This is a genomic window from Pseudomonas sp. G.S.17, from assembly GCF_038096165.1.
Classification (GTDB): Bacteria; Pseudomonadota; Gammaproteobacteria; order Pseudomonadales; family Pseudomonadaceae; genus Aquipseudomonas.
Genome location: NZ_CP151076.1, coordinates 2,167,501 through 2,281,132, shown reverse-complemented (window position 1 = coordinate 2,281,132; position 113,632 = coordinate 2,167,501). Strand labels below are relative to the sequence as shown.

Annotated in this window: 106 protein-coding genes, 3 tRNA genes, 3 rRNA genes and 2 pseudogenes (2 of these 114 running past the window's edge); 55 read left to right on the top strand and 59 right to left on the bottom strand. The window is 58.5% G+C overall.

The window, feature by feature from the left end; all coding sequences use genetic code 11:
• Together AABC73_RS10505 and AABC73_RS10500 are read left to right on the top strand one after the other, a co-directional pair.
• Positions 1–365, top strand: the 3' portion of a protein-coding gene (locus AABC73_RS10505) for a VIT family protein (RefSeq protein ID WP_341523511.1). It extends 337 nt beyond the left edge of the window; the window shows 365 of its 702 coding nt (coding positions 338–702); its start codon lies off the left edge, out of view; it ends in the stop codon at positions 363–365.
• Between the two features lie 247 nt (positions 366–612).
• Entirely contained in the window at positions 613–1,680 is a 1,068-nt protein-coding gene (locus AABC73_RS10500; RefSeq protein ID WP_341523510.1) for an ArsO family NAD(P)H-dependent flavin-containing monooxygenase, read from the top strand.
• A gap of 75 nt (positions 1,681–1,755) precedes the next feature.
• On the opposite strand, the gene AABC73_RS10495 is transcribed toward AABC73_RS10500, so the two are convergent.
• Positions 1,756–2,664, bottom strand: a complete 909-nt coding sequence (locus AABC73_RS10495) for a universal stress protein (protein WP_341524212.1) — start codon at positions 2,662–2,664, stop codon at positions 1,756–1,758.
• A gap of 189 nt (positions 2,665–2,853) precedes the next feature.
• On the opposite strand from AABC73_RS10495, the gene AABC73_RS10490 reads away from it, so the two are divergent.
• The gene (locus tag AABC73_RS10490) at positions 2,854–3,594 is read left to right on the top strand and encodes a cyclic nucleotide-binding domain-containing protein (RefSeq protein ID WP_341524210.1); all 741 of its coding nucleotides are present in this window, start codon (positions 2,854–2,856) and stop codon (positions 3,592–3,594) included.
• 122 nt (positions 3,595–3,716) lie between these two features.
• The gene (locus AABC73_RS10485; RefSeq protein WP_341523509.1) at positions 3,717–4,280 is read left to right on the top strand and encodes a GNAT family N-acetyltransferase; all 564 of its coding nucleotides are present in this window, start codon (positions 3,717–3,719) and stop codon (positions 4,278–4,280) included.
• Between the two features lie 58 nt (positions 4,281–4,338).
• Here the strand turns inward: AABC73_RS10485 and AABC73_RS10480 are convergent, their stop codons facing one another.
• Positions 4,339–5,262 (bottom strand): universal stress protein, encoded by a 924-nt coding sequence (locus AABC73_RS10480; protein WP_341523508.1) that lies wholly within the window; start codon positions 5,260–5,262, stop codon positions 4,339–4,341.
• Between the two features lie 103 nt (positions 5,263–5,365).
• Positions 5,366–6,604, bottom strand: coding sequence for a DUF4010 domain-containing protein (locus AABC73_RS10475; RefSeq protein WP_341523507.1), 1,239 nt, complete (start codon positions 6,602–6,604; stop codon positions 5,366–5,368).
• A 283-nt stretch (positions 6,605–6,887) separates the two neighbouring features.
• On the opposite strand from AABC73_RS10475, the gene AABC73_RS10470 reads away from it, so the two are divergent.
• On the top strand, positions 6,888–7,814 hold the full coding sequence (locus tag AABC73_RS10470; RefSeq protein ID WP_341523506.1) for a universal stress protein: 927 nt from the start codon (positions 6,888–6,890) through the stop codon (positions 7,812–7,814).
• A gap of 322 nt (positions 7,815–8,136) precedes the next feature.
• On the opposite strand, the gene AABC73_RS10465 is transcribed toward AABC73_RS10470, so the two are convergent.
• Entirely contained in the window at positions 8,137–9,030 is an 894-nt protein-coding gene (locus AABC73_RS10465) for a LysR substrate-binding domain-containing protein (protein ID WP_341523505.1), read from the bottom strand.
• 247 nt (positions 9,031–9,277) lie between these two features.
• Between AABC73_RS10465 and AABC73_RS10460 the strand changes: the two genes are divergently transcribed.
• Together AABC73_RS10460 and AABC73_RS10455 are read left to right on the top strand one after the other, a co-directional pair.
• Positions 9,278–11,359 (top strand): TonB-dependent siderophore receptor, encoded by a 2,082-nt coding sequence (locus tag AABC73_RS10460; RefSeq protein ID WP_341524209.1) that lies wholly within the window; start codon positions 9,278–9,280, stop codon positions 11,357–11,359.
• 203 nt (positions 11,360–11,562) lie between these two features.
• The gene (locus tag AABC73_RS10455) at positions 11,563–11,850 is read left to right on the top strand and encodes a hypothetical protein (protein ID WP_341523504.1); all 288 of its coding nucleotides are present in this window, start codon (positions 11,563–11,565) and stop codon (positions 11,848–11,850) included.
• A gap of 23 nt (positions 11,851–11,873) precedes the next feature.
• Here the strand turns inward: AABC73_RS10455 and AABC73_RS10450 are convergent, their stop codons facing one another.
• A complete protein-coding gene (locus AABC73_RS10450) occupies positions 11,874–12,104 on the bottom strand; it encodes a DUF2934 domain-containing protein (protein ID WP_341523503.1) in 231 nt (76 codons plus the stop codon).
• Between the two features lie 397 nt (positions 12,105–12,501).
• On the opposite strand from AABC73_RS10450, the gene AABC73_RS10445 reads away from it, so the two are divergent.
• Positions 12,502–13,521, top strand: coding sequence for a fatty acid desaturase (locus tag AABC73_RS10445; protein ID WP_341523502.1), 1,020 nt, complete (start codon positions 12,502–12,504; stop codon positions 13,519–13,521).
• Here the strand turns inward: AABC73_RS10445 and AABC73_RS10440 are convergent.
• Entirely contained in the window at positions 13,470–14,060 is a 591-nt protein-coding gene (locus AABC73_RS10440) for a flavin reductase family protein (protein ID WP_341523501.1), read from the bottom strand. The two genes, AABC73_RS10445 and AABC73_RS10440, sit on opposite strands and share 52 nt — an antisense overlap.
• 308 nt (positions 14,061–14,368) lie before the next feature.
• Between AABC73_RS10440 and AABC73_RS10435 the strand changes: the two are divergent.
• Both AABC73_RS10435 and AABC73_RS10430 read left to right on the top strand, forming a co-directional pair.
• Positions 14,369–15,106 (top strand): annotated as a pseudogene (locus AABC73_RS10435) (SPFH domain-containing protein); the annotation flags it as partial.
• Positions 15,107–15,389: 283 nt separating this feature from the next.
• Positions 15,390–16,457, top strand: a complete 1,068-nt coding sequence (locus tag AABC73_RS10430; protein ID WP_034136202.1) for an IS630 family transposase — start codon at positions 15,390–15,392, stop codon at positions 16,455–16,457.
• Positions 16,458–16,697: 240 nt separating this feature from the next.
• On the opposite strand, the gene AABC73_RS10425 is transcribed toward AABC73_RS10430, so the two are convergent.
• Positions 16,698–17,180: an OsmC family protein gene (locus AABC73_RS10425; RefSeq protein WP_341523500.1), complete on the bottom strand. Its 483-nt coding sequence runs from the start codon at positions 17,178–17,180 to the stop codon at positions 16,698–16,700.
• A gap of 199 nt (positions 17,181–17,379) precedes the next feature.
• Between AABC73_RS10425 and AABC73_RS10420 the strand changes: the two genes are divergently transcribed.
• Complete coding sequence (locus AABC73_RS10420; RefSeq protein ID WP_065834366.1) at positions 17,380–17,646, top strand: DUF2790 domain-containing protein; 267 nt, start codon at positions 17,380–17,382, stop codon at positions 17,644–17,646.
• 106 nt (positions 17,647–17,752) lie between these two features.
• Here the strand turns inward: AABC73_RS10420 and katG are convergent, their stop codons facing one another.
• Positions 17,753–20,020: a catalase/peroxidase HPI gene (gene katG, locus AABC73_RS10415; protein ID WP_341523499.1), complete on the bottom strand. Its 2,268-nt coding sequence runs from the start codon at positions 20,018–20,020 to the stop codon at positions 17,753–17,755.
• A 358-nt stretch (positions 20,021–20,378) separates the two neighbouring features.
• The gene (locus AABC73_RS10410; RefSeq protein ID WP_341523498.1) at positions 20,379–20,813 is read right to left on the bottom strand and encodes a GNAT family N-acetyltransferase; all 435 of its coding nucleotides are present in this window, start codon (positions 20,811–20,813) and stop codon (positions 20,379–20,381) included.
• A 392-nt stretch (positions 20,814–21,205) separates the two neighbouring features.
• Between AABC73_RS10410 and pcaD the strand changes: the two genes are divergently transcribed.
• On the top strand, positions 21,206–21,994 hold the full coding sequence (gene pcaD, locus AABC73_RS10405) for a 3-oxoadipate enol-lactonase (RefSeq protein ID WP_341523497.1): 789 nt from the start codon (positions 21,206–21,208) through the stop codon (positions 21,992–21,994).
• A 9-nt stretch (positions 21,995–22,003) separates the two neighbouring features.
• Here pcaD and AABC73_RS10400 read toward each other — a convergent pair whose 3' ends face one another.
• The 9 genes from AABC73_RS10400 to AABC73_RS10360 form a co-directional block, all read right to left on the bottom strand.
• Complete coding sequence (locus tag AABC73_RS10400; protein ID WP_341523496.1) at positions 22,004–24,577, bottom strand: EAL domain-containing protein; 2,574 nt, start codon at positions 24,575–24,577, stop codon at positions 22,004–22,006.
• 122 nt (positions 24,578–24,699) lie between these two features.
• On the bottom strand, positions 24,700–25,461 hold the full coding sequence (locus AABC73_RS10395) for a 1,6-dihydroxycyclohexa-2,4-diene-1-carboxylate dehydrogenase (protein WP_341523495.1): 762 nt from the start codon (positions 25,459–25,461) through the stop codon (positions 24,700–24,702).
• A gap of 10 nt (positions 25,462–25,471) precedes the next feature.
• The gene (gene benC / locus AABC73_RS10390; protein ID WP_341523494.1) at positions 25,472–26,494 is read right to left on the bottom strand and encodes a benzoate 1,2-dioxygenase electron transfer component BenC; all 1,023 of its coding nucleotides are present in this window, start codon (positions 26,492–26,494) and stop codon (positions 25,472–25,474) included.
• Positions 26,495–26,504: 10 nt separating this feature from the next.
• Complete coding sequence (gene benB, locus AABC73_RS10385; RefSeq protein WP_341523493.1) at positions 26,505–26,993, bottom strand: benzoate 1,2-dioxygenase small subunit; 489 nt, start codon at positions 26,991–26,993, stop codon at positions 26,505–26,507.
• On the bottom strand, positions 26,990–28,366 hold the full coding sequence (locus AABC73_RS10380; protein ID WP_341523491.1) for a Rieske 2Fe-2S domain-containing protein: 1,377 nt from the start codon (positions 28,364–28,366) through the stop codon (positions 26,990–26,992). The genes benB and AABC73_RS10380 overlap by 4 nt, the downstream gene beginning before the upstream one ends.
• Positions 28,367–28,472: 106 nt before the next feature.
• Complete coding sequence (locus tag AABC73_RS10375; RefSeq protein ID WP_341523490.1) at positions 28,473–29,420, bottom strand: AraC family transcriptional regulator; 948 nt, start codon at positions 29,418–29,420, stop codon at positions 28,473–28,475.
• 92 nt (positions 29,421–29,512) lie between these two features.
• Positions 29,513–30,418, bottom strand: coding sequence for a catechol 1,2-dioxygenase (gene catA / locus AABC73_RS10370; protein WP_341523489.1), 906 nt, complete (start codon positions 30,416–30,418; stop codon positions 29,513–29,515).
• A gap of 51 nt (positions 30,419–30,469) precedes the next feature.
• Positions 30,470–30,760 carry a muconolactone Delta-isomerase gene (catC, locus tag AABC73_RS10365; protein ID WP_341523488.1) on the bottom strand — a complete coding sequence of 97 codons (291 nt, stop codon included), beginning with the start codon at positions 30,758–30,760 and terminating at the stop codon, positions 30,470–30,472.
• Positions 30,761–30,824: 64 nt separating this feature from the next.
• Entirely contained in the window at positions 30,825–31,946 is a 1,122-nt protein-coding gene (locus tag AABC73_RS10360; RefSeq protein WP_341523487.1) for a muconate cycloisomerase family protein, read from the bottom strand.
• A 102-nt stretch (positions 31,947–32,048) separates the two neighbouring features.
• Here AABC73_RS10360 and AABC73_RS10355 point away from each other — a divergent pair, with 102 nt between their 5' ends.
• Complete coding sequence (locus AABC73_RS10355) at positions 32,049–32,915, top strand: LysR family transcriptional regulator (RefSeq protein WP_020290277.1); 867 nt, start codon at positions 32,049–32,051, stop codon at positions 32,913–32,915.
• 13 nt (positions 32,916–32,928) lie between these two features.
• Here AABC73_RS10355 and AABC73_RS10350 read toward each other — a convergent pair whose 3' ends face one another.
• The 12 genes and pseudogenes from AABC73_RS10350 to AABC73_RS10295 all read right to left on the bottom strand — a co-directional run bounded on the left by AABC73_RS10350 (position 32,929) and on the right by AABC73_RS10295 (position 43,234).
• Entirely contained in the window at positions 32,929–33,810 is an 882-nt protein-coding gene (locus AABC73_RS10350; RefSeq protein WP_341523486.1) for an NAD(P)-dependent oxidoreductase, read from the bottom strand.
• Between the two features lie 19 nt (positions 33,811–33,829).
• Complete coding sequence (locus AABC73_RS10345) at positions 33,830–35,224, bottom strand: MmgE/PrpD family protein (RefSeq protein WP_341523485.1); 1,395 nt, start codon at positions 35,222–35,224, stop codon at positions 33,830–33,832.
• Entirely contained in the window at positions 35,221–35,988 is a 768-nt protein-coding gene (locus AABC73_RS10340) for an SDR family NAD(P)-dependent oxidoreductase (RefSeq protein ID WP_341523484.1), read from the bottom strand. Before AABC73_RS10340 ends, AABC73_RS10345 begins: the two co-directional genes overlap by 4 nt.
• Positions 35,985–36,833: an N-acyl homoserine lactonase family protein gene (locus tag AABC73_RS10335; RefSeq protein ID WP_341523483.1), complete on the bottom strand. Its 849-nt coding sequence runs from the start codon at positions 36,831–36,833 to the stop codon at positions 35,985–35,987. Before AABC73_RS10335 ends, AABC73_RS10340 begins: the two co-directional genes overlap by 4 nt.
• Positions 36,834–36,854: 21 nt before the next feature.
• Positions 36,855–37,637, bottom strand: coding sequence for a carboxymuconolactone decarboxylase family protein (locus AABC73_RS10330; RefSeq protein ID WP_341523482.1), 783 nt, complete (start codon positions 37,635–37,637; stop codon positions 36,855–36,857).
• A 23-nt stretch (positions 37,638–37,660) separates the two neighbouring features.
• Positions 37,661–38,050: a cupin domain-containing protein gene (locus tag AABC73_RS10325; protein WP_341523481.1), complete on the bottom strand. Its 390-nt coding sequence runs from the start codon at positions 38,048–38,050 to the stop codon at positions 37,661–37,663.
• Complete coding sequence (locus AABC73_RS10320; protein ID WP_331152100.1) at positions 38,047–38,481, bottom strand: NAD-binding protein; 435 nt, start codon at positions 38,479–38,481, stop codon at positions 38,047–38,049. Before AABC73_RS10320 ends, AABC73_RS10325 begins: the two co-directional genes overlap by 4 nt.
• A 6-nt stretch (positions 38,482–38,487) precedes the next feature.
• A pseudogene (locus tag AABC73_RS10315) lies at positions 38,488–38,961 on the bottom strand (NAD(P)-binding domain-containing protein); the annotation flags it as partial.
• A gap of 40 nt (positions 38,962–39,001) precedes the next feature.
• Positions 39,002–40,354, bottom strand: coding sequence for an MFS transporter (locus AABC73_RS10310; RefSeq protein ID WP_341523480.1), 1,353 nt, complete (start codon positions 40,352–40,354; stop codon positions 39,002–39,004).
• A 50-nt stretch (positions 40,355–40,404) separates the two neighbouring features.
• Entirely contained in the window at positions 40,405–40,800 is a 396-nt protein-coding gene (locus tag AABC73_RS10305; RefSeq protein WP_341523479.1) for a carboxymuconolactone decarboxylase family protein, read from the bottom strand.
• Between the two features lie 77 nt (positions 40,801–40,877).
• Positions 40,878–42,305 carry an aldehyde dehydrogenase family protein gene (locus AABC73_RS10300; RefSeq protein WP_341523478.1) on the bottom strand — a complete coding sequence of 476 codons (1,428 nt, stop codon included), beginning with the start codon at positions 42,303–42,305 and terminating at the stop codon, positions 40,878–40,880.
• Between the two features lie 38 nt (positions 42,306–42,343).
• A complete protein-coding gene (locus AABC73_RS10295; RefSeq protein ID WP_341523477.1) occupies positions 42,344–43,234 on the bottom strand; it encodes an NAD(P)-dependent oxidoreductase in 891 nt (296 codons plus the stop codon).
• Between the two features lie 176 nt (positions 43,235–43,410).
• On the opposite strand from AABC73_RS10295, the gene AABC73_RS10290 reads away from it, so the two are divergent.
• Positions 43,411–43,737: an NIPSNAP family protein gene (locus AABC73_RS10290; protein ID WP_341523476.1), complete on the top strand. Its 327-nt coding sequence runs from the start codon at positions 43,411–43,413 to the stop codon at positions 43,735–43,737.
• Between the two features lie 193 nt (positions 43,738–43,930).
• On the opposite strand, the gene AABC73_RS10285 is transcribed toward AABC73_RS10290, so the two are convergent.
• Positions 43,931–44,611, bottom strand: a complete 681-nt coding sequence (locus AABC73_RS10285; protein ID WP_065833811.1) for a GntR family transcriptional regulator — start codon at positions 44,609–44,611, stop codon at positions 43,931–43,933.
• A gap of 156 nt (positions 44,612–44,767) precedes the next feature.
• Positions 44,768–45,679: a helix-turn-helix domain-containing protein gene (locus AABC73_RS10280; RefSeq protein WP_341523475.1), complete on the bottom strand. Its 912-nt coding sequence runs from the start codon at positions 45,677–45,679 to the stop codon at positions 44,768–44,770.
• Between the two features lie 164 nt (positions 45,680–45,843).
• Between AABC73_RS10280 and AABC73_RS10275 the strand changes: the two genes are divergently transcribed.
• Together AABC73_RS10275 and yghU are read left to right on the top strand one after the other, a co-directional pair.
• Positions 45,844–46,596, top strand: coding sequence for an SDR family oxidoreductase (locus AABC73_RS10275; RefSeq protein WP_341523474.1), 753 nt, complete (start codon positions 45,844–45,846; stop codon positions 46,594–46,596).
• A gap of 66 nt (positions 46,597–46,662) precedes the next feature.
• A complete protein-coding gene (yghU, locus tag AABC73_RS10270) occupies positions 46,663–47,502 on the top strand; it encodes a glutathione-dependent disulfide-bond oxidoreductase (protein WP_331152075.1) in 840 nt (279 codons plus the stop codon).
• A 500-nt stretch (positions 47,503–48,002) separates the two neighbouring features.
• On the opposite strand, the gene AABC73_RS10265 is transcribed toward yghU, so the two are convergent.
• From AABC73_RS10265 to AABC73_RS10255, 3 genes are all read right to left on the bottom strand, one after another.
• On the bottom strand, positions 48,003–48,956 hold the full coding sequence (locus AABC73_RS10265; protein ID WP_341523473.1) for a 2-hydroxyacid dehydrogenase: 954 nt from the start codon (positions 48,954–48,956) through the stop codon (positions 48,003–48,005).
• Positions 48,957–49,032: 76 nt separating this feature from the next.
• A complete protein-coding gene (locus tag AABC73_RS10260) occupies positions 49,033–50,193 on the bottom strand; it encodes a mandelate racemase/muconate lactonizing enzyme family protein (RefSeq protein WP_065833806.1) in 1,161 nt (386 codons plus the stop codon).
• A gap of 199 nt (positions 50,194–50,392) precedes the next feature.
• Positions 50,393–51,337 (bottom strand): LacI family DNA-binding transcriptional regulator, encoded by a 945-nt coding sequence (locus AABC73_RS10255; protein WP_341523472.1) that lies wholly within the window; start codon positions 51,335–51,337, stop codon positions 50,393–50,395.
• Here AABC73_RS10255 and AABC73_RS10250 point away from each other — a divergent pair.
• The gene (locus AABC73_RS10250) at positions 51,336–51,476 is read left to right on the top strand and encodes a hypothetical protein (RefSeq protein WP_331152108.1); all 141 of its coding nucleotides are present in this window, start codon (positions 51,336–51,338) and stop codon (positions 51,474–51,476) included. The genes AABC73_RS10255 and AABC73_RS10250 overlap by 2 nt on opposite strands.
• 116 nt (positions 51,477–51,592) lie before the next feature.
• Here the strand turns inward: AABC73_RS10250 and AABC73_RS10245 are convergent, their stop codons facing one another.
• Together AABC73_RS10245 and AABC73_RS10240 are read right to left on the bottom strand one after the other, a co-directional pair.
• Positions 51,593–52,051 carry a hypothetical protein gene (locus tag AABC73_RS10245; RefSeq protein WP_341523471.1) on the bottom strand — a complete coding sequence of 153 codons (459 nt, stop codon included), beginning with the start codon at positions 52,049–52,051 and terminating at the stop codon, positions 51,593–51,595.
• A gap of 138 nt (positions 52,052–52,189) precedes the next feature.
• On the bottom strand, positions 52,190–53,053 hold the full coding sequence (locus AABC73_RS10240) for a LysR family transcriptional regulator (RefSeq protein ID WP_341523470.1): 864 nt from the start codon (positions 53,051–53,053) through the stop codon (positions 52,190–52,192).
• Positions 53,054–53,166: 113 nt separating this feature from the next.
• Here AABC73_RS10240 and AABC73_RS10235 point away from each other — a divergent pair, with 113 nt between their 5' ends.
• Positions 53,167–53,775: a LysE family translocator gene (locus AABC73_RS10235; RefSeq protein WP_341523469.1), complete on the top strand. Its 609-nt coding sequence runs from the start codon at positions 53,167–53,169 to the stop codon at positions 53,773–53,775.
• Between the two features lie 26 nt (positions 53,776–53,801).
• Here AABC73_RS10235 and AABC73_RS10230 read toward each other — a convergent pair whose 3' ends face one another.
• Positions 53,802–54,410 carry a TetR/AcrR family transcriptional regulator gene (locus AABC73_RS10230; protein WP_341524208.1) on the bottom strand — a complete coding sequence of 203 codons (609 nt, stop codon included), beginning with the start codon at positions 54,408–54,410 and terminating at the stop codon, positions 53,802–53,804.
• 166 nt (positions 54,411–54,576) lie between these two features.
• On the opposite strand from AABC73_RS10230, the gene AABC73_RS10225 reads away from it, so the two are divergent.
• From AABC73_RS10225 to AABC73_RS10215, 3 genes are all read left to right on the top strand, one after another.
• Complete coding sequence (locus tag AABC73_RS10225) at positions 54,577–55,677, top strand: alkene reductase (protein WP_341524207.1); 1,101 nt, start codon at positions 54,577–54,579, stop codon at positions 55,675–55,677.
• Between the two features lie 74 nt (positions 55,678–55,751).
• A complete protein-coding gene (locus AABC73_RS10220; protein ID WP_341523468.1) occupies positions 55,752–56,540 on the top strand; it encodes an SDR family oxidoreductase in 789 nt (262 codons plus the stop codon).
• A gap of 128 nt (positions 56,541–56,668) precedes the next feature.
• Positions 56,669–57,667 carry an NADP-dependent oxidoreductase gene (locus AABC73_RS10215; protein WP_341523467.1) on the top strand — a complete coding sequence of 333 codons (999 nt, stop codon included), beginning with the start codon at positions 56,669–56,671 and terminating at the stop codon, positions 57,665–57,667.
• A gap of 220 nt (positions 57,668–57,887) precedes the next feature.
• Here the strand turns inward: AABC73_RS10215 and AABC73_RS10210 are convergent.
• Positions 57,888–57,975 (bottom strand) — tRNA-Ser (locus tag AABC73_RS10210).
• A 122-nt stretch (positions 57,976–58,097) separates the two neighbouring features.
• Here AABC73_RS10210 and AABC73_RS10205 point away from each other — a divergent pair.
• From AABC73_RS10205 to AABC73_RS10175, 7 genes are all read left to right on the top strand, one after another.
• On the top strand, positions 58,098–58,769 hold the full coding sequence (locus AABC73_RS10205; RefSeq protein ID WP_341523466.1) for a Bax inhibitor-1/YccA family protein: 672 nt from the start codon (positions 58,098–58,100) through the stop codon (positions 58,767–58,769).
• Between the two features lie 102 nt (positions 58,770–58,871).
• Entirely contained in the window at positions 58,872–59,264 is a 393-nt protein-coding gene (gene tusD / locus AABC73_RS10200; protein ID WP_341524206.1) for a sulfurtransferase complex subunit TusD, read from the top strand.
• A 1-nt stretch (position 59,265) separates the two neighbouring features.
• Entirely contained in the window at positions 59,266–59,628 is a 363-nt protein-coding gene (gene tusC, locus AABC73_RS10195; RefSeq protein ID WP_341523465.1) for a sulfurtransferase complex subunit TusC, read from the top strand.
• Positions 59,628–59,927, top strand: a complete 300-nt coding sequence (gene tusB / locus AABC73_RS10190) for a sulfurtransferase complex subunit TusB (protein ID WP_341523464.1) — start codon at positions 59,628–59,630, stop codon at positions 59,925–59,927. Before tusC ends, tusB begins: the two co-directional genes overlap by 1 nt.
• On the top strand, positions 59,924–60,259 hold the full coding sequence (locus AABC73_RS10185; protein WP_341524204.1) for a TusE/DsrC/DsvC family sulfur relay protein: 336 nt from the start codon (positions 59,924–59,926) through the stop codon (positions 60,257–60,259). The genes tusB and AABC73_RS10185 overlap by 4 nt, the downstream gene beginning before the upstream one ends.
• Positions 60,256–61,257: a glycosyl transferase family protein gene (locus tag AABC73_RS10180; RefSeq protein WP_341523463.1), complete on the top strand. Its 1,002-nt coding sequence runs from the start codon at positions 60,256–60,258 to the stop codon at positions 61,255–61,257. The genes AABC73_RS10185 and AABC73_RS10180 overlap by 4 nt, the downstream gene beginning before the upstream one ends.
• A 94-nt stretch (positions 61,258–61,351) precedes the next feature.
• Complete coding sequence (locus AABC73_RS10175; protein WP_341523462.1) at positions 61,352–62,359, top strand: glutathione S-transferase family protein; 1,008 nt, start codon at positions 61,352–61,354, stop codon at positions 62,357–62,359.
• A 77-nt stretch (positions 62,360–62,436) separates the two neighbouring features.
• On the opposite strand, the gene cysG is transcribed toward AABC73_RS10175, so the two are convergent.
• The 6 genes from cysG to AABC73_RS10145 form a co-directional block, all read right to left on the bottom strand.
• A complete protein-coding gene (gene cysG, locus AABC73_RS10170; protein WP_341523461.1) occupies positions 62,437–63,831 on the bottom strand; it encodes a siroheme synthase CysG in 1,395 nt (464 codons plus the stop codon).
• Positions 63,832–65,112, bottom strand: a complete 1,281-nt coding sequence (serS, locus tag AABC73_RS10165) for a serine--tRNA ligase (RefSeq protein WP_341523460.1) — start codon at positions 65,110–65,112, stop codon at positions 63,832–63,834.
• A 16-nt stretch (positions 65,113–65,128) separates the two neighbouring features.
• Entirely contained in the window at positions 65,129–65,503 is a 375-nt protein-coding gene (crcB, locus tag AABC73_RS10160) for a fluoride efflux transporter CrcB (RefSeq protein ID WP_341523459.1), read from the bottom strand.
• Positions 65,504–65,505: 2 nt separating this feature from the next.
• On the bottom strand, positions 65,506–66,828 hold the full coding sequence (locus tag AABC73_RS10155) for a replication-associated recombination protein A (protein ID WP_020290223.1): 1,323 nt from the start codon (positions 66,826–66,828) through the stop codon (positions 65,506–65,508).
• 19 nt (positions 66,829–66,847) lie between these two features.
• Positions 66,848–67,471, bottom strand: a complete 624-nt coding sequence (gene lolA / locus AABC73_RS10150; protein ID WP_341523458.1) for an outer membrane lipoprotein chaperone LolA — start codon at positions 67,469–67,471, stop codon at positions 66,848–66,850.
• A 78-nt stretch (positions 67,472–67,549) separates the two neighbouring features.
• Entirely contained in the window at positions 67,550–69,991 is a 2,442-nt protein-coding gene (locus tag AABC73_RS10145) for a DNA translocase FtsK 4TM domain-containing protein (RefSeq protein ID WP_341523457.1), read from the bottom strand.
• Between the two features lie 428 nt (positions 69,992–70,419).
• On the opposite strand from AABC73_RS10145, the gene aat reads away from it, so the two are divergent.
• The 3 genes from aat to infA all read left to right on the top strand — a co-directional run bounded on the left by aat (position 70,420) and on the right by infA (position 72,183).
• A complete protein-coding gene (aat, locus tag AABC73_RS10140) occupies positions 70,420–71,073 on the top strand; it encodes a leucyl/phenylalanyl-tRNA--protein transferase (RefSeq protein ID WP_341523456.1) in 654 nt (217 codons plus the stop codon).
• 83 nt (positions 71,074–71,156) lie between these two features.
• Positions 71,157–71,864 carry an arginyltransferase gene (locus AABC73_RS10135; protein WP_065833781.1) on the top strand — a complete coding sequence of 236 codons (708 nt, stop codon included), beginning with the start codon at positions 71,157–71,159 and terminating at the stop codon, positions 71,862–71,864.
• A gap of 100 nt (positions 71,865–71,964) precedes the next feature.
• A complete protein-coding gene (gene infA, locus AABC73_RS10130; RefSeq protein WP_002553999.1) occupies positions 71,965–72,183 on the top strand; it encodes a translation initiation factor IF-1 in 219 nt (72 codons plus the stop codon).
• Between the two features lie 143 nt (positions 72,184–72,326).
• Here infA and clpA read toward each other — a convergent pair whose 3' ends face one another.
• Positions 72,327–74,597, bottom strand: a complete 2,271-nt coding sequence (gene clpA / locus AABC73_RS10125) for an ATP-dependent Clp protease ATP-binding subunit ClpA (RefSeq protein WP_065833780.1) — start codon at positions 74,595–74,597, stop codon at positions 72,327–72,329.
• 30 nt (positions 74,598–74,627) lie between these two features.
• Positions 74,628–74,990 carry an ATP-dependent Clp protease adapter ClpS gene (clpS, locus tag AABC73_RS10120; RefSeq protein WP_341523450.1) on the bottom strand — a complete coding sequence of 121 codons (363 nt, stop codon included), beginning with the start codon at positions 74,988–74,990 and terminating at the stop codon, positions 74,628–74,630.
• Positions 74,991–75,212: 222 nt separating this feature from the next.
• Here clpS and cspD point away from each other — a divergent pair, with 222 nt between their 5' ends.
• Complete coding sequence (gene cspD, locus AABC73_RS10115; RefSeq protein WP_341523449.1) at positions 75,213–75,491, top strand: cold shock domain-containing protein CspD; 279 nt, start codon at positions 75,213–75,215, stop codon at positions 75,489–75,491.
• A 94-nt stretch (positions 75,492–75,585) separates the two neighbouring features.
• Here cspD and icd read toward each other — a convergent pair whose 3' ends face one another.
• A complete protein-coding gene (gene icd / locus AABC73_RS10110) occupies positions 75,586–76,842 on the bottom strand; it encodes an NADP-dependent isocitrate dehydrogenase (protein ID WP_341523448.1) in 1,257 nt (418 codons plus the stop codon).
• A 487-nt stretch (positions 76,843–77,329) separates the two neighbouring features.
• Between icd and AABC73_RS10105 the strand changes: the two genes are divergently transcribed.
• The 22 genes from AABC73_RS10105 to nuoN all read left to right on the top strand — a co-directional run bounded on the left by AABC73_RS10105 (position 77,330) and on the right by nuoN (position 103,345).
• The gene (locus AABC73_RS10105; RefSeq protein WP_341523447.1) at positions 77,330–79,558 is read left to right on the top strand and encodes an NADP-dependent isocitrate dehydrogenase; all 2,229 of its coding nucleotides are present in this window, start codon (positions 77,330–77,332) and stop codon (positions 79,556–79,558) included.
• A 131-nt stretch (positions 79,559–79,689) separates the two neighbouring features.
• Positions 79,690–80,136, top strand: coding sequence for an NUDIX hydrolase (locus AABC73_RS10100; RefSeq protein ID WP_341523446.1), 447 nt, complete (start codon positions 79,690–79,692; stop codon positions 80,134–80,136).
• 60 nt (positions 80,137–80,196) lie between these two features.
• Positions 80,197–81,327, top strand: coding sequence for a tRNA 2-thiouridine(34) synthase MnmA (gene mnmA / locus AABC73_RS10095; protein ID WP_047571881.1), 1,131 nt, complete (start codon positions 80,197–80,199; stop codon positions 81,325–81,327).
• The gene (gene hflD, locus AABC73_RS10090) at positions 81,327–81,947 is read left to right on the top strand and encodes a high frequency lysogenization protein HflD (protein WP_331151200.1); all 621 of its coding nucleotides are present in this window, start codon (positions 81,327–81,329) and stop codon (positions 81,945–81,947) included. Before mnmA ends, hflD begins: the two co-directional genes overlap by 1 nt.
• Before the next feature lie 130 nt (positions 81,948–82,077).
• A complete protein-coding gene (purB, locus tag AABC73_RS10085; RefSeq protein ID WP_341523445.1) occupies positions 82,078–83,448 on the top strand; it encodes an adenylosuccinate lyase in 1,371 nt (456 codons plus the stop codon).
• Positions 83,449–83,532: 84 nt separating this feature from the next.
• Positions 83,533–84,699 carry a cupin domain-containing protein gene (locus AABC73_RS10080; protein ID WP_331151198.1) on the top strand — a complete coding sequence of 389 codons (1,167 nt, stop codon included), beginning with the start codon at positions 83,533–83,535 and terminating at the stop codon, positions 84,697–84,699.
• Positions 84,692–85,117, top strand: a complete 426-nt coding sequence (locus AABC73_RS10075; protein WP_065833772.1) for a GNAT family N-acetyltransferase — start codon at positions 84,692–84,694, stop codon at positions 85,115–85,117. The genes AABC73_RS10080 and AABC73_RS10075 overlap by 8 nt, the downstream gene beginning before the upstream one ends.
• Before the next feature lie 162 nt (positions 85,118–85,279).
• The gene (locus AABC73_RS10070) at positions 85,280–86,020 is read left to right on the top strand and encodes a secretin N-terminal domain-containing protein (RefSeq protein WP_341523444.1); all 741 of its coding nucleotides are present in this window, start codon (positions 85,280–85,282) and stop codon (positions 86,018–86,020) included.
• 553 nt (positions 86,021–86,573) lie between these two features.
• Complete coding sequence (gene aceA, locus AABC73_RS10065) at positions 86,574–87,899, top strand: isocitrate lyase (protein ID WP_020290206.1); 1,326 nt, start codon at positions 86,574–86,576, stop codon at positions 87,897–87,899.
• A gap of 496 nt (positions 87,900–88,395) precedes the next feature.
• Complete coding sequence (locus tag AABC73_RS10060) at positions 88,396–88,809, top strand: NADH-quinone oxidoreductase subunit A (protein ID WP_020290205.1); 414 nt, start codon at positions 88,396–88,398, stop codon at positions 88,807–88,809.
• Positions 88,810–88,819: 10 nt separating this feature from the next.
• Positions 88,820–89,494: an NADH-quinone oxidoreductase subunit B gene (locus tag AABC73_RS10055; RefSeq protein ID WP_341523443.1), complete on the top strand. Its 675-nt coding sequence runs from the start codon at positions 88,820–88,822 to the stop codon at positions 89,492–89,494.
• A 74-nt stretch (positions 89,495–89,568) separates the two neighbouring features.
• Positions 89,569–91,350 carry an NADH-quinone oxidoreductase subunit C/D gene (gene nuoC, locus AABC73_RS10050; RefSeq protein WP_065833835.1) on the top strand — a complete coding sequence of 594 codons (1,782 nt, stop codon included), beginning with the start codon at positions 89,569–89,571 and terminating at the stop codon, positions 91,348–91,350.
• A gap of 2 nt (positions 91,351–91,352) precedes the next feature.
• Complete coding sequence (gene nuoE, locus AABC73_RS10045) at positions 91,353–91,850, top strand: NADH-quinone oxidoreductase subunit NuoE (protein ID WP_020290202.1); 498 nt, start codon at positions 91,353–91,355, stop codon at positions 91,848–91,850.
• Positions 91,847–93,205, top strand: a complete 1,359-nt coding sequence (gene nuoF / locus AABC73_RS10040; protein ID WP_341523442.1) for an NADH-quinone oxidoreductase subunit NuoF — start codon at positions 91,847–91,849, stop codon at positions 93,203–93,205. Before nuoE ends, nuoF begins: the two co-directional genes overlap by 4 nt.
• Positions 93,206–93,340: 135 nt before the next feature.
• Positions 93,341–96,058 carry an NADH-quinone oxidoreductase subunit NuoG gene (gene nuoG, locus AABC73_RS10035; RefSeq protein WP_341523441.1) on the top strand — a complete coding sequence of 906 codons (2,718 nt, stop codon included), beginning with the start codon at positions 93,341–93,343 and terminating at the stop codon, positions 96,056–96,058.
• The gene (gene nuoH / locus AABC73_RS10030; RefSeq protein WP_065833767.1) at positions 96,055–97,062 is read left to right on the top strand and encodes an NADH-quinone oxidoreductase subunit NuoH; all 1,008 of its coding nucleotides are present in this window, start codon (positions 96,055–96,057) and stop codon (positions 97,060–97,062) included. Before nuoG ends, nuoH begins: the two co-directional genes overlap by 4 nt.
• A gap of 11 nt (positions 97,063–97,073) precedes the next feature.
• Positions 97,074–97,622, top strand: coding sequence for an NADH-quinone oxidoreductase subunit NuoI (nuoI, locus tag AABC73_RS10025; RefSeq protein WP_020290198.1), 549 nt, complete (start codon positions 97,074–97,076; stop codon positions 97,620–97,622).
• 9 nt (positions 97,623–97,631) lie between these two features.
• Positions 97,632–98,141: an NADH-quinone oxidoreductase subunit J gene (gene nuoJ, locus AABC73_RS10020; protein ID WP_065833766.1), complete on the top strand. Its 510-nt coding sequence runs from the start codon at positions 97,632–97,634 to the stop codon at positions 98,139–98,141.
• Positions 98,138–98,446 (top strand): NADH-quinone oxidoreductase subunit NuoK, encoded by a 309-nt coding sequence (gene nuoK / locus AABC73_RS10015; protein ID WP_065833765.1) that lies wholly within the window; start codon positions 98,138–98,140, stop codon positions 98,444–98,446. Before nuoJ ends, nuoK begins: the two co-directional genes overlap by 4 nt.
• A complete protein-coding gene (gene nuoL, locus AABC73_RS10010; protein WP_341523440.1) occupies positions 98,443–100,296 on the top strand; it encodes an NADH-quinone oxidoreductase subunit L in 1,854 nt (617 codons plus the stop codon). Before nuoK ends, nuoL begins: the two co-directional genes overlap by 4 nt.
• Positions 100,297–100,335: 39 nt before the next feature.
• Positions 100,336–101,868, top strand: a complete 1,533-nt coding sequence (gene nuoM, locus AABC73_RS10005; RefSeq protein WP_331149255.1) for an NADH-quinone oxidoreductase subunit M — start codon at positions 100,336–100,338, stop codon at positions 101,866–101,868.
• A gap of 7 nt (positions 101,869–101,875) precedes the next feature.
• Positions 101,876–103,345, top strand: a complete 1,470-nt coding sequence (gene nuoN, locus AABC73_RS10000) for an NADH-quinone oxidoreductase subunit NuoN (protein WP_341523439.1) — start codon at positions 101,876–101,878, stop codon at positions 103,343–103,345.
• A 72-nt stretch (positions 103,346–103,417) separates the two neighbouring features.
• On the opposite strand, the gene AABC73_RS09995 is transcribed toward nuoN, so the two are convergent.
• From AABC73_RS09995 to AABC73_RS09970, 6 genes are all read right to left on the bottom strand, one after another.
• Positions 103,418–104,482, bottom strand: coding sequence for an AI-2E family transporter (locus tag AABC73_RS09995; protein ID WP_341523438.1), 1,065 nt, complete (start codon positions 104,480–104,482; stop codon positions 103,418–103,420).
• A gap of 161 nt (positions 104,483–104,643) precedes the next feature.
• Entirely contained in the window at positions 104,644–106,323 is a 1,680-nt protein-coding gene (locus AABC73_RS09990; RefSeq protein ID WP_341523437.1) for a methyl-accepting chemotaxis protein, read from the bottom strand.
• Between the two features lie 138 nt (positions 106,324–106,461).
• A complete protein-coding gene (locus AABC73_RS09985; protein ID WP_341523436.1) occupies positions 106,462–107,787 on the bottom strand; it encodes an ATP-binding protein in 1,326 nt (441 codons plus the stop codon).
• Positions 107,784–108,452, bottom strand: coding sequence for a response regulator transcription factor (locus AABC73_RS09980; RefSeq protein ID WP_065833758.1), 669 nt, complete (start codon positions 108,450–108,452; stop codon positions 107,784–107,786). The genes AABC73_RS09985 and AABC73_RS09980 overlap by 4 nt, the downstream gene beginning before the upstream one ends.
• Entirely contained in the window at positions 108,452–108,760 is a 309-nt protein-coding gene (locus AABC73_RS09975) for a PepSY domain-containing protein (RefSeq protein ID WP_341523435.1), read from the bottom strand. The genes AABC73_RS09980 and AABC73_RS09975 overlap by 1 nt, the downstream gene beginning before the upstream one ends.
• Positions 108,761–109,069, bottom strand: a complete 309-nt coding sequence (locus AABC73_RS09970; protein WP_341523434.1) for a PepSY domain-containing protein — start codon at positions 109,067–109,069, stop codon at positions 108,761–108,763.
• 250 nt (positions 109,070–109,319) lie between these two features.
• On the opposite strand from AABC73_RS09970, the gene queD reads away from it, so the two are divergent.
• On the top strand, positions 109,320–109,676 hold the full coding sequence (queD, locus tag AABC73_RS09965; RefSeq protein ID WP_080290856.1) for a 6-carboxytetrahydropterin synthase QueD: 357 nt from the start codon (positions 109,320–109,322) through the stop codon (positions 109,674–109,676).
• A 125-nt stretch (positions 109,677–109,801) separates the two neighbouring features.
• Here queD and rrf read toward each other — a convergent pair.
• From rrf to AABC73_RS09940, 5 genes are all read right to left on the bottom strand, one after another.
• Positions 109,802–109,917: ribosomal RNA gene (gene rrf / locus AABC73_RS09960) — 5S ribosomal RNA — on the bottom strand.
• A 151-nt stretch (positions 109,918–110,068) separates the two neighbouring features.
• Positions 110,069–112,962: ribosomal RNA gene (locus AABC73_RS09955) — 23S ribosomal RNA — on the bottom strand.
• A gap of 251 nt (positions 112,963–113,213) precedes the next feature.
• Positions 113,214–113,289 (bottom strand) — tRNA-Ala (locus AABC73_RS09950).
• 30 nt (positions 113,290–113,319) lie between these two features.
• Positions 113,320–113,396: transfer RNA gene (locus AABC73_RS09945), tRNA-Ile, on the bottom strand.
• A 123-nt stretch (positions 113,397–113,519) separates the two neighbouring features.
• Positions 113,520–113,632: ribosomal RNA gene (locus AABC73_RS09940) — 16S ribosomal RNA — on the bottom strand (it continues 1,426 nt past the right edge of the window).
• The 16S, 23S and 5S rRNA genes sit together here with 2 tRNA genes alongside, the layout of an rRNA operon.

Genomic DNA, 113,632 nt, shown 5'->3' with positions numbered 1-113,632 from the left:
CCGAATTAGCCCATCAAGTGGCCGACCAATTGATGGCCCATGACGCCTTGGGCTCCCACGCCCGGGACGAACTAGGCATCAGTGCAACACTCACCGCCAAACCGTTGCAGGCCGCCCTCGCCTCCGCCGCCAGTTTCGTGGTCGGTGCCGCATTGCCGCTGTCGGTGATTTTCATCGCGCCAGCGTCCAGCGTGGTGCCGTGGATGTGCGGCATGTCGCTGGTTTTTCTCGGCGGCCTGGGGGCTGTGGCGGCCAGGGCCGGGGGTGCCAGCGTATTGACCGGTGCCTGGCGCGTGACGTTGTGGGGCGTGTTGGCCATGGGCATCACGGCGCTGGTGGGATCGTTGTTCGGGGCGGTGGTTTAGCGCGCATCGATGCTTCAAAACACAAAAGGCGCCCGATCCCTCGACGGGGCGCCCTGTTTTCCTAAGCGCCAAGACCCCGCCGATGGCTAAGTGAGCGCCTGCGACCCGTGAAGCATCGCTACGCGGGATCAGGCCGTAGAAGACTTGCACGCCACCCGTGCAAGTGTCGAACGCTTGAGGAACATCAATAATTACCTGCTCCGAATGGGTTACCTTGGCGCAACTCTCAAAGACCTGAGGCTTGGCCATGCCGTCTACCCGCACCGAAGTGGATGTCGCGATTATCGGTGGCGGCCAGTCTGCACTGGCCGTGGCTTACTTCCTGCGCCGAACCGGGCGCTCCTTTGTGATCATCGACGCCGAGGACGCGCCGGGTGGCGCCTGGCGCCACGGCTGGAAGTCACTGCGACTGTTTTCACCCTCCACCTGGAGCTCCATCGCCGGCTGGATGATGCCGCCGGTTACGGACGGATACCCAAGCCGCGACCACGTGCTCAATTACCTGAGCCAGTACGAACAACGCTACCAGTTCCCGACTGAGCGGCCCTATTGGGTGAGCGCGATTGAACGCTGGGACGAGCGCCTGCACGTCAAGGCTCGGGGTCGCAGTTGGCTGGCCCGGGCGGTGGTCAGCGCGACCGGCACCTGGCGCCATCCCTTCCTGCCGCACTACCCCGGCAGTGCAACCTTCACTGGCCAGCAATTGCATTCGGCGCACTATGTCGACGCCACCCCGTTTGCCGGGAAAAAAGTCCTGGTGGTGGGCGGTGGCAACTCCGGCGCCCAGGTCCTGGCGGAAGTCTCCAAAGTGGCCGATACCGTATGGGTCACCCCGGATCCGCCGCAGTTTCTCGCCGATGACGTTGACGGCCGGGTACTCTTCGAACGCGCCACCGAACGCTGGAAAGCCCAGCTCGCGGGCATCGTCATTGAACAACCGGTCGGTGGTTTGGGCGATATCGTGATGGTGCCGCCCGTCATCGAAGCCCGGGAGCGCGGTGTGTTACAGGCGGTTCGGCCGTTCGAGCGTTTCACCCAAACCGGCGTGGCGTGGGCCGATGGCTCGCAAACGCCGGTCGATGTGGTGATATGGTGCACCGGTTTCCGCCCGGCCCTCGGCTATCTGGAATCACTGGGCGTGTGCACCACCGACGGACGCGTGGCTGTCGAAGGCACGCGTTCAACGCAGGAGCTGCGTTTGTGGTTGGTGGGCTATGGCGACTGGACGGGCGCCGCCTCCGCAACGCTGATCGGCGTCACCCGCACGGCACGCAGCACCGTTGAGGAAATCGAGCGGTATTTAACGGAGCACTGAATCGAGGGTTTATCTCCAAGCCTTCGGGGCGGCGATGCACTGAAGGCTAGCAAGCCACGCACGGTACTTCGTTGCTCACGTTGGCTTGACGATCATCAAACTGCACGGTGCCCGGTTTAATACACTCTCGGCGGTACTGCCGGTGAACCGGTCAAACCCGTGGTGACAGGCCGTGCCTAGCACCACGATGTCGACGTCATGCTCTTGGGCGAACTGGCCGATCACGGCGTGGGGAATGCCGGTCAGCAGGTGTCGATGCCTTTTCTCGACCCCGTAACGGTCGGCGAGCACATCAAACGCCTCTTCCTGGGCATCGTTGACTGCGTCTCTCAAACTCGCGTCCAGCGCCAGGGTCGGCAGACTTCTCGGCGCGTCGCCCACGACCGACCAGTGACTGACATTGAGCACCTGCAACACCGCGCCACACGAGGCCGCCAGCGTCGACGCCAGGTTAAGGATCCGGTCATTGAGCCCTTGGGTCAGTTCCTCCAGATGCGAGAGGTCGATGGCGGCGAGTACCTTAAGCGGCCTCGGGTGTCTGGCCTCCGTCACGAGGTGCAAGGCTGCGGGGCAGTCGCGCAGCAACAGCCAGTCCAACGGGCGATGGAACGCACGATCGAGCGCTGGTACATGGTGGGTGTCCTTGATCACCAGGTCGGCATGAAAGTCATTCACATACTCAAGCACATGCGCCAGGCTCGGCGTGGCCCACACTACTTCAGTGGTGACCCGCAACCCCGCACACCGTTGAAACCGGGCCTGCTGCTCCAGCCAGTGACGATGCACCTGCAAGTAGCCCTCGCGTGCCTGGGCCATCGCGCCAGGGTCAAACAGACCGGCCATCGCCAGCGCAGGGACGAACTCGAAGGCGACGATGTGCAACAACGCACCGTTTGCACTGGCCAATGCCTGTGCCCGATCAAACGCCGCGGTGTGGATCATGTCGTGAGGGGCGATCAATAGAATCCGTTTGAGTTTCAGCATCATGGGCCTCGTCCTGGTGGCTCAAGTATCTGGCGTGAGGCGCTGAAGGCTCTGATCTTTGTCAATGAATAACCGGTCCGGGCAGAGACCTTTCCCCGCTGGTCGATTAACCCGGCAAACCCCGGAATAAACAGTGCGCCGCAGTGCCTGGCACCTATGCTGGATACACTCGCTATGGCGTCATTTCTCATGCCGGAAACACGACCACTGCAACTTCAACACCTCAAGGCTGCGTGTTCCAGTTGCAGCGTTTTGGAGTTGTGCCTGCCCATTGGCCTGACCGGTCCGGAGGTCCAACGGCTGGACACGCTGATCGTACAACGCTTGAAGGTCAAAAAAGGTGCCACCCTCTACCGCGCGGGTGATCCATTGCGCTCGCTCTACGCGGTGCGAATCGGCTCGTTCAAAACCAGCGTGCTGTCGGTCGATGGCCGCGAACAAGTCACCGGGTTCCAGATACCTGGCGAAATCCTCGGCCTGGACGCCATCAGCACAGATCTGCACGCCTGCAATGCCTTTGCCTTGGAGGACAGTGAAGTCTGCCCTGTCCACTTCGCGCACCTGGAAAAACTCGCTCAAGAGCTGCCATCACTGCAACACAACCTGAACAAGATACTGAGCCGGGAAATCGTGCGCGATCACGACATGCTGCTGATGCTCGGCAACATGAACTCCGATGAGCGGCTGGGTGCTTTTCTCTTGAACCTGTCGCAGCGTTTGTACATACGAGGTTATTCGCCCAACGACTTCGTGCTGAAAATGCGCCGCGAAGAAATCGGCTCCTATCTGGGGCTGCGCCTGGAAACCATCTGCCGAGGCATTGCGCATCTGCGGGACCGGGGACTGGTCGCGATCGCGGGACGTAACGTCAACATCCAGGACATGGAAGGCCTCAAGCAACTCGTCGCGGGCTGTCATCGCCCACTGTAATGATTCCGTACCTGGGTGTCTGATCCAGATCAGATTCATGCGCCAGCAACGGCTTAGAAAGGAATGAACCGTGTGGCTACCCCCCACGCGACAACCTTTCGAACTGGATTGAGGATCACCCCATGCTCACCGTCAAAGACCACAATGATCGGGCTGTAGCAACCTATGCCGCCGTCACAGGTAAGCACTGGATCGAAGCGCTCAAGGACGGCCGGCACGTGTTGATCCGGCCCCTGTCGGAAAAAGACCGCGAGCGTGAATACCCGTTTATCAAGCGCCTGTCTCCCGAGTCCCGGCACATGCGTTTTCTGTCACAGATCAGTGAACCCGGCACCGCCCTGCTCGACCAGTTGATGGACACCGACAACAAGCAGCGCACCGCTTATATCGCGCTGAAACACGAAAACGGGCAACTGGTCGAAATCGGCATCAGCCGCTACGCCGCCACTGCTGAACATGAATGTGAAATCGCCGTGACCGTCGCCGATGAATGGGCGCACCTGGGATTGGGCACGGCATTGACGGAGCATTTGATCAACTCAGCTCGCCAGAACGGCTTTCGCCAGATGTATTCGGTGGACGCTGCGAGCAATACCCCGATGCACGACCTGGCCAAAGCCTTAAGTTTCGAGACGCACAAAGACCCCGATGACAGCACTCAAGTCATCCATCGGCTGTACCTGTAAAGCGCGGCATCGCGACGCACCGGCCAACGGTTCGTCGCGAACTGCTGCAACCCGTCATTCAGGATTGCAACGTCTGCCGTGGTTTGATCGCCAACACACTGCACGGCGCCCGGTGTAAAAGCTGTTCGGCGGTGGTGCCCAAGCGTTTATCCAGCCCGCTGTTCTGCATGGTGCCCATGACAATCACGTCAGTCCGGTGCTCAGCAGCAAAATCACAGATAGCCGCCGGCGGCGCCCCCTCGATAAAGTGCCGACGATCCGGCGGTACGCCATGCCGTTCGGCCAGCGCGGCAAACACCTCGCGTTGCGCAGAACCTAACGCCTCATAAAGCCCGGTGGCCAGCGGCAGCGCGCCCATGCCCATGTCTTGGGTGTAAACGGCCGTCCAGTCATACACATGCACTAATTCAATCGTGGCCTCACATCGTGAGGCCAGCTTCACCGCAGCGTCGATGATCTGGTCGTTGAACACCAGGTCCTGATCTTCGCTGCGCAGCACATCGACAATCGCCAGCACATGGCGCGGCCGCGGGTTAAGAGCGTTCGTGACCAAATGCACTGGCACCGGGCAATCGCGCAGCAACTGCCAGTCCAGCGGCGTGAAGAACACCCGTTTCAACGCGGACTCTTCCTGGGCATCCTTGATGATCAGCGCCAGCGACATCTCGTTGACGAAATGCACGATCTCTTTATAAGGATGCTGCACCCAGACCACTTCACTAGTGGCGTCGACCCCGTGCTGGCTCATCAACCCGGCTTGTGCCGCGAGCCATTGCCGATGGGTCTGCAAATAGCCTTCACGGGCCAGGTTGATTTGTTCCGGGGCGAACAGGCCAGCCACGGCCAGGGCCTGGGAATAATCGAACGCCACGATGTGCAGCGGCAATTTCATTGCCAGGGCCAGCGCCGCCGCCCGGTCAAACGCCGGGGTGCGGGTCATGGCGGGTGGTGCGATTAGCAGTAAACGCTGAATTTGCGACATGGGGCACCTCGGCACACGGCCATCGGGACATGAGTAGAGGTCCAGATTGAGCGCTCCAGCGCCGGGCGACTTGATCTTTGTCAGTGACAGGGCATCACGCGTTTCAATGCAGCGACGTGCCGACCCACATCGCCAACGTCATCCCGACCTGACCGGGAATCACATACGCGGCGAACCGCCGCCCGCCACTGACCCAAGCCACCAGGCATTTGCTCACGGAGTTGCTGCTGACCGCAATCAGCGCCGGACCAGCCAGGGCGCTGAGCGGCAATTGACCGGATTTGGCCAAGGCGGCAATCGACGCCGTCGAAGAATGAGCGTCGGCGAAACCGGTGAAGGTCGCCGTCAACATCAGTCCCACTTCACCAAAGAAGTGCAGCATGATCGCCGACGCCAGGGTGATGCCGGTCATGGCCAACGTGACGACCAAGGCCAGTTTGAGGTTAAACGCGCCACCGACCTTGATCGGCTGACGCGCAGCGGTCGCCGGCTTGAGAAACATCAGGCACAGGCCATACAACGCCGTAGCGGCCACACCGCACACCAGCGGCCCCCACATCTGATTCAACAGCGCGGTATCGACGGCCCCCAGGATCAGACCGACCTGAATAATCGTCGCCAAATTGGATAGGATCGCCGCGGCGGCCAGGGTTTTGACGTTGTCGGGCTCCTCGCTGACAAGGTGCCCCATGGTGGCGATGGTCACGGTGCTGGAAGCAAACCCGGATGCGATGGCACTGATCGCATAGCCGTAACGGGTGCCCAACGTACGAACCGCAATATGCCCCAAGGCCCCCACCGCCATCAGTAATGCGGAAAGCGTGCAAATGGTCCGTAGGTTGATCGCGGCATAGGGGCCGATGAAACGGTCCGGGGCCAAGGGCAACACCACCAGTGCGACGATCAACAACACCAGCCCGTCGCGCATTTCGGCCTCGGTCAACTGGCTGCGGGCGAAGTGATGCAGTTTCTCGCGGTAGCTCAGCAACCCGGCGATGACCACGCCAATGGCAATGGCCAGCTCAGGCGCGCTGCCGCACAACGCCCCTAGCAACAGCACCGTGAACAACGCCACTTCACTGGTCACGCCCGGGTCGTCGCGCAAGCTGCGCCAGTACGCCACGGTGACCAGCAACGCCACACTGAACGCCATGATCCCCAACAGCAGCGCGCCACCGACCTGCATCGCCACATTACCCAGCAACGCCGTAATCGCGAACGTCCGCAAACCGGCGCAGGCACGACTGTCCCCGCTCCCCTTGTGCCGCTCGCGCTCAAGCCCGATGAGCAGACCGATCCCCAGCGCAGCCGCTGCACCCGCCATGCCGAGCATGTCATTCATAAGATTTTCGTCCGGGTGAGCCGTGCCTTGGGTCGCTGGGCTGATGCATACCAGTCTGCACCGACCGGCTCAAGGATCGTTTGATCACGATCAACCCAATGAACATTCGTGCCCCCCCCCCGGCGACCACACGTCGGCGCGGCAAATGCCGTCATGCGCCTGTTTGATGCAGATCAAGCCGCCCATGCCATTCAGCGCCAGCATCGGCCTCAGATGTCACCGCCAACAGCCTCACGCGGCCGTGTCGAGCCAGCGTTTGTGTGATGACCCAAGGGAGATTTCCATGCCTGAGCAAGCCCGTTTCATGCTGGTCGCTTCACCCCTGATGCAAAACAGCCCCGCGTTCGATAGGGCCGCCGCCCTGGCCAAGGCTGAAGGCGCCGCGTTGCACATCGTCGCCTTCGATTATCTGGAAGGCCTGGCCACCGCCGGGATGGTCAACGAACAAGCGCTGGAGCAGATGCGCCTGGGCTACGTCGAGCGCCATCGCCAGTGGCTGGAGGAACAAGCCCGGCCGTTGCGCAAAATCGGCGTGACCGTCACCACCGAAGTGGTCTGGGTCGAAAAGCCGTTGCAGGAAATCCTGATTCACCTCAAAGAACAGCCCATGGCCGTGCTGATCAAACCGCTGGAACACGAATCGCTGCTCTCGCGGCTGATGTTCACCCCGCTGGACATCCACCTGCTGCGCGAATGCCCGGTACCGCTGCACTTTGTGAGCCATGTGCAACACGCCTTGCCGCGAAGGATCGTCGCGGCGGTCGACCCCTTCCATCACGATGGCCAGTACAAGGGCTTCAACGACCGGATCTTGCGCGAGGCGGTGAAACTGGCCACCTCGTGCAACGCCCAAGTTGACGTGATTTACGCCCATGACCTGTCCTCAATCGGCGCCGATGAATTCGGCTTCGACAATGCCTCGGCCTACTTCTACTCCGGCAATGCCAAAACCCTGTTCGACGCCCAGAGCCAGGCCTTCAACGACCTCGCCGAACGCAACGGCATCCCGCCGGAACAACGCCACATGGTCATGGGCAATCCGGCCAAGGTTCTGGCCAGTTATGCCGATGCCTACAGTATCGATGTGATCGTCATGGGCCGCGTCGGCCATCGCGGCGTCGGGCGATTGGTGGGCAGCACCGTGGAACATTTGCTGTACAAAATGCCCTGCAGCGTTTGGGTGGTGTCGCCGGAAGTGCTGGAGGATTGATCCGCGAACGCTAGACAGGAAAAGTGGGGCGTTCTCTGCCGGTCGTCACTACGGCGTGTGCTGGTCAAATCGAATGCAAACGGTTGGTCAGCACGGATGCGATTGACTGGTCAGTGGAAATACAAATGGGTGGCCAAGTCCATGCAATTAGGCAACGGTCAACCAACTGGTGGTCTGATCGAGACTGATCTGTATATTGCAGAGCGCGTCATAGGCTTTCCAAGTCGTACCAGCTTTTCCGTTGCCCATACCAAGCGGCGGCGATGAAAATCTTCGGTGCTTTCACACACTGAGGCTCGTAAGCTCCCACAAGGCCGCGATCCTACCGATCCAGTTCCTTTAATTCCTGGGTCAGAAAATCCAGGAACGCGCGGGTTTTCATCGGTACCCGGCGCGCCGAGGGGTAAACCGCGTTGATGGAAATCGGCGGGGCCTGCCAGTCGCACATCACCGGCACCAGGCGCCCTTCGGCAATCGATTGCTCGACGATGAAGGTCGGTAGCAACGCGATGCCCATCCCCGCCTCCGCCGCTTGCGCCAACAGGTCGCCGTTGTTGGCGTGCAGCGGGCCGGTGACGTGGACTTTCTGGGTTTCCTTGCCGTTGCTCAGTTGCAGACTGACGCCGCTTTGCAAATAGCCGTAGTTCAGACATTTATGCGCCGCCAGATCCCGTGGGACTTGCGGCGTACCTTCACGAGCCAGATAGGCCGGTGCCGCGACCAGAACCCGGGGCGCAGGCGCCAGATGCCGCGCCACCAATGAAGAGTCGGCCAGGCTGGCAATACGGATCGTGACGTCGAAGCCACCCTTGACCGGGTCGACCTGCTGATCGCTGAACACCAGCTGCAATTCCACCCTGGGATGCAGTGCGTAGAATTTGGGGATCAACGGCCCGAGTCGACGCAAGCCGAAAGACATCGGCGCGTTGACCCGTAACACACCGCGTATTTCACCAAGCCCCGTGCGGGCGCGCTGCTCCGCTTCATCCACCGAAGCCAGCACTTCACGACACGCCTCGTAGTATTCCGCACCCGCCTCGGTCAGATGCAGGCTGCGCGTGGTGCGTTGCAGCAACTGGACGCCGATGGCTTCTTCCAGCGCCTGAATCTGTTTGCTGACCTTGGATCGCGGCACCGCCAGCGCTCGGGCCGCAGCAGCGAAGCCGTTTTCGCCAACGGTGGTGACGAAGGTGCGCATGCATTCAATACGATCCATGACCGTCCCTGAAATGGAAACAATGAGGCGCAACTTTAATTAAATGTTTCCGAAGTTGCCATCTCGGACCTGCACAAAAGCAACAGCCCAAGCCCTCCATATGAATGTATGCAAGTTGATACAGTCCCGGAGTTGGCAGATATGTCTTGGCTTACCCCCAGCCACAAAGTAATAATAAACATTCTCATTTACATATTTTTACGGAATGAATTCAGTGCTCACCCGACCGCGTTCTTATCGCTGCGCCATGCTTGCCCTAGGTTGTGTTCTGCTGCCCACGCTTTCCAACGCGGACGATTCGGTTACCGAATTGGGCGCTACTGACATTCAGGCCACGGGCGAATCGCAAAGCGCCGGTTATACCCGGGCGACCACCAGCACCGCGAGCAAATCCGAAGTGCCGGTCAAGGATGAAGCCCAGACGGTGAATTCAGTGACTCAACAGACACTGGATGACTATCAGATCAAGTCACTGAACGACGCGATGAAATTCGTCAGCGGCGTGTCGGAAACCAACACCCTGGGCAACAGCAAGGACGCCGTGATCAAGCGCGGCTTCGGTTCAAACGACGACGGGTCGATCCTGCGCGACGGCATTCGCTCGGTCGTGGGCCATAACGTCGGCGCCACCACTGACCACATTGAAGTACTTAAAGGTCCGGCAGCCCTGCTCTACGGTGCGGCGGAACCGGGCGGCATGATCAACATCATCAGCAAGCAGCCGCAGTTCACCCAACAAACCACGCTTTCGGGCTCGGCCTTCAGCGAAGGCGGCGGGACTTTCGGCCTGGACACGACCGGTCCTCTGGGTGATACCGGGCTGGCGTACCGGTTGGTGGCCGAGCGCGGCAATGAAGACTACTGGCGCAATTACGGCACCAACGAAAATACGCTGGTCGCCCCTTCGCTGAGCTGGGTTGGCGATCGCGCGAGCATGACCCTGGCTTATGAATACAACGATTATTCCAGCCCGTTCGACCGCGGTACGGTGTTCAGCAACGGCAGTCCGGCAGCGGGCAGTTACAGCAAACGCCTGGACGAGAGCTGGGCGAAAACCGTCGGCATCAGCGAGACCGCCACGGCGCGGTTCGAGTACCAGCTCAGTGACACCTGGAAAACCCGGGCAACCTATGGCTGGAACAACGACCGTTACAGTCTCGCGATCGCCCAACCGACCAGACTCAGTAATGGCACGCTGACCCGCCAGGCCAATGGTGGCCACTACGACTATGAAAGCCGCTACAGCGCGCTGGACTTCATAGGGGAACAGCAGTTGTTCGGTCAGCGGCATGACCTGCTCGTGGGCATCGACAACGAAGCCTCGGACAAGTATCGCGGCAAGACCTACCGCAACACGGTCACCCAGAACATAAACATCTACGATCCGCAGTACGGCAAGCTGGCCGAACCGAGTGTGGTCAGTGCGACGCAGAGCAATGCGCGCAACGAGCTGACGTCCACTTCGGTGTATTTCAAGGATAACTGGCACTTGAACCAGCAGTGGATTCTGGTCCTCGGCGGTCGCCAGCAGCATTACGACCAGTACGGCGATCAGGGCCTGGGCAAGTCTTACCAGCTCAACCGCGACGACAACGGCGATACGTTCATTCCATTTGCCGGACTGGTCTATCAGCCCACGGAAGCGCTGTCGCTGTATGGCAACTACAGCCGCTCTTTCGTCCCCAACGACACGGTGGACGACGTCGGCAATACCTTCGATCCAGAGGAAGGTCGCAGCTATGAAATCGGTGCCAAGTACAACCCGTCACAAGCGCTGAACATCAACCTGGCGCTGTTCGACATCGTCAAGAAAAACGTCGTGACCACCTCGACGATCAATGGCGTGAGCGTCGCTGAGGCGGCAGGCAAGGTGGGATCCCGTGGGCTGGAACTGGACGTTACCGGGCAAATCGCGCCGCGCTGGGACGTGATCGGCACCTACGCTTACACCCATACCGAGACTCTTGACGATCCGGACGACGAAGGTAATCGCCTCAATAACGCACCGATGCACACCGCCAGCCTGTACCTGACTCACCATCTCGCCTTCCCGGAAACCACCGGTCAGTGGCACGCCGGCAGCGGCGCCCGTTATGTAGGCAAGCGTCCGGGAGACAACGACAACAGTTTCTGGATGGACAGCTACACCGTTGCCGACGCGTTCCTGCGTTGGGACCTGCCCACCCAAGGCTACAAGACGCGCCTGCAGTTCAACGTCGACAACCTGTTCGACAAGCACTACTACCCGTCAAATACCGGAAGCGGCCAACTGCAAGTCAATGTCGGTGAACCGCGAACCGCACGTCTTTCGGCAAGCGTGACGTTCTAGACCGCACAGGGTCAGTCGCAAGCATCTGCTGCTGCCAGGATCCTTGCGACAGCCCTGCCTCGCCCTCCTCGAAAGATTTGCTGCGCCCGTGAACCTTTTTGCAGTTTTCCGGTCACGCCGCGTTAAAGTCTGGCTGCACCTGCCGATACAAGTTGTAGAGCGCAGGAATCACCTGCGCAGCTTTGATGACAGACAGGCATTCAATGGACACTATTTTTTTGCTGGTTGAGCACGGTCGCGACCAAGGCGAAGTCTACATTCATGGCTGGTTCGACGACGAACGAGCGGCGAAAGAGACCGCTGAAGCGATGGAGTGGAAGGCCTACCGCGAGGAGTCCAAGCGCCAGCATCAATGGTCTTCCCAGCCCATGCTGGCACCCGACCAGACGACTCACCGGCGCTTCTGGGTCAAAGGCATTGCCAAAATGGAACAGGCTTTCGCACCCGCAGCGATGATGCTTGCCGTGACCGCGTCCACCGCCGTTCACTGATCAGACGCTTCGCCGTCGCAACGTCAGCTTCGTTCGGGGCCCGGCGTTTCAGACTGATCGCGGTCCGGCTGATCCGGGTCGGGCAACAACGCCTCGACGGCAGCCCTGTCGACACTGCGCGATGGCGTCATGGCCACTGATTCGGCCAGTTTGGTCGCCATCTGCCAGTGGCGCTCGTGATGGCCCTCGGGTTTACCCTCGGTTTCCCAGATCATTGTCGCCAGCTGACGTACGGTTTCTTCGTCGACGTTCATGTGCTGTGTTCTCCAATAGGATCGTGTGACATCGCCGGCCTTGGCGTGAGCACTCCGGCCAACGTTACGCCAGTTCACGATCGAAACAATACGCGTCACAGGCTCGATCTCCCTAACGGAAACAATTTGCCGGAGCTGCCGGTCGATGGTTCGGACATCTGGGCTGTCCCAAACGATAAGTGGACACGGTAGACCCCGGCCTTTTCTTCCGAGTTCAGTCCGGTTTGGCGAGCGGTACCGCTCCTTCCGCCCGTGAAGGCACGCGCATTAATTCTAAATAGTTATATAAAGCTATGGGTAAGTGATTATTCACGCATAACAAAGCTTGATAGGGTGCGTCTACCAGACCACTGGCCGCCACGTCATCCCGAATGCCGAGAATCTGGTCACTTGCCCTATGTCTAACTACTTCGACGCCGCACACCGCGCCCACATCCTTGAGCTGCAAGCCTCCTGGACTGCCCGCAGCGACTGGCCCACCTGGCTGCTGTTGCTCGGCACATATTCGGCATGGTTCAGCCTGATTCATTACGCACCGCTATTGGGCCAGACTCTGACACTGCTGCTGTTGATTCCGGTCATCACCTTCTGGATGTCGTTGCAGCATGAGTTGCTGCATGGCCACCCTTCCCCCTGGCGCTGGCTGAATAAACTCTTGGGTTATGCGCCACTGGCAATCTGGTATCCCTACACCCTGTATCGCGACAGCCATCTGCTGCACCATCGCGACGAGGAATTGACCCGGCCACAGAGGGACCCGGAAAGTCGCTACCTCGACGCCCAGGCCTGGCAGCGCAGCGGGGTCTTGTGGCGCGCGGTGCACTGGCTGAATAAAACCTTGTTCGGGCGCCTGCTGGTGGGTCCCGCGCTGGCGCTGGCCGGTCTGATTGTCGAAGAGTCTTCAAGGCTGCGGCGTGGCGTGCTGCAAGCCTGGCTGATGTGGCTCAGCCATGGCATTTGTGTGGTCGCGGTGCTGGCGTTCGTCAACCTGCATGGTGAGCTGCCAATACTCGGTTATCTGCTCTCCAGCGTGCTCGCCCTGGGGTTATCCATGGTGCGTTCCTACTACGAACACCGCCCGGCCCAGGCACCGGAACAACGTTCGGTGATCAACGAGGCGGGCTGGCCGTGGCGCTGGCTGTTCCTGAACCTGAATTTGCATCTGGTCCATCATGATCTGCCCGGCCTGCCCTGGTATTTGCTGCCCAAGGTCTACACCGAGCGCCGCGAGGAGTGGTTGCATCGCAGTGGGCAGTTTCTGGTCAACGGCTATGGCGAACTGTTCCAGCGCCACGGCTTGCGACCCATCGATAGCCCGCAGCATCCCTGGCATTCAGCCTCCACAACGGATGTCACGCCGTATCGTCATTCACTCTCGCTAGCCGACTCGACATTGAGCACTTCGCCAATCGCATAAAAATGCCCGCCAGCGATGTAGTGCAGGCTGCGCAAGGCCGGATCGGCGTGTTCAAAGTGCCAATGCCCATTGCTGAACACGCGAGTGTCGGACCAGGCGCCAACCACTTCACCGATAAACAGATCGTAAGCCTGCTGATTGTGCGGCTCAGGAATCAGCTTGCAGACCAGCCAGCCGGAACATCCGGCTACGCAAGGCACGTCCTGCCCCACCAGATCAACCCACTCCACGCCTGCATGAGCCAGTTTTTGCGGATCGTCATTCAGGCTGGTTGTGCCCACTCGATGGGTCAACTGCAACTGCGCCACGGTGGGCACCTGAATAACGAACGTGCCGCTGCGCTCGACGAGTTCCCGGGTCCTGGTGGCTTTATCCAGCACCACGGTCAGCTTTGGCGGCATGAAATCCAGGGCACAGGCCCACGCGGCGGCCATCACGTCGACACCGCCGTCATGGGCAGCAGACACTAGAACGGTCGGGCCGTGATTGAGAAGTCGATACGCCTTGGCGAGATCGACCGGAGCGATGTGACTGTTCAAGCAACTTCTCCTGCAGGACAAGCAGACGGCGTTGAGCCGTCGGTAGTCGCCAAGCATGTCGAAAGCGCGCAAAGCAGACAAGGGCCAGGCGACTCAGGGATCGCGGCCCTTTCAGTTGCGCAGTTCGTTCGGGCCTAACTGTTTGCGCAACATGGAGGCTTCGTACGCTGTGCGGTATTGGTGTAGAGATCCATGGCAAACTCCGAATGGGGATATTGCAGAAATAGTACCTCCTCACAAACAATTCAGAATTTTCTTACAGCATCTTCTTTGCATGATTGAAACCATATGACCTTATCAAATAAGGACATGAAAATGCTGATCTCCAGGCAGGAACCGAACAGGGCAGTTTTGGTACCAATACCAGCAGCCAGTTCATCACCGAAAAAGTCACAGACAGCAAGAACATCCCGATCCGTAAACAGCAGCAATTTCGGAAATTTGGCGTGGAAGTCGTTGAGGCCCGAATCACGAACATTGATCCAAACCCGCAATACAAACAACGCATGGTCAAGGTACAACAAGCGCTGGCCGAGCTTGCTGTAGCCCGGCAAAGTCGCTTGAAGGAGGAGGAAGAAAAGCGGCTCGTCACCGCGCGCGGGGAGAAAGAGGTAGAAGCCAAGCGCCAGGAAACACTCCGCGACCAAATAGAGCGAACAACACAGGCAGAAACCGAGAAGCAACTGGCAGTGATCAATGCCGAGCGAGAACGTCGCCGTGCAGAAATCGAAAAACAAACCGCTGAATTATTGCGCGACAAGGCAACTACGACAGCAGCCGCCACCAAAATTACTGCAGATGCCGAAGCCCACGCCCGCGAAGCGACAATCAAAGCCGACGGTGCTTTACAAGCCAAACTCGATGCGCTCATTGAAATCAACAAAGCATGGGCTCAGGCTGCGGCTCAAGCCCCAGTCCCCAGTGTCACAATGGGAGCAGGACAGTCAGGCTCCACGGGACGTCAGGACGAAATCAGCCAGCTTATGGGGGTCCTTGCCACCAAGGCCGCACGGGACATGGCACTAGACTTGAAATTGAATAAGTAGTTGTTCGAATTCTATCTTCGAATCACCTGAGTTCAGGCCCCTCATCAAACTCGTCCAGCTGGACTTCAATCCAGTTGGGCGAATTTGTCTTCACTCATATCAACCCCGGATTTGGCAGGTCCGGGAAAAGCTAACACACCGCTGGTCGAAATAAGTTAACCGCTTCGAGCGAGGAGTCATTCTTTTTGTCGGAGTCGGAATTGTTTGTCTAGTGTGCCGTCTCTGAAATAAGTTTCTAACCTGAGCTATGCTTCTGTGGTCAGTCAGTGCTTGGAGTGATCACATGAACTCTCAGGACATCGTGCTCAGTGAAGACGAACAAATTGAACTGAGTCGGCGCATAAGATCAGCCACGATCAGTCAGCGCGACGGTCGTCGGGCACGGGTGATTTTGCTAGCCGCTCGAGGTTGTTCTCGTAACGAGATTGCCCAGTTGACAGGTCTCTCCGTTGTTTCAGTCACCCGCTGGTGCAAGCGCTTTCAAGAGCTGCGTCTACAAGGCCTAGTGGATCTGCCCGGACGAGGTCGCAAGCCATCCCTATCGGCCGAAGCGTTGAAACGAACACTTGAGCAGGTCACTCAGCCGCGTATCGGTCAGCCTCGCTGGAGCTGTCGAAGCATGGCGCGAGTCGCCGGCATTTCACCGGCCAGCGTCCAGCGCATATGGGCCGCCAACGATATAAAACCGCACCTGACACGTACCTTCAAACTGTCCAAAGATCCAAACTTCGAAGAGAAGTTCTGGGACGTCATCGGGCTGTATCTGGATCCGCCGGATAAGGCATTGGTGCTTTGTTGCGATGAAAAAAGCCAGGTTCAGGCTCTGGAGCGTACCCAGCCTGGACTGCCTTTGGGGATCGGTCATATCCGTACGCAATCGCACGATTATGTCCGCCATGGCACCGTCACCTTGTTCACTGCGCTGGATTATCTTCAGGGGCGCTTGATCAGTTCCATAGAGCGCCAACACCGGCATCAGGAATGGCTGGAGTTTCTCAAGAAGATCAATCGAGAAACGCCCAAACAGCTCCAATTGCATCTGATCGTGGACAACTACGCCACGCATAAACACCCGAAAGTGAAGGCATGGCTTGAGAAGCACAAGCGCTTCCACATGCACTTCACCCCGACCTCCAGCTCGTGGATGAACATGGTTGAGCGCTTCTTTCGCGATATCACGGTGTACCTGCGTGACGGCAGTTTCAGCTCGGTTCGCGAACTGGAAAGCTCGATCACCACGTTCCTAGCACTGCGAAATGCGCAGCCGACTCGCTATGTCTGGAACGCCAAGGGGGAAGATATTTTGAACAAGATACAGCGAGCCCGTGAGGCAATGGCCTCACAGGCATGAGGAGCTTTATTTTTGAGACAGCACACTAGCTGCATATTTGGTCATTCGCGATGAATGAAGGAACTGTCGGCAAGCATAGATATATGCTTAAGCCAGGAAACCTTTGTGTCGAATGGCAGCAACTTTCTGGTGTAACGTCTGGACCGATATCCTCCCGGGATGCAAGCAGCTCTCGCCCAGGTACAGCGCATTACCCACTATGAGAGGGTGCCCGACTACGCGGACACCCTATTCAGTTAATTAACCGTCTGGGCTTATCGATAGTTCGGGTGCGTGGCTGACTGGAAAGTTTACCGAACGAGCAATGAAGCATTTTTCATGAGCTGTTTTATGCAGCGCCTGAGCTTTGGTGATTTCAGACCCTGCTGCGAGAATCACCTTCGGCCGCAAAACCGCCGAAGTGAACTGACCTGCGCCGTCGCCCTCCTCGACCATGGTTCCTTGAGCGTTGTCCTCGTAGGCCAGCACAACGATCCCGGCCTCAGCACAAAGGCCGAGATACCAAAGCTTATGGCACGCAGATAAAGACGCCAAGAGCAATTCTTCCGGGTTCCAGCGTGTTGGGTCTCCTCGAAATGACGGATCGGATGACCCCTCGATGGGTACTTTTCCCTTGGCCGTGATTACGTGCGCCCGGCTGTAACCTCGATAAGACGACGTTCCCGTTCCCTCGTTGCCGGCCCAGGTTACCTGGACTTCGTACGCGTGCGTTTTACCTGCCATTGCTCCCTCCAGAAAAGTTTTCGAAAAGTCCGTTAAAAAGCGGCGCTATTGCGCGGGCACCCACTGTCTATCAGCGCGACTGATGCCAGGTATTGCTCGTTACTATTTCTGCAAAACCCTGAAGGCGAACAGAATCGGTGCCAGAAGCAAACGAAATGAAACGTTGCTTTCAACCACTATCAACTTAAAGGAATACACCATGAAAACTCCACTGTTCGCCGCACTCATGATGGTCAGCGTATTCGCGTCGGCCAAAGACAATGTCACTAACGTTTCAGCCGCCGAGGTTGAGCAGTACACCTACTCTGAACCCCTGGATATCAACAAAGTCATCAGCATCACCACCGCTGAAAACGTCAACCCGATCCGCGGCACTGTTGAGTCGCACATGGTGTACACCGATCACAAGGGTGTCATCCACAACCTCGAATACACCACTGAAGCCTACAGCGACCAGGACAGCTGATCGTGATTCACGACCCCGAGGCAGCAGCGAACCCTACTTGTCGCTGCCTCGTCCAGCTTGATAATCACCGGCAGCCTCGCCTCCACGAAGCTGCCTGATTCATTTATCACACCTTCAGATCAAAGCGATCCAGATTCATCACCTTATCCCAGGCAGCCACGAAGTCTTTGACGAACTTCTCCTGAGCGTCCGAGCTGGCATAGACTTCAGCCAGCGCCCGCAGCTGCGCGTGGGAACCGAAGACCAGGTCTACCCGCGTGCCTGTCCACTTCACCTGACCGGTTTTGCGATCGCGTCCTTCAAACTCCTCCGCTGCATCGGAAACAGGCTTCCACTCGGTGCTCATATCCAGCAGATTGATGAAGAAGTCATTGGTCAACGCTTCCGGTCGACTGGTGAAAACGCCCTGGGGGCTTTGTTTGTAATTGGTATTCAACACCCGCAGGCCGCCGAGCAGCACGGTCATTTCCGGTGCGGTGAGCGTCAGCAGTTGAGCCTTATCGATCAGCAACGCCTCGGCCGAAAGGCTGTAGCGGCCTTTGGCGTAGTTACGGAAGCCATCGGCAGCGGGCTCGAGGAAGCCGAACGAGTCAACATCTGTCTGCTCCTGGGAAGCGTCCATGCGTCCCGGTGCAAACGGCACAGTCAGGGTTTGTCCGGCATTTTTGGCCGCCTGTTCGATGCCGGCACAGCCGCCCAGGACGATCAGGTCGGCGAGCGAGATCTTCTTGCCGCCAAACTGCGCCTGATTGAATTCGGCCTGAATGCCTTCCAGGGTTTCCAGCACGCTCGCCAGTTGTTCCGGCTGATTGGCCTGCCAGAACTTCTGCGGTGCCAGACGCAGGCGCCCGCCATTGGCACCACCACGCTTGTCTGAGCCACGGAAGGTGGAAGCAGCCGCCCAGGCGGTGGAGACCAGTTGCGCAACCGACAAACCGCTGGCCTGTAGCTTGCTTTTGAGCGCGGCAATGTCGGCTTCATTGACCAGCGCATGGTCGACCGCTGGAATCGGGTCTTGCCAGAGCAACTCTTCGGCGGGCATTTCCGGGCCGAGGTAGCGCGACAGCGGCCCCATGTCGCGGTGGGTCAGTTTGAACCAGGCGCGGGCGAACGCATCGCTCAACTGATCGGGGTTTTCAAGGAAGCGCCGGGAGATTTTTTCATAGATCGGATCGAAGCGCAGGGCCAGGTCCGAGGTCAGCATTGACGGTGCGCGGCGCTTGGACGGGTCATGGGCATCCGGCACGGTATCGGCACCCGCGCCATCCTTGGGTCGCCATTGATTGGCGCCAGCCGGACTCTTGGTCAGCTCCCATTCAAAGCCGAACAGGTTTTCCAGGTATTGATTGCTCCACTGGGTCGGCGTTGAAGTCCAGGTCACTTCAAGACCGCTGGTAATGGCGTCGGGACCCTTGCCTGTGCCAAAACTGTTCTTCCAGCCCAGGCCCTGTTGTTCCAGGCCAGCGGCTTCCGGTTCAGCACCGACGTTGTCAGCAGGTCCGGCGCCGTGGGTCTTGCCGAAGGCGTGTCCACCGGCAATCAGTGCGACGGTTTCTTCGTCATTCATCGCCATGCGACCGAATGTTTCGCGGATATCTTTTGCCGATGCCACCGGATCCGGATTGCCTTCCGGGCCTTCAGGGTTGACGTAGATCAGGCCCATTTGCACGGCCGCGAGAGGGTTCTCCAGGTTGCGGCCCTGATTGTCGGTGCGACTTTCTTCGGTGCCATGCTTATCCGCTTCGGCCACCAGCACGCCTTCTCCCGGCGGCTGGGCTTCCTTGCCGTAACGGGTATCACCGCCCAGCCAGGTTTTTTCCGAGCCCCAATATACGTCTTCATCAGGTTCCCAGACGTCCGGACGACCGCCCGAAAAACCGAAAGTCTTGAAGCCCATGGATTCCAGCGCGACGTTACCGGTGAGCACGATCAGGTCGGCCCAGGAAATTTTCCGCCCGTACTTCTGCTTGACCGGCCAGATCAGTCGGCGCGCCTTGTCGAGGCTGACGTTATCCGGCCAACTGTTGAGTGGTGCAAAACGCTGCTGACCAGCACCGGCACCGCCGCGACCATCACCGGTGCGATAGGTACCTGCGCTGTGCCAGGCCATGCGAATGAACAGCGGCCCGTAATGCCCAAAGTCCGCTGGCCACCAGTCCTGGGACTCGGTCATCAGCGCGTGGAGGTCCTGCTTGACCGCTGCCAGGTCGAGGCTCTTGTACGCCTCGGCGTAGTTGAAGTTCTCGTCCATGGGATCGGACAAGGACGAGTGCTGGTGAAGAATTTTCAGGTTCAGTTGATTCGGCCACCAGTCGCGATTCGTGGTGCCACTGCCAGCCGCCTGACTGAACGGACATTTCGATTCATTTGCCATGTGCGAGCTACCTTTGGTCGTGTTCATCCAATTGCCCGCGCCGGTCTGAGCGACGGGGTACAGATGAATAGAATCAATGGCACGGGACCAGCTGCTGGTTTTTCTACCGTTGTGTCCACACGATAATTCCTGATATCGGCAATCAGCTTGCCTACAGGGCGGTCCACAGTGGCAGAGCAGGCGCCTGGCTCATGCCTCTCTCCTGCTATCAGGTCAACCGTTGACCTGCGCCAACGGTAGATCAAGCCTAGTCGCCTCCTGTGAAGGTTTCTAATAGACGGAGCATTAATTGTTGATAGTCAAACTCTGTTAGCTAACCTCGCATTCAGCCGCCGCGCGAGGCGTCAAGGAGGTCGCTTCAAGCGTTGTCATGCCCCGATCGGGTAAACGAATAGCGGTCAATGTCGGTGCGCAGCTGCCAGCCCTGGCCTTGCCAATACTGCGCAGCGGCTGCGTTGGTCTTGAACACATCGAGGTGACATTTAAGGATGCCCTGCACCTCAAGACTCGAAAGACAATGCTGGACCAACGACGTAGCGATCCCCTGGCGTCGATATTCGGGAAGCACCACCAAATGCTGCAAATAGCCCCGACGACCGTCATGCCCGCACATCACGCACGCGCCAGGCACATCGCCGACTTCGGCGACAAAACTCATTTTCGGATTGCGTTGCAGGTAACGCGCGGTCGCCTCGCGAGAATCGGCGTCACGCAACGAGATGCCTGGAGTCTTGCTCATGAGGTCGATGACCGCATCGTAGTCGGCCAGGGTCATGACGCGGATAGTGAACATTGGGTTGAGCCTGTCGGTGGATGTCAGGCTGGCAGATTAGCACTCGCTGGAGCGAGGCTTGCCCGCGAAACAGTGGCCTCGGTGAACCAGACACTGCGCGGTATCGTTCTTCCCGGACAAGTCCGGTCCTACCGAATCTGTGCACATCCGGTAGGAGGGGACTTGTCCCCGAGACGCCTGCCCCGCCCACCTCAATCCACCTGCCCCACCTTCATTGCCTGTGCCGACGCGGTTTTGTTGGAGCACCGAATCCGACCCTCAACCCGTCCTCCGATACCTGCGAGGTATCAACCCAGACCCATTGAATATTGGACCCTCGGCCTGAAGGAATGCGATCTTGAAGCGGCAAAGTCATACACCGCTCGCTTGATTGCGATCCCCAAGGAATCTCAATGCCGACCATTTCTCTGCCTGACGGCGATCTCTATTACCAGCTGGACGGTCCGCAATCTGCACCGGTCTTGCTGCTCTCCAATTCACTCGGCACCCATCTGGGCATGTGGGATGCACAAATCCCGGCATTGGCCGAGCATTTCCGGGTATTGCGCTATGACACGCGCGGACATGGCCAGTCACTGGTCAGCACGGGGCTCTACACCATCGAGCAAAACGGCCGCGACGTACTCGCGTTGCTGGATGCGCTGGACATCCGGCAGGCAGATTTTTGCGGATTGTCGATGGGCGGCCTTATCGGGCAATGGCTGATGCTCAATGCCCCGCAGCGGCTGAGACGCGTGGTGCTGTGCAACACCGCCGCGAAAATCGCCAGCCCTGAAGTATGGAATCCGCGCATTGAAGCGGTATTGCGTGACGGCCGCCCAGCGATGCTGGCCCTGCTCGACGCGACTATTTCCCGCTGGTTCACGCCCCGCTTCGCCGAGACGCAGCCAGAGCAAGTAAACCGCCTGGTCGACATGCTCGCCAACACTTCACCCGCAGGCTATGCGGCCGGCTGCGCAGCGGTGCGTGATGCTGACTTTCGCGAGCAGATTGCGACGGTAGGCTTGCCGGTGCTGGTGGTCAGCGGCGACCTGGACCCGGTGACTACCGTGGCGGACGGAAATTTTATGGTGAACGCAATCAAAGGCGCCAAGGGGGTGGTATTAAACGCAGCGCACCTGTCGAATGTGGAAGCGAGCCAAGCCTTTACCGACGGGGTTGTGGATTTCCTCCTGAGTTAACGCTGCCGGTCATGTGCGCTCAATCTCCATTGTTCCCAGCAGAGCATTGAAGGATTGAACGTCCATTGGCCGGTTCAGGAAATAACCCTGATCTTCCTCGCAGCAAACAGCTTTAAGCAATTCAAGATGCTCCGCGGTTTCGATGCCTTCGGCTGTTACCGTCAGGGACAACGCACGCCCCAGGCCGACGATCGCCCGGATAATCGACTGGTCATCCGCGCTATCGCCCAGGCGATTGAGGAAGCTGCGGTCGATTTTCAGGCCATCGAAGGGGAACGAGCGCAGGTAGCTCAGCGAGGAATAGCCCGTGCCGAAATCGTCCATGGACAGCCGAACACCAAGACGTTTAAGGGCACGCATGACTTCCAGCGCCCCTGCGGCGTCGTCGAGCATGACGCTTTCGGTGACTTCCAGTTCGACCCGCGACGGATCGATCCCGGTGTCGGCCAGCGTTTGCTGAATCCTCTCGACCAGATTGCCGCGCTGAAACTCTGTCGGCGACAGGTTTACCGATACGAACAATTCTGCGGGCCAGCCGGCCGCGGATTGGCAAGCGGTGGTCAGCACCCAGTTGCTCAACGGCAGAATCAGCCCGGTTTCCTCGGCGATAGGGATAAATGTGTCCGGCGGTATCAGGCCGCGCTGCGGATGCTGCCAGCGCACCAGCGCTTCGGCGCCCACCATGCAGCCATCGGCGATGCGATAACGTGGCTGGAAATGCAGGCGAAGTTCGTCGTTTCTGATAGCAAAGCGCAGATCGTTTTCCAGCCGTCGGCGCTCGATGATCCGGGCGTTCATATCATCAGCGAAAAAGCGCCAGGTGTTGCGGCCGCCGGCCTTCGCCTCGTACAAGGCCATATCCGCGTAGCGCAGCAGTTCGGCGGCCAGGGAAGCATCGTTGGGGGCCATGGCGATGCCAATGCTGGCGCTGATGAAAATATCCTGCTCATCGATGTCTATCGGCAGTTCGATGGAGTCGATCAGCCGTCGGCACAAGGCTTCGACGCCTTCTTGGGAACCGATATCGGTGAGGATCAGCACGAACTCGTCACCGCCAACCCGCGCAACCAGATCGCCGCTGCGAAGGCACTCTGCCAGACGCCGCGACACTTCGTTGAGCACCCGGTCGCCGGCCGCGTGCCCCAGCAGGTCGTTGACCGGTTTGAATCGGTCAAGGTCCAGACTGAGCATCACCAGCGGCTGGTCGTGAGTCGGCACTGCCTTGAGCTTGCCGTCCAGAAACTCCTGCAGCCGTATCCTGTTCGGCAGGCCGGTCAGCGCATCATGTTGAGACAGGAATTCGATGCGCCGCCGGGCTTCGACTTCCTCGGTGACATCCGTGGCAGTGCCACGAAAACCGTTACCCGGCAGTTCTCGCGCAGCCAGACGCGTGATCCGTGCATGACCTTTTATGTCCACGTAATTGCACTGAAAACTGGTGCCTGGACGTCGCTTCGGAGTGCTCAGGCAGTTCGACAAGGCTCCTAGTTCGGTATGCAGCAGATCATCAATGGCCGCGCCAATCCAGGCCTCCCTGGACAGACCGGTGACGATTTCAAAACGTTCGGACAGGTAAGTGAAGCGCCAATCGGCATCGATTTCCCATATCCAGTCAGAACTGGCTTCAACCACATCTCGAAAGCGCGCTTCACTGGTGGTCAGCGCCTGCTGACTGGCCTGCAGCGAGGCAAAGCTTGAGTCCAGAGCTCGCGCCGCCACCGTGGTACGCCGCAAAATCGCCCAGGTCATCAGCCAGACTAGCAACGCGGCGATACCGATCACGGGCAACACCAGCCCCAGCAGTTGCTGGCCGGGTTTGGGCGGTTGCCAATGCAATGCACCTGCAGAGCCGTTTTCACCCAAGGGCAGTATTGAGGTCTCATGGACTTCGTCGGAGGTTGATATGTGCAGCCCTCCGACCCCGTAGTCCTGGCCTACTGCGGCAAGCCGGGTGCTGTCGAGCATTTCCACGAAAATCAACACCGACGGCAGCCCTTCGTCCGGAACCACGGTCGGATCCGTACCTGGCGTAATCGCTGCAGCGGCAACCACTGCCGGGATGCCACGGACATTGACGATGCTGGTTATCGGCGTTTCGTTCTCCGCTCCGGCGCGAGCCCGGTCGAGAATTGCGTCAATGGGCTGTGCCAGCCATTGCGCGAGGTCCATGGTCTGCAGGGTGCCATTGATGACCGAGTAAGCAGTTCTATTGGTCGCATCGACTACAAACACGCCCTGAAAACCAAAATCGCTGTACAGGGTCGAGCCTAGGTTTTGCCGCACGAACGCCCAGTCGATATCTACACTGGCGTGCAAATGCTTATAGGCATCGCCCCAGAAAGCGTAATCCTTAACCGTCGAATGCAAGGATTTCTCCAGCGATTGCAAAGCCTTTCTGGTGTAAAAGGCACTTTCAACTTCCTCGATGGTGTCGAGATTGTGCGCCACGTAAACGAGCAGACCGCTGGCTAACAGGATCACCCCCGCCAGCAGCCCTGCAAATTTGAACAACGAAGCCCGCGCCAGCGAAACGCTGGAACGGTTATGCCGCGGATGCACAGCCAGCTGAGTGTATTTCGACATGTAATTCCAGGCGGTATGACGTGAAGCGAAGAGTCGATACCCCTCTATCGGCCGACTTTGTTTATCGGTGAGCCCAGGCAGATGGCCGGGCTTTCAGCACAGGCAAACGCCGTCAGCCAATGTCAGCCCAGATCCCCGCCGCCTACGGGAAGGGTTACCCCGGTGATATACGAGGCCTCGTCGGAAGCCAGAAACAGAATGGCGGCGGCCTGTTCGTCGATGGTGCCGTAGCGTTTCATCAAGCTGCTGTTCAGCGTCTGATCGACGATCTGCTGGTACCAGACACTTTCCTGCTCACTCTGCGGCTGATCGTTACGCGGGATGCGCCGTGGCGGTGCTTCCGTGCCGCCGGGCGCGGTGGCGTTGACCCGCACGCCGCTGCCGGCAGTTTCCAGCGCCAGGCACGCGGTCAGCGCATTGACGCCGCCCTTCGCCGCGCCGTAGGGAACCCGATTGACACTACGCGTGGCGATGGATGACACATTGACGATGGCGCCGCCGCCCTGCTCAAGCATGTACGGCAATACGGTGTGGCAACACCACAACGTCGGGAACAGCGAGCGACGCACTTCGGATTCGATCTCGTCCTCAGCATAGTGCTCGAACGGCTTGGCCCAGATCGTCCCGCCGACGTTATTGATCAGAATGTCGATGCGGCCGAAACGTTTTTTTGCAGCGGCCATCACACTTGCGCATTCAGCGTGTCGCTCAAGGTCTGCGGTCAGGGTCAGCGCACGACAGTGCTGCAATTCATGCACCAGCTCCGAGCGATCCACTGCCACCAGCCACGCACCCTCCTCCAGCAAACGCTCGGCGACGCGCAGACCAATGCCCTGAGCCGCGCCGGTGACCAGCGCGACCTTATTGTTGAAACGTGGGTTCATGATGTTTTCCTCAGGCAACGTCGCCGGTAACAATCGCGTTGGGCGTGAACTTCTCGTAGTAGAAGCTGGCAGGCGTCACTCCAGCAGCCGTGAAGTGCTTGCGCACTGCATCGACCATAGGTGGCGGGCCGCACAGGTAAACATCGACGTCACCGTCGTTGAGCATGTTCGGTGCCATGTGCTGAGTGACATAACCCTGCTGCGGATGGCTGGTCTGCGGGTCGGCCACGCAGGTGACCAGACTGAAGTTGGCCAGGCGTGCGCTGAACGCTTGCAAGGCTTCGACCATCACCAGATCCTGATCGCGGGTCACGCCGTAGATCAGCGTTATCTGGCGGGTTTCATGACGTTCGGCGAGCACTTCAAGCATCGACAGGAACGGCGCCAGCCCGGTACCACCGGCCAGGAATAACAAGGGCCGGGTGACCGCGCGCAGATAAAAACTGCCCAATGGGCCGGTCATGGCAAGCGTGTCGCCGACCTGAGCCCGCTCCAGCCAGCCACTCATCAGCCCGTCTGGCACCTGTTTGATCAGGAAGCTCGCCCGGCGCTCTCCGGGTTTGCTGCTGAACGAATACGAGCGCGTCTGATGGCTGCCGGGCACACCAATGTTGACGTACTGACCCGGCAAAAATACCGGCACCTGATCCAGTTCGAAACTCACTTCCAGCGCGGCATCGGCGTGGCTGGTGATACCGGCGACGCTGGCGGCGAACCGCGCGGTGCCGGTCTTGCAGGTGCTGGACGGCACGGGCACGGCAATGACGCAATCCGATTGCGGCACCATCTGGCAGGTCAGCACTTGCCGCTGCTCGACTTCGTCGTCGCTCAAGGCGTCTTCGATGTAGTCATCGCCCAATGCATAGTCGCCGGTTTCACAGCGGCATTTGCAGGTCCCGCACACACCATCGGAGCAGTCCATGGGCAAGTTGATGCGCTGGCGATAGGCGGCATCAAGCACCTTTTCGCCGATCTTGCAGTCGATGAAACGGGTCACCCCGTCCTCAAAGTTCAAGGCTATGGAGTACGTCATGAGCGTGCCCTCAGATGTGGTAGATATCGATGACCTGATGGATGTAGTCGTTCTTGAGCACCACTTTCTTGCGCGTGATCAGCGGCTGTTCAGGCCGGACATCGAGGCGATAGAACGAGGTGCCAAAGTACGTATCCGTGGTCTTGTAACGATGGCTGAGGGTTTGCCAATTGAAACGCAACTCGACGGTCTCGCCGTCATCGGCCAGCACTTCCAGATTCGCCACGAAATGCGCGGTGCGCGGTTCAGGCATGCTGGCGCTGGAGCGTTCGGTCTTGATCCGGAACACCCGATCTTCAAGGCCGTCGCGACTCGGGTAGTAAATCAGCGAAATCTCGCGTTGCGGATCTTCGGTGAGGCTGTCCTGGTCATCCCAGGCCGGCATCCAGAACTCCACGTTTGGCGAGTAGCATTCCAGCCACTGGTCCCACTGCCGGTCATCGAGCAGACGGGCTTCGCGGTACAGGAAATCGAGCAGGCGATCACGGGAAATGCTCATGAACGCAGCTCCTTGTCCGTGGCGATCACGCCTTGTTGCTCAACCTTGATAGCTTTTTGCAGGGTCGCGGCCCAATGGGCATGCTGGCGCACAAACAAGCCTTCGTCTTCGGTCTTCACGCCGCTGAGTTGCGGGTTGATGCCCATCTGCCGGGCATTTTCGTCCGCGCCGTCAATCCACTGCGTGGCACCGCGACTCAGGTCATTCCACAGATTCGTGGTGCCCTGATAACCGGTCTGGCAGGCACGAAACTCTTCCAGGTCGTCCGGCGTACCCATGCCACTTACGTTGAAGAAATCTTCGTATTGGCGAATCCGCGTCGCGCGTTCCTGGGCACTTTCGCCCTTGGGCGCCATGCAGTAAATCGTCACTTCGGTCTTGTCCACCGAGATGGGCCGCACCACGCGGATCTGCGTCGAGAACTGGTCCATCAGGTACACATTGGGGTACAGGCAGAGATTGCGGGTCTGGTCGACGATGAAGTCGGCACGCGCCTGCCCCAGACGTTCAGCCAGCTCCTCGCGGTGGGCATGCACCGGACGCACTTCGGGATTGAGCAAACGGGTCCAGAGCAAGATATGCCCATGCTCAAAGGCGTATACGCCGCCGAGGCTTTTCGACCAGCCATTGGCGTCGACGGTACGCGTGCCTTCGGTTTCGTAGTTGCGGCGGCCCATGGTTGCCGAGTAATTCCAGTGCACGGAGCTGACGTGATAACCGTCGGCGCCGTTCTCGATTTGCAGCTTCCAATTGCCGTCATAGACGTAGGACGAACTGCCGCGCAGCACTTCCAGGCCTTGCGGTGCCTGGTCGACCATCTGGTCGATGATGACCCGGGTTTCTCCCAGGTAATCGCTGAGCTCAGGAACCGCGTCGCTGAGACTGCCGAACAGGAAACCCCGGTAGTTTTCGAAGCGGGCCAGGCGTTGCAGATCGTGGGAGCCGTCGCAGTCGAAACTGTCTGGATAGGCGCCAGTCTTGGCGTCTTTCACTTTGAGCAGCTTGCCGGCGTTGCTGAAGGTCCAGCCGTGAAACGGGCAGGTGAATGAACCTTTATTGCCTTGTTTGCGACGGCAAAGCATGGCGCCACGGTGGGCGCAGGCGTTGACCAGGCCGTGCAGCACGCCTTGTTTGTCGCGGGTGACGACAACCGGCTGGCGGCCGATGTAGGTGGTGAAGTAGTCATTGATTTCCGACACCTGGCTTTCGTGGGCCAGGTAAACCCAGCCAGCTTCGAAGATGTGTTTCATCTCCAGGGCAAATAATTCGGTGTCGGTGAAGATGTCGCGGCGGCAACGGAAGATCCCGGTAGTGGGGTCATCCTGAACGGATTCGCTGAGTTGACGGGCGAGTCTGTCGAGAGTGCTGATCATGGCGTAGGCCCTCGGTTGTTCTTGTATCAGGCACCGTCACCTTATGTGCTTGCTCCGCCCCTCAATATCCAGTGGCTGCGAATCGCTATCCGCCCGGTGCGAGTGTTCACCGCTGCCGCCGCCAGGTCTGCGAGGGCAACTCGCCGAAACGGGTGCGATAGGCACTGGAGAACCTGCCCAGATGCAGAAAACCATGATCCATCGCGACCTCGGTGACGCTGCGCGCCGTCGCCAGTTGCAGCACCGCATGCACCCGCTCCAGCCTGCGCTGGCGCACAAACTCACGCGGCGCCAACCCGACCTGACGCTCGAACAAGGTGTACAGCGTGCGTTCGCTGACCCGGGCCACCGTCATCAATTGCTCGATGCTGATGTCTTCGGTCAAGTGCTCCTCGATAAATTGCCGCACCGCTTCAAAGCCGCCGCTTTCCTCAGGTTTGGGGATGACCCGTAAAACGTTGCTGCTCAAAAGCTCCAGCAGTTTGCTGGCGACGATGCGTTCATACAGCCCTTGCACTTCGGCGCCTGCCGCATTTTCGGCTTCATGGCAGATCAATCCCAACAGCTGCACAAAGCCGCCCATGGTCTTCAGCTGCTGACGCGCGGCAGCGAAACGAATCCCCTGTTGCGGCAAGGTCCAGTGTTGCTCGAGGCAGGCGTTTTCGATCAGGCGCACCGGCAGCTTGACGATGAATTTTTCGCAGTCGGCCGAATAGGTCAGGTCCACCGGATCATCGGGATTGATCAGCAGGATCTCGCCCGGCCGATAGATCTGCTCTTCGCCACAGGTCCTGGAACGGCAGTGGCCGCGCAACAGAATCTGCAAGTGATAAACCGTTTCCAGCGCTGGCGAGGTGACCCGCACCGGCGCGCCGTAGCTGATGCGGCACAGGTCAAGACTGGAAAAGGTCCGATGGCTGATGCTCGCCTGGGGGCGGCCTTTGGGCAGTAACCGAATACGGTGACTGCCCACATGTTGATTGACGTATGCCGACACGGCGTAGGCTTCGGCGTGGTCGTATATCTGGCTGCGTGCACTCAATAACTGGTTCATGGCGGGTTTCTCTTGTTTTTATCAGGCTGGCATGACGACGAACGCTCCCGCAGGCGGTGAATGGCCGGCGAGAGCGTTTAGACACTGAAGCTTCAGGCTTCCAGCGCCCTCACCCGTTCATGGCGTTCTTCTTCGCGGCTTTCTGCCGCTGGCTGCAATTCAAAATCGAAGTCGATATCAGCGTGCCTGCCGCTTGCATCGTCGCTGAAACGGATCTCGGCGATCAGCTCATCGCGGGTGGCGTAGGCAAAATCGTCGTGCAGGTAGTGATCCCCGGCGAGATTGATCTGCGTCGTCAGATGGCGATGACCGGGAGCCGAGATAAAGAAGTGGATATGCGCGGGCCGCTGGCCATGACGACCCAGTTGGTCGAGCAAGTGTTGCGTCGGTCCATCCGGCGGGCAGCCATAACCCGAAGGCACGATGCTCTGAAATTCATAACGACCCTGGGCATCGGTCAGGATGCGGCGACGCAGGTTGAATTCCGATTGCGCAGGATCGAAGTACGAATAGGTGCCGCCGGTATTGGCGTGCCAGACATCGACGATGGCGTTGGCCAACGGCGCGCCATCTGTGCCGCGCACCTGACCACGCATGAACAAGACGGTGCCTGGGTCCTGACCGTCATCCAGCCGGGCATGGTGCTCGCACAGTGGAGCGCCCGCGACATACAGCGGACCCTCGATGGTGCGCGGCGTACCGCCGACATGGCCGGCCTGCTCGTCTTCGGCGTCCATCAACAAATCGAGGTAGTGCTCAAGACAGAGACCGGCCACGAGCAGTCCGGCTTCCTGACGGCTGCCCAACTCGTTGAGATAGTTGACGGCTTTCCAGAATTCTTCGGGCGTAATCTGCAGGTCTTCGATGATTTTTACGGTGTCGTTCAACACCCGGTGGACCACAGTTTTCATGCGCTGGCTGCCCGCCGGCTGATCGAAACCGGCAGCGCCTTCGAGAAACTGCTGAACCTGTGCGGTTTGGGAAATACGGATAGTCATGGCGGTTGTCCTCATCATTGTTCTTGTGATGTAGCGATTGCTGAAACGAACTCAGCGGTCGTCGGCATGAATCGAAGACGGATGCCGACACAGCGCCATGACTTCGATTTCCATGTACGGATAAAGCGGCAGTTGCATCAGCGTGTCGTGCAGCGCCTGGGCATCCGCCACGTCGAATACGCTGACGTTGGCATAGAGCCCGGCGATGCGCCAAAGGTGACGCCAGGTCCCCTCTTGTTGCAGACGCTGGGCAAGTTCCTTTTCATCGGCCTTGAGCCGGGCGGACTGCTCGGCCGGCATGTCGACAGGGAGTTTAACGGTCATGCGCAGGTGAAAAAGCATGGCGTGGGTGTCCTCTTGTGTTGGGCAGATTTCTTTTGCAACGTTGCGGCAAAGTCATCGCGACTCAGCGGCGGGCAAAGCGCGCCAGGCGTTCGTCATCCAGTTCCAGCCCGAGGCCCGGCGTGCTCGGGATCAGCAGCTGGAAATCCTTGTAGACCGGTGGCTCAAGCAGAATGTCTTCGGTCAGCAACAGCGGCCCGAACAGTTCGGTGTGCCATTCAAGCTTGTCCAGCGTGGCGAAGGCATGGGCGGCGGCCAGGGTGCCGACGCTGCCTTCGAGCATAGTGCCGCCGTACAGGCCGATGCCCGCCGCCTGGGCGATGGCCGCCGTGCGCAACACCGCCAGCGGGCCACCGGTCTTGGCAACCTTCAGGGCAAAAATCGAAGCCGCGCCCATTTGCGCCAGGGCAAAGCTGTCCTGCACCGACTCGATGGCTTCATCGGCCATCAACGGAATCGGGCTGTGGGCGCTCAACCGCACCATACCGGCGCGATCATGCCGCGACAGCGGTTGCTCGATGAGCTCCACGCCTGCATCGGCCAATAACCGACAGGCACGCACGGCGACGGCTTCGCTCCACGCCTGATTGATGTCGACGCGCACACTGGCGCGATCACCCAAGGCGCGCTTGATTGCCGCGACGTGAGCGATGTCGCGCGCCGGTTCGCCCGCGCCGATCTTCAGTTTGAAGTGCCGGTGACGGCGAATATCGAGCATGCGTTCGGCTTCTTCGATATCCCGGTGGGTGTCGCCACTGGCCAGGGTCCAGGCGACCTCGACCCCGTCGCGCACCCGCCCGCCGAGCACTTCGGCAACCGGCAGGCCTAGGCGCTTGCCGAGTGCGTCGAGCAACGCCGTTTCCACCGCCGAGCGGGCGAAGGTATTGCCTCGAATGGCGTGATCAACTCTTTGCATCGCGGCGTTGAGGTTGCTGGCATCCTGGCCGATGAGCAGCGGCGCGAACCACTTGTCCAGGTTAACCTTGATGCTTTCCGGGCTTTCCCCGGCGTAAGCCAGGCCACCGATAGTGGTGGCTTCGCCGATGCCGACGATCCCGTCGCTGCAGAAGATGCGCAGGATGACCAGCGTTTGGCCGTGCATGGTATGCATCGCCAGCTTGTGCGGGCGTATGGTGGGCAAGTCGACGATCTGGGTATCGAAGCGTTCGATGGTAATGGCAGTCATGGGCGTGTCCATCTACGTTTTATTTGTCTTACGCAGAGATTGACGCTGGAGAACAACACCGTCCAATATTGATTAGGTCTCGCTTAATACCCTGGAGGTATCGTGGAGCTTCGTCATTTACGCTATTTCAGAGTGCTCGCCCAGACCCTGAATTTCACCCGCGCCGCCGAACAGCTGAACATCGCCCAGCCGCCCCTGAGTAGACAGATCCAGCAACTGGAAGACGAGTTGGGCGTAGCGCTGCTGGAGCGTTCAAGACCGCTGCGGCTGACCGACGCGGGCCGATTCTTTCACGAGCATTCCAGTCAGTTGCTGGAGCAGCTAGCGCGGATCAGCGACGATACCCGACGCGTGGCAGCGGGCGAGAAACGCTGGCTGGGCATCGGCTTTGCGCCTTCGACGCTGTATGGCGCGTTGCCGGATCTGATCCGCCGCCTGCGCGCCTTGGGCGACATCGAGCTGGGTTTGTCCGAGCTGATCACCTTGCAGCAACTCGAAGCCCTGAAAAGTGGACGCATCGACGTCGGCTTCGGACGGCTGCTGTTTGATGATCCGGCGATCACCCAGCAGATTCTTCGGGAAGATCCGCTGGTCGCGGCGTTACCGGCCGGGCATCCATTGTTGGCGGGGCCGGCGACCCTCAAGCAACTGGCGGCCGAACCTTTCGTGCTGTATCCAGGCAGTCCAAGGCCGAGTTACGCCGATCATGTGCTGGGGATATTTGCCGGACAAGGCTTGCGCATCCGCGTCGCGCAAACCGTCAACGAGATGCAGACCGCCATCGGCCTGGTCGCGGCGGGCATCGGCATCACGCTGGTTCCCGCCTCGGTACAGCGCCTGCACCGCGACGACATTGGCTATACGTCGTTGCTGGACAGCAGCGCGACTTCGCCCATCGTGGTCAGTTATCGCGCCGGAGACGTCTCGCCCGTGCTCCAGCAATGCCTGGCGTTGCTGAGCAAGAAATAACGCACGCGGGCGATCAGTCTTGCGACCAGCCTTCAACGGTGCGCACCAGTTCGGTCAAGTCGCGCTCCCCGCCATCCTGCTGCGCGGCAACGTTCCACAGTTGCCGCGCCGAATTGCCCAGCCACATCGGCACACCCAGCGCCTGACACTCCTCAATGGCCAGGCCGATGTCCTTGCACACGCTGGAAATCGGGAAGCCGAAATCGAAGGTGCCGGGCAGGACGTGTTTGGGAAACTTGTCCAGCGTCGCGCCATTCTTGCCGCTCCCGGCATTGATCACGTCCATCATCACTTGCGGGTCGAGCCCGCCCTTGACGCCTGCCACGAACGCCTCCGAGGTAATCGCGAACGCAGTGGTCGAGAGCATGTTGTTGAGCAGTTTCAGCAACTGGCCTTGACCGGGTTGTTCACCGACGATGAAGACTTTGCCGAACAAGTCGAACAGCTCACGCACCTGGGCGACGGCTTCGGGCTTGCCGGCGACCATCATCGCCAGGGTGCCTTTGCTCGCCCCGGCCGCACCACCGCTGATGGGCGCATCGACGGTTTGAATGTCGTGCTTGAGCAAACCGGCGGCAACTTCCTGTTCGGCCCGGGAACCCACGGTGGAAAGGTCGACCAGAATACGCACCGCCTTGCCTTCGACGATACCGTCCGGCCCCAACGCCACGGCTTTGAAGATCGCCGGGTTGGGCAGGCTGGTGAAGACGATTTTGGCGCTGTCGGCCACCTCCCGGGCGCTGTCGGCAACCCGCGCGCCCAAGCCGGAAAGCTCGGCCAGGGCTGCCGGGTCTTTGTCGAAAATCACCAGCGAATGGCCTTTTTCCAGCAGACGTCGGGCCATGGGCCGCCCCATGATGCCGACGCCAATGAAACCCAGTGGTTGGTCTGTCATATCAATTTCCCGAATGAGGTTAACCGCGGGCCAGGCGCATGACAGCGCTGGCGTCGCTGGCCTGTTGCAAAGACCACAGCGCATCGATCAGCGGCTGCGGCGCGCAGGTCGAGCCGCCGTAGCGGGCCAGCTCGCGCAGTTTGTTTTCCAGTGTTCCATCGGCCAGTGGCGCGCCCAGACTGCCCCGTGACACGTCGATGCGATGACTGAGGATTTCGCCGGACCGGAAAAACAGCCGGACCTGTGCCGACTCAACGGCATAGTCGGCATCGTCGATAAAGTGCAGCAGCGGATACAGGGCGCGCAGGTTGCTGTCCGCCACTGCCGCGTCGCTGAACTCGGCAAGACCCGCGCGGCCGCTGGCCAGCGCAACGGCCACCGCGTGTTGCGCGCTGACCTGCGATTCGCGTCCGGTTTGAATATTTGGCCGATCGGTTCGCTGGCGCAGCAAAGGATGGCCGGTCAGCTCGATGCGGGTGAGGTCCGGCAAATCCCATCGCCGCTCCCGGGACAATTTCAGGCAGGCTTCGATCACCGGGTTCAACACCACACCGCACGGATAAGGTTTGTAGGTGTTGGCGCGCAACGCCCAGCGTTCGCCCAGGCCTTGGGTTATCCCGGCAAAGTCGGGATTTTCGCCCATGACCTTGAGAAAACCGCGCTCGCCTTCGAGGGGTAATTCGGGTCCGCTGAAGCCGTCCTGCGCCAGCAACGCCGAGAGCAGGCCGTTGCGTGCGGCATTGCCGACACCGATGCTTTTCGCCGCGCTGCCCAGTGTTTCCACCAGCCCGGAAGCCTGCGCACTGGCATTGCCCATGGCCCAGCTCAGCTGCTGGACGTTCAGATCGAGCAGTTTGCCAACGGCTGCTGCGGCACCAAACACGCCACAGGTCGAGGTGATATGCCAGCCTCGGCGGTAATGTTCGGGGGAAATCGCCATGCCTAGGCGACATTCCACTTCCACGCCGAGAACGAACGCCAGCAACAGTTGCTCGCCGGTAAAGGTTCGGGTTTCCGCCAGGGCGAACAGTGCCGCCGCGACCGGCGCAGTCGGGTGAATGATGGTCGGAATGTGCGTGTCGTCGAAGTCGAACACATTGGCGCTCATGGCGTTGAGCGACGCAGCATTGAGGATGTCCAGCGACTCCGAACGGCCAATCAGCGGCGCGTCGGCGCCTGCGCTGAAGCGCTGGAACAACGTCACCGCTTTGCTGACGTCCGGATCGTTGCAGCCGGCCAGCGTCACGGCGAAATAATTGACCAGCGCGCGTTTGGCTTCATGACGAACGTCGGGCGGGATATCGGCCCAAGTGCTGTGCGCGACGAATTCACACAGCGGGCGGGTGACAGCAGGACCCTGCAGGGTGCCTCCGTTGTTCTCGGTGCTGGTGGCGGTTAAAGGAGTCGACCTCATCCCGCCAACCAGCCATCGTCCACCGGCAAGGTCGCGCCAGTGATCGACGCCCCGGAATCACTGCACAAAAACACGATCAAGTCCGCCACATGCGCCGCGTCGACAAAGCGACCGGTGCCCTGCTTGCCGAGCAGAAACTCCCGTGTCGCGCTCGCCCGGTCCAGCTGCTTGCGCACCATCAGATCGGTCAGCCGCCCCTCAATATTCGGCGTCAGCACCGAGCCTGGGCAAACCGCATTGCACGTGATGCCCTGCCCCAGGGTTTCCATGGCGACCGCGCGGGTAAAGCCCAGCAGCGCGGTCTTGGTAGTCACGTAATCGATACGGTTGGCAATCGCCCGCGAGCCATAGGCCGAAGACATATTGAAAATCCGTCCCCAGCCCCGCGCGCGCATGCCGGGCAAACTCAGCTGCACCGCGCGAAAGGCTGCCGTCAGATTTACCGCCAGCGCCTGATCCCAGCGCTCGGCCGGGAAATCCTCGATGGGCGAAAAGTGCCGCACAACGGCGTTATTGATCAGCACATCAACAGCGCCCGCCGCGGCGAGCATTGCCTCGACGGCCGAGGCTTGCGACAAATCTGCCTGCACATAGCTGATCGCCACGCGGTACTGTTGCGCCAACTCCGCGCAGGTTGCGTGCACGTCTGCCGACGATTCAAGTCCGTGCAGCACCACATCACAACCCGCTGCGGCAAGACCTTGGGCCATGGCCAGGCCGAGCCCGTTTGACGAGCCGGTGACCAGCGCCCGCTTGCCCTTCATACGCCCGCTCCGCTGGCATCGATACGCACGGCGAACGCCGGATCGACAGGATCAACGGCGGCGAAGCGGTTCATCACGTCCGGGTCATGGCCGGGAATCATCACCGCGCCGGGACGCTGCAACCATTCGCGGATCTGCACGTAGCCTTGGTACATGTCCGCCAGGCTGTCGAGCACCGCGAACGGGCGATCCTGTTCCATCTCGTCGTAATAGTGGATGGCGTCGGACGCGAGGATCACCGGCCCTTCGGGCATTTCGATGACCACCGCCAGTTGCCCCGGCGTGTGGCCGCCAAGTTCGTGCAATTCGATGCCGGGGATCAGCGTGTTGCGCGGCTCGTCCAGCAAGGTGATGCGCCCCGCATCCGCCAAGGCCTGAATGCGCTGGATATCCAGCGGATCGATGTGATGCGCGTACTGCGGGCGCTTGCCCATGTCGGTGCCCCAGAACTCGAACTCGCGCCGGGACATGACGATTTGCGCATTGGGATACAGGCCAAGATTGCCCGCGTGATCATAGTGCGCGTGGGTCAGCACCAGCAGCTTTACATCCGCCGGATCAATACCCAGTCGCGCCAGCGCATCGGCAGGCTTGACCACCGGTTGGCGCTTGCGTGCCAGCGCTGCTTCCGGACTAAAACCGGTGTCGATGACGATGACTTGCTCGTCGTTGCGGAAGATCCAGAAGAAGTAATCCATGGTGATTTCTTCGTCCGGCTCACGGTAGGCGCGGAAGTTGTAGTAGCACTCGCTTTTGCTGGTCTGCCGGGTGCCATAGCGCACCACGATCACTTCCGGATTGTTCCAGTTCGGCTTTGCTGCGGTCGTCGGATTGTTATTGTTCATGTCGACTCCGATTGATTAGGGCTAAAGGTCTGGGTTCGGATTGGCTGGCCGGGCGGCTTCGCCCCAGGCGTGTTCCAGCATCGGCGCGGCGACCAGCGCCCCGTGAATGCCGATCACGCTGACGATCTCCAGCATTTCCATGATCTGTTCCTTGCTGGCGCCGTAACGCAAGGCGTTGCGCATATGCAGCTTGAGGCCCGGCACATACAAATGCGTCGCGGCAGCATCGAAGGCGCAGTACATCAATTCCTTGACCATCGGCGACAGCACACCGGTCCGCCAAGGTACAGAGGAGAACTCGACGTAGGCTTCGAACAGCTCCGGGTCGAGTTCCAGCAAACCCTCCCAGGACGAATGCCAGTAGCCGCGATTCTCGACAAAGCTGGATTTCAGGGCTTCGCGCCGGGCATCCAGCGGTTCGAGCCCATTGCGCAGCCCCTCTTCCTCCAGCACTTCGAGCAGCACCGGCACTCCGACATTCGAGGCGTGGATGCCGACAGTGCTGATCAACTCCAGCACTTCCATCAGTTCCTCGCGGCTTGCGCCGTGGGCGATGGCGACCCGCAAATGCTCGTGGATGCCTGGTTGAAACAAGTGCGTCGCCGCAGCGCTGGCCGCAATGCCGATGAACGCCTTGACCTTGTGTTCCAGGTGATTCTTCTGCCACGGTACAGCGGCGAAACCGGCATAGGCCTCGAGAAAGCCGGGGTCCAGACGCAGGATGCTTTCCCACGCCGGGTTCCAGGTCCCACCGCTACGCTCGAACGCATCCCTGGCCTGTTGTTGTTTTTCGGTGAATGCCATGTGCGGGTCTCCCTGCTTAAGGATCAGCGCGCCGCGCGCAGGTAATCGTGGTCGGCAACCGCTTCCTGCCACACGGTTTTGCCGATGGACGTCGCGGTGTGGACCATGAAGTTCTCGGTATTGGCGCCGTGCCAATGCCGTTCGCCGGGGCCTATCCACACCGTGTCGCCCTGACGAATCACCTGCGGATCGCTGCCTTCCAGACAGATCCAGCCGCTGCCGGCGGTGACGTAAAGCACCTGACCGAACTCATGAAAATGCCAGAACGTGCGCGCACCGGGATTGAACGAGACGTTGTTGATGGTCACGCCGTCAGTGGTCGGCATCACCGGATCAGCCCAGACCACGCCGGTAAACGTCGCGCCGCGCTGCTCGGAAATCGCCCCTTCGATGCTGCCGTGAATAACCTTCATGCCTTGTCCTCTTTCCAGGTTTGGTGAAGCCGGACGCCGCCGGACATATCGCCGATGGCGTCCACGACTTTGTTGCTGATCTGGTCGCCATAACCCAGCGCGACCTGCAGGCCGAAGCTCGCCAAAGGCCCGGACGCGTTGAGCGAAGCGACGCCCAGCTCACGCACCCGGTCGATGTAGAGCACCACGTCCTTGCTCATCAATTTTCCGGTCAGGCCGCCTTCCAGATAATTACCGTCGACGATGTACGGGAAGCGCTTTTGCGTGGCGAAATTGACCCCGCTGCTGCTGTTGAGCACGTCGAGTAATTGGTGCAGGTCCAGACCGGCTTTTTTGCCGGCGACCATCACTTCGGCGGTGGCGGCAAGGCTCACTGCGTTGAGGAAGTTGTTGAGCAATTTGGTGGTGTGCCCGGCGCCGCTTTCGCCCATCAGGAACACCTTGCTGGCGATGGGTGCAAACACCCAGTCCAGGGCCGCGACGCTGGCGGCATCGCCACCGACCATCAGGGTCAGCGCGCCCTTCTCCGCCGCCGCAGCGCCACCGGAAATCCCCGCGTCGATGTACTGCACGCCACGTTCGGCGAACAGACCGTGCAAACGCACGGTTGAACTGGCGGCGGCGGTACTCAAATCGACGACAATCTGGCCTTCGCGGCAATGGCGCAGCAACCCTTCAGGCCCTTCAACGACGGCCTCGACCACCTTGCTATCCGGAAGCGACAGCAGCACCACGTCCGCTTGTGCTGCGACCTGGCCGATGGATTCTGCAACCTGTGCGCCAGCGCTTTCGACCCGCTGGCAATCCGTGTCATAACCCAGTACGGCAAGGCCTGCATCCACCAGACAGCGGGTCATGCGACCGCCCATGTTGCCCAGGCCGATGAAGCCAATGGTTTGGTTGTTCACAACGTTCTCCCGTTGGTTATTGTTCTGTCAGGTCAGCCAGCCGTCAGAAATCGACGTCCTTGGTTTCCGGGCCCATGTACGCGCCAATCGTGGCGATGACGCCGCCCACGCACAGCAGGACTGCCGGAGTCATGGTGAACGGGATGATCTGGCCCAGCCACGCCATGTAAAAGGCGTAGAACGACGGGATGATCACCGACAGGCTGAAGCCGACACCAAAGCCGGTGGCGCGAACGTCGGTGACAAAACGCTCGTTGATGTAAGTCACGATCACGCCCCATGGCGCGGTGACCAATACCGACAGCAGACACACCAGGGTCATGATCACCGACAGCGACAAGCCAGGAACGTTGGCCAGCACATACATGACGCCTGCACCGACTGTGGCGATGATTGGCCCAAGGATCAGGAAGAAGCGTCGACGACCGATTTTCTGGCCGATCATCCCCGAAGCGATGTAGGTGAAGAACAGCACCGAGTAGGAAATCAGCAGCGTGCCGGTTACTTGCATCCCTGAAAGATGCAGGGTGTTCACCAGCAGTCCGGTGGGCAGGAAAATCGTGATGATGTTCTGCGTCAGCCAGAAGCCGGTCATCATCAGCAGCACTTGCAGCAGGTTGCGACCGCTTTTGCCTTTGAGCAGATCGGTCAGCGGCAGTTTTTCCCGAGGTTTTTTCTCGGCGTCCTCTTCCCAGATCTCGGACTCGGAAACTGCATAGATGTAATACAGCGCCAGCACGCCAGCCAATACCGCGCCAATCACAAACGGAATCCGCCAGCCCCATTGCACGTACGGCGAATCGGGGCCGGCCAGCGGGAACAGCATGAACATCAGCATCGCCACCAGATTGATGCTGACGTAGGCCAGCGGAAAACCGGCGATGATCAAGCCGCCAACGAAGCCGCGCTGATGCTTTTTCGAATACTCGATAGCCAGCGGCATGGCCCCGGTATAACCACCGCCGAGGAAGATACCGTCGACGAAACGCAGCAGCACCAAGGCCCAGTACGAGGCGATGCCGATGGTCTCGTAACCCGGCAGCAAGGCAATCAGAAAGGTCACTACGCCAAAGCCTGATACCGAATAAATCGAGGCCATGCGCCGCCCGGTCTTGTCAGCGATCATGCCGAACAGCAGTGCGCCGATGGGCCGCCCAAGCAGCGTGGTGATGAACACCAGCGAGGCGAGAATCGCGGCCATGCCCGGCGACAACTGGGCTGGCTGGAAGAAGAACAACACAGGGGAAAGCACGACGACCGGCAAATAGATGTCGAACATATCGATGTATTCGGAAAAGAACGCGCCTTTGATCGCGTTCCTTCTTTTCTTCTCGATCGACTGATCGGTCTCGGCCAGCGGTCTGGCCTGGGCTGGGGCGTGGGCATGGGTACTCATGACGTTTCCTTATAATTATTGTTGAACGGCAAGGGAGGTTATGGGGCGGATCAGGCGCCGGCGATTTCCGCCTCGTAGGCCTTGATCGCCGCAGATGCGACACGGAACGCCGCCAGGCCCAGTGGCACGCCGCAGTAAATCGAGGCCTGCATCAGCACCGCGCGGATTTCTTCCTTGGTCACCCCGTTACGCAAGGCGCCGCGCACGTGAACGCCCAGTTCGTGGTGCTGGCTCATGGCGGTGAGCATCGCCAGATTGACGATGCTACGGGTCTTGAACGGCAAGGTTTCGTCGCCCCAGATTTCGCCCCAGCACACTTCGGTAACCAGTTTCTGGATCGGTCGATTGAAGTCGTCCGCTGCTGCCCAGGATTTCTCCACGTGCAGATCACCGAGGACTTCCTTGCGGTTGTTGAAGCCTTGGTTAAAGCGTTCGTTGTCGTCCATCGTCATCTCCAATTTCGTACTATCGACAGATTGTCATACAGTCTTTACAAGCAAATTTTTTAGGTCAAAGCAGCGGATCAGTCGCCGTAACCCACCAGGGATTTCACTTCCAGGTACTCGCGCAAACCGAACTCGCCCCACTCCCGCCCGTTACCGGAGCGTTTGTAGCCACCGAACGGCGCGGCGAAATCAGCAGGCGGGTAATTCAGGTGCACGCTGCCAGCCTGCAAGGCGCGGGCGACATCGCGCGCCCGATCCTGATCAGCCGACTGCACGTACGCTGCCAGCCCATAAGGCGTGTCGTTGGCGATCTCAATCGCTTGCGCTTCGCTGTCGTAGGCGATCATCGACAGCACCGGGCCGAAGATTTCTTCCTGGGCAATCGACATCTGCGGCGTCACGTTGGCGAACACCGTGGGTTTGACGAAATAGCCTTTGGACAGGCCGTCCGGCTTGCCCACGCCACCGGTCACCAGTTGCGCGCCTTCGTCGATGCCGGCCTGGATCAACGCCTGCACCCGACGCCATTGCGCATGATTGACCAAAGGCCCGAGCTGGGTGGCTTCGTCGGTAGTTGCGCCAACCTTGAATGCTTCGGCGGCGTGTTTGGCGATCTGGATCGCATCGTCCATCAGGCCACGGGGGATCAACATGCGGGTCGGAATCGAGCACGACTGGCCGCTGTTGGTGAAGCAGGATGCGACGCCACGGGTTACGGCGTTTTGCAAATCCACGTCGTCGAGCAGGATATTCGCCGACTTGCCGCCCAACTCCTGGGCAACACGCTTCACCGTGTCCGCCGCTGATTTCGCCACCAGCACGCCAGCGCGGGTCGAACCGGTGAACGACAGCATGTCGATGTCCGGGTGCGACGACAGCGCGGCGCCAACGCCCGGCCCGTCGCCATTGACCAGATTGAACACCCCCGCTGGCACGCCCGCCTCGTCCAATACTTCAGCGAACAGCAGGCTGCTCAGCGGCGAATATTCACTGGGCTTGAGCACCATGGTGCAACCGGCCGCCAGCGCCGGGCCGACTTTCACCACGATCTGGTTGATCGGCCAGTTCCACGGCGTGATCAGCCCGCACACGCCCACCGGCTCGTAGCGCAATACCGTACTCCCCTGACGCTGCTCGAATTCGAAACGTTGCAGCACTTCAATCAACTGGTTCAGGTGCAGCCAGCCACGCGGCACCTGGAAATTGCGCGAGGCACTGATGGGCGAGCCCATTTCGAGGCGCATGGCCTGGGCGAATTCTTCCTGACGACGCTCATAAATCGAGACGATGCGGCCCAGTAAATCGATGCGCTGGGTAACGCTGGTTTGCGCGTACGCAGGCAAGGCCTTGCGCGCTGCGGCGACGGCACGGTCAACGTCCGTAGAATTACCCAGGGCAAGACGGTCGACGATGGTTTCCGTGGCAGGATCAATAACGTCGAACCACTCGGGCGCCGTGGGCTTCACCCATTGCCCATCGATGTAAAAATCGGCTGCATGAGACATATGCTTTGCTCCTGTGACGATCCGGTAAGCGAACGCGATTACTCGCCACCCTTGGCCAGCATCCGGTACATCTCGGTGTGGTCGGTGGTGGGCGTTGCGTCTTGTGCCACCTCGTCCCAGACCTTGATCGCGCGCTGGCCGAACAACAGCGGATAGTCCAGCGCATCCGACAGGCCCTTGGCGATCTTCAGGTCCTTGTTCATCAACTGCATCGAGAAGCCGGAAGCGAAGCTGCCGCTGAGCATGAATTGCTTGGCCTTGTTCAACGACGTGTTGCTGCCGCCGCTGGAGGCGTTGAGCACGTCGACCATCACGCCGGGATCGATACCGAAACGCTTGGCCACATGCAAGGCCTCGACAGTCGCCATCAGGCCAGCGGCAGAGACGAAATTGTTCAGTGCCTTGGCCGCATGGCCGGAGCCCGCTTCGCCAATGTGCAGGATGTTCTTGCCCATCGCGTCGAGCACCGGTTGACAACGCTGCATCACCGCCGGATCGCCACCGACCAGAATTGCCAGGCTGCCATCCACCGCGCGCTTCACACCGCCGGAGACCGGCGCATCCAGATACGCGAGGCCGATGCTGGCAAGTTTCTGCCCCAGATCGCGAGAGCGCGCCGGTTCCGAGGAACTCATATCGATGACCACGGTGTCGGCAGCCAAGGACGCGGCCCAGCCGGATTTACCGTCGGCGCCCAGCAATACGCTTTCGACGATGTTCGAGTTGGGCAGCATGGTGATCAAGACATCAAGGGATTTGGCGTTGTCGGCATCCAGCGCGGATGCGCCAAGAGCGGTCTGAATTTCCTGCAAACGCCCGGCATCGGCGTCGGCGAGAAACAGCTGAAACCCGGCCTTGCTCAGGCAGGTGGTCATCGGCAGGCCCATCATGCCGAGGCCGATGAAGCCGATGCGTTTTGGTTGAGTCATTTTCGCGCCCTATTGTTTTTGGAAACAGGTTCTTCAAAACGGGTTCACGGCGGCACCTGAAGTTTTTTCTGCTCGATGCGCGCCAGCAGTTGCGACAAAACTATATGACTGTCATACAATCGGTCAATAGGCTACTTTGCCTATTTCCTGATCGGCACTTACCAAAGGACCAGAAAATGATCGTTGAACTACGCATTTACCATTGCGCACCGGGCCGCCTGCCAGCGCTGCACGAACGCTTCAGCAAGATCACCTTGGGGTTTTTCGAAAAGTATGGAATTGAACAGGTGGGTTTCTGGACGTCACTGACCGGTGAGAGCAATCAGACCCTGACCTATCTGCTGAAATGGGACAGCCTTGCTGACCGGGAAATCAAGTGGAACGCTTTTCAGAGTGACCCCGAATGGATCGCCAAACGCGCCGAAAGCGAAGCCCAGTCGATCATCGTGCAGCGCATCGAAAACCAGTTCCTGACGCCGACCACGTATTCAGCGTTGCGCTGATTGTAGGGTGGGTGCTGTAGGAGGGGACTTGTCCCCGAAGAGGTCGGCGCAAACGCTGAAGATCTTTCTCGGCAGACCCGACGCCTTCCCGGACAAGTCCGGTCCTACCGAACGATACATAACTCGGTAGGAGTGAACGTGTTCGCGAGACAGTTGGCTCCTACAGGGAGCAATGGCCTGCGTACACAATCATTTATTGCACCGAATGAACGCCGTTCAGCGCCAGCAATTCCAATACGTTTTTCGAGGCGTTTTCCACGTGCAGCAACGCGGCGGCACACGCGCCGGGTTCATCGCGCAGTTGAATCATGCGCACGATTTCCTTCAGCTCAGCCAGGGTATGCACCATTCGCCCCTGACGACCGAGGGACAAGGCGCGCAGCAGGCTGACGCGGTTGTTCAACTGTTCCAGCATGCTGCCGACCACGTTGCTCTGCTCGATATCCAGCAGCACATGATAAAAGCGCCGCTTGATGTCCAGCAGCGCTGCGCCGTCGAGGGTTTCAGTGTGGGATTGCTCGACAAACTCGTCGAACACATCCGCCAGTTCGGTCACGTCTTCGTCAGTGGCGTAGCGCACGAAATTGCGCACGGCGAGCACTTCCAGCGCGCCGCGCACGTCGTAGATCTGAATCGCGTCCTTGGCATCCACTGATGCCACGTACGCCCCGCGATGGGGAACCTGCTCCACCAAACCTTCCGCTTCCAGTTGCCGCAGCGCTTCGCGCAACGAGGTGCGGCTGACATCCAGCGCCGTGTAGAGCTGCTGCTCCACCAGCCGATCACCGGGTTTGAACCGACCGGAGATGATTTCGTTGCGCAGCGCATCCTGCACCTGATGCCGCAAAGATGACGCCTGGCGTTGTACTTTCATGGTGTATTCCCTGAGACCTTTACATTCATTGCTGCGACGCCGCGCGGGCCGTCGCCTGGATCGAGCGTAACCAATCCTCATGATCGGCTGCGTTATACACAATCGTATTGTATTACAGCGGTTTTAGGCGAAATAATTCCTGGTCAACGGCCGGGATCAGCCCCTACGGAACTCATGCGGCGTAATGCCGCTATGGCGTTTGAAGACATGAGCAAAGTGACTTGGGCTGCCGTAGCCCACTTCGAGGGCGATATCGATGACGCTTAGCGTTGACTGCAACAGCAGTCGGCGCGCCACAGCCATTCGCATCTGGATGAAGTACTGCGATGGAGATTGCCCCGTTGCCCTGCGGAACAGGCGACTGAAATAAAACTCGCTCATGCCTGCTTCTGCTGCCAGCGCTGCCAGGCTGAACTCGGTTGCAAGCCCCCGCTCCATCCGACCAATCACCCGGTGGAGTTTGTGCGCGGGTAAAGCATTGGGCGGCCTGAGACCGGCGTGTTCGTCGCGGTAGTTGCGCGCCAGATGGATGGCGAGCGCCTGGGCAACGCCCTGTAGATAAAGCGAGCTGATCGGTCCAGGCCCTGTCACTTCCTGATGCAACACTCTGATCAACCGGGAAACGGGCGCATCTCGTGCGCCGGAGACATCCCGCAACTGCAGGTTATTGACCCGGCCCGCCAATACATCCCGCGCTGCCAGGTCCAACAGGCGCTGGCTCAGATAAACATGTACTACCTGAAAATCCGCGCCGCCCTGGGTTTCCCAACGCATTTCATAGGGCTCATGGGACATGGTGAGGAAGAAATCGTCGGCAGTCACTGCGTTGGCAACCCAGTCTTGACCGACCGCCCGCTCCTGCACCAGCGCGCTTCCTGACAACACCAGCACCAACAAAGGCTCGGCCACCGCCGGGACAATCAACGTCTGCTCGGTGCTGTGATGCGTATATACCTGCAACTGCACGTCAGGATAGGTAGAGGGATCTGCCGCCTCATGCGCGCCAGCGGGCAAATGCTCGGGCATTTCATGTGCCGGGATTCGAGCAGGACGTGCCGGAGTTTTCATGGATTTACCGATTTCATTGATGGGTCATTAATCATCCTGGCTGATTAAAAAGCAATATCCCGACAGTTCGACAGGACAGCGTCAGATGCCAATGCACGGATAAGCGACAGTGCTGGCGTCGTTCAGCAGCAATCACGCCGCTGAACCGGAAGCTGGAATCAATCATGTCTGATATGGATAAAGAGTTTGCAGGTCAGGTCGCACTCGTCACTGGCGCTGCCAGCGGGATAGGCCGCGCCGTTGCGCTATTGCTGCATGCACGGGGCGCCAGCGTGGTCGCCGAAGACAGAAATGCAACAGTGCAGGATCTCGCCCGGCCAGGCCTGGTGCCACTGGTTGCGGACATCACCGAAGACGGCGCAGCCGAAGCGGCCGTCGCCACGGCGATCAAGCATTTCGGTCGCCTGGACATTCTGGTGAACAATGCCGGGATCATCGTCAATAAACTGCTCATCGATATGACACGCGAGGAATGGGAGCGAATTCAGCACGTCAACGTCACGGCGGCGTTTCTGCACGCTCGCGAAGCCGTAAAAGCAATGATCCCTAACGGCGCCGGGGCAATCGTGAACATCGCCTCTTACGCGGCGTATCAGTCTTTCCCGACGATCTCGGCCTACGCGGCATCCAAGGGCGCGCTGGCCCAGCTGACACGGACCCTCGCCCTCGAAGTCATTGACCACGGAATCCGGGTGAACGCGGTCGGTTCCGGGGATGTCGTAACCAACATCCTCAATGAAATCGTAGATGACGGCCCGGCCTTTCTCGCCAGCCATGGAGAAACCACACCCATCAAACGCGCCGCTCAACCCGAAGAAATTGCTGAAGTGGTGGCATTTCTGGCTTCCAGTCGAGCGTCCTATATGGTTGGATCAGTGGTCATGGCCGATGGCGGGATGAGTGTCACTGCTGGCTGAGGGCTATCGAAAGCCGCCAATCCGCGATCCGCCACATCAGAACTAGCACATTACGAGGTTCGTCTCATGAGCAAAGCTGCCTATGTTCCCCCTACAGTCTGGAAAGATGATGCGCCGTCTGGTGGCCAGTTCGCCAATATCAACCGCCCGATTGCCGGACCGACCCATGACAAGGTATTGCCGGTCGGCAAGCAGCCGTTGCAGCTGTATTCGCTGGCCACGCCCAATGGCGTGAAGGTGACAATCCTGCTGGAGGAGTTACTGGCGCTTGGGCACTCCGGCGCCGAGTACGACGCCTGGCTGATTCGCATCAACGAGGGCGATCAATTCTCCAGCGGTTTTGTCGACATCAACCCGAATTCGAAAATCCCGGCGCTGCTGGACCGCAGCGTCGAGCCGGCGATCCGGGTTTTCGAGTCCGGTTCGATCCTGCTGTATCTGGCAGAAAAGTTCGGCGCACTCCTGCCCACCGATCTGGCTGGGCGTACCGAAACCCTGAACTGGCTATTCTGGCAGATGGGTGCAGCGCCCTACCTAGGCGGCGGCTTCGGGCATTTCTACCTGTATGCGCCGGAGAAGCTTGAGTACCCGATCAACCGCTTCACCATGGAGGCCAAGCGGCAGCTGGATGTGCTTGATCGACGACTTGGCGAAAGCGCCTATCTGGCTGGCGACAGCTATACCATCGCCGATATCGCGGTCTGGTCGTGGTATGGCCAGGTGGTGCTTGGCAACGTGTATTCGGCTGCGGAATTTCTTGCTGCCCACGAATACACCCATGTGCAGCGCTGGGCGCAAGAAATCGCCAAGCGACCTGCAGTGATTCGCGGCCTGCGCGTCAACCGGACCTGGGGCGATGAGGCCACTCAGGTGCCGGAACGGCATCAGGCCAGTGATTTGGGCTAGGCTTGCAAATGATTTTCTGTTTGCGAACTCGCGGTACGTTAAAACCATCTGTAGATACTTTGTCCGCGACGCGATTTACTTTTGCTTTGCTTTTCCGTGCCGCGATCTGGCAGACGCCGCCAAACGCGCGTCGGGAGGCTGAGCGCAGGTGTCGTGGTGTGGGGCGTCCGGCATGGATGCCGGTCGAGCGCCGTTGCGCCAGGGATGGCGCGTCGGCGCGTACCCACACCACGGCACCGGAGCGAAGGAACCCCTGCGAAGCAGGGGCCGGACGTCAGCGCAGAATGGTTTCCCCCCTTTGCCGAAACAAAGGGGGTCGACCGTCAGGGCGAAACCTCACTAAGCCGCACCGCAAATGCCGTTGGTGCCACCCGATTCGAAGCGGGGCTCCGAAACAATGACGCTGACCGATTCACGCTGGCGACATGAAAGGAGCGAACTTGTTCGCGAGACAATCACCCTGTTTACGCAGGACTAACACCTCGCCAACAAGTTGGCCCCTACAAACCCACCGGCGTCACCAGCTTTCCGTGCTCAAACCACGCGGCAAGATTCGCATAGACCAGATCCGCCATGGCCTGGCGAGTCTCGTGGGTGCCGCTGCCGATGTGCGGCAGCAGCACGACGTTATCCATCGCGATCAATTCGGCCGGAACATTAGGTTCGTCATCGAACACATCCAGCCCGGCGCCACCGATTTCAGATTCAAGCAACGCAGCCACCAACGCGGCTTCGTCAACGACGGTGCCCCGGGCAACGTTGATCAGAAATGACGACGGGCCGAGTGCGCGCAGGACTTCACGGTTGATCAAGTGTCGCGTGTCAGCGCCACCGGGAACGATGACGACCAGGTAATCCGCAGCCGCTGCGAGTTCCTGAAGATCAGCGTAATGAGCGTAGGAAACATCGGCATAAGGCCCGCTTGGCCGGAAATAGGCGACGTGCATATCGAATGCGCTGACGAGTCTGGCAATGGTTTTGCCGATTTTCCCCAACCCGACGATGCCGCAGGTTTTGCCATGCAGGTCGTTGCCCAGCGGGAATTTCGCCTGCTGCCATTTGCCCGCTCGCACGAAGCGTTCGGCTTCGCTGATGCGCCGTGACACGCAGAGCATCAGCGCGAGCGCGGTTTCGGCCACGGCGTTGTTGAGCACGTCGGGCGTGTTGCTCAACTGGATGCCGCGACCGGCCAGGTAAGCGGTGTCGACCGCGTCATAACCGACACCAAAACTGGTGATCGCTTCGAGATTGGGCAGCTTATCCAGCGTCGCGTTATCGGCACCGTACACACCGCTGGTAACCACGATGCGTATGGCTTCGGCGTGGGAAACCGCCCAACTGTCGAAGTCGACTATCTCCCAACGCTTGTGCACATTGACGTTAGCTTCCAGCGCCTGCATCAAGGACGCATGCATGGGACCCCAGACTAAAACATCGCTTTTGCTGTCGATCATCGTTGTTCATCCTTTTATAGAGGCTCTGGTCAGAGCCTCGCACACCAGGGCGCTGCAAGCCACAGCGCGGTTCAGTTCAGGGACGAGTTCCGACTTCGGCTTCCTGAGCTGTCCACGGCTTGACCTGTCCGCTGAGCGTCAGCCCCAAACCGGGCCGGGTTGGCACAAGCATTCGCCCGTCGCGGGTTTCCAGACGCTCGTTGAACAGCGGCTCAAGCCACTCGAAATGCTCGACCCAAGGCTCGGTCGGATAGGCAGCGGCCAGGTGAACGTGCAGTTCCATGGCGAAGTGCGGTGCGAGCATCAGACCTGCTTGCTCGGCCATTGCCGCGACTTTCAGGTAAGGCGTGATGCCGCCGACGCGCGGTGCGTCGGGCATCAGGAAGTCAGCGCCGCGCAGCTTGATGAACTCGGCGTGTTCGGCAACGCTGGTGAGCATTTCGCCGGTGGCAATCGGCGTATCGAATTGCTGCGCCAGCGCGGCATGGCCTTCCGCGTCGTAGCAGTCCAGGGGTTCTTCGATCCAGATCAGGTTGTGCTCTTCAAATCGACGGCACATGCGCTGCGCCGTTGGGCGATCCCATTGCTGGTTGGCATCGACCATCAGCGGGAAGTCATCACCCAGGTGTTTGCGAACCGTGCTGACGCGTTTGATGTCGATGGCGCAGTCCGGCTGGCCGACTTTCAGCTTGATGCCGCCAATACCCTTTTCCCGGGACAGGTCGGTGTTCTTCATCAACTGATCCAGCGGCGTGTGCAGGAAACCGCCGGAGGTGTTGTAGCAGCGCACCGAATCACGTTGCGCACCCAGCAAGCGGGCCAGCGACAGGTTGGCGCGCTTGGCTTTCAGATCCCACAACGCCACATCGAAGGCGCCGATCGCCTGGGTCGACATGCCGCTGCGGCCCACCGATGCGCCGGCCCAGCACAGCTTGGTCCACAACTTGGCGATGTCACTGGGGTTTTCGCCGATCAGCGCCGGGGCGATTTCCTTGGCATGGGCAAATTGTCCCGGCCCGCCGGCACGCTTGGAGTAGCTGAAGCCAAGGCCGCTATGGCCGTCAACGGTTTCGATTTCAGCGAACAGGATGACGATTTCGGTCATCGGCTTTTGTCGACCGGTCAGCACCTTGGCATCGCTGATCGGGTTGGCCAGCGGCAGAATGACCGACGAAACCCGAACCCAGGCAATGCGGTCATCATCAGCGGACTTGATGGATTGTTGTTGTGCGAGCATGGGTGCTCCCCTTCAATCGTGATGTCTTGAGCAGAGAATCAGATACCCGTCCGGATAAGGCGTGAGCATGCAATGATTGCGCAATCATCTACTGTTATAAAAAAGACGCTGCCCGATAGAACAGCCGACCTGTGGACGGATATTACACTGATTGCGCAATCATTCAACTACCAGGCAATCAACGTTTGCGGGGTTTTGCTCAGGTACTGGCGCGATCGATCAGGGTGAAACCAGTATCAATTCGCACCGGCTCGTGGCTGCCCGATGGATAGGCGAAGCGCTCAAGCAGCGCCTGGGCCACTTGCAGGCCGATTCTTTTGCCATCAACGCTGACCGTCGATAAGGCCGGGTACACCTGCGCCGCGCTGCTCAAATCGCCGAACCCCATCACCGCGAGATCCGAAGGCACCTGCATCCCGCGACTGGCGGCTTCCGCCAGCACACCCTGGGCCACGGTATCGGAGCTGCACACGACGATATCCGGTCGTACCGGCCGTTCCAGCAACCGCCGAAGCCCTTCCCTTCCGACTTCAAGCGTTGCCGGCGGAGCCAAAACCTCCATCGGCACTTCGTCCAGGCCCAAGCGTTTGAGCTCGGCAATCAGGCTATTGCAACGGCGCAAGCCACGGGGGTCACTGATGGTCACCACTGAAAACCGTTTGTAGCCCTTGGCGACCAGATGTCGCGCGGTCTCCTCCCCGACTTTTTCATGAGAGAAACCCACCAGCATGTCCAGCGGATCTTCACTCAAGTCCCAGGCTTCGACCACAGGAATGCCTGCCTGAGCAAGGCGCAAGCGGCTGGATTCGGTGTGCAGTGTGCCGGTCAGAACGATGCCATCCGGACGGCGGCCGAGGACGGCTTCCAGGAGTTTTTCTTCCTGTTCTGCGGAATAACCGGTTAGACCCAGCAGTGCCTGATAACCCGCTTCGGTCAGACGATCCATCAGCGATTGCACAGTGTCGGCAAAAATCGAGTTGGCAATGGTCGGCAGGAAAATCGCCACCAGACGGCTTTTGTTACTGGCCAGGCCGCCAGCCAGCATGTTCGACACATACCCGGTCTTGCGCACAGCCTCGCGGACCTTTTCCCGGGTTTCTTCGGTCACCAGTTCCGGTCGATGCAATGCCCTGGAGACAGTCATGGGTGAGACACCGGCAACCTTTGCCACATCAATCAATGTCAGGCTGGAGCCTTTCCTGGTTGCAGCCGACGACAAATCAATGGGGGATGCTGCGGGTTTCTTCGCCATGAACATTCCGAATCTGAAGCTCGATATCTGAAACTGCTGTGAAAGCAGGCTGTTAGCGCAGTGAATCTATCAAAGCCGCGCAGAACATTCACGATACTTGGTTTTGGCTTGAGGGATGCAAAGCCTGCGAGGCTGCATATCGGGGTATTACTTGAGCAACCAATACCCAATCCCGCCCCAGCATAAAACCGTCACCAGCAACCACAAGCGACTGGATTTTTGCCGAGGCCTGTCGCCATATCTGATTCGCAACTGCTCCTGAAATGACACCGGACAGATGGGTAGCGCACTGCACAGGCGTTGGTCCAGCGCGCGGGAGATATCCCCACAGTTACTGGGATAGACAAAATCGCGCGGCCGATCCGGATCACGCCGGACATAGCCATCGATCAGGACCTCACAGCTGCAATCGGTAATCGCAGTGATAACCACCGTAATGGATTCAAGCGGCACCGCCGCCGAACAACCGGCCCTGGCATCGATGATCAGGTTGAGAATGGATTCGTAGCGAACGTCCACGCCCAATTGCGGAAATACCTCCAGCAACGCCGTGTGAACAATGCCACCCGGATGCTGGTAATTCAGTTTCAGGGTTGACCCACCCAAGTGCATCGTCTTCAACCTCCGTGTCAAGACTCCCTACAGCATAGTCGCGGGCTGGGAAAGAACGCGGGTAGTTGATGGGGCTGAGAGATTGCCAACCATAGAAATCCGAAAAAACCCACGGGCTTACCAAGGAAAAAACTACGCGTGAAGTCTCAGCGCGCTGATGATGAAAGCATGAAGGCTGTTGACCGCTTTAGACCCGCGAGAGGCTCGGCTACGCAGAATCGAAACTTCCATAGGCTCAATGTTTCCCAGGCCGTGCTCGCTACCCAGGACTTGAAGCGATGCCTGCACGGTGCACTGAGTGATCGCGGCAATAGCGAGACCACCCTCAACGGCGGCCACCTGGCCAGCAAGGCTGGAGCTGTTGTATACCACCTTGAATTGGCGTCCCTGTTGGGTCAGCGAATTCACCGCATAATGCCGAGCCAGGCTTGCACTTTCGTAAACCGCGATAGGCACCGGGTCTCGCCGCCACAGTTCGAACTGTGCTGAGCCAACCCAGACCATGGGCTCCTTGAAGAGAAATGTACCGCTTTGAGGCGAGTCTCTGGACACCAGCGCAAGATCTAGATCGCCGCTTCGCACACGCGGGATAAGCGCGGTCGATTGTTCACAGGTCAGCTCTATTTCCACGCCTGCGTAGCGCGGCGAAAAACGCTTCAGAACCGGCGTGAGATACCGTGCTGCGTAGTCCTCAGCGACGCCAAGGCGAATTCGTCCGGTTAATTCTTCACCGTGAAAAGCCGCCTGGGTCTCGGCATGAAGGGCGAGCATGCGACGGGCGTAGGTCAGCAGCGTCTGGCCGTCAGCGGTCAGTCGCAGGTGCCTCGGGCCACGATTCAACAATTGACGTCCAAGCGCGGCCTCCAGCTTCTTCATCTGCATGCTGACGGCGGACTGCGATCTGTTGACCTCGTGGGCTGCGCCAGATAGCGAACCCGCATCCACCACTGCCACAAAGCACTTGAGCCAATCGATCTGCAAATCGCTGGCAGGCATCGCGGTTACCTCTATTCGTTAATCGAATGACCAAGACGTGAATTATGCGCTTTTCATGACGGTTGTTCACCCGCAGGATGCTGGCCTGAATCAATACATACCTGGATCTGATCATGCCATTCGAGACCTGGTTGCTCTATCTGGTTACCTGCTGCGGCATAGCGGTAGTACCGGGGCCCAACGCGCTATTGGTGCTGACCCATGGAGCCATTCACGGGAGTCGTAGAACGCTGTTCACCATCACGGGCGGCGTGCTTGGCTTTGCCGCCGTGCTTTCGCTTTGCGCCTTGGGATTGGGTGCGCTGATCCAGGCGTCGGCCAGCTGGTTCACAGCATTGAAGGTTGTCGGCGGGCTCTATCTGATCTGGTTGGGCTTCGGGCTGTGGCGGTCTGCGCCAGTCAGCCTTGATGCGACCGGGACCACAAGTTTCCGACCTTGGTCGCTGTTCCGCCAAGGGCTGGTATCGGCCATTTCAAACCCCAAAGCACTGCTGCTGTTCACCGCGTTTATTCCACCCTTCCTGGATCCGCACAGAAGCATCGTCGCGCAGACGATCACCATCGCGTTGACTTACGCAGTCGTGGAATTCGTCGTTGAATATTTGGTGGCCAGCGCAGCGCACCGCGTCAGACCCTGGCTGGCTCGCACCGGGCGCCGATTCAATAAAGTCTGTGGTGGTTTTTTTGTACTTTTCGGGCTGGCCCTGCCTATCCATACCTGACGGAAAGGCTGCTTGCGCGCGCCGAATCAAACCCCTTCTTGCACTTCATCTGCTGTTTTTTGCTCAGCCGACGGCAACGACTTTATTAGCTCGGCACGGCAAACCTCGAGTATTTCATCCGCCAGAGGAGAGTCATCCGGACAGGCCCTCGACAACATGACGGCACCTATCGCATGCGCGAGCAGATCGATCATTTTCGCTCGAACGTTTTGCTGCGGCTCCTCCTGGCCCGCCTGATACTTATCCTCGAGTGCTGCCAGCGTATTTTCGACTCCGCTGACAAACGTCCCCTTCAACTCATCTGACTGACGGGCAGCGTCGCCACACAGCGCCGCCATGGTGCAACCGCCTCCCCTGCCGTCGCGGTGATCTCTCGACACATACACATTGATGAAGCCCGCAACGTCGAGGTTGCAAGTGCTGGCGAGAGATTGTGAGAGGCTTTTTTCAGCGGCCTCGGCCATCAAATCCGCCTTGGAACCGAAGTGCTTGTAAAAGCCTCCCTGGGTAAAACCGGCAGTAGCCATCAGCTCCGCCACACCCACACCATCGTAGCCACGCTCACGAAATAGCTCTGAAGCCGTTTCCACTATACGAGCCCGGTTGGCGAGTGATTGGGTCTTGGTGATCTTCATTTCGCGCCCCTCAGCCTGATAAAACAATGGCCTGACTATACTCTGATGTCGATCATAATCAAAACTATTGACAGCTTTGATTATGATCGACATCATAAATCCGTATTGGCGAATCTCTACCAGCACGGCGCAGATCGCGTCATTGATTAACGGTTATGGAATCGATATGAACCACAAGACTTTGTTTGAGCCTTACAACCTCGGCTCGCTGACGCTTTCTAACAGAATCGTTATGGCGCCACTGACGCGAAACCGCGCTGGCGCGGGCTTTGTTCCGAGCGAATTGGCTGCCACCTATTACGGCCAGCGAGCTTCCGCCGGGTTGCTGATTTCCGAGGCTACCCAGATCTCACAGCAAGGACAGGGCTATCAAGATACGCCAGGGATTTATACCCAGGCGCAGATAGAGGCATGGCGTGCAGTCACAGAAGCCGTCCATGCGAAGGGCGGGCGTATTTTCCTGCAGCTGTGGCACGTCGGGCGAGTGTCCCATGTTGACCTTCAGGAAAATGGCGCAGCTCCGGTAGCACCTTCTGCGCTTCGCGCGGCGACGAAGGTTTTCGTCAACAACAGCTTCGTGGATGTCTCGCAACCTCGGGCCCTCGACATCGGCGAGCTTGCAGGAGTCGTCAAAGACTTTCGCCTAGCCGCAGCAAACGCGATTGCTGCAGGTTTTGATGGCGTAGAAATCCATGGAGCGAACGGCTACTTGCTTGACCAGTTCCTCAAGGACGGAGCGAATGTGCGCACCGATGCCTACGGTGGCTCGGTTGAAAATCGCGCTCGTTTGCTACTGGAAGTCGCAGCGGCTGTAGTCAGCGAAATCGGTGCTGAGCGAACGGGTATTCGGATCTCTCCAGTCTCCCCCGCCAATGATGTTTCCAGTAGCGACCCGCAAGCTCAATTCGACTACCTCGTCGATCAACTCGACGTGCTGGGCCTGGTTTACCTGCATGTGGTCGAAGGCGCCACCGGCGGGCCGCGCGATGTGGCGCCCTTTGACTTCAACTCCTTGCGTCGACGCTTCAAAAATACCTACATCGCCAACAATGGCTACGACCTGAATCTGGCCACCTCGACGCTGATCGAAAACAAGGCCGATCTCATTGCCTTCGGTCGTCCATTTATTGCCAACCCTGATTTGGTTGAGCGACTCAAGACCGATGCCGTTTTGTCTGCATTTGACCCGACTACCTTGTACGGCGGCGGCGCAGCCGGCTACATCGACTACCCGACGCTCGCTGAGAGCACTCACCAAAACCACTGACAAAATCACTGTTGCTCGCCTTCCGAGCGATACGTGTGAATCGCCAATCGATATCTACAGCAGAGAATCTTGCCATGACCAAGCCTACTACCGTTTTGATTACCGGCGCCTCCACTGGCATCGGCGCCACCTATGCAGAGCGCTTTGCGCAACGCGGACACAGTCTCGTACTGGTAGCCCGCGACAAAAAACGCCTGGACGCCCTCGCGGCGCAACTGCGTGAAAAACACAATGTATCCGTTGATGTGCTCCAGGCCGACCTGACCCAAAGCGGCGACCTGACGACGGTGGAAACACGTCTGCGCGATGATTCCAGTATCGGCATCCTGGTAAACAATGCAGGCGCCGCGCAATCCGGCAGCTTTATCGAACAGTCCACTGAAAGCGTTGCCCAGTTGGTTACGCTGAACACGACTGCACTGGTAAGGCTTGCCAGCGCTATCGCCCCACGCCTGGCCCAAGCTGGGGACGGCGCGATTATCAACATAGGTTCGGTCGTTGGCCTGGCGCCTGAGTTCGGCATGACGGTCTACGGCGCGACCAAGGCCTTCGTGCTGTTCCTGTCACAGGGCATGAGCCTGGAGCTGGCGCCCAAAGGTGTCTACGTGCAAGCCGTTTTGCCAGCAGCCACTCGTACCGAAATCTGGGAGCGAGCGGGTATCGACATCAACACTCTGAATGACGTCATGGAAGTGGGTGATCTGGTTGATGCGGCACTGGTTGGTTTTGATCGTCGCGAGCCGGTGACTATCCCACCATTGCAGGATGCCGACCGCTGGGATGCCCTGCAGGCTGCGCGCCAGGGTTTGCTGTCGCAGATTCGGCAAGCCGAAGTCGCCGAGCGCTACAAAGCCAGACAGTAAAACATCGTGAAGCAGGCGCTTGTGCAAGAGCGCCTGCCCAACATGACAAATCATGATTCGAGACCTCAACCACAATCACCACAGGATTGGTCGATGCCGCGAGCCAATGCTATGAGAGTTGAATCGACATGAAGGCATTTACCATCGACCGTTACGGTAAAAACAATGGACGCATAAGCGAGGTACCCGCCCCTGAAATCGGTGCCCATGACGTTCTTGTTCAAGTGCATGCGACCAGCGTCAACGTGCTTGATTCGAAGATCAGGAGAGGCGAATTCAAACTGATCCTGCCGTATTCGTTCCCGTTGATACTGGGCAATGACCTTGCTGGTGTGGTGGTTGGCGTGGGCTCCGCTGTGCGGCGCTTCAAGCCGGGTGATGAGGTTTATGCGCGCCCTCCTGAACAGCGCATCGGCACATTTGCCGAGCTGATCGCGGTGCCCGAAGAAGCACTTGCGCTGAAACCCAGAAACATCAGCATGGAAGAGGCCGCCTCGCTCCCACTGGTTGCGCTCACGGCCTGGCAGGTACTGGTTGAAACCTCCAGGCTGAAAAAAGGCCAGAAGGTCTTTATCCAGGCTGGCTCCGGTGGCGTCGGCAGCATTGCTATCCAGCTCGCCAAGCATCTGGGCGCCTTTGTCGCGACAACCACCAGCACAAACAATGTTGAATGGGTCAAGGCGCTGGGAGCGGACATTGTCATCGACTACAAGAAGCAAAAGTTCGAAAGCGTCCTGCAGGACTACGACGTCGTATTGAACAGCCTGGGCGCTGATGAACTGGAAAAATCCCTCAGCATTCTCAAGCCGGGAGGCCAGCTCATTTCGATCTCCGGGCCACCGACACCACAGTTCGCTGAAGAGCAAAGACTGTCCTGGGTATTCGGTTTGATCATGCGTATGTTGAGCAGCAGCATCCGCAGCAAGGCGCGCAAAAAAAATGTCAGCTATGCGTTTGTCTTTATGCGTCAGAGCGGTGCTCAACTCGATGAAATAACGGCGTTCATCGAGTCCGGAATCATAAAGCCGGTGATCGACCAAACCTTCCCTTTCGAGTCGACAGCCAAGGCGTTGAGCTATGTCGAACAAGGGAGATCAAAAGGCAAGGTAGTGATTAAGCTGGTCTGACCCTAATGGATTGCGCGCAAGCTGACGGTGGCCGGACGAGCACCAGGCAACGTACGCATCTGGTGATGCCGAACAAGCTGCAAAGTGGTGCCAAATCCAGCGCCAACTTACACGGACGCCTGCAATAGTTGCGGACGTTTTGCCTGATGCAACGGCCTTGCGCCACTAAACCCCAGATACGAAAAAGCCCTGAAATATCAGGGCTTTAGCGTTTCAAAAGTGGCGGAGACATAGAGATTCGAACTCTAGGACCTGTTACAGTCGGCAGTTTTCAAGACTGCTGCCTTAAACCACTCGGCCATATCTCCACTTGCATTGCGGGCGCCATAATACCCGAATGAAACACGCTGTCAAACTCTCTGGGTAGCCGTTTGCGAGCTCTCTGTTATGATCTTTGCAACTCAACATTTCAACCACTAGGAGTTTCGCCATGCGCGAACAGGATTACGCAGTTAATAACGGCGTGCAGGCCGATCAGATAGAGGTTAGCCGCGTCCTGCGCAACACGTACGGTCTTCTGGCCCTAACCCTTGCATTCAGTGGCGTCATGGCTTTTGTCGCCCAGCAGATGCGCGTGGGCTATCCCAACATTTTTGTGGTGCTGATCGGCTTCTACGGCCTGTTCTTCCTCACCAACAAGCTGCGTGATTCGGCATGGGGTCTGGTTTCGACCTTCGCCTTGACCGGTTTCATGGGTTTCCTGCTTGGCCCGATCCTCAATCGTTATCTGGGCATGGCTGGCGGTGCTGAAATTGTCAGCTCGGCGTTTGCCATGACGGCGCTGGTGTTTGGTGGCTTGTCGGCGTACGTGCTGATCTCCCGCAAGGACATGAGTTTCCTTGGCGGCTTCATCACTGCTGGCTTCTTCGTGCTGCTGGGCGCAACGCTGGCGAGCTTCTTCTTCCAGATCAGCGGGCTGCAACTGGCGATCAGCGCGGGTTTCGTGCTGTTCTCCTCCGTCTGCATCCTGTTCCAGACCAGCGCGATCATTCACGGTGGCGAGCGCAACTACATCATGGCGACCGTCAGCCTCTATGTATCGATCTACAACCTGTTCATCAGCCTGCTGCAAATCTTCGGCATCATGAGCCGCGACGATTGATAGATGGCCAAGCGTCAACAAAAAGCCCGCATTGCGGGCTTTTTGCTGTCCAGAGCCTGTGAATTCTTTATCATTGCCGGAGTTTCTCTGAACGAGCATCCCATGAAGTTCGCCATTGCCCTTTTTTCCGCCGCACATGCGCCCTCTTCTCGCCGGGCACTTTTGTTTGCCCAGGCTGCACTGGCGGGCGGACATGAAATCGTGCGGCTGTTTTTTTACCAGGATGGCGTCTACAGCGCTTCAACCAACGTCGTCGCGCCTCAGGACGAACAGGACATCGCTGCGCAATGGCGCGAATTCGTCAGCGCGAATCAGCTCGATGGTGTCGTCTGCATCGCTGCGGCCTTGCGTCGTGGGGTATTGAACGAAGAAGAAGCGCAACGTTATCAGCGACCTTCTGCCAATCTCACCGCACCCTGGGAGCTTTCCGGGTTGGGTCAGTTACACGACGCCGCACAGTCAGCCGATCGCCTTATCTGTTTCGGAGGGCCTTGAGATGGCCAAGTCATTACTGGTGATCAGCCGTCAGGCGCCCTGGTCTGGATTGAGCGCGCGCGAAGCATTGGACGTCGTGCTGGCGGGCGGCGCATACGATTTACCGATCGGGCTGCTGTTCATGGATGACGGCGTTCTTCAGCTCAATCAAGCGCAGGACGCGACCGCCGTGCAGCAGAAAGACCTTACGGCGAATCTCAAGGCACTGGAGATGTTTGGCATCGAAGATATTTTTGCCTGTGGGAAAAGCCTTGCCGAGCGCGGGATGTTTCCCGGCAACTTGAACAGTGCTGTTCGCCAGCTTCCCCAGGAGCAGGATATTTCCGAACTCATCGATCGCTACGACCACGTGATTACAATCTGATGGCCACCTTACATGTGTTATCCCATTCCCCATTCGCCGACAGCCGCTTGACCAGCTGTTTGCGCCTGCTTGGCCGCAATGATGCGCTGTTGTTGTGCGGCGACGCCACCTACGCGCTGACGCAGGCAACCGCGCCGTTGCAGGCACTGGAAGATCGCGTCAATACCTTTGAGCTGTATGCCCTTGAAGAAGATATTCAGGCGCGCAACATGGCGGTTCCAAGCTGGGTAAAGCGTGTGGATTATGCGCAATTTGTCGAGCTTTCGATCCGTTACGACAGGGTCAACACGTGGCTATGAAACATCTGACGGTCGAAGGACGCAGTATTGCCCTGGACAAGGACGGCTTTCTCGCCAACCTCGACGATTGGTCGCTGCCGGTCGCTGATGCTTTGTCCATTCAGGAAGGCATCGAGCTAAGCCCTGAGCATGTGGAAATCCTGCAAACGCTGCGCGACTTCTATGCCGAGTTCCAGCTGTCACCCGCGACCCGGCCACTTATCAAATACACCGCATTGAAGCTCGGCCCCGAAAAAGGCAACAGCATGCACCTCAATCGCCTGTTCAACGGCACTCCTGCCAAACTCGCCGCCAAGCTGGCGGGCCTGCCAAAGCCGACCAATTGCATATGACTGAATACGCCCCGCTCACACTTGAAACTCCCGCTGAGCACCCTTTTGCGCCCTTCGTGCGTATTCTTGGCAAAGGCAAGCGCGGGGCCCGCAACATGACGCGCGAGGAAGCTCGCGAAGCCATGGGCATGGTGCTCGACGAAAAAGTCGAAGACACGCAACTGGGTGCTTTCCTGATGCTGTTGCGCCATAAGGAAGAAAGCGCAGAAGAGCTGGCGGGGTTCACCGAGGCGGTGCGCGAACGGCTGAATGCGCCGCCATTATCCGTGGACATCGACTGGCCGACCTATGCCGGCAAAAAGCGTCATCTGCCGTGGTATCTGCTGGCTGCCAAATGCCTGGCGCAGAACGGCGTGAAGGTGCTGATGCACGGCGGCGGCGCGCATACCGCCGGACGTTTATATAGCGAACAGCTGCTGGGATTACTGGGCGTTCCACTGGCTCGAAACTGGCAGGAAGTCGGCTCCGCGCTTGAACAACATAATCTGGCGTTCATCCCTCTCGCTGACTGGGCGCCGCAATTGCAGCGCATGATCGATCTGCGCAACACGCTCGGCCTGCGCTCGCCCATTCACTCGCTGGCACGAATCCTCAATCCGCTGGGCGCGCGTTGTGGTTTGCAGAGCATTTTTCATCCGGGCTATCAGAGCGTTCATCGCGACGCCAGCGGCTTGCTCGGCGACCATGCCATCGTGGTCAAAGGTGACGGCGGCGAAGTTGAAATCAATCCTGACACCATCAGCCATCTTTATGGCACCACCGATGGACAGCCCTGGGACGAAGAATGGCCTGCACTCTCGGATCGTCGCCATGTGAAGCCCGCAACGCTGGACCCGCAACAACTGATCGCTTTGTGGAAAGGTGAGGTGCAGGACAGCTATCCGCAGCTCGCGCTGATTTCCACCATCGCACTGGCCTTGCGCGGTCTCGGCTTACCCCGAGATGAAGCCTTTGAACGTGCGGAGCAGTTTTGGGCAAATCGAGATACATCGATTTAACTGATCGTTACGCCCCACCCTTTGCGCTTTTTGTTCGAACGAATCGGCCTAGACTGTCCTCCAAAGCACGTAATCAACGAATTTGGAGTCAGATATGGGCCTTCTCGTAGAAGGACGCTGGCACGACCAGTGGTACGAAAGCAGTAAAGACGGGGCGTTTCAGCGAGAGCAAGCGCAGCGCCGTAACTGGATCACTGCGGACGGCAAGCCCGGCCCTTCCGGCGAAGGCGGCTTCAAGGCCGAAGCCGGTCGCTATCACCTCTATGTCTCGCTGGCCTGTCCATGGGCCCACCGCACGCTGATTTATCGCAAACTCAAAGGGCTGGAAAGCCTCATCGATGTTTCGGTGGTCAGCTGGTTGATGCGCGAAAACGGCTGGACCTTCGACGTTGAAAGAGGCTCCAGCGGCGATCCCCTCGACAACCACAATTTCCTGTACCAGCGTTACCTGGCTGATACCGCTGATTACACCGGGCGTGTCACCGTGCCGCTGCTGTGGGACAAAAAGCTGCAACGTATCGTCAGCAACGAGTCGGCTGAGATCATTCGCATGTTCAATTCAGCGTTCGACGGGCTGACCGGCAATCGCCTGGACCTGTACCCCGACGCTTTGCAGCAACCGATCAATGAACTGAACGACCGCATCTATCCTGCCGTGAATAATGGCGTTTACCGTGCCGGTTTTGCGACGTCGCAAGGTGCTTACGAAGAAGCCTTCGACGATGTGTTCACAGAACTTGATGCTCTCGAAAAGCTGCTGAGCGAAAAACGTTACCTGACCGGTGAATACCTGACCGAAGCCGATATTCGCCTGTTCACGACCATCGTGCGCTTCGACCCGGTGTATCACGGTCATTTCAAATGCAACCAGCGCCGTATCGCCGACTACCCGAATCTGCGCAACTGGCTTCTGGAGTTGTATCAGTGGCCGGGCGTGGCTGAAACGGTCGATTTCGAGCACATCAAGCATCACTATTACGCCAGTCACAGCACCATCAATCCGACCGGCATAGTGCCTAAAGGTCCGCAGCAGGATTTGAGCGCAGCCCATGATCGGGAGCGCCTGACAGGACGCAACATCTGGCACAAAACCGGGCAATAAAAAACGCCGGACTGCTTGAAGACTCTCGAATCAGAGGCCTCAAACGGTCCGGCGTTTTTGCGTGCGTTTCTAGAGGATCAAACGCTAGCCTGAGCCCCTTCGAACCAGGCCAGTTTCTCACGCAACTTGACCACTTCGCCCACAATCACCAGGGTCGGCGCATGGACTTCATGTTCGGCGACCAATTGCGGCAAATTCGCCAATGTTCCGGTGAACACCCGCTGATTGACCGTGGTGCCTTGTTGAATCAGCGCTGCAGGCGTATCAGCGGAGCGGCCATGTTTGATCAACTCTTCGCAGATAATCGGCAGACCGATCAGACCCATGTAGAACACCAGCGTCTGGCCGGGCGAAACAAGATCAGTCCACGGCAGATCGGTGGTGCCATCTTTCAAGTGACCGGTCACGAAACGCACCGATTGCGCGTGATCCCGATGAGTCAGCGGAATCCCGGCGTAGGCCGCACAGCCGCTGGCGGCTGTGATACCCGGCACGACCTGGAACGGAATGCCGTGGGCCGCCAGTTCCTCGATTTCCTCGCCACCACGCCCGAAGATGAACGGATCGCCGCCCTTCAAGCGCAGTACACGTTTGCCCTGCTTGGCCAGATCCACCAATTGGCGGTTGATCTGATCCTGAGGCAAAGCGTGATCGGCGCGCTGCTTGCCGACGTAGACTCGCTCGGCATCGCGACGGCACAGGTCCAGAATCGCCGGCGCCACGAGTCGGTCATACAGCACCACGTCAGCTTGCTGCATGAGGCGCAAGGCACGGAACGTCAGCAAGTCCGGATCACCCGGCCCTGCGCCGACCAGATACACCTCGCCGGGTGCATGCGGCGGCTCGCCCGCAACCTTGGCCATCAGCAGACGTTCTGCTTCCGCGCCCTGCCCGGCCAGTTGTCGATCAGCAATCGGCCCCTGGAAAACCTCTTCCCAGAAAGCGCGACGCTGGGTGACGTCCGGATACAAATTCTTCACCTGACTGCGAAAGCGCGCTGCCAGGCCGGCCAACTGACCATAAGTCGACGGAATCCAGGTTTCCAGCTTGGCGCGAATCAACCGCGCCAGCACCGGAGCATCACCGCCGCTGGAGACGGCAATGACCAAGGGCGAGCGGTCAACGATGGCCGGGAAGATCACGCTGCACAGCGCAGGCGCGTCGACCACGTTCACCGGTACGCAACGCAACTTGGCATCCTCGGAAACCTGAGCGTTGAGCGGTTCGTCATCGGTGGCGGCGATGATCAGCACGCAGCCATCAAGATCGCTTTCGCGGTAGCCGCGAAGAAGCAGCTGGCCACCATTGCCCTTGACCAACTGCGCCAGTTGCGGCTCGATTTCAGGCGCAACCACTCGCAATAGCGCCCCAGCGTCGGCGATCAAGCGGGATTTGCGCAGGGCAATCTCGCCACCGCCCACGACCAGCACTTGGCTGCCACGCAGGTTATGGAACAGCGGCAGAAATTCCATTTAGCCGATGACCTCGATACCGCCCATGTAAGGCTTGAGTACTTCAGGCACGCGAATCGAACCGTCAGCCTGCTGGTAGTTTTCCAGCACAGCGACCAGGGTGCGGCCGACTGCCAGACCCGAACCGTTCAGGGTATGCACCAGTTCCGGCTTGCCGGTATCCGGATTGCGCCAGCGAGCCTGCATGCGCCGCGCCTGGAAATCACCGCAGTTGGAGCACGACGAAATTTCGCGGAATTTGTCCTGGCTCGGGATCCAGACTTCCAGATCGTAGGTTTTCACTGCGCTGAAACCCATGTCGCCTGTGCACAAGGCCAGTACGCGATAAGGCAGCTCAAGCAATTGCAGGACACGTTCAGCGTTGCCGGTCAGCGACTCAAGCGCTGCCTGGGACTGATCCGGCGCGACGATCTGGACCATTTCGACCTTGTCGAACTGGTGCTGACGAATCATGCCGCGGGTGTCACGGCCCGACGCGCCCGCTTCACTGCGGAAGCACGGCGTATGCGCGACGAACTTCAACGGCAGCTGTTTGGCGTCGAGGATCTCGCCGGAAACGATATTGGTCAGCGACACTTCCGCCGTCGGGATCAGGTACAGATCCGCCTCGCCTTCGCGGGAAATCTTGAACAGATCCTCTTCGAATTTTGGCAACTGGCCAGTGCCTTGCAGCGCCGGCGCTTGAACCAGGTACGGCGTGTAGGCTTCTTCGTAACCGTGTTCGTAGACATGCAGATTGATCATGAACTGCGCCAGCGCGCGGTGCAGACGCGCGATAGGTCCGCGCAGCAAGGCGAAACGGGCACCGGAAAGCTTGGCGGCGGTTTCAAAGTCCAGCCAGCCGAATTTCTCGCCCAGCGCAACGTGGTCTTGAACGGCGAAATCGAACACAGCCGGCGTGCCCCAGGTGCGGACTTCTACGTTGTCGTCTTCGTCCTTGCCAACCGGCACGGATTCGTGAGGCAGGTTCGGCATGCTCAGCAGCATCGCGTCCAGCTCGGCCTGGATCGCGTCCAGCTCCACTTTGCCGGTGCTCAGCTCTTCGGCCATGCGCTCGACGTCAGCCATCAACGGCGCAATGTCTTCGCCACGCTGCTTGGCCTGACCAATGGATTTGGAACGGGCATTACGCTCGGCCTGCAATTGCTCGGTGCGGGTCTGTACCGTCTTGCGCTGGGTTTCCAGCGCTTCGATACGGGCTACATCCAGTGTAAAGCCACGGGAAGCCAGGCGATCCGCTACGTCCTGAAGTTGAGTACGTAACAGTTTGGAATCGAGCATATCGTTCTCTCGTCTATCAAAGTCTGGTCAGGGACAGGCCAACCCACGTCGCGAGCAGCCCGCCGAACACGCTGATTCCTGCATAGCCCAGGGCCAGAGGCATTTGCCCGCTTTCCAGCAGGCGCAGCGTATCCAGTGAAAAGGATGAAAAGGTCGTTAGACCACCTACAAAGCCGACAATCAGCCCGGCGCGAATCTCGATGGGCACTTCCGGGCGCAACAGGAACAGCCCGTAAAGCACGCCAATGATCAGGCAACCGACGATGTTGACCGCCAGTGTCGCCGTATAAAAATGGCGCGGCCAGTTCGCGCTGACCCAAGTGCCAGCAGCGAAGCGCAATAATGTACCAGCGATACAGGCAACCGACACCGCAAGAATCGTTCTGATCACAACTACTTTCTCCGCTGCCGGGGGCTCGCTGCGTCCAACGCAGCCAGATGGCGCAATTTTTCGCCGATTTTCAGTTCCAGGCCGCGAGGTACCGGCTGGTAATACTGGCGCGGTTCGAGCTCGTCAGGAAAGTAGTCTTCGCCGGCTGCGTAGGCATCCGGCTCGTCGTGGGCATAGCGGTATTCTTCGCCGTAACCCAGTTGTTTCATGAGTTTGGTCGGCGCGTTACGCAAGTGCAGCGGGACTTCGAGAGAACCGTGCTCGGTCGCTTCGCGCATCGCCGTCTTGAAGGCCATGTACACCGCATTGCTTTTCGGCGCACAGGCCAGATAGACAATCGCCTGCGCCACCGCCAGCTCACCTTCCGGGCTGCCCAGCCGCTCCTGCACATCCCAGGCGGACATGCACAACGGCAGCGCGCGTGGATCGGCATTGCCGATGTCTTCACTGGCCATGCGTACCACACGGCGCGCCAGATACAGCGGATCGCAGCCGCCATCGATCATGCGCGCGAACCAGTACAGCGCCGCATCAGGATTGGAGCCGCGAATGGATTTATGCAGCGCGGAAATCTGGTCGTAGAACGCTTCGCCGCCCTTGTCAAAGCGACGTCGGCTGTCACCCAGCAGGCTTTGCAGCAAGTCGAGACCGATTTCCGAGCCGTCTTCAGCCAGATCAGAGGCGTTCTCCAGCAGATTGAGCATGCGTCGACCATCGCCATCGGCGGCGGCCATCAGCATCGCAAAGCCTTCGTCGCTGAGGCTCAAACGGTGCTGACCCAACCCACGGTCTTCGGTGAGCGCACGCTGCACCAGCTTGCGCAACGCCGATTCGTCGAGACTCTTGAGCACATACACCCGCGCGCGGGACAGCAAGGCGTTGTTAAGTTCGAACGAAGGATTTTCTGTGGTGGCACCGATGAAAATCAGGGTGCCGTCTTCGACATAGGGCAGGAACGCGTCTTGCTGAGACTTGTTGAAGCGATGCACTTCGTCGACAAACAGGATTGTGCGGCGACCGTATTGCCCGGCCTGCTGCTTGGCCACTTCGACGGCCAGGCGAATTTCCTTCACGCCCGCCAGCACTGCTGAAACGGTTTCGAAATGCGCATCGGAAACCTTGGCCAGCAGCCGCGCCAACGTGGTTTTGCCAACGCCCGGCGGCCCCCAGAAGATCATCGAGTGCAGCGCGCCCTGCTCCAACGCTTCACGCAATGGTTTGCCGTGGGCAAGCAAATGCTCCTGGCCGACGTATTCGTCCAGGTTGGTCGCACGCAAGCGTGCGGCCAGCGGCTGAGCGATCGGATCACTTCGAAACAGGTCCATGGGCGACGTTTAAAACCTCTTATTCCTGAATGACATCAGCGCCTTTCGGAATCTGGAACTGGAATTTGCTCGCCGCGATCGGCTCATTGGCCTTCACGCCAGTGAACAGGATATTGGTGCGCTGACCTACGCTGTCGATCAACTGCATGTCGTTGATGATGCCGTTGCGGAACGACAGACGCAGGCTGTCGAACAGCGTGTCCTTGGTCTTGGGCTTGAGCACGAAGTCGATCACGCCGCCCGCTTCCTTGGACGAGATGTCAAAGCTTTCGCTGATCTTCGATACGTCGCCGGACAGCAGCAGCGCCGGGGTTTGAGTCAGGCGCTGGTCCAGGGTCTTGATCGTGACTTGCTCAAGATCGGGGTCCCACAGCGAAACCTTCTTGCCATCGGAAACCATCAGTTGTTCCTGTGGCGCATCGGTGTGCCAGTTGAACAGGCCCGGACGCTGCAAGGCCATCTGCCCGGCCGTTTCCTGCAACTGAGTGCCGCTGCCATCCAGGGTCAGCTGGGAGAATCGTGCGGTAAGGGTCTGGGATTTTTCCAGCAACTGGGTCAGCCGCGCGACATCCTTGCTGTCGGCATGGGCCGGGATCGCGGAAAAGGTCAGTGCAGTTACCAACAACATGCGGATAAGACGCATGGGAGTCCTCATTGAGTTCGGTGAAATCCCGCCGACGCATCCAATGCATCAGCGGACAGGTTGTTCATAGTCTTGCTGTCAGTCACGCATCGGCGCCGGTGCGATGACTTCGCGAGACCCGTTGGTGTTCATGGAAGTGACGACGCCCGCCATCTCCATGGCTTCGATCATGCGCGCAGCGCGGTTGTAGCCGATCTTCAGCTTGCGCTGGACCGCTGAAATCGAGGCGCGACGACTTTCGAGGACGAACTTGACCGCTTCGTCGTAGAGCGCATCACTTTCACTGTCGTCGGAACCTTCGCTGCTGCCGCCATCGAAGCCGCTGCCGGGCTCTTCAACGCCTGCCAGAATATCTTCGTTGTAGTCCGGCGTCCCGCGCAGTTTCCACGCTTCAACGACGCGGTGAACCTCATCATCGGAAACGAAGGCGCCATGGACCCGGATTGGCAGACTGGTGCCCGGCGGCATGTAAAGCATGTCACCGTGGCCCAGCAATTGCTCGGCGCCGCCCTGGTCGATGATGGTCCGCGAGTCGATCTTGCTCGATACCTGAAACGCCATCCGCGTCGGAATGTTGGCCTTGATCAGACCGGTAATCACATCAACCGACGGTCGCTGGGTCGCGAGAATCAGGTGAATCCCCGCCGCACGGGCTTTTTGGGCGATACGTGCGATCAGTTCCTCGACCTTTTTGCCGACGATCATCATCATGTCGGCGAATTCGTCCACCACCACCACGATGGTCGGCAACTTGGTCAACAGCGGCGCTTCGTCGTGAATGCTTTCGCGCTTGTACAGCGGATCGACCAGCGGAGTCCCGGCTTCCTGTGCTTCCCTGACCTTCTGATTGAAGCCCGACAGGTTACGCACGCCCATCTTCGCCATCAGCTTGTAGCGACGCTCCATTTCCGCAACGCTCCAGCGCAAGGCGTTGGCGGCGTCCTTCATGTCGGTGACTACCGGGCAAAGCAAGTGCGGAATGCCTTCGTAGATCGACAGTTCAAGCATTTTCGGGTCGATCATGATCAGCTTGGCGTCTTCCGGGCCGGACTTGAACAGGATCGACAGAATCATCGCGTTCACACCGACCGACTTACCGGAACCGGTGGTACCCGCGACCAGCAAGTGCGGCATTTTTGCCAGGTCGGTGATCACCGGTTTGCCGCCGATGTCGTGCCCCAACGCCAGGGTTACCGGGGATTTGGCATCGTCATACTCGGGAGTCGCCAGCACTTCGGAGAAGCGCACGATCTGCCGGTCTTCATTGGGAATCTCGATACCGACCGTAGTCTTGCCAGGAATCACTTCCACAACCCGCACGCTGGTGACCGCGAGGGAACGCGCCAGGTCCTTGGCCAGGTTGGAAATACGGCTGACCTTCACGCCCGCAGCGGGTTGAATCTCATAGCGGGTGATGACCGGACCAGGATGGATCGAATCGACGGTAACCTCGACACCAAACTCCTTGAGTTTGATTTCGAGCAGATTGCCGACTGCGGCCAGCGACTCTGGCGAATAATTGAGCTGTTTCTTTTCTGCCGGATCCAGAATCGAGATCGGTGGCAAAGTGCCTTCCACCGCGCTGTCGACAAACAACGACGCTTGCTTTTCTTTCAGCACGCGCTTGCTTGGCTCGGGCGCGTTGGCAGGTGCTGGCGGGATAACCGCAGCAATGTGTTTTTCTCGCTCGGCCACGGGCTTGGTGAAGACTTGTTCGCGGGGCGGCTCGACCGGGCGCTCCCTGGGCTTGACCGGCTCGCGACGCTCGCCAGCAACCGGCGCCACCTTGTCGTAGTTTCGGCTATCGGCTTCACGCAGTTGCGCGACCATCTGCTTGCGCTCGTTGCGCGCCGTCCACCAGCGGCTGGCCGCGCCCTGAAACAGCTCCAGCAGATCCAGCGTGATCTTGCCGGTCACGTCCATGACCTTGAACCAGGACAGATCGGTAAACACCGTCAGGCCGAACAGAAACAGGGCAATGAACAACAAGGTGCTGCCCTGGATGTTCAAGGCTTTCTTGGCCATGTCGCCGAGAATCTCGCCGAGAACGCCACCTGCGGAACCCGGGAAACCTGCCGCGAAATGGAAATGAATATGCGCCAGCGCGGCACCGGCCAGAACCAGGAACACCAGGCCGATCAAGCGCCAGGAGAATAGCCAGCCGCTCCACTGCCAGGGTTCGTGGCGATGACGGAAGATCTGGTACGTCTTGATCGCCAGCAACAACGGGAATATGTAAGCGAAGTAGCCCAGCACCATGAACAGGATGTCAGCACAGAAAGCACCCGCACGCCCGGCCGCGTTCTGGACTTGTACCGCGCTGCTGGTATGGCTCCAGCCGGGGTCATTCTGGTCGTAGGTCAGCAGTGCCATCATCAAATACAGGCACAGGGCGCCGAAAGCGATCAGCGCACCTTCCTTGAGCCGGTAGTGCAATTGCTGCCGCCAAAGCGGAACGGGGCTGGGTGCTACGGTGGATTTCTTCAAAACGCTTTTTTTCCTGCGCTGGAGCGCGAACATCTGATGGTTGACGTCGAACGTACTGTATTCACGAAATATGGATCGTCAATCCTGAAAACGGGTGTAGACGGTGCGCTGCCAGGCTCAGACCGGACGATGACTCGAAACACAACAACAAGGTAGGCATTGTACGGGTTTGCACCGTCGATGCCACGCTAGTCTGGCTTGGGTGTAGCATATCTTCAAGACTCACCGGGAACGGTCAATTTGAGCACGCATTGCCTTTGCTGACAAAGACTTATGAGACGTACCTTGCTCAGCTTCGCGAAACGTTCCGGGCCGTACGAATTCAGGGTGACTTATCGCCCAAAAAGCCATCATACGGTCAGGAGACCGACCTCAAAAGGACGACCGCTTATGACCACGCATGTCACGCAGAGTTGCAGCATTGCGTTAATCGCCCTCCCCTCTCGCACAGCCCTGACCTCATGCTGACCTGGTTGCAACGCAACAGCCTGGTATTTCCGCCACTGGAAAAAGCCTTGCGCGAACCTGACGGTTTGCTCGCCGCGGGCGGTGATCTGTCTGCGGACCGCCTGATTCAGGCTTACCGCCACGGCTGCTTTCCGTGGTTCCAGGAGGGCCAGCCGATCCTCTGGTGGTCGCCGGATCCGCGCACGGTGATCTTTCCCGAAGAACTGCATGTGTCACGCAGTTTGGGCAAGGTCATCCGGCAGGGGCGCTTTCAGGTGACCTTCGATCAGGACTTTGCCGCAGTGATACGTGCCTGCGCAGGGCCGCGCAGTTATGCCGACGGCACCTGGATCACCGGCCCGATGCAGACCGCTTATCTGGAATTGCACGAGCGCGGTCATGCTCACAGCGTAGAGGTTTGGGAAAACGGTAAATTGGTCGGCGGCTTGTACGGTCTGGCCATGGGGCAACTGTTCTTCGGCGAATCGATGTTCAGCCATGCCGATAACGCCTCGAAAGTGGGTTTTGCCACCCTGGTGGAGCGCTTGAGCAGCTGGGGTTTCGTATTGATCGACTGTCAGATGCCAACCGACCACTTGCACAGCTTTGGTGCTCGGCCCATCCCGCGCCAGGAGTTTGCCAATTATCTGCGGCAGCATCTGGACTAGCCAAATAACGCCGACTGGTTGCCTAGGCGAGTTCAGCAGCCTGACATACACTCTAACTAAAGGTTTTTATCAGGGGGGCGATCATGACAGAGCTGGCCCGGCTTAAGTTTTATGCCACTCAACCCCATTCCTGCAGCTATTTGCCTGAGGAACAGGCGACCACGCTGTTCCTGGACCCCAGCCAACCGATGGACGTCAAAGTCTATGCCGACCTCTCGGACATGGGCTTTCGCCGCAGTGGCGATCACCTGTATCGACCTCACTGCCAGAATTGCAGCGCGTGCGTGCCTGCCAGAATCCCTGTCGACCTGTTCGTACCGAATCGGCAGCAGAAGCGCATTTTCAAACGCAACGCGGACATCCAGGTCAGCAGTACCAAACCGCACTTCACCGAAGAGTATTTCGATCTCTATCAGCGCTATATCGAACAAAGGCACGCCGATGGCGACATGTTTCCACCCAGTCGCGACCAGTTTTCGACTTTTCTGGTTCGCGATCTGCCCTTCTGCCGGTTCTACGAATTTCGTGTCGAGAAACGCCTGGTTGCAGTCGCAGTTACCGACCTGCTGCCCAACGGCCTTTCTGCGGTCTACACCTTCTACGAACCGACTGAAGAGCGCCGCAGTCTGGGGCGATACGCGATTTTGTGGCAGATAGCTGAAGCTTCGCGCCTCAAGCTCCACGCGGTCTATCTGGGGTACTGGATAAAGAACTGCCAAAAGATGAATTACAAGACCCAATACCGGCCCATTGAGCTGCTGACAAATCAGAGATGGGTCACTCTTTACTGAAGCCCTTGGCTTAAACATCATTTTTCGGGCACAATGCACGCCGCTTTTGCCTGGCGCCACTTGCACCGGGCCACTCATTGGATACCGAGGGCTTTACTGCATGTCGAAAGAAGACAGCTTCGAAATGGAAGGCACTGTCGTCGACACCCTGCCCAACACCATGTTTCGTGTGGAGTTGGAAAATGGGCACGTCGTAACCGCGCATATATCCGGCAAGATGCGCAAGAACTACATCCGTATTCTTACCGGCGACAAGGTGCGTGTTGAACTGACGCCCTACGACTTGAGCAAAGGGCGCATTACTTACCGCGCCCGTTAAGCAAGTCTGACAAAAACGCCCGGCATCTGCCGGGCGTTTTTGTTCGTCTGAATTTTGTCGAATGCAAGCGTATCGCCCAAAGAAAACCCCGCGTCTCTTGCGAGACGCGGGGTTTTCTTTGCCTTGCGAGCGGCCTCCGGAACTTAGGCCATTTCGGCCGTAGTCTCGAAATCGAAGGTCATCTCGCCATCCTTGACGTCAATGTGCACAACACCACCGTGCTCAGCCAATTCACCGAACAGGATCTCCTCAGCCAGTGGACGCTTGATCTTGTCCTGAATCAAACGCGCCATTGGTCGAGCGCCCATCTGTGCGTCGTAACCACCCGCCGCCAACCAGCTGCGTGCCGCATCGGTGACTTCGAGCAGGACTCGCTTGTCTTCCAGCTGCGCCTGAAGCTCGGTAAGGAACTTGTCCACCACACTCTTGATAACCTCGTGACTGAGGCGACCAAATTGAATGATGGTATCCAGACGGTTGCGGAATTCAGGCGTGAAGCTCTTCTTGATCACTTCCATCGCATCAGACGAGTGGTCCTGATGGGTAAAGCCGATGGAGGCACGCGCTGCGGTTTCTGCGCCTGCGTTCGTGGTCATGATCACAATCACGTTGCGGAAGTCAGCCTTGCGCCCGTTGTTGTCGGTCAAAGTCCCGTGATCCATCACCTGCAGCAGCAGGTTGAAGACTTCCGGGTGCGCTTTTTCGATTTCATCGAGCAGCAATACGCAGTGCGGCTGCTTGGTGATTGCTTCCGTGAGCAAACCGCCCTGGTCAAAGCCGACATAGCCTGGAGGCGCACCGATCAGACGCGATACGGTGTGACGCTCCATGTACTCGGACATGTCGAAACGCACCAGCTCGATACCCAACGCCTTGGCCAACTGACGAGCCGCTTCGGTCTTGCCGACACCGGTAGGACCGGCGAACAGGAAGGAGCCGACTGGTTTGTCCGGCGACTTCAAGCCCGCACGAGACAATTTGATGGCTGTCGACAGTGAATCGATAGCGGCATCCTGACCAAACACCGTCAGCTTGAGATCGCGCTCAAGGTTACGCAGCAGTTCCTTGTCGGAGCTGTTGACGTGTTTAGGCGGAATACGCGCGATTTTCGCCACGATGTCTTCAACTTGCGCCACTTCAATGCGTTTGACGCGTTTCTCGATTGGCTGCAGACGCTGATAGGCACCTGCTTCGTCAATCACGTCGATCGCCTTGTCCGGCATGTGCCGGTCATTGATGTAGCGTGAGGCCAGCTCGGCAGCTGCACGCAGTGCCTCATCGCTGTACTCGATGTTGTGGTGCTGCTCGAAACGCCCCTTGAGGCCTCGAAGAATGCCGATAGTGTCTTCCACCGACGGCTCAGACACATCGACTTTCTGGAAGCGGCGTGCCAGGGCGCGATCTTTTTCGAAGATGCCACGAAATTCCTGGAACGTCGTCGAACCGATGCAACGGATATCACCCGAAGAAAGCAGCGGCTTGAGCAGGTTCGATGCATCCATTACGCCGCCGGATGCAGCACCGGCACCGATGATGGTGTGGATTTCATCGATAAACAGGATGGCGTGCGGACGTTTTTTCAGCTCATTGAGCAACGCTTTGAAGCGCTTCTCGAAGTCGCCACGGTACTTGGTACCGGCCAGCAATGCGCCGAGATCAAGGGAGTAGACGACGCTGTTGGCGAGCAGATCAGGTACCTGATTGTCGACAATGCGCTTGGCCAGGCCTTCGGCGATTGCGGTCTTGCCTACGCCAGCCTCGCCAACCAGCAGCGGGTTGTTTTTCCGGCGTCTGGCGAGGATTTGCGCAACGCGCTCGACCTCAAGCTCACGACCGACCAGCGGGTCGATACGACCCTGGCGCGCCAGTTCGTTGAGGTTGCTGGCATAGGCATCCAGAGGATTGCCTGAAGATGAAGACTCCCCGCCCTCGTCGTCCTGCATATCTTGCTCACCTTCAGAGTGATCGCCGTGCCCAGGCACTTTAGAAATGCCATGCGCGATGTAATTGACAACATCGATGCGTGCAACGCTCTGCTGCTTGAGCAGAAACACTGCCTGGCTTTCCTGCTCACTGAAAATCGCAACCAGCACGTTGGCGCCGGTGACTTCACGCTTGCCGGAACTCTGCACGTGGAAGACAGCACGCTGCAGCACACGCTGGAAGCCCAGGGTTGGCTGGGTTTCGCGATCCTCGTCGTGGACCGGGATCAACGGCGTGGTGGAGTCGATGAACTCCTGCAGATCATGCTTGAGCTTATCGAGGTTTGCGCCGCAGGCACGCAGAACAGTGGCGGCAGCCTCATTATCCAATAGAGCCAGCAGGAGGTGCTCGACGGTCATGAATTCATGACGCTTGGAGCGAGCCTCCTTGAAGGCCAGATTGAGGGTGACTTCGAGCTCACGGTTTAACATAGCTTCACCTCATACCCAAGTGGTCGGCGTTTAACCGTCCTTCTCGATCTCACAGAGTAGCGGATGCTGGCTTTCCCTGGCGTATTGGTTCACCTGCGTTGCCTTGGTCTCGGCGATGTCGCGGGTAAACAATCCACATACTGCCCGTCCCTCTGTATGGACGGCCAGCATGACCTTGGTCGCCAGCTCACGATTCAGGTTAAAAAACACCTCGAGCACTTCAACAACGAAATCCATCGGGGTGTAATCGTCGTTAAATAAAACCACCTTGTACATCGGCGGCGCCTGTAGCGTCGGCTTGGCGTCCTGAACTGCGATGCCCGCCGCGTCATCCTCACCGGAACCTGGACTGTCCTGATTGAATGTTAGTCGAATCTTGCTGATTGCATGCATGGAAAGAAAAGTTCGTAGAAGGCGGATTGAAAATAATTAGCCTCAGTCTGACCGGTTTTCAAACGGACCGCCGCATGACCTTGACTATCGGCTAAACGGTGTTACAAACAATAGAACCCACATTGGGTAAAAAGGGTCCGCGCAGTCAACCAAAATTTTTTTAGGTCCGGCGGATGAGGTGGATGATACTCCCAACGGAGTCCTTTGCAGAGGGATGTGACTATGCTCAGCGGTAAGGTCAAGTGGTTCAATAATGCAAAAGGCTATGGCTTCATTGTTGCCGACGGCAAGGATGAAGATCTGTTCGCCCATTACTCGGCCATCAAGATGGACGGCTACAAAACCCTCAAGGCTGGCCAAGCGGTCAGTTTTGAGATCATTCAGGGGCCCAAGGGCTTGCATGCCGTGGATATTCAGGCAGCCGTCGTAAGCGATAACGCTTCGGCACCCGCTGAAATCCCAAGTCACGCAAGCAAGACCGATGATAGAGTTACTGCCTGACGACTCCCGGCGTGCGACCCACTACGCCAACTGACAAATCGGCCGGTTCAGAGACTTGAACCGGCCGATTTGGCTTATCTCACAGCAATCAGATTCACATGTGAGAGATCAACGCATCGCCAAAGGCTGATGAAGACAGCAGCGTCGCGCCGTCCATCAGACGCTCGAAATCATAGGTAACAGTTTTCGCGGAAATAGCGCCGTTTGTGCCTTTGATTATCAGGTCTGCCGCTTCGACCCAACCCATGTGACGCAGCATCATCTCTGCGGACAATATCAACGACCCCGGATTGACCTGATCCTTGCCTGCATATTTGGGCGCCGTGCCATGCGTGGCCTCGAACATCGCGACCGTGTCGGAAAGATTGGCCCCCGGCGCGATGCCGATCCCGCCCACCTCGGCTGCCAACGCATCAGATAGATAGTCGCCGTTGAGGTTCAGGGTCGCGATCACGTCATATTCGGCGGGGCGCAACAGAATCTGCTGGAGCATCGCATCGGCGATAGCGTCCTTGACGATGACATTCCTGCCGGTCCTGGGATTCTTGAACTGCATCCACGGACCACCATCCAGCAGCGTGGCGCCAAACTCCTGAGCCGCAATCTCATAGGCCCATTCCTTGAAGGCACCTTCGGTGAACTTCATGATGTTGCCTTTATGCACAATGGTCAGCGACTCACGGTCGTTGTCCACCACATACTGCAAGGCCTTGCGCGCCAAGCGCTGCGTCCCCTCCTTTGAAACCGGCTTGACGCCAATCCCACAGTCCTGATCGAAGCGAATCTTGGTAACGCCCATTTCCTCCTTGAGGAACTTGATGACTTTGATTGCCTCGGGCGAACCGGCTTTCCACTCGATCCCGGCATAAATATCTTCGGAGTTTTCCCGAAAGATCGTCATGTCGACGTCGCCGGGCTTCTTGACCGGGCTGGGTACACCCTCAAACCAGCGCACCGGGCGCAGGCAGACATACAGGTCCAGCTGCTGACGCAGGGCGACGTTCAAGGAACGAATGCCGCCGCCAACCGGGGTCGTCAGCGGCCCCTTGATCGAAACGACGTAATCCTTGACTGCATCCAGCGTTTCCTGGGGCAGCCAGGTGTCCTGATCGTAAACCTGGGTCGCCTTTTCGCCGGCATAGACCTCCATCCAGGAGATTTTGCGCTGGCCGCCATAGGCTTTTTCCACGGCCGCGTCGACCACCTTGATCATGACCGGGCTGATATCGACGCCGATTCCGTCACCTTCGATGAAGGGAATGATCGGTTTATCAGGCACGTTCAAGGAGTGATCCGCGTTGACAGTGATTTTTTCGCCGACGGCTGGAACCTGAATCTTCTGGTAGCCCATTGTTGTTGTACTCCCTATTGCTTGTATTGCGGTGGGGGTGTGGGTCTGTTGAGACATCCTGGCTGCGATTGAGCGTAGTCAGTGGTGGCTCTGCCCGCAAACTCCCGACCGCGCCGCCCGGCAGGCAAAGCCTTGCGGACCCTTGCCGGGCAAGAATACAGAGAGGGCTGCACCCGTTACCCTCGACCAACGGCCTATATCGCTCATTCGTTAGCACGCATAGCATTAATGCTTAAGACCAAGGGTTTGATATACTCCCGGCGTGACTACCGGGTCATAGGGGTTGACCAGTCTGAAACCTGACGTTCAGCCTTTATAGGCGTTGGGCTGCCATAACAGCTCACCGCTCGACGCTCGACTGATGCACCCACCATCATCAATCGCGAATAAACCTCGACTTAGGCTCATGAAGCGACTGTGAGCAAGAGTGCATACCCTGCGCGCATCGAGATTTTGTGCATGCTCAGCAAAAGAGAGTTCATACGAAATGTCCAACCGCTCGAAGATCATCTACACCTTCACCGACGAAGCCCCTGCCCTCGCCACCTACTCGCTGCTCCCTATCATCGAAGCGTTCACCGCCTCCTCTGATATCGACGTTGAAACGCGAGACATCTCTCTGGCAGCCCGCATTCTTTCCAGCTTCCCGGAATCGCTGCGCGCCGATCAGCAAGTAGCAGATCATCTTGCCGAACTGGGCAAACTGGCCACTACGCCAGAAGCCAACATCATCAAATTGCCCAACATCAGCGCCTCGGTCCCGCAACTCAAAGCGACTATCAAAGAACTGCAGGAGCAGGGCTTTGCTATTCCCGACTACCCGGAAGCACCGAGCACCGACGCTGAAAAAAATGTCCGCGCCCGCTACGACAAGACCAAAGGCAGCGCCGTGAACCCGGTTCTGCGCGAAGGCAACTCTGATCGCCGCGCCCCGCTGTCGGTCAAGAACTACGCCCGCAAGCACCCGCACAAGATGGGCGCGTGGAGCCCCGAGTCCAAATCTCATGTCTCTTACATGAGCGAAGGCGATTTCTACGGCAGCGAGAAAGCCGCGCTGATTGAAGCCGCTGGCAGCGTCAAGATCGAACTGATCGCTCAAGACGGCACGACCACTGTCCTGAAAGAAAAAACTGCTGTGAAAGCAGGCGAAATCATCGATTGCTCCACCATGAGCAAAAAAGCCCTGCGCAGCTTCATCGCTGCCGAGATCGAAGACGCCAAAGCCAAGGGCGTGCTGTTCTCCGTGCACTTGAAAGCCACCATGATGAAGGTCTCCGACCCGATCATGTTTGGTCAGATCGTCGCCGAGTACTACAAGGACGCATTGGCCAAACACGCTGACATCCTCAAGCAAGTCGGCTTCAGCCTGAACAACGGCATTGGCGACCTGTACGACCGCATCACTGTGCTGCCGGCCGACAAACAAGCCGAAATCAAGGCTGACATCGAAGCCGTCTATGCCGTGCGCGCACCGCTGGCGATGGTCAATTCCGACAAAGGCATTACCAACCTGCACGTGCCAAGCGACGTGATCGTCGACGCATCGATGCCGGCAATGATCCGTGACTCCGGCAAAATGTGGGGCGCCGACGGCGAACTGCACGACACCAAGGCAGTCATCCCGGACCGCTGCTACGCAACCATCTATCAGGCCACCGTCGAAGACTGCAAGAAACACGGCGCCTTCGATCCGACCACCATGGGCAGCGTGCCTAACGTGGGCCTGATGGCACAGAAAGCCGAAGAGTACGGCTCCCACGACAAGACCTTCCACATCCAGGCCGACGGCGTTGTTCGCGTCACCGACAGCGACGGCAAGTTGCTGATGGAACAAAAGGTTGAAGCTGGCGATATCTGGCGCATGTGCCAGGCCAAGGACGCGCCGATTCAGGATTGGGTCAAACTGGCCGTCAACCGCGCTCGCGCCAGCAACACCCCGGCGGTGTTCTGGCTCGACCCGGTCCGCGCCCACGACGGCGTGATGATCGAAAAGGTCCAGAAGTACCTGCGTGACCATGATACTTCGGGTCTGGACATCCGCATCATGTCGCCTGTCGACGCGATGAACTTCACCCTGGAGCGCACTCGCGCCGGCAAGGACACCATTTCGGTGACCGGTAACGTGCTGCGCGACTACCTGACTGACCTGTTCCCGATCATGGAACTGGGCACCAGCGCCAAGATGCTCTCGATCGTACCGCTGATGAGCGGTGGCGGCCTGTTTGAAACCGGCGCGGGCGGTTCGGCTCCGAAACACGTTCAGCAACTGGTCGAAGAAAACTTCCTGCGCTGGGATTCGCTGGGTGAGTTCCTGGCGCTGGCGGCTTCCCTGGAACACCTGGGCAGCACCTACAACAATCCGAAAGCGCTGGTTCTGTCCAAGACCCTGGATCAGGCTACCGGTGAGTTCCTGGACCGCAACAAGTCGCCTTCGCGCAAAGTCGGCAACATCGACAACCGCGGCAGCCACTTCTACCTGGCGCTTTTCTGGGCTCAGGCACTGGCGGCACAGAACGACGATGCAGCGCTGAAAGCGCAGTTCACCCCGCTGGCGAAAACCCTGGCCGACAACGAAGAAAAAATCGTTGCCGAGCTCAATGCCGTTCAAGGCAAGCCTGCGGACATCGGCGGTTACTACTACCCCAACGCCGAACTGACCAGCAAAATCATGCGTCCAAGTGCGACCTTCAACGCAGCGATCGCTTCGCTGGTTTAAGGCTGCATCGGTTAGACGTCTGAAAACGCCTGCTGTAAAGGAAACCCCGGCCTCCTGCCGGGGTTTCTGTATCTGCGACAGGCAAAACCCCAGCACTGTTGCGCCCACTGTTTGCACAGGGAAAATTGACCATGCAATGGCAAGCCCACGTTACCGTCGCAACCATCGTCGAAGATCAGGGCCGCTTCCTGATCGTCGAAGAGCTCAAAGGCGGCAAAGCCGTACTCAACCAGCCCGCCGGCCATCTGGACCCGGATGAAACCCTGCAACACGCCGCCGTGCGCGAAACTCTGGAAGAAACCGGCTGGGACGTCGAACTCACCAGCGTCATCGGCATTTACCTGTATACCGCGCCCAGCAACGGCGTGACGTATCAGCGTATTTGCTTTGCCGCCAAGCCTCTTCATCATCATCCCGACTATGAGCTGGACGATGGCATCATCGGCCCGCTGTGGCTGACTCGCGATCAATTGCAGGCTGAACAGCATCGCTGGCGCAGCGAGCTGGTGATGCGCTGTGTAGACGATTACCTGAGCGGCGAGCACTTCAGTCTGAGCCTGCTGCGCGACAGCGTGTGAGACTCGGCGACCTCAGCCTGTTAGAATCGCGTCCTTTTCGAAGCCACACATTGAATCCCTATGCGTGATCCAGCCCTTTCCGATTCAGCAACGAAGCGCGTCATCGTCGGCATGTCCGGCGGCGTAGATTCTTCCGTTTCCGCCGTTCTGCTCATGGAGCAGGGTTATCAGGTGGAAGGCTTGTTCATGAAGAACTGGGAAGAAGACGATGGAACGGACTACTGCACCGCTCGCGAAGACCTGGCCGACGCCCAGGCCGTCTGCGACAAGATTGGCATCAAGCTGCACACCGCCAACTTCGCCGCAGAATACTGGGACAACGTGTTCGAGCATTTTCTGGCCGAGTACAAGGCCGGTCGTACGCCGAACCCGGACATCCTCTGCAACCGCGAAATCAAGTTCAAGGCGTTTCTCGACTACGCCCTGATGCTCGGCGCCGACCTGATTGCCACCGGCCACTACGTACGCCGCCGCGACATCGATGGGCGCACAGAACTGCTCAAGGGCCTGGACGCGAACAAGGACCAGAGCTACTTCCTGCATGCCGTGGGCGGCGAGCAGATCGCCAGAACATTGTTCCCGGTCGGCGAGCTGGAAAAACCTGCGGTGCGCGCCATCGCCGAAAAACACGGCCTGGCCACCGCCAAGAAGAAAGACTCAACCGGCATCTGCTTTATTGGCGAACGGCGCTTCACGGATTTCCTGCGTCAATACCTGCCCGCTCAGCCCGGCGAGATCAAGACCACCGAAGGCGAAGTCATCGGGCGCCACAGCGGCCTGATGTACCACACCATCGGCCAGCGCCAGGGCCTGGGCATCGGCGGTTTGAAAGACGCCAGCGATGATCCGTGGTACGTGCTGGTCAAGGATCTGGAAAACAACGAGCTGATCGTCGGCCAGGGCAACGACCATCCATGGCTGTTTTCCCAGGCACTGATCGCCTCGCAGATCTACTGGGTCAACCCGGTCGACCTGAGCACGCCACGCAGGCTGACGGCCAAAGTGCGTTACCGCCAGGGTGATCAGCAGTGCACGCTGGAACAGACCGCTGATGGCTATCGAGCCAGTTTCGACGAGCCTCAACGTGCCGTGACACCCGGTCAGTCCGTGGTGTTCTACGACGGCGAAATCTGCCTGGGTGGCGGCGTGATTGAAATCGCCGAACCGTGGCACAGCAAGGACAAGCGTTGATGACCCCGATTCAGGAACAACTCACCGCCCTGGGCGGTGTCTTTCAGGCCGCAGTGCTGGTCGACCGCATTGCCAAGACCGGGCAATCCAGCGAAGCCGCGATGACCTGCATGCTGGGCAGCCTGCTGGTGCTGGACCCCAAGGACACGCTGGACGTGTATGGCGGCGATGATCTGAACCTGCGCGAAGGCTATCGCGCACTGGCCAGCGCCCTGGAGCGCGATCCGGCGACGCTGCAACGAGAACCGCTGCGCTACGCCTTGTCGATGCTGGGCCTCGAGCGCCAGCTGGCCAAGCGTGACGACATGCTGGAAGTCATCGGCAAGCGCCTGCCGCAGATCCAATCCCAGGCCGAGCATTTTGGTGTTGCCCATGAAAACGTGGTTTCCGCCTGCGGCGCGTTGTATCAGGACACCCTGAGCACCCTGCGCCAGCGGATCCAGGTCCACGGCGACATGCGCAACCTGCAACAACCGAACAACGCGTCGAAGATCCGCGCGCTGTTGCTGACCGGAATACGTTCAGCCCGTCTGTGGCGACAAGTTGGCGGTCACCGCTGGCAGTTGGTCGTTAGCCGGCGCAAGCTATTGAAAGAATTGTACCCACTGATGCACGGCTGATTCGCCGGGTACCCGTAACCGATACTTACAAACGTCGCGCACCATACGCTGGTCAGACCGCACGGATCTGGCCCGTTTTTCATGTATGATACGCGCCCCATTTCGTTGCCCGACTGTCCGAGAACACCCCATGCAGCTTTCTTCGCTCACTGCGGTTTCCCCTGTAGACGGCCGCTACGCCGGCAAAACTCAGGCTTTGCGCCCAATTTTCAGCGAATACGGCCTGATCCGTTTTCGCGTCATGGTTGAAGTGCGCTGGCTCCAGCGCCTGGCCGCACACCCGGAAATCACTGAAGTCCCGGCGTTTTCTGCCGAAGCCAACGCGATTCTCAACACCTTGGCTGAAGACTTCTCGGTCACCCACGCCGAGCGCGTGAAAGAGATCGAGCGCACCACCAACCACGACGTCAAGGCCGTGGAGTATCTGCTCAAGGAACAGGCTGCCAAGCTGCCTGAACTGGACAAGATCAGCGAGTTCATCCACTTCGCCTGCACCAGCGAGGACATCAACAACCTGTCCCACGCCCTGATGCTGCGCGAAGGCCGCGACAACGTCATGCTGCCGTTGATGCGCCAGATCGCCGAGTCCATTCGCGAACTGGCCATCCGTTTCGCTGACGTGCCAATGCTGTCCCGCACCCACGGCCAACCGGCTTCGCCGACGACCCTGGGCAAAGAGCTGGCAAACGTCGTCTACCGTCTGGAGCGGCAGATCACCCAGATCGCAGCGGTGCCGCTGCTGGGCAAGATCAACGGTGCGGTCGGCAACTACAACGCGCATATCTCGGCCTACCCGGCCATTGACTGGGAAGCCAACGCGCGCGCCTTCATCGAAGACGAACTGGGCCTGGGCTTCAACCCCTACACCACCCAGATCGAACCGCATGACTACATCGCCGAGTTGTTCGACGCGGTCGCCCGCTTCAACACGATCCTGATCGACTTCGACCGCGATATCTGGGGCTACATCTCCCTGGGCTATTTCAAGCAGCGCACCATCGCTGGCGAAATCGGTTCGTCGACCATGCCGCACAAGGTCAACCCGATCGACTTCGAAAACTCCGAAGGCAACCTGGGCATCGCCAACGCGCTGTTCCAGCATCTGGCCAGCAAACTGCCGATCTCCCGCTGGCAGCGTGACCTGACTGACTCCACTGTGTTGCGCAATCTGGGTGTGGGCTTCGCTCATAGCGTCATTGCCTATGAAGCCAGCCTCAAGGGCATCAGCAAGCTGGAGCTCAACGAGCAGAAGATCGCCGCCGACCTGGACGCCTGTTGGGAAGTTCTGGCCGAGCCGATCCAGACAGTCATGCGCCGCTACGACATCGAAAACCCGTACGAGAAACTCAAGGAACTGACCCGCGGCAAGGGCATCAGCCCCGAAGTGCTGCAGACGTTCATTGACGGCCTGGACATGCCAGCCGACGCCAAGGCCGAGCTGAAAAAGCTCACCCCGGCCAATTACATCGGCAATGCCGTGGCTCAAGCCAAGCGCATCTGACCCGCGGTAAACAGTTGCACACGCCCGGCAGTGCCGGGCGTTTTTATTCCTGTCTATAAAACACGTTTTTTCAATAGGTTACACATGAATCCTGATATTCCTCTTCAATTGTTGGGCGGCATCAGCGCTCGCGTTTTCCTGCGTGACTACTGGCAGAAAAAGCCCCTGCTGATTCGTCAGGCGATACCGGGCTTCGAAAGCCCGATCGATCCTGACGAACTGGCAGGCCTTGCCCTGGAAGAAGAAGTCGAGTCGCGCCTGGTCATCGAAAACGGCGAACGCCCGTGGGAACTGCGTCGCGGCCCTTTCGCCGAGGACGAATTCAGCAAACTCCCGGAACGTGACTGGACCCTGCTGGTACAGGCCGTGGACCAGTTCGTCCCGGAAGTCAGCGAGCTGCTGGAAAATTTCCGTTTTCTGCCAAGCTGGCGCATTGACGACGTGATGATCAGCTATGCCGCACCGGGTGGCAGCGTTGGCCCGCACTTCGACAATTACGATGTGTTCCTGCTGCAAGGCCACGGCAAGCGTCACTGGCAGATCGGCCAGATGTGCGACTCCGAGAGCGCGCTGCTGCAACATGCAGACCTGCGCATCCTTGCTGATTTCCAGGGCACCGAAGAATGGACCCTGGAACCCGGCGACATGCTCTACCTGCCGCCACGCCTGGCTCACTGCGGCGTCGCGGTCGATGAATGCCTGACCTACTCGGTCGGTTTTCGCGCGCCCAGCGCTGCCGAAGTACTGACCCACTTCACCGACTTCCTCAGCCAGTTCATCCCTGACGAAGAACGCTACACCGACGCTGACGCACAACCGGTCAGTGATCCGCACCAGATCCAGCATGACGCGCTGGATCGCCTGAAAGCCCTGCTGGCCGAGCACATGGGCGACGAACGCCTGCTGCTCACCTGGTTCGGCCAGTTCATGACCGAGCCGCGCTACCCCGAACTGGTAGTGGGTCCCGAGCTTGAGGAAGAAGACTTGCTCGGTAGCCTGGAACAGGGTGCAGTTCTCATCCGCAACCCAAGCGCACGCCTGGCGTGGTCCGAAGTTGACGAAGACCTGCTACTGTTCGCCAGCGGCCAGAGCCGTCTGCTGCCCGGCCACCTGCGCGAGCTGCTGAAAATGATCTGTGCCGCCGATGCGCTGCACAGCGAAAATCTCGCTCCGTGGCTGAGCGACGAACAAGGACGAAATCTACTCTGTGAACTGGTCAAACAAGGAAGCCTGGGATTTGCCGATGAATAAAATCCACGTCCGAGTCGCCGATTGGCAAAAGGACAACATTGAGATTCGCAGAATTCGCGAAGCGGTTTTTATCGCAGAACAGTCCGTACCTGCAGAACTGGAATGGGACGCCGAAGATGCTGGCGCGATTCATTTCCTGGCCTATGAAGGTGATTTTCCGATTGGCACCGCACGGCTGCTGCCGGACGGTGAAATCGGCAGACTGTCGGTTCTCAAGGACTGGCGCGGCTTGAAAGTCGGCGATGCGTTGCTCAATGCGGTCATCGACGATGCCGAGCGGCGGGGTCTCAAACCACAGAAGCTCAGCGCTCAGGTGCATGCCACAGCGTTTTATCAGCGCCACGGCTTTACCGTCGTCAGCGCAGAATTTCTGGAGGCTGGCCTTCCGCACGTCGACATGGTTCGCGATACCCGCTGATCTCCCGATACAGCCAATAAGCGCCCCGCGTCCCCACTTCAGCCTGAGCAGGCCGAAATGAGGTCGCGGGGCGTTTTGCCATGCACGATTCAACTTGCCCCCTCTCAGGCCGACAAAGTGGCAAACTCAAGTCTTTCCAGACGTATCAGTGGAGATAGGGACATGTTCCTGCGCAGCGTGCTCACCTCAATACTCATCACATGTAGCGTGTGCGTCATGGCCGCTACCGAAGTAGTCCCGCTCAACTTTCGCACCAGCGATGAGCTGTTGCCGGTGGCGAAATCGTTCCTTGGCCAGGATGGCAAAGTGAGCGCTTACAACAACCAGCTGATCATCAATGCCGAGCCACGCAAGATCGACGAGCTGCGCGCCTTGATCACGCAACTCGACACCGCCCCCAAGCGCTTGCTGATCAGCGTCGATACCAGCGACAGCGCAGCACGCAACACGCAAGGCGCCAATCAGTCGCGCGTCATCAATTACGGCACCGCCAGCCGTGAAGGCGGCGTCCAGCAAGTACAGACCACTGAAGGTGCGCCAGCATTGATTCAGATCGGGCAAAGCGTGCCGCTGACCACCTCGCAATCCGATTCCTACGGCTATGCACAGAGCAACACCGAATACCGCAACGTCACCCAAGGCTTCTACGTGACCGCCAGCGTCACCGGCGACACGGTACACCTGAGCATCACCACCAACCGTGATCGCCTGAGCCAGGAACGGCCGGACGTCATCAAGGTACAAAGCACCGACAGCCAGGTCAGTGGACGTCTGGGCGAATGGATCACACTCGCTGGCGCCAGCGACCAGTCGGTCGCCGATCAGCAAGGGTTGGCTAATCGCTATTCCACCCAAGGGCGGGAAGACATGACACTACGTGTCAAGGTCGAAACGCTCGACTGAAGCCGCTACCTGTCGGCGGTCGCAGAAATATCAGCACTGAAGGGCCCGGACCTGACTGACTAGTCGTATTAGACCAAAGATGTAGTGGAACCATAAAAGCACTACAAAACGTTTGACGGGTTAAAAACGACGAGGCATGATTGCCCCGCTCCCGCTAATCAGAGGCCCTGCAAAGAGCCTTCGGATCGCGCTCTAACCTACCCACCTGAGCCGATTCGTGTCTGTACCGCCCACAAGGCAGTTTGACGAGGTTGCTACTGGAACGAAGTTGTCCTGAGGGACGGAAGCGTAATAGGTCGATAGCTCAACCCGTCAAATGACTGCAACAAGGCATCCACGAGCCGAACTGCAGACATGGGCCAGGCCATATGCCCACTCTTCCCGACTTGAGCTCATCGTTCACCCGTAGCAACCACGCAAACCAGGCTCGATCAGCCACTTCTCTGATCAGCGAGCAGCCATCCATGTGCCTTCGATAACCGGGGCGTTTTGGCGGAGCAAGGAATTTTCCACCCAAAACCGATGCGATACTTTTGCGACGAGGTTTATCTCCATGGCACTGACACGCGAACAACAAATAGCAGCTCTCGAAAAAGACTGGGCTGAAAATCCGCGCTGGAAAAACGTGACCCGTACTTATTCCGCCGCTGATGTCGTCCGCCTGCGTGGCTCGGTTCAACCTGAACACACATTCGCCAAACTGGGCGCGGAAAAACTCTGGAATCTGGTCACCCAGGGTGCCAAGCCTTCGTTCCGCCCTGACAAAGACTTCGTCAACTGCATGGGCGCCCTGACCGGCGGCCAGGCTGTACAGCAGGTCAAGGCCGGCATTCAGGCGATTTACCTGTCCGGCTGGCAAGTGGCCGCCGACAACAACTCGGCAGAGTCGATGTACCCCGATCAGTCGCTGTACCCAGTGGACTCGGTTCCAACTGTGGTCAAGCGCATCAACAATTCATTCCGCCGCGCCGACCAGATCCAGTGGAAAGCCGGTAAAAATCCAGGCGATGAAGGCTATATCGACTACTTCGCGCCAATCGTTGCCGATGCCGAAGCCGGTTTTGGCGGCGTGCTGAACGCTTACGAACTGATGAAAAGCATGATCGAAGCTGGCGCTGCAGGCGTTCACTTCGAAGATCAGCTGGCCTCGGTCAAGAAATGCGGCCACATGGGCGGCAAGGTGCTGGTACCGACTCAGGAAGCCGTGCAAAAGCTGACTGCTGCGCGTCTGGCAGCGGACGTCGCTGGCGTACCGACCATTATCCTGGCCCGTACCGACGCAAACGCCGCAGACTTGCTGACTTCGGACTGCGACCCGTACGACAAGGAATTCGTGACCGGCACCCGCACGCCAGAAGGCTTCTATAAAGTCCGCGCCGGCCTGGACCAGGCTATCTCCCGCGGCCTGGCCTACGCGCCGTACGCCGATCTGATCTGGTGTGAAACCGCCAAGCCGGATCTGGACGAAGCCCGTCGCTTTGCCGAAGCGATTAAAAAGGAATACCCGGACCAACTGCTGTCTTACAACTGCTCGCCATCTTTCAACTGGAAGAAGAACCTGGACGACGCGACCATTGCGAAATTTCAGCGCGAGCTGTCGGCAATGGGCTACAAGCACCAGTTCATCACCCTGGCCGGCATCCACAACATGTGGCACAGCATGTTCAACCTGGCGCACGACTACGCCCGCAACGACATGACTGCCTACGTGAAACTGCAAGAGCAGGAATTCGCTGACGCCGCCAAAGGCTACACCTTTGTGCAGCACCAGCAGGAAGTCGGCACTGGCTACTTCGACGACATGACCACGGTCATTCAAGGTGGCGCTTCATCGGTAACGGCGCTGACCGGCTCCACCGAAGAAGAACAGTTCCACTGATTGGCTTGCACCTGATGTGAAGAACCGCCCTCCGGGGCGGTTTTTTATGCGTAATGCCTAAGCCGATGGCCCAATGGATCACTTTCTTGCGATGGAGCGAGGCTTGCCCGCGAAGAGGCCAACACGCTGCTGGCTGACAGTCCATTACTAGCTACAACTTGCTGTTTTAATAAACACTCACTGTTCTGCGTGTTTTATTGAAAAACGTCGGAATAACATCGAATGATACTTATTATCATTTAATAATCAATCCTTGTTCCTTACATTTTGCAGGAAACATTATTAACCAAAACCCTGCCAATGCCCGCCCAGCCTGCCCGCAAGCCGATACCCGTGTGCGCAAGTGATTAATTCGTCAAATTAATTTGATGTAGAAAATTTACTTGCCAACTGTTTACCCATAAAATCACCGCGGTTGATGTCGCTGCGACATATAGTCACTGCCTATACTCTATTCAAGCCCAGAGACCTTTGATCTCTGTCAAGGAAATCCAGCATGCACGAACCGACAGGATTGATTGCCCACAACTGGGGCTTCGCCATTTTCCTTTTAGGTGTTGTCGGCCTCTGTGCCTTCATGCTCGGTGTCTCCAGCCTTCTGGGCAGCAAAGCCTGGGGCCGCAGCAAAAACGAACCGTTCGAGTCCGGCATGCTGCCTACTGGCAGCGCCCGCTTGCGGCTTTCGGCAAAATTCTATCTGGTCGCGATGCTTTTCGTGATCTTCGACATTGAAGCCCTCTTTCTCTTTGCCTGGTCTGTGTCCGTCCGCGAAAGCGGCTGGACCGGATTCGTCGAAGCACTCGTTTTCATAGCAATTCTGTTGGCAGGTCTTGTCTACCTATGGCGGGTAGGGGCGCTCGATTGGGCTCCCGAAGGTCGCCGTATTCGACAAGCGAAGCTAAAACAATGAGGCTTTGGCGATGCAATACAATCTCACCAGGATCGACCCGGATGCTCCCAATGAAGAGTATCCAATCGGCAAGCGGGAAACTGTTTCCGATCCGTTAGAAGACCAAGTCCACAAAAACATCTACATGGGCAAGCTGGAAGACGTGCTGAACGGTGCAGTCAACTGGGGGCGTAAAAACTCCCTGTGGCCGTACAACTTCGGCCTGTCGTGCTGCTATGTGGAAATGACCACCGCCTTCACGGCGCCCCACGACATCGCCCGCTTCGGCGCCGAGGTTATCCGGGCATCACCGCGTCAAGCGGATTTCATGGTTATTGCCGGGACCTGCTTCATCAAGATGGCGCCGATCATTCAGCGTCTCTACGAGCAAATGCTCGAACCCAAGTGGGTTATCTCCATGGGTTCGTGCGCCAACTCCGGTGGTATGTACGACATCTATTCCGTGGTTCAGGGCGTGGACAAGTTCCTGCCCGTGGATGTCTATGTGCCTGGCTGCCCGCCCCGCCCCGAAGCATTTCTGCAAGGCTTGATGCTGTTGCAGGAATCCATCGGCCAGGAGCGTCGCCCTCTGTCCTGGGTCGTCGGTGACCAAGGCGTTTATCGCGCCGAGATGCCGTCGCAAAAGGAACAGCGCCGCGAACAGCGAATCGCAGTGACCAATCTGCGCAGCCCCGACGAAGTCTGATCCAGTTCTGCTCCTGCTAAAGAGACGAGAACCTGGCTTCATTCTTTACGTTGACCGAAAGCGATAAAAAAATCATGACTACAGGCAGTGCTCTGTACATCCCGCCTTACAAGGCTGACGACCAAGATGTCGTCGTTGAACTGAACAACCGTTTTGGCGCCGAAGCGTTCAGCGCCCAGCCGACCCGCACTGGCATGCCTGTGCTGTGGGTCGAGCGCGCGCGGTTGATCGAAGTGCTGACGTTCCTGCGTCAGCTGCCCAAACCCTACGTCATGCTGTACGACCTGCATGGCATGGATGAGCGTCTGCGCACCAAGCGTCAAGGCTTGCCGGGCGCCGACTTCAGCGTGTTCTACCACTTGCTGTCGATCGAACGTAACAGCGACGTGATGATCAAGGTTGCCTTGTCCGAGAGCGACCTGAGCGTGCCAACGGTGACTGGCATCTGGCCAAACGCCAACTGGTACGAGCGCGAAGTCTGGGACATGTTCGGCATCGACTTCCCGGGTCACCCGCATCTGACCCGGATCATGATGCCGCCGACCTGGGAAGGTCACCCGTTGCGCAAGGACTTCCCGGCCCGTGCCACCGAATTCGACCCGTTCAGCCTGACCCTTGCCAAACAGCAACTGGAAGAGGAAGCCGCGCGTTTCCGTCCGGAAGACTGGGGCATGAAGCGGTCCGGCACGAACGAAGACTACATGTTCCTCAACCTGGGCCCGAACCACCCTTCGGCCCACGGTGCGTTCCGCATCATCCTGCAGCTGGACGGCGAAGAAATCGTCGACTGCGTTCCCGATGTCGGATACCACCATCGTGGCGCCGAGAAAATGGCCGAGCGCCAGTCCTGGCACAGCTTCATCCCGTACACCGACCGGATCGACTACCTCGGCGGCGTGATGAACAACCTGCCGTACGTGCTTTCGGTAGAAAAACTGGCCGGCATCAAGGTGCCGGAGAAAGTCGACGTCATCCGCATCATGATGGCCGAGTTCTTCCGGATCACCAGCCACCTGCTGTTCCTGGGTACTTATATCCAGGACGTGGGCGCCATGACGCCGGTGTTCTTTACCTTCACCGACCGGCAGAAAGCCTACACGGTGATCGAAGCCATCACCGGCTTCCGTCTGCACCCGGCCTGGTACCGGATTGGCGGCGTCGCCCACGACCTGCCGCGCGGTTGGGAAAAGCTGGTCAAGGATTTCGTCGAGTGGATGCCCAAGCGTCTGGACGAATATCAAAAGGCAGCTCTGGACAACAGCATCCTGCGCGGCCGGACCATCGGCGTCGCGGCGTACAACACCAAGGAAGCGCTGGAATGGGGCGTCACTGGCGCCGGTCTGCGTTCAACCGGTTGCGATTTCGACATCCGCAAGGCGCGGCCTTACTCGGGCTACGAGAACTTCGAATTCGAAGTGCCGCTGGCCGTCAATGGCGATGCCTATGACCGCTGCATCGTGCGCGTCGAAGAAATGCGCCAGAGCATCAAGATCATCGAGCAGTGCATGCGCAACATGCCGGAAGGGCCGTACAAGGCGGATCACCCGCTGACCACGCCGCCGCCCAAAGAGCGCACGCTGCAACACATCGAAACCTTGATTACGCACTTCCTGCAAGTTTCGTGGGGGCCGGTCATGCCGGCCAACGAATCTTTCCAGATGATCGAAGCGACCAAGGGCATCAACAGCTATTACCTGACGAGCGACGGCGGCACCATGAGCTACCGTACCCGGATCCGCACTCCAAGCTTCCCGCATCTGCAACAGATTCCTTCGGTGATCAAAGGCAGCATGGTCGCGGACTTGATCGCGTACCTGGGTAGTATCGATTTCGTTATGGCCGACGTGGACCGCTAAGCATGAATAGCCCGCTTATCCAGACAGACCGTTTCGCCCTCAGCGAAACCGAGCGCTCGGCCATCGAGCATGAGCTGCATCACTACGAAGACCCGCGTGCGGCGTCTATCGAAGCCTTGAAAATAGTGCAGAAGGAACGCGGCTGGGTGCCTGACGGTGCCATTTATGCCATCGGCGACCTGCTGGGCATTCCCGCCAGTGACGTCGAAGGCGTGGCAACGTTCTATAGCCAGATCTTCCGCCAGCCGGTTGGCCGCCACATCATTCGTGTCTGCAACAGCATGGTCTGTTTCATTGCCGGTCACGAATCGGTGGTCGAAGAAATCCAGAACTCCCTGGGCATTGCGCCAGGCCAGACCACTGCCGACGGGCGTTTCACCCTGTTGCCGGTCTGCTGCCTGGGTAACTGCGACAAGGCTCCGGCCGTGATGGTCGACGATGACACTTTCGGTGACGTGCAGCCTTCGGGCGTTGCCAAGATGCTGGAGGGTTACCCATGACCATCACTTCCTTCGGCCCTGCCAATCGCATAACGCGCACGGCAGAAACTCATCCACTGACCTGGCGCCTGCGCGATGACGGCGAGCCGGTCTGGCTCGACGAATATCAGGCCAAAGACGGCTATGCAGCTGCCCGCAAGGCTTTCGCCGAGCAGGCGCCTGACGACATCGTGCAATCGGTGAAGGATTCCGGCCTCAAGGGTCGCGGCGGTGCAGGCTTCCCCACAGGTGTGAAGTGGGGGCTGATGCCTAAAGACGAATCCATGAACATCCGCTACCTGCTGTGCAACGCGGATGAAATGGAACCCAACACCTGGAAAGACCGGATGTTGATGGAACAGCTGCCACACCTGTTGGTGGAAGGCATGCTGATCAGTGCGCGGGCGTTGAAAGCCTATCGCGGCTACATCTTCCTGCGTGGCGAATACGTCACAGCTGCCAAGCATTTGAACCGCGCCGTGGCCGAAGCCAAGGCTGCGGGCCTGCTGGGCAAGAACATTCTCGGCACCGGTTTTGACTTCGAGCTGTTCGTACACACCGGCGCCGGGCGCTACATCTGCGGTGAAGAAACCGCGCTGATCAACTCCCTGGAAGGCCGTCGCGCCAATCCTCGCTCCAAGCCGCCCTTCCCCGCTGCTGTTGGCGTGTGGGGCAAGCCAACCTGCGTGAACAACGTCGAAACTCTGTGCAACGTGCCGGCCATCGTCGGCAACGGCAACGACTGGTACAAATCCCTGGCCCGCGAAGGCAGTGAAGACCACGGCACCAAACTGATGGGTTTCTCCGGCAAGGTGAAAAATCCTGGCCTGTGGGAACTGCCTTTCGGCGTGCAGGCGCGTGAGCTGTTCGAAGACTACGCGGGCGGCATGCGCGACGGCTTCAAGCTCAAGTGCTGGCAGCCAGGCGGCGCCGGTACCGGCTTCCTGTTGCCGGAACACCTGGACGCGCAAATGTACGCCGGCGGCATCGCCAAAGTCGGTACGCGGATGGGTACCGGTCTGGCCATGGCGGTGGACGACAAGGTGAACATGGTTTCGCTGTTGCGCAATATGGAAGAGTTCTTCTCCCAGGAGTCGTGCGGTTTCTGCACGCCTTGCCGCGATGGCTTGCCGTGGAGCGTGAAGATTCTGCGCGCCATCGAGAAAGGCCACGGTCAGCCGGGGGATATCGAAACCCTGCTGGGCCTGGTGAACTTCCTCGGCCCTGGCAAGACCTTCTGCGCCCACGCACCGGGCGCCGTGGAACCTCTGGGCAGCGCGATCAAATACTTCAGGCCTGAATTCGAGGCAGGTATCGCGCCAGCAGTGGCGGGCAGCCTGACCCAGGTCATCAGCCCGACCCTGGTTGGCGCATAACAAGACAGACCGGTCGGCGGCCCACAAGGCTGCCGTCCTTATCCGACTGCGCCATGACAGGCTGTTTAAGTCGGATAGCACCGAGATTCCATTAGCCACGCCCGCTGACACCGGGCCAACGAAGAACTTTGAACCATGGCCACTATCCACGTAGACGGCAAAGCGCTCGAAGTCGACGGTGCAGACAACCTGTTACAGGCTTGTCTGTCCCTGGGCCTCGACATCCCTTATTTCTGCTGGCATCCCGCCCTTGGCAGCGTTGGCGCCTGTCGCCAGTGCGCGGTCAAGCAGTACACCGACGAGAACGACACCCGTGGTCGCATCGTCATGTCCTGCATGACCCCCGCCACCGACAACACCTGGATTTCCATCGAAGACGATGAGTCCAAGGCCTTCCGCGCCAGTGTGGTCGAATGGCTGATGACCAACCACCCGCACGACTGCCCTGTCTGCGAAGAAGGTGGTCACTGTCATTTGCAAGACATGACCGTGATGACCGGCCACAACGAGCGCCGTTATCGCTTCAGCAAGCGCACCCACCAGAATCAGGAGCTCGGCCCGTTCATCGCTCACGAGATGAACCGCTGCATCGCCTGCTACCGCTGCGTGCGCTTCTATAAAGACTACGCCGGCGGCACTGACCTCGGCGTATTCGGCGCGCATGACAACGTGTACTTCGGTCGCGTTGAAGACGGCACGCTGGAGAGCGAGTTTTCCGGCAACCTCACCGAGGTCTGCCCGACCGGTGTGTTCACCGACAAGACTCACTCCGAGCGCTACAACCGCAAGTGGGACATGCAGTTTTCGCCGAGCATCTGCCACGGCTGCTCAAGTGGCTGCAACATCAGCCCCGGCGAGCGTTACGGCGAGATCCGCCGGATCGAAAACCGCTTCAACGGCTCGGTAAACCAGTATTTCCTGTGTGACCGTGGTCGTTTCGGCTATGGCTACGTGAACCGCGAAGACCGCCCTCGCCAGCCGCTGCTGGCTGACGGCCAAGTCAAGCTGAGTCTCGATGGCGCCCTGGACAAGGCCGCCGATCTGCTGCGCGGTCGCAACATTGTCGGTATCGGCTCACCGCGCGCCAGCCTCGAAAGCAACTTCGCCCTGCGTGAGCTGGTCGGTGCCGAGCATTTCTACTCCGGCATCGAAGCCGGTGAACTGGAGCGTGTGCGCCTGATCCTCAAGGTGCTGAACGACAGCCCGCTGCCAGTTCCGACGATGCGGGATATCGAAGACCACGACGCGATCTTCGTTCTCGGCGAAGACTTGACCCAGACCGCTGCGCGCATGGCCCTTGGCCTGCGTCAGGCTGTGAAAGGCAAGGCCGAAGACATGGCTGCGGCGATGAAAGTCCAGCCGTGGCTCGACGCAGCGGTGAAAAACATCGGCCAGCACGAGCTGAACCCGTTGTTCATCGCCAGCCTGGCGGAAACCAAGCTGGATGACATCGCCGAAGAATGCGTTCACGCAGCACCGGACGATCTGGCCCGCATCGGTTTTGCCGTGGCCCACGCTTTGGATGCCAGCGCCCCGGCCGTTGAAGGTCTGGACAGCGAAGCATTGGCGTTGGCGCAACGCATTGCCGACGCACTGCTGGCCGCCAAACGTCCACTGATCATTTCCGGCAGCTCGCTGGGTTCAACTGCGCTGATCGAAGCCGCCGCCAACATCGCCAAGGCACTGAAACTGCGCGACAAACAAGGCTCCATCAGCCTGATCGTGCCGGAAGCCAACAGCATGGGTCTGGCGATGTTCGGCGGTGATTCCGTCGACGCCGCGCTGCAAGCGGTGATTTCCGGTCAGGCCGACGCCATCGTGATCCTGGAAAACGATCTGTACCGTCGCGTTGATGCGGCTACGGTCGATGCCGCATTGAACGCCGCCAAAGTGGTGATCGTTGCGGACCACCAGAAAACCCCGACCAGCGAGCGTGCCCACCTGATCCTGCCGGCCGCCAGCTTCGCGGAAGGCGACGGTACGCTGATCAGCCAGGAAGGCCGCGCCCAGCGCTTCTTCCAGGTGTTCGATCCGACTTACCTGGATGCCAGCATTCTGGTTCACGAAGGCTGGCGCTGGCTGCACGCGCTGCGTTCGACCCTGCTGAACAAGCCGGTGGACTGGACTCAACTCGATCACGTCACCGCCGCCTGTGCTGCAAGCACGCCGCAACTGGCCGGGATCGTCAACGCTGCGCCTTCTGCGTCGTTCCGCATCAAAGGCCTGAAGCTGGCCCGAGAACCATTGCGTTACAGCGGCCGGACTGCCATGCGCGCCGACATCAGCGTGCATGAGCCGCGCACTTCCCAGGACAACGACACCGCGTTCGCGTTCTCCATGGAAGGTTACTCGGGTTCGGTCGAGCCTCATCAGCAAGTGCCATTCGCCTGGTCTCCGGGCTGGAACTCGCCGCAAGCCTGGAACAAGTTCCAGGACGAAGTCGGTGGTCACCTGCGTGCTGGCGATCCGGGCACTCGCCTGATCGAAAGCACCGGCGACGCGCTGTCCTGGTTCGCCAGCGTACCGGGCGCGTTTTCACCAGCTCGCGGTACCTGGCAGGTGGTGCCGTTCTATCACCTGTTCGGCAGCGACGAAACATCGTCCCTTGCTGCGCCGGTGCAGGAACGTATTCCAGAGGCTTACGTTGCTCTCGCCAAATCCGAAGCTGATCGCCTGGGCGTCAATGACGGTGCCCTGTTGAGCTTGACTGTTGCCGGCCAGACCTTGCGTCTGCCGCTGCGCATCAACGAAGAGCTGGGTGCCGGGCTGGTCGCATTGCCAGCCGGTCTGGCTGGCATTCCGCCTGCCGTGTTCGGCAAAAACGTTGATGGTCTGCAGGAGGCAGCGCTATGACCTGGTTCACACCTGAAGTGGTCGACGCGATCATCTCGGTAGTCAAGGCGATTGTCATCCTGCTGGCCGTGGTGGTCTGCGGTGCATTGCTCAGCTGGGTCGAGCGTCGTTTGCTCGCCCTCTGGCAGGATCGTTACGGCCCGAACCGGGTTGGCCCTTTCGGCGCCTTCCAGATTGCCGCCGACATGATCAAGATGTTCTTCAAGGAAGACTGGACACCGCCGTTCGCTGACAAGGTGATCTTCACGCTGGCGCCGGTCGTGGCCATGAGTGCCTTGCTGATCGCCTTCGCCATCATCCCGATCACCCCGACCTGGGGCGTAGCGGACCTGAACATCGGCTTGCTGTTCTTCTTCGCCATGGCCGGTCTGTCGGTGTATGCGGTGCTGTTCGCGGGCTGGTCGAGCAACAACAAGTTCGCCTTGCTCGGCAGTCTTCGGGCTTCAGCCCAGACCGTGTCCTATGAAGTGTTCATGGGTCTGTCGCTGATGGGGATCGTGGCGCAGGTCGGTTCGTTCAACATGCGCGACATCGTTGAATACCAGGCCCAGAACCTGTGGTTCATCATTCCGCAGTTCTTCGGCTTCTGTACGTTCTTCATCGCGGGCGTTGCGGTGACTCACCGTCACCCATTCGACCAACCGGAAGCCGAGCAGGAACTGGCCGACGGTTATCACATCGAATATGCCGGTATGAAATGGGGGATGTTCTTCGTTGGCGAATACATCGGGATCGTGCTGATCTCGGCGTTGCTGGTCACGCTGTTCTTCGGCGGCTGGCATGGCCCGTTCAACATCCTGCCTTCGCTGGCGTTTGTCTGGTTCGCCCTGAAGACCGCGTTCTTCATCATGCTGTTCATCCTGTTGCGCGCATCGATTCCGCGCCCACGTTATGACCAGGTGATGGATTTCAGCTGGAAATTCTGCCTGCCGCTGACCCTGATCAATCTGCTGGTGACCGCCGCGGTCGTGTTGCTGAACACGCCCGCCGGCGTGGCTCAGTGAGGATATAAACCATGCTCAAGTATTTGTTCAATATCGTGCATGGCACCTACACCCAGCTTCGCAGCCTGGTGATGGTGTTCTCACATGCATTCCGCAAGCGTGACACGTTGCAGTACCCGGAAGAGCAGGTTTACCTGCCGCCGCGTTACCGTGGGCGCATCGTCCTGACCCGTGATCCCGACGGCGAAGAGCGTTGCGTAGCGTGCAACCTGTGCGCGGTGGCCTGTCCGGTCGGCTGTATCTCGCTGCAGAAAGCCGAAACTGACGACGGTCGCTGGTATCCGGAGTTCTTCCGCATCAACTTCTCGCGCTGCATTTTCTGCGGCCTGTGCGAAGAAGCCTGCCCGACCACGGCAATCCAGTTGACACCGGATTTCGAAATGGCCGAGTTCAAGCGTCAGGATCTGGTCTACGAAAAGGAAGATCTGCTGATCTCCGGCCCCGGCAAGAACCCCGACTACAACTTCTATCGCGTCGCCGGCATGGCCATCGCTGGCAAGCCTAAAGGCTCTGCGCAGAATGAAGCCGAACCGATCAACGTCAAGAGCTTGCTGCCTTAAGGAAGAAAGATGGAATTCGCTTTCTATTTCGCATCGGGTGTCGCTGTGGTGTCCACTTTAAGAGTGATCACCAACACCAACCCGGTGCACGCCCTGCTCTACCTCATCATCTCGCTGATCGCCGTGGCGATGACATTTTTCAGCCTCGGCGCACCTTTTGCCGGCGTACTGGAAGTCATCGCTTATGCAGGCGCGATCATGGTGCTCTTCGTCTTCGTGGTGATGATGCTCAACCTGGGTCCGGCTTCCGTTCAGCAGGAACGGACCTGGCTCAAGCCAGGCATCTGGATCGGCCCGGTCATCCTCGGCGCGCTGTTGCTGGCTGAACTGCTGTACGTACTGTTCAGCAGTTCGACCGGCGCCAGCATCGGCCATACCACTGTCGATGCAAAAGCGGTCGGCATCAGTCTGTTTGGACCGTATCTGCTGGTGGTGGAACTCGCTTCGATGCTGCTGCTCGCTGCAGCCGTCACGGCATTCCACCTGGGCCGTAACGAGGCGAAGGAGCCAAGCCAATGAATGCAATCCCTCTGGAACACGGGCTGGCAGTCGCCGGCGTCCTGTTCTGCCTCGGTCTGGTCGGTCTGATGGTGCGCCGCAACATACTCTTCGTGCTGATGAGCCTGGAGATCATGATGAACGCATCGGCTCTGGCGTTCGTCGTTGCCGGTAGCCGCTGGGCGCAGCCGGATGGACAGATCATGTTCATTCTGGTGATCAGCCTGGCCGCCGCCGAGGCCAGTATTGGCCTGGCGATCCTGATGCAGCTGTATCGCCGGTTCCACACTCTCGATATCGACGCTGCCAGCGAGATGCGCGGATGAACCTTCTCTTTCTGACTTTCGTATTCCCCCTGATCGGGTTTCTGCTGCTGTCGTTCTCTCGTGGACGCATCTCGGAAAACCTCGCGGCGCTGATCGGCGTCGGCTCCATCGGGCTGTCGGCCATTGTTTCGGCTTGGGTCATCTACCAGTTCAACGTTGCACCACCTGATGGTGGTCACTACACCCAGGTGCTGTGGCGCTGGATGACGGTGGATGGCTTTGAACCGAACTTCGCGCTGTATCTGGACGGCCTTTCCGTCACGATGCTCGGCGTCGTGGTTGGTGTCGGCTTCCTGATCCACCTGTTTGCATCGTGGTACATGCGTGGCGAGGCGGGTTACTCACGCTTCTTCGCGTACACCAACCTGTTCATCGCCAGCATGCTGTTCCTGATTCTCGGCGATAACCTGTTGTTCCTGTACTTCGGCTGGGAAGGCGTGGGCCTGTGCAGTTATCTGTTGATCGGTTTCTACTACAGCAACCGCAACAATGGTAACGCCGCACTCAAAGCCTTTATCGTGACCCGGATCGGCGATGTGTTCATGGCCATTGGCCTGTTCATCCTGTTCCAGCAACTGGGTACCTTGAACGTACAGGAGCTGCTGGTTCGGGCGCCGGAGCACTTCAAGGTCGGCGACTTCTGGATTGTCCTGGCCACCCTGATGTTGCTCGGCGGTGCAGTCGGTAAATCCGCGCAACTGCCGCTGCAAACCTGGCTGGCGGATGCGATGGCCGGTCCTACTCCGGTTTCGGCACTGATCCACGCCGCGACCATGGTGACCGCTGGCGTCTACTTGATCGCCCGGACTCATGGCCTGTTCGCGCTGGCTCCGGACATCCTGCATCTGGTCGGCATTGTCGGCGGCGTCACCCTGGTGCTGGCAGGTTTTGCAGCACTGGTGCAAACCGACATCAAACGTATCCTCGCCTACTCGACCATGAGCCAGATCGGCTACATGTTCCTGGCGCTGGGCGTCGGTGCCTGGGAAGGCGCGATCTTCCACCTGATGACGCACGCTTTCTTCAAGGCGCTGCTGTTCCTCGCATCCGGTGCGGTAATCGTTGCCTGCCACCACGAGCAGAACATCTTCAAGATGGGCGGCCTGTGGAAGAAACTGCCGCTGGCCTACACCAGCTTCATCGTCGGTGGCGCGGCCTTGTCTGCCCTGCCGCTGCTGACCGCCGGTTTCTACTCCAAGGACGAAATTCTTTGGGAAGCCTTCGCCAGCGGCAACCATGCGCTGCTGTATGCAGGTCTGGTCGGCGCATTCATGACTTCGCTGTACACCTTCCGCCTGATATTCATCGCCTTCCATGGTGAAGCCAAGACCGAAGCCCACGCAGGTCACGGTGTCGCTCACTGGCTGCCGTTGTCGGTGCTGATCATTCTATCGACCTTCATCGGCGCCATGATCACTCCGCCACTGGCTGATGTATTGCCGCAAAGCGTCGGTCATGCCGGCGGCGACGCCAAGCACAGCCTGGAAATCGCTTCGGGTGCCATCGCCCTGGCCGGTATCCTGCTGGCAGCCTTGCTGTTCCTCGGCAAGCGCCGTCTGGTGACGGCCATTGCCAACAGCGGTCCGGGCCGTTTCCTCTCAGCCTGGTGGTTCGCGGCATGGGGCTTCGATTGGGTTTACGACAAGCTGTTCGTCAAACCTTATCTGGCCATCAGCCATGTGCTGCGTGGCGATCCGCTGGATCGCACCATTGGTTTGATCCCACGTCTGGTCAAGGGGGGTCATGACGCCATGAGCCGCACCGAAACCGGCCAACTGCGTTGGTACGCTGCTTCGATCGCCGTAGGTGCCGTACTGGTACTCGGCGCCGTCGTTGCGGTTGCGGTCTGACATGAACCTTGCGAATTTGCGAAAGGAATTGAGCCCGTCATGATTCTGCCTTGGCTAATCCTGATCCCCTTTATCGGCGGCCTGCTGTGCTGGCTGGGTGAGCAATACAGCTCCACCCTGCCGCGCTGGATCGCGCTGCTGACCATGTCCCTCGAACTGGCCCTGGGCCTCTGGTTGTGGAGTACTGGCAACTTCAGTTACGCACCGGCTCCCGGCGTCGACCCAACCTGGGCGCTTGAATTCAAGCACCTGTGGATCTCGCGCTTCGGTATCAGCGTGCACCTGGCGCTGGACGGCCTGTCGCTGCTGATGATCCTGCTCACCGGCCTGCTCGGCATCCTGTCGGTGCTGTGCTCGTGGAACGAGATCCAGCGCAAGGTCGGGTTCTTCCACCTGAACCTGATGTGGATTCTGGGCGGCGTCATTGGCGTGTTCCTCGCCATCGACCTGTTCATGTTCTTCTTCTTCTGGGAAATGATGCTGGTGCCGATGTACTTCCTCATCGCGCTCTGGGGTCATAGCTCATCGGACGGCAAGAAGACTCGAATCTACGCCGCGACCAAGTTCTTCATCTTCACTCAGGCCAGCGGCCTGATCATGTTGGTGGCGATCCTCGGCCTGGTGCTGGTCAACTTCAACCAGACCGGTGTGATCACCTTCGATTACGCCACGCTGCTGAAGACCCAACTGGCGCCAGGCACTGAATACATCCTGATGCTGGGCTTCTTTATCGCCTTCGCGGTGAAGCTGCCGGTCGTGCCTTTCCACTCCTGGTTGCCGGACGCTCACGCCCAGGCGCCAACAGCGGGTTCGGTCGATCTGGCCGGTATCCTGCTGAAAACCGCTGCTTATGGTCTGCTGCGCTTCGCCCTGCCGTTGTTCCCCAACGCATCGGCCGAATTCGCGCCATTCGCGATGGTGCTGGGTCTGATCGGCATTTTCTACGGTGCCTTCCTGGCCTTCGCCCAGACTGACATCAAGCGTCTGATCGCGTATTCCAGCGTTTCGCACATGGGCTTCGTCCTGATCGGCATCTACTCCGGCAGCCAACAGGCGCTGCAAGGCGTCGTGATACAGATGATTGCCCACGGCTTGTCGGCAGCGGCACTGTTTATCCTCAGTGGCCAGTTGTACGAACGCATGCACACACGGGACATGCGTGAAATGGGCGGCTTATGGTCGCGCATTGCCTATCTGCCGGCGATCAGCCTGTTCTTCGCTGCCGCTTCATTGGGGCTGCCGGGAACCGGTAACTTCGTCGGTGAGTTCCTGATCCTGCTGGGCAACTTTGTCGCCTCGCCATGGATCACGGCAATCGCCACTTCCGGCCTGGTGTTTGGCTCCGTCTACTCGCTGATCATGATCCACCGCGCCTACTTCGGACCGTCCAAATCGGACGAAGTCCTCAAGGGTATGGACGCACGGGAACTGATCATGGTGCTGGGACTTGCCGTATTGCTGGTGGTGCTCGGGGTTTACCCGCAGCCGTTCCTCGATACTTCGGCAGCGACCATGCATGGCGTGCAGCAATGGCTCGGCACCGCCTTCACTCAACTCGCTTCGGCCCGGTAAGAGCGCTATGGACCTGACGATTCAACACTTTATTGCGCTTGCGCCGCTGCTGATTACCAGTGCCACGATTGTCGTGGTGATGCTGGCAATCGCATGGCGTCGCAATCACTCGCAAACATTCCTGCTGTCCGTTGCAGGCCTCAACCTGGCATTGCTGTCGATCTACCCGGCACTGAAAGTCGCCCCGCTGGTCGTCACGCCGCTGCTGCACATCGACAGCTTCGCCTGCCTGTACATGGCGCTGATCCTGGCGTCGACCCTGGCCTGCGTGACCATGGCCCATGCCTACCTCGGCGACGGCAAGGTCGGCTACCCCGGCAATCGCGAAGAGCTTTACCTGCTGATCCTGATGGCCGCTGCCGGTGGCATGGTTCTGGTCAGCGCGCAGCACCTGGCCGGATTGTTCATCGGTCTGGAACTGCTGTCGGTGCCGGTGTACGGACTGGTGGCATATGCCTTCTTCAACAAGCGCTCGCTGGAAGGCGGCATCAAGTACATGGTCCTGTCAGCCGCAGGCTCGGCATTCCTGCTGTTCGGCATGGCGCTGCTGTACGCCGAAGCCGGCACCCTGAGCTTCGACGGGATTGGCAAGGCACTGGCTGCAACCGGCCTGCCGAGCCCGATCGCAAGCCTGGGTTTGGGCATGATGCTGGTCGGTCTGGCGTTCAAACTGTCGCTGGTACCTTTCCACTTGTGGACGCCGGATGTCTACGAAGGTGCCCCTGCCCCGGTAGCGGCGTTCCTGGCGACTGCCAGTAAAGTCGCGGTGTTTGCCGTGCTGGTGCGTCTGTTCCAGATTTCCCCGGCGGCCAGCAGCGGTGTACTGCATGACGTACTGGCGGTGATCGCCGTTGCGTCGATCCTCGTGGGTAACCTGCTGGCACTGACTCAGACCAACCTCAAGCGTCTGCTGGGTTATTCGTCCATTGCCCACTTCGGCTATCTGATGATCGCGCTGGTTGCCAGCAAAGGCATGGCGGTCGAAGCGATTGGCGTTTATCTGGTGACCTACGTCATCACTACCCTGGGCAGCTTCGGCGTCATCACCATGATGTCGTCGCCTTACAGCGGTCGTGATGCCGACGCGATGTTCGAGTACCGCGGCCTGTTCTGGCGCCGTCCGTACCTGACTGCGGTGATGACCTTGATGATGCTGTCCCTGGCGGGCATTCCGCTGACTGCGGGCTTCATCGGCAAGTTCTACATCATTGCTACCGGTGTTGAAGCGCATCTGTGGTGGCTGACCGGTTCGCTGATCATTGGTAGCGCCATTGGCGTGTTCTACTACCTGCGCGTGATGGTCACCTTGTATCTGGTTGACTCCAAGTTTCCGCGTCACGATGCGCAGTTCAACTGGGCACAACGGACTGGCGGCGTCATGTTGCTGGCCATCGCTATCCTGGCGTTCGCCCTTGGGGTCTACCCACAACCCCTGCTTGATCTGGTATTGCACTCGGGCCTGCAACTCGCCAGCTGATCCAGAAGGCATAAAAAACCTGCTCCCGTGAGCAGGTTTTTTTTGGTCAAGCCAAACGCCTTGTTCGCAGCGCTAGCCCGGCAAGCGTACGGTTTTCTTGGCCCCGACGAACAAGCCCCAGGTCGACATGAACAACGCAGCAACCATCGGCCCGATGACGAAGCCGTTCAGGCCGAATACGGCCATGCCACCCAGGGTTGAGATCAGGATCAGATAATCCGGCATCTTGGTGTCCTTGCCCACCAGAATCGGGCGCAGGACGTTGTCCACCAGACCAATCACGAAGACCCCGAACAGCGAGAGTATGACGCCCTGCCAGATCATGCCGCTGAGCAGGAAGTAAGCGGCAACAGGTGCCCAGACGATCCCCGCCCCGACCGCAGGCAACAATGAAAGGAACGCCATGATGACCGCCCAAAGCAATGCGCTGGGAATATCGAGACTCCAAAAGATAAACCCACCCAAAGCGCCCTGAGTGATCGCCACCACTACGTTGCCTTTGACCGTGGCGCGAACCACCCGGGTGAACTTCAGCTGCAGGCGGCGCTTCTGCGGTTCGGCCAGTGGCACGGCGATGCGAATCTTGCGTACCAGATCCTGACCGTCTCGCAGAAAGAAGAACAGCAGATACAGCATGATGAAGAAGCTCACCACGAAATCAAACGTACCTTGCCCAAAGCTGAAGGCTTGAGTTGCAAGGTACTGGCTGCCCTGCATTGCCCCTTTGGCAATCTTGTCGCGCAGACCGTTCAGGTCGCCCATACCGAGGCGATCAAGCCAGTGTTGCAAGTACGGTGGCAGCAATTGCTTGAATTCAGCGAGATAGCTGGCGATATCCAGCTGGCCGCTTTCCACGCTTTTGTACATCGTGGCGCCCTCTTGAACCAGCAAGGCACTGATGACAATGACTGGCAGGATGGCTATCACCAGGCAAATCAACAGCGTGCACAAGGACGTCAGGTTCCGTTGCCAGCCGAATCGCAGCAGCAAACGACGTTGCAGCGGAGCAAAGATGATGCCGAGGATCACAGCCCAGAATACCGCTCCGTAAAACGGCAGCAGGATCCACACGAATGCGATGGTGACCAGCACCAACAACATCAACAGGGTTTTGTATTGCAACGTGGTTTCGTTCATGTCCTTTCCATGTCAGAGGCCCGCGAATCGCTGGACCTACTGCTTAGTCCGCCAATCCACGGGCAAGTGCCATCTTCAGGCAATCAGCGAACTGATTGCCTGAAGATGGTGGAAACAAGCCCGTAGAGCAGCGAATCAGGACAGGACGCGTCGTTGAGGGATCAGACGCGGAACTGGTTTACCAGCGCGCCCAGACGACGGCCAAGGTCATCCAGATTGCGAGAAGTTTCGGCACTTTGGCGGGTCTCATCAGCCACGACGTCCACCGCCGAAGCGATCTGATGCACGCTGCGATTGATCTCTTCAGCCACAGCAGTCTGCTCTTCCGCGGCACTGGCAATTTGCGCATTCATCGAGTTGATGGTGCCAATCAAATGGCCGATCGCATCCAGAGACGCTCCTGCCTGATTGGCCTGCACGGAAGTGCCATCGCCAGCCTCGCTGGAGCGGCGCATGGCATCCACTGCCGTCTGAGTGCCCTTTTGCAGTCGATCAATCATCCCCTGAATTTCCTGGGTGCTTTGCTGAGTGCGACTGGCCAAGGCACGCACTTCGTCAGCTACCACCGCGAAACCACGTCCCGCTTCCCCGGCCCGCGCGGCTTCAATAGCGGCGTTGAGGGCAAGCAGATTGGTCTGCTCGGCAATCGAGCGAATCACTCCGAGCACGCTGACTATGGAAGAAACGTCCTGCTGCAGGCTGTCCAGAGACGTACCGCTATTACGGATATCTTCCACCAACGCATGAATCTGTTTGATGCTGCCGTCCACCACACGCTTGGCGGACTGACCTTGTTCGTCGGTCTGCTGCGCGGCGACCGATGCACCCTGCGCACTCTTCGCCACTTCCTGGGCTGCCGCAGACATTTGGTTGATCGCGGTGGCGACCTGATCCGTTTCGTGGCGCTGGCGCTCCATCGCCTGTTCGGAGCGTTGCGCCTGACTGGAAACCTGACCGACAAGCCCGGTCAATTGCGTTGTCATGCCCGCGATCTGCTGCACCAGGCCATGGATCTTGTCGACGAAACGGTTGAAGGATCCGGCAAGGTCACCGAGTTCATCCTGGCTGGTAATCGTCAGGCGGCGAGTCAAATCGCCCTCCCCCGCAGCAATGTCGTCAAGATTGGCTTTCATCAGGCGCAGTGGGCGCAACAATGTGCCCGCCAGGATGGTCCCGACTGCGGTAATGACGATCAGAACCAGCATCGCGATGCCGATGATGCTCAGCAGCATCTCCTGCAAACGAGCTTCGACACTTTTCTCGACCACTGCAACCTGAGCGTCGATCCCATCCAGGTTTACCGATGACCCGACCGCCATGTCCCATTTAGGCAAATACTCGGTGTAACCCAGTTTTGGCAGCAACTCGGTCTTGCCCGGCAGCGGTGAGGAATAAAGGAGGTAATGCGTACCGGCTTTGGCAACGGCAACCAGTTCGTTATTGACATAAACCCCGTTGGGATCGCGGGCATCCTTGAAACTTTTGCCGATGCCATCAGGACTACTGGCCTTGAACAGGCGCACCGATTGGGAATCGTAACCGAAGAAGTAGCCGTCTTTGCCGTAGGTGATATTGGAGAGCAGCTTGATGACCTGAGCGCGCGCTGCGTCGTCACCTGGCGCAGCAGCATCGTAGATCGGCTTGATGGTGGTCATGGCGACCGCGACATAACTTTGCAGGGTCGACTTGGCTTCAGCGAGCAAACGCTCGCGCGTCTCACTGACCTCGCGCTTTGCCTGCTCGCGGAGCATGACGACGGTCGCTACGCTGATCACCAGCGCAAATATCAGCACCGGCAGCACCGCCAGCGAAAGTACTTTGGCTTTCAGGCTAATACGCATAGAGCTCCAGAAATCGGTTTGTTTTTATTGGGTAGGCTGCAGTTAACCTGTTTAACGGCCAGTTGTCCGAAAAGTTGAGAACCTTCCGAATTGTTTGTAGGACCAAACTGTTATCGACCGCACAAGTATCGGATAGCCTCAGAGCAAGGCTGGCCCCAACGGAAGATCGATACGCACCTGTAACCCGCCAAGCGGACTTTCCAACAGCCTGAGTTCGCCACCCCACGCATGGATGATGTCTCGCACAATGCCCAGGCCCAAGCCGTGCCCGGTGATTTGCTCATCCAGCCGAGCGCCGCGGCTGAACACTTCCTCGCGTCTGGATTCAGGAATGCCCGGACCATCGTCTTCAACCAACAAACAAAAACCCTGCTCTTGCTCGGTAATCGTCAGCAGCACCTCACTGTCAGCCCACTTGCAGGCGTTGTCCATCAGGTTGCCGAGCAGCTCAAGAATGTCTTCGCGATCCCAGGGCAGGCATAGGCCGCTGGCCACCATGGTCGACAGCTCCAGATGATCACCGTGAATCATGCGCAACGTCGCCAGCAGCCCAGCGAGTTCTGCATCGCAGTCGAAACGCGCACCGGGTAGCGCATCCCCGGACAAACGTGCCCGGTTGAGCTCGCGGACCAATCGCTGCTCAATGTGCTCCAGCTGTTCGCGCAAGGTATTGCGCAACGCGGGATGGGCATCAAGCTGGGAATTCGATGCCAGGCTGACCAGAACAGCCAATGGGGTTTTCAGCGCATGCCCAAGGTTGCCCAAGGCGTTACGGGAACGCTTGAGACTGTCTTCGGTGTGGGCGAGCAAATGATTGATCTGCGCAACAAGCGGTTCAAGCTCAAGCGGCACCTCGCTATCAAGCTGCGATCGTTTGCCCTGTTGCAGCTGGAATATCTGCTTGCGAACATTCTCCAACGGCCTCAATGCACGACGTACGGTAACTCGTTGTAGAACAAGAATGACCAGCAGTGCTGCAAGCCCGAGCCCAAGACCAAATTGCTGTACACGCTGAAAGCTCGCTCTGACTGGGGTGTAATCCTGTGCCACGGTGATCGAAATAGATTGCCCGAACTTGCGATATTCCGTGTTGAGCATCAGTAGGGATTGGCCGGTCATGCCCAGCTCAAGATTGGCGTGCAGTCCGGCGCCTTCAACGTCAGGCAATTCAAGATCCCACAGCGATCTGGACCGCCAGTGCCCTTGGTCAAAGTCCACGCGAAAGTAATGCCCCGAGTAGGGTCGCTGATACGCCGGGGACAAGCGATGTTCATCAAGTTGCAAACCGGTCGGGCCACGCACCAGCGCAACCAGCAGGTTTTCGCTCTCATTGCGCAGGCCGGCTTCAAGATAACGCTGCAAACCGACTTCAAAAAGCCACAGGCTGGTTTGCGCCAGAATCACGCATACGACCACCATTACGCTGATCAGGCCCAGGCTGAGACGCCCCTGAATAGACTTCAAACAGGCGCTCCACCGAATCGATAACCCTGGCCCCGGCGGGTTTCTATGACGGCCTTGCCAAGCTTGCGACGCAAGTGATTGACGTGCACTTCGATCACATTGGAATCACGCTCGTTTTCCCCGTCGTACAAGTGCTCAGCCAAATGACTCTTGGACAGGATCTGTTCGGGGTGAAGCATGAAGTAGCGCAGCAGTCGAAACTCAGCGGAAGTCAGCTGGATATCCACACCATCACTGCTGACGCTTTGCCGGCCCTCATCAAGATGAAGACCTGCGGACTCCAGACGGGGTTGATTGGCGAGACCATGGGAGCGTCGCAACAACGCCTGGATACGCAACTGCAATTCTTCAGGGTGAAACGGCTTGGTCAGATAATCATCCGCCCCGGCCTTGAGTCCTTCGATACGCTCGGACCATGATCCCCTGGCAGTCAGAATCAATACGGGGATGACGAGACCCGAAGCGCGCCACTGCTCCAGAACCTGTAAACCCGGGAGGCCTGGAAGGCCCAGATCCAGCACAATCAGATCATAAGGCTCACTCAAACCCTGATGCACTGCATCGCGGCCATCGGCGAGCCAGTCCACGGCGTACCCCTGCTTACCCAGGCCGACAAGTAGCTCATCGGCCAATGGAACGTGATCTTCCACCAATAACAAGCGCATCAGTCATCTTCCTCGTCTTTCAACAGTCGGCTGTCACGCGCGTCAAACTTCAGTTCGCGGACAACGCCTTCCCTGGTCAACACCTCAAACTCATACACATAGACGCCGTGCTTCTCTTCAAGCTCGGCCTCGAGCAGCCTGGCCCCGGGGTAACGCCCCAAGGCTAAATCGACTAGCTGTTCGAGGGGCAGAATGACACCGGTCTGGCGCAAGGTCAGTGCCTCGTCTTGATCCAGATCTCGTGCTTGCCCAGCGACGCTCACCAGCATCAGGCCGCAGACGACTGCTAGACGCTTTTCAACTGTCATCTACTTGTCCTGATGGTCCTTGAGTATGGTGCCATTGGTGGCATCTACCTCCACGTCCCACTCAATACCTTGCGCATCACGCAAGTCGACTTGATAAACGTGTTTGCCATACTCCTCGTCCAACTCACTATCAGTAATAGTCGCACCGGGGTGCGTCGCCAGCGCTGCGGCTTCCAACTGTTCAGTTGATTGAATAATGCCAGCAGTGCGCAGCTTCGCTGCCTCCTCTCGATTAATATCGCGGGCGGAGGCTAAACCAGCAGAACAGACGAACAAAGCGGCAGTGAAAAGGGTTAACAATGTCTTCATTATTGATCTCCACTGAGACATATTTTTCCAGACTCAGAGGATACCGCCGTCAACTTAATTGAAGCTGAATCTGTCTGGCCAGAGGCCATCAACACAGGCTTCAACATCCATTGATGCAGAACGCGCGTTCGTCAGTGTCGCAGACAGGAGTCTGGAAGCGGTTTTAAACGCACCCGTCAAACCATTGCTGATAAACTCGTCGACTGCACGTATCGCTTTGGCGATCGCCATTTTTAAGAGTTGATTGATTGTGGAAATTTTTAAAGAGTTTACCTTCGAGTCTGCCCATCGTCTTCCCCACGTGCCCGAGGGCCACAAGTGCGGCCGCCTGCACGGGCATTCGTTTCGGGTGGCTATCTATCTGGCTGGCGATGTCGATCCACACACCGGGTGGATACGTGACTTTTCCGAGATAAAAGCAATCTTCAAGCCTCTTTATGAGCGCCTCGATCACAACTATCTGAACGACATTCCAGGCCTCGACAATCCAACCAGCGAAAACCTGGCGAAATGGATTTGGAACGAGCTGAAGCCACTGCTGCCCGAACTGTCCGCAATTCGCATTCACGAGACTTGCACCAGCGGGTGTGAGTATCGCGGCGACTGATGTCGCGATGGATGAAAAGCCACCCCATAAGGTGGCTTTTTTATGCCTGCGATTTAAGCGCATGTAAATCGAGCAAACAAACAAAACCCCTGAACGCGTAAGCGATCAGGGGTTCTGGAATTCAATCTTGACGATGACCTACTCTCACATGGGGAAACCCCACACTACCATCGGCGATGCATCGTTTCACTGCTGAGTTCGGGATGGGATCAGGTGGTTCCAATGCTCTATGGTCGTCAAGAAATTCGGGTACCGACGCGTCTTTCGACGTTTCGGCAAATCGGGTATGTGATAGTCAGGTGTCATTTGTGTGCGTCCGAACTTTCGGTTCGTGTCGTCTTCACAGTCACCGCAATCTGTCTCTTTCGAGTCGCAAATTGCTTGGGTGTTATATGGTCAAGCCTCACGGGCAATTAGTACAGGTTAGCTCAACGCCTCACAGCGCTTACACACCCTGCCTATCAACGTCGTAGTCTTCGACGGCCCTTCAGGGGACTCAAGGTCCCAGTGAGATCTCATCTTGAGGCTAGTTTCCCGCTTAGATGCTTTCAGCGGTTATCTATTCCGAACATAGCTACCCGGCAATGCCACTGGCGTGACAACCGGAACACCAGAGGTTCGTCCACTCCGGTCCTCTCGTACTAGGAGCAGCCCCTCTCAAATCTCAAACGTCCACGGCAGATAGGGACCGAACTGTCTCACGACGTTCTAAACCCAGCTCGCGTACCACTTTAAATGGCGAACAGCCATACCCTTGGGACCGGCTTCAGCCCCAGGATGTGATGAGCCGACATCGAGGTGCCAAACACCGCCGTCGATATGAACTCTTGGGCGGTATCAGCCTGTTATCCCCGGAGTACCTTTTATCCGTTGAGCGATGGCCCTTCCATACAGAACCACCGGATCACTAAGACCTACTTTCGTACCTGCTCGACGTGTCTGTCTCGCAGTCAAGCGCGCTTTTGCCTTTATACTCTACGACCGATTTCCGACCGGTCTGAGCGCACCTTCGTACTCCTCCGTTACTCTTTAGGAGGAGACCGCCCCAGTCAAACTACCCACCATACACTGTCCTCGATCCGGATAACGGACCTGAGTTAGAACCTCAAAGTTGCCAGGGTGGTATTTCAAGGTTGGCTCCACGCAGACTGGCGTCCACGCTTCAAAGCCTCCCACCTATCCTACACAAGCAAATTCAAAGTCCAGTGCAAAGCTATAGTAAAGGTTCACGGGGTCTTTCCGTCTAGCCGCGGATACACTGCATCTTCACAGCGATTTCAATTTCACTGAGTCTCGGGTGGAGACAGCGCCGCCATCGTTACGCCATTCGTGCAGGTCGGAACTTACCCGACAAGGAATTTCGCTACCTTAGGACCGTTATAGTTACGGCCGCCGTTTACCGGGGCTTCGATCAAGAGCTTCGCGTTAGCTAACCCCATCAATTAACCTTCCGGCACCGGGCAGGCGTCACACCCTATACGTCCACTTTCGTGTTTGCAGAGTGCTGTGTTTTTAATAAACAGTCGCAGCGGCCTGGTATCTTCGACCAGCAGGGGCTTACGCAGTAAATGCTTCACCTCCACCGGCGCACCTTCTCCCGAAGTTACGGTGCCATTTTGCCTAGTTCCTTCACCCGAGTTCTCTCAAGCGCCTTGGTATTCTCTACCCAACCACCTGTGTCGGTTTGGGGTACGGTTCCTGGTTACCTGAAGCTTAGAAGCTTTTCTTGGAAGCATGGCATCAACCACTTCGCGCACTAAAAGTGCACTCGTCATCAGCTCTCGGCCTTAGAATCCCGGATTTACCTAAGATTCCAGCCTACCACCTTAAACTTGGACAACCAACGCCAAGCTGGCCTAGCCTTCTCCGTCCCTCCATCGCAGTAACCAGAAGTACAGGAATATTAACCTGTTTTCCATCGACTACGCTTTTCAGCCTCGCCTTAGGGACCGACTAACCCTGCGTCGATTAACGTTGCGCAGGAAACCTTGGTCTTTCGGCGTGGGTGTTTTTCACACCCATTATCGTTACTCATGTCAGCATTCGCACTTCTGATACCTCCAGCAAGCTTCTCAACTCACCTTCACAGGCTTACAGAACGCTCCTCTACCGCATCACCCGAAGGTGATACCCGTAGCTTCGGTGTATGGTTTGAGCCCCGTTACATCTTCCGCGCAGGCCGACTCGACTAGTGAGCTATTACGCTTTCTTTAAAGGGTGGCTGCTTCTAAGCCAACCTCCTAGCTGTCTAAGCCTTCCCACATCGTTTCCCACTTAACCATAACTTTGGGACCTTAGCTGACGGTCTGGGTTGTTTCCCTTTTCACGACGGACGTTAGCACCCGCCGTGTGTCTCCCATGCTCGGCACTTGTAGGTATTCGGAGTTTGCATCGGTTTGGTAAGTCGGGATGACCCCCTAGCCGAAACAGTGCTCTACCCCCTACAGTGATACATGAGGCGCTACCTAAATAGCTTTCGAGGAGAACCAGCTATCTCCGAGCTTGATTAGCCTTTCACTCCGATCCACAGGTCATCCGCTAACTTTTCAACGGTAGTCGGTTCGGTCCTCCAGTTAGTGTTACCCAACCTTCAACCTGCCCATGGATAGATCGCCCGGTTTCGGGTCTATTCCCAGCGACTAGACGCCCTATTAAGACTCGCTTTCGCTACGCCTCCCCTATTCGGTTAAGCTCGCCACTGAAAATAAGTCGCTGACCCATTATACAAAAGGTACGCAGTCACCCAACAAAGTGGGCTCCCACTGCTTGTACGCATACGGTTTCAGGATCTATTTCACTCCCCTCTCCGGGGTTCTTTTCGCCTTTCCCTCACGGTACTAGTTCACTATCGGTCAGTCAGTAGTATTTAGCCTTGGAGGATGGTCCCCCCATGTTCAGACAAGGTTTCTCGTGCCCCGTCCTACTCGATTTCATTACCAAGAGATTTTCGCGTACAGGGCTATCACCCACTATGGCCGCACTTTCCAGAGCGTTCCGCTAATCTCAAGATAACTTAAGGGCTGGTCCCCGTTCGCTCGCCACTACTAAGGGAATCTCGGTTGATTTCTTTTCCTCAGGGTACTTAGATGTTTCAGTTCCCCTGGTTCGCTCCATACACCTATGTATTCAGTGTAAGGTAACCATCTTATGATGGCTGGGTTCCCCCATTCAGACATCTCCGGATCACAGTCTGTTTGCCGACTCCCCGAAGCTTTTCGCAGGCTACCACGTCTTTCATCGCCTCTGACTGCCAAGGCATCCACCGTATGCGCTTCTTCACTTGACCATATAACCCCAAGCAATCTGGTTATACTGTGAAGACGACATTCGCCGAAAATTCGTACGCTTGCTCACTTAAGAGCAACTCACACATTTTACCTTAGCCTGATACCCACCAGTGAAAGTGGCTACCAGTCTATATTTCTATCACATACCCAAATTTTTAAAGAACGATCTAATCAAAGACTAGAAATCAACATTCACCATCACACGATGGAATGCTCATTTCTAAGCTTTACAGGCAACAGAAGCAGTAAGTGGTGGAGCCAAACGGGATCGAACCGTTGACCTCCTGCGTGCAAGGCAGGCGCTCTCCCAGCTGAGCTATGGCCCCGTATTTCTACAGGCGTTTCCCACACAAAATTGGTGGGTCTGGGCAGATTCGAACTGCCGACCTCACCCTTATCAGGGGTGCGCTCTAACCAACTGAGCTACAGACCCAATTTCGAGCTTGTAGCCGCTAGCCTGAGCTATCAGCGTGGAGCTTAAAGCTGCTTCTAATCGTCTTCTTCAATGAATCAAGCAATTCGTGTGGGAACTTACGCTACAGCTAAGGTCTTCGATTAAGGAGGTGATCCAGCCGCAGGTTCCCCTACGGCTACCTTGTTACGACTTCACCCCAGTCATGAATCACACCGTGGTAACCGTCCCCCCGAAGGTTAGACTAGCTACTTCTG

What these genes read in the sequence shown, in the direction of transcription:
- AABC73_RS10500 (WP_341523510.1), top strand. Translation starts at nt 613, where the DNA reads ATGCCGTCTACCCGCACCGAAGTGGATGTCGCGATTATCGGTGGCGGC.
- AABC73_RS10495 (WP_341524212.1), bottom strand. Translation starts at nt 2,664, where the DNA reads ATGCTGAAACTCAAACGGATTCTATTGATCGCCCCTCACGACATGATC.
- AABC73_RS10490 (WP_341524210.1), top strand. Translation starts at nt 2,854, where the DNA reads ATGCCGGAAACACGACCACTGCAACTTCAACACCTCAAGGCTGCGTGT.
- AABC73_RS10485 (WP_341523509.1), top strand. Translation starts at nt 3,717, where the DNA reads ATGCTCACCGTCAAAGACCACAATGATCGGGCTGTAGCAACCTATGCC.
- AABC73_RS10480 (WP_341523508.1), bottom strand. Translation starts at nt 5,262, where the DNA reads ATGTCGCAAATTCAGCGTTTACTGCTAATCGCACCACCCGCCATGACC.
- AABC73_RS10475 (WP_341523507.1), bottom strand. Translation starts at nt 6,604, where the DNA reads ATGAATGACATGCTCGGCATGGCGGGTGCAGCGGCTGCGCTGGGGATC.
- AABC73_RS10470 (WP_341523506.1), top strand. Translation starts at nt 6,888, where the DNA reads ATGCCTGAGCAAGCCCGTTTCATGCTGGTCGCTTCACCCCTGATGCAA.
- AABC73_RS10465 (WP_341523505.1), bottom strand. Translation starts at nt 9,030, where the DNA reads ATGGATCGTATTGAATGCATGCGCACCTTCGTCACCACCGTTGGCGAA.
- AABC73_RS10460 (WP_341524209.1), top strand. Translation starts at nt 9,278, where the DNA reads ATGCTTGCCCTAGGTTGTGTTCTGCTGCCCACGCTTTCCAACGCGGAC.
- AABC73_RS10455 (WP_341523504.1), top strand. Translation starts at nt 11,563, where the DNA reads ATGGACACTATTTTTTTGCTGGTTGAGCACGGTCGCGACCAAGGCGAA.
- AABC73_RS10450 (WP_341523503.1), bottom strand. Translation starts at nt 12,104, where the DNA reads ATGAACGTCGACGAAGAAACCGTACGTCAGCTGGCGACAATGATCTGG.
- AABC73_RS10445 (WP_341523502.1), top strand. Translation starts at nt 12,502, where the DNA reads ATGTCTAACTACTTCGACGCCGCACACCGCGCCCACATCCTTGAGCTG.
- AABC73_RS10430 (WP_034136202.1), top strand. Translation starts at nt 15,390, where the DNA reads ATGAACTCTCAGGACATCGTGCTCAGTGAAGACGAACAAATTGAACTG.
- AABC73_RS10425 (WP_341523500.1), bottom strand. Translation starts at nt 17,180, where the DNA reads ATGGCAGGTAAAACGCACGCGTACGAAGTCCAGGTAACCTGGGCCGGC.
- AABC73_RS10420 (WP_065834366.1), top strand. Translation starts at nt 17,380, where the DNA reads ATGAAAACTCCACTGTTCGCCGCACTCATGATGGTCAGCGTATTCGCG.
- katG (WP_341523499.1), bottom strand. Translation starts at nt 20,020, where the DNA reads ATGGCAAATGAATCGAAATGTCCGTTCAGTCAGGCGGCTGGCAGTGGC.
- AABC73_RS10410 (WP_341523498.1), bottom strand. Translation starts at nt 20,813, where the DNA reads ATGTTCACTATCCGCGTCATGACCCTGGCCGACTACGATGCGGTCATC.
- pcaD (WP_341523497.1), top strand. Translation starts at nt 21,206, where the DNA reads ATGCCGACCATTTCTCTGCCTGACGGCGATCTCTATTACCAGCTGGAC.
- AABC73_RS10400 (WP_341523496.1), bottom strand. Translation starts at nt 24,577, where the DNA reads ATGTCGAAATACACTCAGCTGGCTGTGCATCCGCGGCATAACCGTTCC.
- AABC73_RS10395 (WP_341523495.1), bottom strand. Translation starts at nt 25,461, where the DNA reads ATGAACCCACGTTTCAACAATAAGGTCGCGCTGGTCACCGGCGCGGCT.
- benC (WP_341523494.1), bottom strand. Translation starts at nt 26,494, where the DNA reads ATGACGTACTCCATAGCCTTGAACTTTGAGGACGGGGTGACCCGTTTC.
- benB (WP_341523493.1), bottom strand. Translation starts at nt 26,993, where the DNA reads ATGAGCATTTCCCGTGATCGCCTGCTCGATTTCCTGTACCGCGAAGCC.
- AABC73_RS10380 (WP_341523491.1), bottom strand. Translation starts at nt 28,366, where the DNA reads ATGATCAGCACTCTCGACAGACTCGCCCGTCAACTCAGCGAATCCGTT.
- AABC73_RS10375 (WP_341523490.1), bottom strand. Translation starts at nt 29,420, where the DNA reads ATGAACCAGTTATTGAGTGCACGCAGCCAGATATACGACCACGCCGAA.
- catA (WP_341523489.1), bottom strand. Translation starts at nt 30,418, where the DNA reads ATGACTATCCGTATTTCCCAAACCGCACAGGTTCAGCAGTTTCTCGAA.
- catC (WP_341523488.1), bottom strand. Translation starts at nt 30,760, where the DNA reads ATGCTTTTTCACCTGCGCATGACCGTTAAACTCCCTGTCGACATGCCG.
- AABC73_RS10360 (WP_341523487.1), bottom strand. Translation starts at nt 31,946, where the DNA reads ATGACTGCCATTACCATCGAACGCTTCGATACCCAGATCGTCGACTTG.
- AABC73_RS10350 (WP_341523486.1), bottom strand. Translation starts at nt 33,810, where the DNA reads ATGACAGACCAACCACTGGGTTTCATTGGCGTCGGCATCATGGGGCGG.
- AABC73_RS10345 (WP_341523485.1), bottom strand. Translation starts at nt 35,224, where the DNA reads ATGAGGTCGACTCCTTTAACCGCCACCAGCACCGAGAACAACGGAGGC.
- AABC73_RS10340 (WP_341523484.1), bottom strand. Translation starts at nt 35,988, where the DNA reads ATGAAGGGCAAGCGGGCGCTGGTCACCGGCTCGTCAAACGGGCTCGGC.
- AABC73_RS10335 (WP_341523483.1), bottom strand. Translation starts at nt 36,833, where the DNA reads ATGAACAATAACAATCCGACGACCGCAGCAAAGCCGAACTGGAACAAT.
- AABC73_RS10330 (WP_341523482.1), bottom strand. Translation starts at nt 37,637, where the DNA reads ATGGCATTCACCGAAAAACAACAACAGGCCAGGGATGCGTTCGAGCGT.
- AABC73_RS10325 (WP_341523481.1), bottom strand. Translation starts at nt 38,050, where the DNA reads ATGAAGGTTATTCACGGCAGCATCGAAGGGGCGATTTCCGAGCAGCGC.
- AABC73_RS10320 (WP_331152100.1), bottom strand. Translation starts at nt 38,481, where the DNA reads ATGGGCGAAAGCGGCGCCGGGCACACCACCAAATTGCTCAACAACTTC.
- AABC73_RS10310 (WP_341523480.1), bottom strand. Translation starts at nt 40,354, where the DNA reads ATGAGTACCCATGCCCACGCCCCAGCCCAGGCCAGACCGCTGGCCGAG.
- AABC73_RS10305 (WP_341523479.1), bottom strand. Translation starts at nt 40,800, where the DNA reads ATGGACGACAACGAACGCTTTAACCAAGGCTTCAACAACCGCAAGGAA.
- AABC73_RS10300 (WP_341523478.1), bottom strand. Translation starts at nt 42,305, where the DNA reads ATGTCTCATGCAGCCGATTTTTACATCGATGGGCAATGGGTGAAGCCC.
- AABC73_RS10295 (WP_341523477.1), bottom strand. Translation starts at nt 43,234, where the DNA reads ATGACTCAACCAAAACGCATCGGCTTCATCGGCCTCGGCATGATGGGC.
- AABC73_RS10290 (WP_341523476.1), top strand. Translation starts at nt 43,411, where the DNA reads ATGATCGTTGAACTACGCATTTACCATTGCGCACCGGGCCGCCTGCCA.
- AABC73_RS10285 (WP_065833811.1), bottom strand. Translation starts at nt 44,611, where the DNA reads ATGAAAGTACAACGCCAGGCGTCATCTTTGCGGCATCAGGTGCAGGAT.
- AABC73_RS10280 (WP_341523475.1), bottom strand. Translation starts at nt 45,679, where the DNA reads ATGAAAACTCCGGCACGTCCTGCTCGAATCCCGGCACATGAAATGCCC.
- AABC73_RS10275 (WP_341523474.1), top strand. Translation starts at nt 45,844, where the DNA reads ATGTCTGATATGGATAAAGAGTTTGCAGGTCAGGTCGCACTCGTCACT.
- yghU (WP_331152075.1), top strand. Translation starts at nt 46,663, where the DNA reads ATGAGCAAAGCTGCCTATGTTCCCCCTACAGTCTGGAAAGATGATGCG.
- AABC73_RS10265 (WP_341523473.1), bottom strand. Translation starts at nt 48,956, where the DNA reads ATGATCGACAGCAAAAGCGATGTTTTAGTCTGGGGTCCCATGCATGCG.
- AABC73_RS10260 (WP_065833806.1), bottom strand. Translation starts at nt 50,193, where the DNA reads ATGCTCGCACAACAACAATCCATCAAGTCCGCTGATGATGACCGCATT.
- AABC73_RS10250 (WP_331152108.1), top strand. Translation starts at nt 51,336, where the DNA reads ATGGGTGAGACACCGGCAACCTTTGCCACATCAATCAATGTCAGGCTG.
- AABC73_RS10255 (WP_341523472.1), bottom strand. Translation starts at nt 51,337, where the DNA reads ATGACTGTCTCCAGGGCATTGCATCGACCGGAACTGGTGACCGAAGAA.
- AABC73_RS10240 (WP_341523470.1), bottom strand. Translation starts at nt 53,053, where the DNA reads ATGCCTGCCAGCGATTTGCAGATCGATTGGCTCAAGTGCTTTGTGGCA.
- AABC73_RS10235 (WP_341523469.1), top strand. Translation starts at nt 53,167, where the DNA reads ATGCCATTCGAGACCTGGTTGCTCTATCTGGTTACCTGCTGCGGCATA.
- AABC73_RS10230 (WP_341524208.1), bottom strand. Translation starts at nt 54,410, where the DNA reads ATGAAGATCACCAAGACCCAATCACTCGCCAACCGGGCTCGTATAGTG.
- AABC73_RS10225 (WP_341524207.1), top strand. Translation starts at nt 54,577, where the DNA reads ATGAACCACAAGACTTTGTTTGAGCCTTACAACCTCGGCTCGCTGACG.
- AABC73_RS10220 (WP_341523468.1), top strand. Translation starts at nt 55,752, where the DNA reads ATGACCAAGCCTACTACCGTTTTGATTACCGGCGCCTCCACTGGCATC.
- AABC73_RS10215 (WP_341523467.1), top strand. Translation starts at nt 56,669, where the DNA reads ATGAAGGCATTTACCATCGACCGTTACGGTAAAAACAATGGACGCATA.
- AABC73_RS10205 (WP_341523466.1), top strand. Translation starts at nt 58,098, where the DNA reads ATGCGCGAACAGGATTACGCAGTTAATAACGGCGTGCAGGCCGATCAG.
- tusD (WP_341524206.1), top strand. Translation starts at nt 58,872, where the DNA reads ATGAAGTTCGCCATTGCCCTTTTTTCCGCCGCACATGCGCCCTCTTCT.
- tusC (WP_341523465.1), top strand. Translation starts at nt 59,266, where the DNA reads ATGGCCAAGTCATTACTGGTGATCAGCCGTCAGGCGCCCTGGTCTGGA.
- tusB (WP_341523464.1), top strand. Translation starts at nt 59,628, where the DNA reads ATGGCCACCTTACATGTGTTATCCCATTCCCCATTCGCCGACAGCCGC.
- AABC73_RS10185 (WP_341524204.1), top strand. Translation starts at nt 59,924, where the DNA reads ATGAAACATCTGACGGTCGAAGGACGCAGTATTGCCCTGGACAAGGAC.
- AABC73_RS10180 (WP_341523463.1), top strand. Translation starts at nt 60,256, where the DNA reads ATGACTGAATACGCCCCGCTCACACTTGAAACTCCCGCTGAGCACCCT.
- AABC73_RS10175 (WP_341523462.1), top strand. Translation starts at nt 61,352, where the DNA reads ATGGGCCTTCTCGTAGAAGGACGCTGGCACGACCAGTGGTACGAAAGC.
- cysG (WP_341523461.1), bottom strand. Translation starts at nt 63,831, where the DNA reads ATGGAATTTCTGCCGCTGTTCCATAACCTGCGTGGCAGCCAAGTGCTG.
- serS (WP_341523460.1), bottom strand. Translation starts at nt 65,112, where the DNA reads ATGCTCGATTCCAAACTGTTACGTACTCAACTTCAGGACGTAGCGGAT.
- AABC73_RS10155 (WP_020290223.1), bottom strand. Translation starts at nt 66,828, where the DNA reads ATGGACCTGTTTCGAAGTGATCCGATCGCTCAGCCGCTGGCCGCACGC.
- lolA (WP_341523458.1), bottom strand. Translation starts at nt 67,471, where the DNA reads ATGCGTCTTATCCGCATGTTGTTGGTAACTGCACTGACCTTTTCCGCG.
- AABC73_RS10145 (WP_341523457.1), bottom strand. Translation starts at nt 69,991, where the DNA reads ATGTTCGCGCTCCAGCGCAGGAAAAAAAGCGTTTTGAAGAAATCCACC.
- aat (WP_341523456.1), top strand. Translation starts at nt 70,420, where the DNA reads ATGCTGACCTGGTTGCAACGCAACAGCCTGGTATTTCCGCCACTGGAA.
- AABC73_RS10135 (WP_065833781.1), top strand. Translation starts at nt 71,157, where the DNA reads ATGACAGAGCTGGCCCGGCTTAAGTTTTATGCCACTCAACCCCATTCC.
- infA (WP_002553999.1), top strand. Translation starts at nt 71,965, where the DNA reads ATGTCGAAAGAAGACAGCTTCGAAATGGAAGGCACTGTCGTCGACACC.
- clpA (WP_065833780.1), bottom strand. Translation starts at nt 74,597, where the DNA reads ATGTTAAACCGTGAGCTCGAAGTCACCCTCAATCTGGCCTTCAAGGAG.
- clpS (WP_341523450.1), bottom strand. Translation starts at nt 74,990, where the DNA reads ATGCATGCAATCAGCAAGATTCGACTAACATTCAATCAGGACAGTCCA.
- cspD (WP_341523449.1), top strand. Translation starts at nt 75,213, where the DNA reads ATGCTCAGCGGTAAGGTCAAGTGGTTCAATAATGCAAAAGGCTATGGC.
- icd (WP_341523448.1), bottom strand. Translation starts at nt 76,842, where the DNA reads ATGGGCTACCAGAAGATTCAGGTTCCAGCCGTCGGCGAAAAAATCACT.
- AABC73_RS10105 (WP_341523447.1), top strand. Translation starts at nt 77,330, where the DNA reads ATGTCCAACCGCTCGAAGATCATCTACACCTTCACCGACGAAGCCCCT.
- AABC73_RS10100 (WP_341523446.1), top strand. Translation starts at nt 79,690, where the DNA reads ATGCAATGGCAAGCCCACGTTACCGTCGCAACCATCGTCGAAGATCAG.
- mnmA (WP_047571881.1), top strand. Translation starts at nt 80,197, where the DNA reads ATGCGTGATCCAGCCCTTTCCGATTCAGCAACGAAGCGCGTCATCGTC.
- hflD (WP_331151200.1), top strand. Translation starts at nt 81,327, where the DNA reads ATGACCCCGATTCAGGAACAACTCACCGCCCTGGGCGGTGTCTTTCAG.
- purB (WP_341523445.1), top strand. Translation starts at nt 82,078, where the DNA reads ATGCAGCTTTCTTCGCTCACTGCGGTTTCCCCTGTAGACGGCCGCTAC.
- AABC73_RS10080 (WP_331151198.1), top strand. Translation starts at nt 83,533, where the DNA reads ATGAATCCTGATATTCCTCTTCAATTGTTGGGCGGCATCAGCGCTCGC.
- AABC73_RS10075 (WP_065833772.1), top strand. Translation starts at nt 84,692, where the DNA reads ATGAATAAAATCCACGTCCGAGTCGCCGATTGGCAAAAGGACAACATT.
- AABC73_RS10070 (WP_341523444.1), top strand. Translation starts at nt 85,280, where the DNA reads ATGTTCCTGCGCAGCGTGCTCACCTCAATACTCATCACATGTAGCGTG.
- aceA (WP_020290206.1), top strand. Translation starts at nt 86,574, where the DNA reads ATGGCACTGACACGCGAACAACAAATAGCAGCTCTCGAAAAAGACTGG.
- AABC73_RS10060 (WP_020290205.1), top strand. Translation starts at nt 88,396, where the DNA reads ATGCACGAACCGACAGGATTGATTGCCCACAACTGGGGCTTCGCCATT.
- AABC73_RS10055 (WP_341523443.1), top strand. Translation starts at nt 88,820, where the DNA reads ATGCAATACAATCTCACCAGGATCGACCCGGATGCTCCCAATGAAGAG.
- nuoC (WP_065833835.1), top strand. Translation starts at nt 89,569, where the DNA reads ATGACTACAGGCAGTGCTCTGTACATCCCGCCTTACAAGGCTGACGAC.
- nuoE (WP_020290202.1), top strand. Translation starts at nt 91,353, where the DNA reads ATGAATAGCCCGCTTATCCAGACAGACCGTTTCGCCCTCAGCGAAACC.
- nuoF (WP_341523442.1), top strand. Translation starts at nt 91,847, where the DNA reads ATGACCATCACTTCCTTCGGCCCTGCCAATCGCATAACGCGCACGGCA.
- nuoG (WP_341523441.1), top strand. Translation starts at nt 93,341, where the DNA reads ATGGCCACTATCCACGTAGACGGCAAAGCGCTCGAAGTCGACGGTGCA.
- nuoH (WP_065833767.1), top strand. Translation starts at nt 96,055, where the DNA reads ATGACCTGGTTCACACCTGAAGTGGTCGACGCGATCATCTCGGTAGTC.
- nuoI (WP_020290198.1), top strand. Translation starts at nt 97,074, where the DNA reads ATGCTCAAGTATTTGTTCAATATCGTGCATGGCACCTACACCCAGCTT.
- nuoJ (WP_065833766.1), top strand. Translation starts at nt 97,632, where the DNA reads ATGGAATTCGCTTTCTATTTCGCATCGGGTGTCGCTGTGGTGTCCACT.
- nuoK (WP_065833765.1), top strand. Translation starts at nt 98,138, where the DNA reads ATGAATGCAATCCCTCTGGAACACGGGCTGGCAGTCGCCGGCGTCCTG.
- nuoL (WP_341523440.1), top strand. Translation starts at nt 98,443, where the DNA reads ATGAACCTTCTCTTTCTGACTTTCGTATTCCCCCTGATCGGGTTTCTG.
- nuoM (WP_331149255.1), top strand. Translation starts at nt 100,336, where the DNA reads ATGATTCTGCCTTGGCTAATCCTGATCCCCTTTATCGGCGGCCTGCTG.
- nuoN (WP_341523439.1), top strand. Translation starts at nt 101,876, where the DNA reads ATGGACCTGACGATTCAACACTTTATTGCGCTTGCGCCGCTGCTGATT.
- AABC73_RS09995 (WP_341523438.1), bottom strand. Translation starts at nt 104,482, where the DNA reads ATGAACGAAACCACGTTGCAATACAAAACCCTGTTGATGTTGTTGGTG.
- AABC73_RS09990 (WP_341523437.1), bottom strand. Translation starts at nt 106,323, where the DNA reads ATGCGTATTAGCCTGAAAGCCAAAGTACTTTCGCTGGCGGTGCTGCCG.
- AABC73_RS09980 (WP_065833758.1), bottom strand. Translation starts at nt 108,452, where the DNA reads ATGCGCTTGTTATTGGTGGAAGATCACGTTCCATTGGCCGATGAGCTA.
- AABC73_RS09975 (WP_341523435.1), bottom strand. Translation starts at nt 108,760, where the DNA reads ATGACAGTTGAAAAGCGTCTAGCAGTCGTCTGCGGCCTGATGCTGGTG.
- AABC73_RS09970 (WP_341523434.1), bottom strand. Translation starts at nt 109,069, where the DNA reads ATGAAGACATTGTTAACCCTTTTCACTGCCGCTTTGTTCGTCTGTTCT.